Origin of the sequence: Bacteroides sp. MSK.18.37 (assembly GCF_019129155.2) — a bacterium.
In the GTDB taxonomy this organism is placed as follows: Bacteria; Bacteroidota; Bacteroidia; order Bacteroidales; family Bacteroidaceae; genus Bacteroides; species Bacteroides ovatus.
In genome coordinates this window covers 1,211,103-1,326,445 of record NZ_JAHOIB020000001.1, presented here as the reverse complement: position 1 = coordinate 1,326,445, position 115,343 = coordinate 1,211,103, and the positions used below count along the sequence as shown (strand labels likewise).

Annotated in this window: 94 protein-coding genes, 2 tRNA genes, 3 rRNA genes and 1 riboswitch (2 of these 100 cut by a window edge); of the genes, 58 read left to right on the top strand and 41 right to left on the bottom strand. The window is 42.8% G+C overall.

The features are described from left to right. The 3 genes from KSX81_RS05650 to KSX81_RS05640 all read left to right on the top strand — a co-directional run. A protein-coding gene (locus tag KSX81_RS05650) for an anaerobic ribonucleoside triphosphate reductase (protein ID WP_004296781.1) crosses the window boundary here: on the top strand, positions 1–1,729 show its 3' portion. 665 nt of this gene lie to the left of the window's left edge; 1,729 of the gene's 2,394 nt are visible here — the last part of the coding sequence; the start codon falls outside the window, past its left edge; the stop codon is at positions 1,727–1,729. Positions 1,730–1,731: 2 nt separating this feature from the next. Further along, entirely contained in the window at positions 1,732–2,190 is a 459-nt protein-coding gene (nrdG, locus tag KSX81_RS05645; RefSeq protein ID WP_149964998.1) for an anaerobic ribonucleoside-triphosphate reductase activating protein, read from the top strand. Positions 2,191–2,395: 205 nt separating this feature from the next. After that, the gene (locus tag KSX81_RS05640) at positions 2,396–3,799 is read left to right on the top strand and encodes an MFS transporter (RefSeq protein WP_004296786.1); all 1,404 of its coding nucleotides are present in this window, start codon (positions 2,396–2,398) and stop codon (positions 3,797–3,799) included. A 101-nt stretch (positions 3,800–3,900) separates the two neighbouring features. On the opposite strand, the gene KSX81_RS05635 is transcribed toward KSX81_RS05640, so the two are convergent. The 3 genes from KSX81_RS05635 to KSX81_RS05625 form a co-directional block, all read right to left on the bottom strand. Further along, a complete protein-coding gene (locus KSX81_RS05635; protein ID WP_217725610.1) occupies positions 3,901–4,989 on the bottom strand; it encodes a 2-aminoethylphosphonate--pyruvate transaminase in 1,089 nt (362 codons plus the stop codon). 74 nt (positions 4,990–5,063) lie between these two features. After that, complete coding sequence (gene phnX / locus KSX81_RS05630; protein ID WP_004306877.1) at positions 5,064–5,849, bottom strand: phosphonoacetaldehyde hydrolase; 786 nt, start codon at positions 5,847–5,849, stop codon at positions 5,064–5,066. Between the two features lie 37 nt (positions 5,850–5,886). Continuing rightward, positions 5,887–7,224: a DUF5690 family protein gene (locus KSX81_RS05625; RefSeq protein ID WP_004296790.1), complete on the bottom strand. Its 1,338-nt coding sequence runs from the start codon at positions 7,222–7,224 to the stop codon at positions 5,887–5,889. A gap of 187 nt (positions 7,225–7,411) precedes the next feature. On the opposite strand from KSX81_RS05625, the gene KSX81_RS05620 reads away from it, so the two are divergent. Continuing rightward, the gene (locus KSX81_RS05620; RefSeq protein WP_195355745.1) at positions 7,412–8,293 is read left to right on the top strand and encodes a hypothetical protein; all 882 of its coding nucleotides are present in this window, start codon (positions 7,412–7,414) and stop codon (positions 8,291–8,293) included. A gap of 110 nt (positions 8,294–8,403) precedes the next feature. Here KSX81_RS05620 and rseP read toward each other — a convergent pair whose 3' ends face one another. The 7 genes from rseP to tsaB all read right to left on the bottom strand — a co-directional run bounded on the left by rseP (position 8,404) and on the right by tsaB (position 15,220). Continuing rightward, positions 8,404–9,759, bottom strand: coding sequence for an RIP metalloprotease RseP (gene rseP / locus KSX81_RS05615; RefSeq protein WP_004296792.1), 1,356 nt, complete (start codon positions 9,757–9,759; stop codon positions 8,404–8,406). Positions 9,760–9,888: 129 nt separating this feature from the next. After that, a complete protein-coding gene (locus KSX81_RS05610; protein ID WP_004296793.1) occupies positions 9,889–11,058 on the bottom strand; it encodes a 1-deoxy-D-xylulose-5-phosphate reductoisomerase in 1,170 nt (389 codons plus the stop codon). A 14-nt stretch (positions 11,059–11,072) separates the two neighbouring features. Next, on the bottom strand, positions 11,073–11,933 hold the full coding sequence (locus KSX81_RS05605; protein WP_004296794.1) for a M23 family metallopeptidase: 861 nt from the start codon (positions 11,931–11,933) through the stop codon (positions 11,073–11,075). Positions 11,934–12,008: 75 nt separating this feature from the next. Beyond that, the gene (rimM, locus tag KSX81_RS05600) at positions 12,009–12,551 is read right to left on the bottom strand and encodes a ribosome maturation factor RimM (protein ID WP_004296795.1); all 543 of its coding nucleotides are present in this window, start codon (positions 12,549–12,551) and stop codon (positions 12,009–12,011) included. After that, positions 12,548–13,852, bottom strand: a complete 1,305-nt coding sequence (gene murA / locus KSX81_RS05595; protein WP_004296796.1) for a UDP-N-acetylglucosamine 1-carboxyvinyltransferase — start codon at positions 13,850–13,852, stop codon at positions 12,548–12,550. The genes rimM and murA overlap by 4 nt, the downstream gene beginning before the upstream one ends. A 30-nt stretch (positions 13,853–13,882) precedes the next feature. Further along, positions 13,883–14,494, bottom strand: coding sequence for a DUF4290 domain-containing protein (locus KSX81_RS05590; protein ID WP_004296797.1), 612 nt, complete (start codon positions 14,492–14,494; stop codon positions 13,883–13,885). A 36-nt stretch (positions 14,495–14,530) separates the two neighbouring features. Next, a complete protein-coding gene (gene tsaB, locus KSX81_RS05585) occupies positions 14,531–15,220 on the bottom strand; it encodes a tRNA (adenosine(37)-N6)-threonylcarbamoyltransferase complex dimerization subunit type 1 TsaB (protein WP_004306883.1) in 690 nt (229 codons plus the stop codon). Between the two features lie 89 nt (positions 15,221–15,309). Here tsaB and KSX81_RS05580 point away from each other — a divergent pair, with 89 nt between their 5' ends. The 3 genes from KSX81_RS05580 to nadD are packed head-to-tail and all read left to right on the top strand — an operon-like array spanning position 15,310 to position 17,367. Further along, positions 15,310–16,191 (top strand): YicC/YloC family endoribonuclease, encoded by an 882-nt coding sequence (locus KSX81_RS05580; protein WP_004296799.1) that lies wholly within the window; start codon positions 15,310–15,312, stop codon positions 16,189–16,191. 43 nt (positions 16,192–16,234) lie between these two features. Further along, entirely contained in the window at positions 16,235–16,801 is a 567-nt protein-coding gene (gmk, locus tag KSX81_RS05575; protein ID WP_008776350.1) for a guanylate kinase, read from the top strand. Further along, a complete protein-coding gene (gene nadD, locus KSX81_RS05570; RefSeq protein ID WP_004296801.1) occupies positions 16,798–17,367 on the top strand; it encodes a nicotinate (nicotinamide) nucleotide adenylyltransferase in 570 nt (189 codons plus the stop codon). The genes gmk and nadD overlap by 4 nt, the downstream gene beginning before the upstream one ends. An 18-nt stretch (positions 17,368–17,385) precedes the next feature. Here the strand turns inward: nadD and KSX81_RS05565 are convergent, their stop codons facing one another. Together KSX81_RS05565 and KSX81_RS05560 are read right to left on the bottom strand one after the other, a co-directional pair. Beyond that, positions 17,386–18,675 carry an ATP-binding protein gene (locus KSX81_RS05565; RefSeq protein WP_004296802.1) on the bottom strand — a complete coding sequence of 430 codons (1,290 nt, stop codon included), beginning with the start codon at positions 18,673–18,675 and terminating at the stop codon, positions 17,386–17,388. A 199-nt stretch (positions 18,676–18,874) separates the two neighbouring features. Beyond that, on the bottom strand, positions 18,875–19,936 hold the full coding sequence (locus KSX81_RS05560) for a metallophosphoesterase (RefSeq protein ID WP_004306886.1): 1,062 nt from the start codon (positions 19,934–19,936) through the stop codon (positions 18,875–18,877). Between the two features lie 88 nt (positions 19,937–20,024). Between KSX81_RS05560 and KSX81_RS05555 the strand changes: the two genes are divergently transcribed. After that, positions 20,025–20,918: a 1,4-dihydroxy-2-naphthoate polyprenyltransferase gene (locus KSX81_RS05555; RefSeq protein ID WP_004296804.1), complete on the top strand. Its 894-nt coding sequence runs from the start codon at positions 20,025–20,027 to the stop codon at positions 20,916–20,918. 3 nt (positions 20,919–20,921) lie between these two features. Here KSX81_RS05555 and rfbB read toward each other — a convergent pair whose 3' ends face one another. The 3 genes from rfbB to KSX81_RS05540 all read right to left on the bottom strand — a co-directional run bounded on the left by rfbB (position 20,922) and on the right by KSX81_RS05540 (position 23,543). Further along, positions 20,922–22,058, bottom strand: a complete 1,137-nt coding sequence (gene rfbB, locus KSX81_RS05550; protein WP_004308968.1) for a dTDP-glucose 4,6-dehydratase — start codon at positions 22,056–22,058, stop codon at positions 20,922–20,924. 21 nt (positions 22,059–22,079) lie between these two features. Then, positions 22,080–22,949 (bottom strand): glucose-1-phosphate thymidylyltransferase RfbA, encoded by an 870-nt coding sequence (gene rfbA / locus KSX81_RS05545; RefSeq protein ID WP_004296806.1) that lies wholly within the window; start codon positions 22,947–22,949, stop codon positions 22,080–22,082. A gap of 99 nt (positions 22,950–23,048) precedes the next feature. Beyond that, positions 23,049–23,543, bottom strand: a complete 495-nt coding sequence (locus KSX81_RS05540) for a metallophosphoesterase family protein (protein WP_004296807.1) — start codon at positions 23,541–23,543, stop codon at positions 23,049–23,051. 55 nt (positions 23,544–23,598) lie between these two features. Between KSX81_RS05540 and KSX81_RS05535 the strand changes: the two genes are divergently transcribed. The 9 genes from KSX81_RS05535 (at position 23,599) to KSX81_RS05495 (ending at position 36,863) form a co-directional block, all read left to right on the top strand. Beyond that, on the top strand, positions 23,599–25,686 hold the full coding sequence (locus tag KSX81_RS05535; protein WP_217725611.1) for an RNA degradosome polyphosphate kinase: 2,088 nt from the start codon (positions 23,599–23,601) through the stop codon (positions 25,684–25,686). Positions 25,687–26,146: 460 nt separating this feature from the next. After that, a complete protein-coding gene (locus tag KSX81_RS05530) occupies positions 26,147–28,396 on the top strand; it encodes an inorganic phosphate transporter (protein ID WP_217725612.1) in 2,250 nt (749 codons plus the stop codon). Between the two features lie 233 nt (positions 28,397–28,629). Further along, positions 28,630–29,136, top strand: a complete 507-nt coding sequence (imm9, locus tag KSX81_RS05525) for an Imm9 family immunity protein (protein ID WP_004296812.1) — start codon at positions 28,630–28,632, stop codon at positions 29,134–29,136. A 284-nt stretch (positions 29,137–29,420) separates the two neighbouring features. Then, a complete protein-coding gene (locus KSX81_RS05520) occupies positions 29,421–30,047 on the top strand; it encodes an HU family DNA-binding protein (RefSeq protein ID WP_004296814.1) in 627 nt (208 codons plus the stop codon). A 116-nt stretch (positions 30,048–30,163) separates the two neighbouring features. Next, positions 30,164–31,102 carry a tyrosine-type recombinase/integrase gene (locus tag KSX81_RS05515; RefSeq protein WP_217725613.1) on the top strand — a complete coding sequence of 313 codons (939 nt, stop codon included), beginning with the start codon at positions 30,164–30,166 and terminating at the stop codon, positions 31,100–31,102. 403 nt (positions 31,103–31,505) lie between these two features. Further along, complete coding sequence (locus KSX81_RS05510; RefSeq protein WP_217725614.1) at positions 31,506–34,082, top strand: hypothetical protein; 2,577 nt, start codon at positions 31,506–31,508, stop codon at positions 34,080–34,082. A gap of 26 nt (positions 34,083–34,108) precedes the next feature. Beyond that, on the top strand, positions 34,109–34,975 hold the full coding sequence (locus KSX81_RS05505; RefSeq protein WP_049702173.1) for a BT1926 family outer membrane beta-barrel protein: 867 nt from the start codon (positions 34,109–34,111) through the stop codon (positions 34,973–34,975). Between the two features lie 84 nt (positions 34,976–35,059). Continuing rightward, positions 35,060–35,602: a DUF4369 domain-containing protein gene (locus KSX81_RS05500; RefSeq protein WP_128131536.1), complete on the top strand. Its 543-nt coding sequence runs from the start codon at positions 35,060–35,062 to the stop codon at positions 35,600–35,602. Positions 35,603–35,942: 340 nt separating this feature from the next. Beyond that, positions 35,943–36,863 (top strand): hypothetical protein, encoded by a 921-nt coding sequence (locus KSX81_RS05495; RefSeq protein ID WP_217725615.1) that lies wholly within the window; start codon positions 35,943–35,945, stop codon positions 36,861–36,863. Between the two features lie 206 nt (positions 36,864–37,069). Here the strand turns inward: KSX81_RS05495 and KSX81_RS05490 are convergent, their stop codons facing one another. Together KSX81_RS05490 and KSX81_RS05485 are read right to left on the bottom strand one after the other, a co-directional pair. Then, positions 37,070–37,837: an MBL fold metallo-hydrolase gene (locus tag KSX81_RS05490; protein ID WP_195355752.1), complete on the bottom strand. Its 768-nt coding sequence runs from the start codon at positions 37,835–37,837 to the stop codon at positions 37,070–37,072. A gap of 168 nt (positions 37,838–38,005) precedes the next feature. After that, positions 38,006–39,286, bottom strand: coding sequence for an O-acetylhomoserine aminocarboxypropyltransferase/cysteine synthase family protein (locus tag KSX81_RS05485; protein WP_004306892.1), 1,281 nt, complete (start codon positions 39,284–39,286; stop codon positions 38,006–38,008). A 129-nt stretch (positions 39,287–39,415) separates the two neighbouring features. Here KSX81_RS05485 and KSX81_RS05480 point away from each other — a divergent pair, with 129 nt between their 5' ends. Continuing rightward, positions 39,416–40,456, top strand: coding sequence for an N-acetylmuramoyl-L-alanine amidase (locus KSX81_RS05480; RefSeq protein WP_008776359.1), 1,041 nt, complete (start codon positions 39,416–39,418; stop codon positions 40,454–40,456). Positions 40,457–41,065: 609 nt separating this feature from the next. Here the strand turns inward: KSX81_RS05480 and KSX81_RS05475 are convergent. The 3 genes from KSX81_RS05475 to accC are packed head-to-tail and all read right to left on the bottom strand — an operon-like array spanning position 41,066 to position 44,668. After that, positions 41,066–42,601 carry an acyl-CoA carboxylase subunit beta gene (locus tag KSX81_RS05475; protein WP_115484338.1) on the bottom strand — a complete coding sequence of 512 codons (1,536 nt, stop codon included), beginning with the start codon at positions 42,599–42,601 and terminating at the stop codon, positions 41,066–41,068. A 20-nt stretch (positions 42,602–42,621) separates the two neighbouring features. After that, positions 42,622–43,131, bottom strand: coding sequence for an acetyl-CoA carboxylase biotin carboxyl carrier protein subunit (locus KSX81_RS05470; protein WP_004306894.1), 510 nt, complete (start codon positions 43,129–43,131; stop codon positions 42,622–42,624). Between the two features lie 22 nt (positions 43,132–43,153). Further along, positions 43,154–44,668 (bottom strand): acetyl-CoA carboxylase biotin carboxylase subunit, encoded by a 1,515-nt coding sequence (gene accC, locus KSX81_RS05465; RefSeq protein WP_008998722.1) that lies wholly within the window; start codon positions 44,666–44,668, stop codon positions 43,154–43,156. A 131-nt stretch (positions 44,669–44,799) separates the two neighbouring features. Next, positions 44,800–45,004: riboswitch (cobalamin riboswitch) on the bottom strand. A gap of 170 nt (positions 45,005–45,174) precedes the next feature. On the opposite strand from accC, the gene KSX81_RS05460 reads away from it, so the two are divergent. Beyond that, complete coding sequence (locus KSX81_RS05460) at positions 45,175–45,498, top strand: thioredoxin family protein (RefSeq protein WP_004296832.1); 324 nt, start codon at positions 45,175–45,177, stop codon at positions 45,496–45,498. Between the two features lie 137 nt (positions 45,499–45,635). Here KSX81_RS05460 and pncB read toward each other — a convergent pair whose 3' ends face one another. The 7 genes from pncB to KSX81_RS05425 all read right to left on the bottom strand — a co-directional run bounded on the left by pncB (position 45,636) and on the right by KSX81_RS05425 (position 51,756). After that, positions 45,636–46,811, bottom strand: coding sequence for a nicotinate phosphoribosyltransferase (pncB, locus tag KSX81_RS05455; RefSeq protein WP_008650402.1), 1,176 nt, complete (start codon positions 46,809–46,811; stop codon positions 45,636–45,638). Positions 46,812–46,978: 167 nt separating this feature from the next. Continuing rightward, complete coding sequence (locus tag KSX81_RS05450; RefSeq protein ID WP_008650403.1) at positions 46,979–47,509, bottom strand: hypothetical protein; 531 nt, start codon at positions 47,507–47,509, stop codon at positions 46,979–46,981. A 44-nt stretch (positions 47,510–47,553) separates the two neighbouring features. Continuing rightward, complete coding sequence (locus KSX81_RS05445) at positions 47,554–48,279, bottom strand: DUF2271 domain-containing protein (RefSeq protein WP_217725616.1); 726 nt, start codon at positions 48,277–48,279, stop codon at positions 47,554–47,556. Between the two features lie 4 nt (positions 48,280–48,283). Continuing rightward, complete coding sequence (locus KSX81_RS05440; protein WP_008776365.1) at positions 48,284–48,889, bottom strand: TetR/AcrR family transcriptional regulator; 606 nt, start codon at positions 48,887–48,889, stop codon at positions 48,284–48,286. Between the two features lie 137 nt (positions 48,890–49,026). Next, entirely contained in the window at positions 49,027–49,806 is a 780-nt protein-coding gene (locus KSX81_RS05435) for an SDR family NAD(P)-dependent oxidoreductase (protein ID WP_004296838.1), read from the bottom strand. 372 nt (positions 49,807–50,178) lie between these two features. Continuing rightward, positions 50,179–51,117 carry a DUF1848 domain-containing protein gene (locus KSX81_RS05430; protein WP_217725617.1) on the bottom strand — a complete coding sequence of 313 codons (939 nt, stop codon included), beginning with the start codon at positions 51,115–51,117 and terminating at the stop codon, positions 50,179–50,181. Positions 51,118–51,429: 312 nt separating this feature from the next. Next, complete coding sequence (locus KSX81_RS05425; RefSeq protein ID WP_004296840.1) at positions 51,430–51,756, bottom strand: cupin domain-containing protein; 327 nt, start codon at positions 51,754–51,756, stop codon at positions 51,430–51,432. Between the two features lie 122 nt (positions 51,757–51,878). Between KSX81_RS05425 and KSX81_RS05420 the strand changes: the two genes are divergently transcribed. From KSX81_RS05420 to KSX81_RS05410, 3 genes are all read left to right on the top strand, one after another. After that, positions 51,879–52,748, top strand: coding sequence for a DUF6845 domain-containing protein (locus KSX81_RS05420; RefSeq protein WP_004296841.1), 870 nt, complete (start codon positions 51,879–51,881; stop codon positions 52,746–52,748). A 151-nt stretch (positions 52,749–52,899) separates the two neighbouring features. Further along, positions 52,900–53,703: a helix-turn-helix domain-containing protein gene (locus KSX81_RS05415; protein ID WP_128857435.1), complete on the top strand. Its 804-nt coding sequence runs from the start codon at positions 52,900–52,902 to the stop codon at positions 53,701–53,703. Between the two features lie 94 nt (positions 53,704–53,797). Continuing rightward, positions 53,798–54,169 carry a VOC family protein gene (locus KSX81_RS05410; protein ID WP_004296844.1) on the top strand — a complete coding sequence of 124 codons (372 nt, stop codon included), beginning with the start codon at positions 53,798–53,800 and terminating at the stop codon, positions 54,167–54,169. Positions 54,170–54,233: 64 nt separating this feature from the next. Here KSX81_RS05410 and KSX81_RS05405 read toward each other — a convergent pair whose 3' ends face one another. After that, complete coding sequence (locus tag KSX81_RS05405; RefSeq protein ID WP_004296845.1) at positions 54,234–55,091, bottom strand: GyrI-like domain-containing protein; 858 nt, start codon at positions 55,089–55,091, stop codon at positions 54,234–54,236. A gap of 311 nt (positions 55,092–55,402) precedes the next feature. Here KSX81_RS05405 and KSX81_RS05400 point away from each other — a divergent pair, with 311 nt between their 5' ends. Further along, the gene (locus tag KSX81_RS05400) at positions 55,403–55,627 is read left to right on the top strand and encodes a winged helix-turn-helix domain-containing protein (RefSeq protein WP_004296847.1); all 225 of its coding nucleotides are present in this window, start codon (positions 55,403–55,405) and stop codon (positions 55,625–55,627) included. 263 nt (positions 55,628–55,890) lie between these two features. On the opposite strand, the gene KSX81_RS05395 is transcribed toward KSX81_RS05400, so the two are convergent. Beyond that, positions 55,891–56,997: an AAA family ATPase gene (locus tag KSX81_RS05395; protein WP_004296848.1), complete on the bottom strand. Its 1,107-nt coding sequence runs from the start codon at positions 56,995–56,997 to the stop codon at positions 55,891–55,893. Between the two features lie 1,760 nt (positions 56,998–58,757). Between KSX81_RS05395 and KSX81_RS05390 the strand changes: the two genes are divergently transcribed. The 11 genes from KSX81_RS05390 to leuB all read left to right on the top strand — a co-directional run bounded on the left by KSX81_RS05390 (position 58,758) and on the right by leuB (position 70,928). Beyond that, positions 58,758–60,286, top strand: a 16S ribosomal RNA gene (locus KSX81_RS05390). A gap of 185 nt (positions 60,287–60,471) precedes the next feature. Then, positions 60,472–60,548, top strand: a tRNA-Ile gene (locus KSX81_RS05385). 63 nt (positions 60,549–60,611) lie between these two features. Then, positions 60,612–60,685 (top strand) — tRNA-Ala (locus tag KSX81_RS05380). Positions 60,686–60,845: 160 nt separating this feature from the next. Next, positions 60,846–63,725 (top strand): 23S ribosomal RNA (locus KSX81_RS05375). A 77-nt stretch (positions 63,726–63,802) separates the two neighbouring features. After that, positions 63,803–63,913 (top strand): 5S ribosomal RNA (gene rrf / locus KSX81_RS05370). Together the 16S, 23S and 5S rRNA genes with 2 tRNA genes alongside form the textbook arrangement of a ribosomal RNA operon. A gap of 122 nt (positions 63,914–64,035) precedes the next feature. Then, entirely contained in the window at positions 64,036–64,269 is a 234-nt protein-coding gene (locus tag KSX81_RS05365; protein ID WP_004307193.1) for a hypothetical protein, read from the top strand. Between the two features lie 402 nt (positions 64,270–64,671). Beyond that, the gene (locus KSX81_RS05360) at positions 64,672–66,168 is read left to right on the top strand and encodes a 2-isopropylmalate synthase (RefSeq protein ID WP_004301125.1); all 1,497 of its coding nucleotides are present in this window, start codon (positions 64,672–64,674) and stop codon (positions 66,166–66,168) included. Positions 66,169–66,249: 81 nt separating this feature from the next. Continuing rightward, complete coding sequence (gene leuC / locus KSX81_RS05355) at positions 66,250–67,644, top strand: 3-isopropylmalate dehydratase large subunit (RefSeq protein ID WP_004301124.1); 1,395 nt, start codon at positions 66,250–66,252, stop codon at positions 67,642–67,644. A gap of 36 nt (positions 67,645–67,680) precedes the next feature. Further along, positions 67,681–68,277 carry a 3-isopropylmalate dehydratase small subunit gene (gene leuD, locus KSX81_RS05350; protein ID WP_004301121.1) on the top strand — a complete coding sequence of 199 codons (597 nt, stop codon included), beginning with the start codon at positions 67,681–67,683 and terminating at the stop codon, positions 68,275–68,277. Next, the gene (locus tag KSX81_RS05345) at positions 68,259–69,806 is read left to right on the top strand and encodes an alpha-isopropylmalate synthase regulatory domain-containing protein (protein WP_004301119.1); all 1,548 of its coding nucleotides are present in this window, start codon (positions 68,259–68,261) and stop codon (positions 69,804–69,806) included. The genes leuD and KSX81_RS05345 overlap by 19 nt, the downstream gene beginning before the upstream one ends. 60 nt (positions 69,807–69,866) lie before the next feature. Beyond that, a complete protein-coding gene (leuB, locus tag KSX81_RS05340; protein WP_004301116.1) occupies positions 69,867–70,928 on the top strand; it encodes a 3-isopropylmalate dehydrogenase in 1,062 nt (353 codons plus the stop codon). 81 nt (positions 70,929–71,009) lie between these two features. Here the strand turns inward: leuB and KSX81_RS05335 are convergent, their stop codons facing one another. Then, the gene (locus tag KSX81_RS05335; protein WP_004301114.1) at positions 71,010–71,699 is read right to left on the bottom strand and encodes a phosphatase PAP2 family protein; all 690 of its coding nucleotides are present in this window, start codon (positions 71,697–71,699) and stop codon (positions 71,010–71,012) included. Positions 71,700–71,795: 96 nt separating this feature from the next. Then, on the bottom strand, positions 71,796–73,631 hold the full coding sequence (locus tag KSX81_RS05330) for an LTA synthase family protein (protein ID WP_217725989.1): 1,836 nt from the start codon (positions 73,629–73,631) through the stop codon (positions 71,796–71,798). Positions 73,632–73,762: 131 nt separating this feature from the next. Between KSX81_RS05330 and cysK the strand changes: the two genes are divergently transcribed. Together cysK and KSX81_RS05320 are read left to right on the top strand one after the other, a co-directional pair. After that, a complete protein-coding gene (gene cysK, locus KSX81_RS05325; RefSeq protein ID WP_195355926.1) occupies positions 73,763–74,713 on the top strand; it encodes a cysteine synthase A in 951 nt (316 codons plus the stop codon). A 27-nt stretch (positions 74,714–74,740) separates the two neighbouring features. Then, entirely contained in the window at positions 74,741–75,559 is an 819-nt protein-coding gene (locus tag KSX81_RS05320) for a tetratricopeptide repeat protein (RefSeq protein WP_217725988.1), read from the top strand. Positions 75,560–75,566: 7 nt separating this feature from the next. Here KSX81_RS05320 and recQ read toward each other — a convergent pair whose 3' ends face one another. Beyond that, the gene (gene recQ / locus KSX81_RS05315; protein WP_044918788.1) at positions 75,567–77,375 is read right to left on the bottom strand and encodes a DNA helicase RecQ; all 1,809 of its coding nucleotides are present in this window, start codon (positions 77,373–77,375) and stop codon (positions 75,567–75,569) included. Positions 77,376–77,643: 268 nt separating this feature from the next. Between recQ and KSX81_RS05310 the strand changes: the two genes are divergently transcribed. The 10 genes from KSX81_RS05310 to KSX81_RS05265 all read left to right on the top strand — a co-directional run bounded on the left by KSX81_RS05310 (position 77,644) and on the right by KSX81_RS05265 (position 88,794). Continuing rightward, entirely contained in the window at positions 77,644–78,108 is a 465-nt protein-coding gene (locus KSX81_RS05310; RefSeq protein ID WP_004301101.1) for a helix-turn-helix domain-containing protein, read from the top strand. Between the two features lie 95 nt (positions 78,109–78,203). Beyond that, on the top strand, positions 78,204–80,252 hold the full coding sequence (locus KSX81_RS05305) for a dipeptidyl-peptidase 3 family protein (protein WP_004301099.1): 2,049 nt from the start codon (positions 78,204–78,206) through the stop codon (positions 80,250–80,252). A gap of 6 nt (positions 80,253–80,258) precedes the next feature. Further along, a complete protein-coding gene (locus KSX81_RS05300) occupies positions 80,259–80,921 on the top strand; it encodes a DNA alkylation repair protein (RefSeq protein ID WP_004301097.1) in 663 nt (220 codons plus the stop codon). An 82-nt stretch (positions 80,922–81,003) separates the two neighbouring features. Beyond that, complete coding sequence (locus KSX81_RS05295) at positions 81,004–81,492, top strand: Fur family transcriptional regulator (RefSeq protein ID WP_004307184.1); 489 nt, start codon at positions 81,004–81,006, stop codon at positions 81,490–81,492. Then, entirely contained in the window at positions 81,489–82,760 is a 1,272-nt protein-coding gene (locus tag KSX81_RS05290; RefSeq protein WP_004301093.1) for an adenylosuccinate synthase, read from the top strand. Before KSX81_RS05295 ends, KSX81_RS05290 begins: the two co-directional genes overlap by 4 nt. 109 nt (positions 82,761–82,869) lie before the next feature. Further along, positions 82,870–84,168, top strand: a complete 1,299-nt coding sequence (locus KSX81_RS05285) for an alpha-L-fucosidase (RefSeq protein ID WP_004301091.1) — start codon at positions 82,870–82,872, stop codon at positions 84,166–84,168. A gap of 120 nt (positions 84,169–84,288) precedes the next feature. Beyond that, on the top strand, positions 84,289–84,969 hold the full coding sequence (locus tag KSX81_RS05280; RefSeq protein ID WP_004301089.1) for a zinc metallopeptidase: 681 nt from the start codon (positions 84,289–84,291) through the stop codon (positions 84,967–84,969). A 240-nt stretch (positions 84,970–85,209) separates the two neighbouring features. Beyond that, a complete protein-coding gene (gene hisS / locus KSX81_RS05275) occupies positions 85,210–86,574 on the top strand; it encodes a histidine--tRNA ligase (RefSeq protein WP_004301086.1) in 1,365 nt (454 codons plus the stop codon). Positions 86,575–86,667: 93 nt separating this feature from the next. After that, entirely contained in the window at positions 86,668–87,435 is a 768-nt protein-coding gene (locus KSX81_RS05270; RefSeq protein ID WP_217725987.1) for a leucine-rich repeat domain-containing protein, read from the top strand. Positions 87,436–87,522: 87 nt separating this feature from the next. Next, complete coding sequence (locus KSX81_RS05265; RefSeq protein ID WP_004301081.1) at positions 87,523–88,794, top strand: agmatine deiminase family protein; 1,272 nt, start codon at positions 87,523–87,525, stop codon at positions 88,792–88,794. Positions 88,795–88,966: 172 nt separating this feature from the next. On the opposite strand, the gene hydF is transcribed toward KSX81_RS05265, so the two are convergent. The 4 genes from hydF to KSX81_RS05245 all read right to left on the bottom strand — a co-directional run bounded on the left by hydF (position 88,967) and on the right by KSX81_RS05245 (position 94,154). After that, positions 88,967–90,157, bottom strand: a complete 1,191-nt coding sequence (gene hydF, locus KSX81_RS05260; RefSeq protein ID WP_004301079.1) for a [FeFe] hydrogenase H-cluster maturation GTPase HydF — start codon at positions 90,155–90,157, stop codon at positions 88,967–88,969. Between the two features lie 76 nt (positions 90,158–90,233). Then, positions 90,234–91,655, bottom strand: a complete 1,422-nt coding sequence (gene hydG, locus KSX81_RS05255) for a [FeFe] hydrogenase H-cluster radical SAM maturase HydG (protein ID WP_217725986.1) — start codon at positions 91,653–91,655, stop codon at positions 90,234–90,236. Beyond that, entirely contained in the window at positions 91,652–92,704 is a 1,053-nt protein-coding gene (gene hydE, locus KSX81_RS05250; protein ID WP_008774834.1) for a [FeFe] hydrogenase H-cluster radical SAM maturase HydE, read from the bottom strand. The genes hydG and hydE overlap by 4 nt, the downstream gene beginning before the upstream one ends. Beyond that, on the bottom strand, positions 92,685–94,154 hold the full coding sequence (locus KSX81_RS05245; protein WP_004301073.1) for a 4Fe-4S dicluster domain-containing protein: 1,470 nt from the start codon (positions 94,152–94,154) through the stop codon (positions 92,685–92,687). The genes hydE and KSX81_RS05245 overlap by 20 nt, the downstream gene beginning before the upstream one ends. A gap of 145 nt (positions 94,155–94,299) precedes the next feature. On the opposite strand from KSX81_RS05245, the gene KSX81_RS05240 reads away from it, so the two are divergent. From KSX81_RS05240 to KSX81_RS05230, 3 genes are all read left to right on the top strand, one after another. Beyond that, the gene (locus KSX81_RS05240) at positions 94,300–94,473 is read left to right on the top strand and encodes a hypothetical protein (RefSeq protein WP_004301069.1); all 174 of its coding nucleotides are present in this window, start codon (positions 94,300–94,302) and stop codon (positions 94,471–94,473) included. Positions 94,474–94,541: 68 nt separating this feature from the next. Beyond that, positions 94,542–95,090: an NUDIX hydrolase gene (locus KSX81_RS05235; RefSeq protein ID WP_008999729.1), complete on the top strand. Its 549-nt coding sequence runs from the start codon at positions 94,542–94,544 to the stop codon at positions 95,088–95,090. Positions 95,091–95,149: 59 nt separating this feature from the next. After that, complete coding sequence (locus KSX81_RS05230; protein WP_217725985.1) at positions 95,150–95,878, top strand: DUF5039 family protein; 729 nt, start codon at positions 95,150–95,152, stop codon at positions 95,876–95,878. Between the two features lie 388 nt (positions 95,879–96,266). Here the strand turns inward: KSX81_RS05230 and KSX81_RS05225 are convergent, their stop codons facing one another. Continuing rightward, a complete protein-coding gene (locus KSX81_RS05225; protein ID WP_217725984.1) occupies positions 96,267–97,313 on the bottom strand; it encodes a L,D-transpeptidase in 1,047 nt (348 codons plus the stop codon). A gap of 244 nt (positions 97,314–97,557) precedes the next feature. Here KSX81_RS05225 and KSX81_RS05220 point away from each other — a divergent pair, with 244 nt between their 5' ends. From KSX81_RS05220 to KSX81_RS05195, 6 genes are all read left to right on the top strand, one after another. Continuing rightward, positions 97,558–97,830, top strand: a complete 273-nt coding sequence (locus tag KSX81_RS05220) for a co-chaperone GroES (protein ID WP_004301062.1) — start codon at positions 97,558–97,560, stop codon at positions 97,828–97,830. Between the two features lie 43 nt (positions 97,831–97,873). Beyond that, a complete protein-coding gene (gene groL, locus KSX81_RS05215; RefSeq protein WP_004301061.1) occupies positions 97,874–99,511 on the top strand; it encodes a chaperonin GroEL in 1,638 nt (545 codons plus the stop codon). Positions 99,512–99,701: 190 nt separating this feature from the next. Continuing rightward, the gene (locus KSX81_RS05210; RefSeq protein ID WP_004307167.1) at positions 99,702–100,640 is read left to right on the top strand and encodes a tyrosine-type recombinase/integrase; all 939 of its coding nucleotides are present in this window, start codon (positions 99,702–99,704) and stop codon (positions 100,638–100,640) included. A 374-nt stretch (positions 100,641–101,014) separates the two neighbouring features. Then, on the top strand, positions 101,015–103,639 hold the full coding sequence (locus KSX81_RS05205) for a PL29 family lyase N-terminal domain-containing protein (RefSeq protein ID WP_217725469.1): 2,625 nt from the start codon (positions 101,015–101,017) through the stop codon (positions 103,637–103,639). A 448-nt stretch (positions 103,640–104,087) separates the two neighbouring features. Next, positions 104,088–105,026, top strand: coding sequence for a tyrosine-type recombinase/integrase (locus KSX81_RS05200; protein WP_004311770.1), 939 nt, complete (start codon positions 104,088–104,090; stop codon positions 105,024–105,026). Between the two features lie 376 nt (positions 105,027–105,402). Continuing rightward, a complete protein-coding gene (locus tag KSX81_RS05195; protein ID WP_087318478.1) occupies positions 105,403–108,297 on the top strand; it encodes a MepB protein in 2,895 nt (964 codons plus the stop codon). Positions 108,298–108,662: 365 nt separating this feature from the next. On the opposite strand, the gene KSX81_RS05190 is transcribed toward KSX81_RS05195, so the two are convergent. The 4 genes from KSX81_RS05190 to KSX81_RS05175 form a co-directional block, all read right to left on the bottom strand. Next, on the bottom strand, positions 108,663–109,160 hold the full coding sequence (locus KSX81_RS05190; protein WP_004307158.1) for a GDYXXLXY domain-containing protein: 498 nt from the start codon (positions 109,158–109,160) through the stop codon (positions 108,663–108,665). After that, positions 109,147–110,121, bottom strand: a complete 975-nt coding sequence (locus KSX81_RS05185; RefSeq protein ID WP_032843867.1) for a DUF4401 domain-containing protein — start codon at positions 110,119–110,121, stop codon at positions 109,147–109,149. The genes KSX81_RS05190 and KSX81_RS05185 overlap by 14 nt, the downstream gene beginning before the upstream one ends. Beyond that, positions 110,105–111,022, bottom strand: coding sequence for a DUF2157 domain-containing protein (locus KSX81_RS05180; RefSeq protein WP_032849091.1), 918 nt, complete (start codon positions 111,020–111,022; stop codon positions 110,105–110,107). The genes KSX81_RS05185 and KSX81_RS05180 overlap by 17 nt, the downstream gene beginning before the upstream one ends. Positions 111,023–111,177: 155 nt before the next feature. Continuing rightward, complete coding sequence (locus KSX81_RS05175; RefSeq protein ID WP_032843878.1) at positions 111,178–112,917, bottom strand: thiamine pyrophosphate-dependent enzyme; 1,740 nt, start codon at positions 112,915–112,917, stop codon at positions 111,178–111,180. 236 nt (positions 112,918–113,153) lie between these two features. Here KSX81_RS05175 and KSX81_RS05170 point away from each other — a divergent pair, with 236 nt between their 5' ends. The 3 genes from KSX81_RS05170 to KSX81_RS05160 form a co-directional block, all read left to right on the top strand. Then, complete coding sequence (locus KSX81_RS05170; RefSeq protein WP_004301053.1) at positions 113,154–113,372, top strand: winged helix-turn-helix domain-containing protein; 219 nt, start codon at positions 113,154–113,156, stop codon at positions 113,370–113,372. 171 nt (positions 113,373–113,543) lie between these two features. Beyond that, a complete protein-coding gene (locus tag KSX81_RS05165) occupies positions 113,544–114,557 on the top strand; it encodes a threonine aldolase family protein (protein ID WP_004307149.1) in 1,014 nt (337 codons plus the stop codon). Positions 114,558–114,646: 89 nt separating this feature from the next. Beyond that, positions 114,647–115,343: the 5' portion of a BamA/TamA family outer membrane protein gene (locus tag KSX81_RS05160; RefSeq protein ID WP_004301038.1), read on the top strand. 503 nt of this gene lie beyond the right edge of the window; 697 of the gene's 1,200 nt are visible here — the first part of the coding sequence; its start codon is at positions 114,647–114,649; its stop codon lies beyond the right edge, outside the window.

The window sequence follows — 115,343 nt, the reverse complement described above, 5'->3', positions numbered from 1 at the left end:
CGGACAGGCAATTCCTGCTTTCGATTTCTTCATGGCAAAAGGTGTGGCCAAATCTTTCCGCAAGCATCTGGCATCGTTCATCAATTTCTATGTCGCCATGGAAAACGGAAATCAGGCCGATGAGAAATCCATCCGCACATTGATTAAAGAATATCTTCCGTCTATCAAGACTACTGAAGCCGAACGCGAAACATTGCGCATTGCTTTGGTGGCTTTACAGATTATTATAGATAAGGAACACCTTGCCCGTATCGTTGAGAAAGCTTATCAGCAGACTCGCAAAGATACCCATCAGGCCATGGAAGGATTTATCCACAACCTGAACACGATGCATTCACGTGGCGGTAATCAGGTGGTATTCAGCTCCATCAACTACGGTACGGACACTTCTGCCGAAGGCCGCATGGTGATCGAAGAATTGCTGAAAGCTACCATTGAAGGATTGGGTACAAGAGGTGAGGTGCCTGTATTCCCGATCCAGATTTTCAAGGTGAAAGACGGAGTTTCTTACTCGGAAAAAGACTTTGAGAAAGCAATGAAAGCGGAAAATATCGAAGAGGCAATGACCGACCGTTATGAGGCTCCCAACTTCGACTTGCTGTTGAAGGCTTGCCAGACTACGGCGAAAGCATTGTTCCCGAACTTCATGTTTCTCGACGCACCTTTCAACCAAAACGAAAAATGGAGAGCGGACGATCCGAAACGTTACATCTACGAATTGGCGACGATGGGTTGCCGTACCCGTGTATTTGAAAATGTGGCAGGAGAAAAATCTTCTTTAGGTCGTGGCAATCTTTCATTCACTACGCTGAATATGCCGAGACTGGCAATTGAAGCCCGCATCAAGGCGGAAAACCTGATAGAGGATGAACGCAACAAGGATGCCATTGAACAGAAGGCAAAAGAAATTTTCATCGAATCCGTACACCAAATGTCCGTGCTTGTAGCCGATCAGCTTTACGAGCGTTATCAGTATCAGCGTACGGCCCTGGCACGTCAGTTCCCGTTCATGATGGGAAATAATGTGTGGAAAGGCGGCGGTGAGCTGAACCCGAATGAACAGGTGGGTGATGCATTGCGCAGCGGTACGCTGGGTATCGGATTTATCGGCGGACACAACGCGATGGTGGCTCTCTACGGACAAGGTCACGGCCACAACCAGAAAGCATGGGACACGCTGTATGAAGCGGTGATGGAAATGAATAAAGTGGTAAACGAATATAAAGAGAAATATAACCTGAACTACTCCGTTCTGGCTACTCCTGCCGAAGGACTTTCGGGACGTTTCACTAAAATGGATCGTCGGAAATATGGAAAAATCCCCGGAGTGACAGACCGCGACTATTATGTCAACTCTTTTCACGTAGACGTGAAAGAACCGATCAGCATCGTTGAGAAAATCAAGCGTGAAGCTCCGTTCCACGCCATTACGCGCGGCGGACATATCACGTATGTAGAACTGGACGGTGAAGCACAGAAGAATGTACGTGCCATCGCCAAGATTGTGAAAGTGATGCACGACGAGGGGATTGGCTACGGCTCTATCAATCACCCGGTAGATACTTGTCATAACTGTGGTTACAAAGGGGTTATCTTCGATAAATGTCCGGTGTGCCAGAGTGAAAGCATCCTTCGTATGCGCCGTATAACCGGTTACCTGACAGGCGATTTGAGTTCCTGGAACTCTGCTAAACGGGCAGAAGAACAAGACCGCGTAAAACACCTGTAGAAGTGAATTTATTAGGAACTTATCCTGAAACGATTGTCGATGGTGAAGGCATCCGGTACTCTATTTATCTTGCCGGATGTTCCCATCACTGTCCTGGTTGCCACAACCCGGAGAGCTGGAATCCGAGGGCGGGGGAAGAGTTGACGGAAGAAAAAATACAGTCCATCATCCGTGAAATCAAGGCAAATCCTTTGCTGGACGGTGTTACTTTTTCCGGTGGTGATCCGTTCTTCCATCCGGAGGAGTTTCTGCTTTTACTGAAACGGGTGAAAGAGGAGACGGGGATGAATGTGTGGTGCTATACAGGATATAGCTACGAAGAAATCAAGGCACAGCCCCGCTTGAGTGCTGCCCTTGATTATATAGATGTGTTGGTGGACGGACGCTTCGAGCAGGCTCTTTTCTCTCCGTATCTGGCGTTCAGGGGAAGCAGTAATCAACGGATCTTGAAGTTGAAGTAACGACTTTTCTCCACTAAAAAAACTTATTTTTCAAAGGAAACAAAAACACCTGTACCATTGTTTTGTTTACCTTTACGAAACCAAGTGAATCATTTTTCATCACAGAGTAACGCGGTGCTTTTTTTGTAGTCGGTGGTGTTTGTGTTTGCATCCCTGCGTTGCTTTATGGTGAAAAAAGAATGACTACTTACAAGAATAAGTTTTTATGGTACAATCGATAAATTCAACTCAAAAAATAGAGGAAACCGACGGATTGCCGATGCCTAAGCGTATTTGGGCGGTGGTGTCCGTCGGATTCGCTCTTTGTATGTCGGTATTGGATATTAACATCGTCAATATCGTACTACCCACGCTTTCGCATGATTTTGGGACTTCTCCCGCTGTAACAACCTGGATTATCAACGGCTATCAGCTGGCTATCGTCATATCGCTACTGTCTTTTTCCGCTTTGGGTGAAATCATCGGTTACCGGAAAGTCTTTCTTTCAGGTATCGGTCTGTTTTGCATCACTTCGTTGATTTGTGCCTTGTCCGATTCGTTTTGGACGCTAACCGTCGCCCGTATTTTTCAGGGGTTCAGTGCCTCTGCCATCACCAGCGTGAATACGGCACAGCTACGTTACATCTATCCGAAGAGCCAGATTGGGCGGGGAATGGGGATTAATGCGATGGTCGTTGCCATATCGGCTGCCGCCGGGCCTTCTGTGGCGAGCGGTATTCTTTCTATTGCCAGCTGGCACTGGTTATTTGCTATTAATGTTCCGTTAGGACTTACCGCATTGTTCCTCGGCATCAAACATCTGCCAAGGCAGGAGGAACGCTCGAAACGCAAGTTTGATTATATCAGCGCCATAGCGAATGCGGTTACCTTCGGCCTGCTTATATATACGCTGGACGGATTCGCCCATCACGAGGAAATGGATTTCCTTTTCATCCAACTGGTTGTATTGGCAGTGGTAGGCACGTACTATGTGCGCCGGCAACTCACGCAGACTACTCCGCTATTGCCGCTCGACCTGTTGCGGATTCCGATTTTCCGGTTATCCATCCTGACTTCCATTTGTTCCTTTATCGCTCAAATGTCGGCAATGGTTTCCCTGCCTTTTTTCCTGCAGAACACTTTAGGACACAGTGAGGTGATGACCGGACTTTTGCTTACTCCGTGGCCGTTGGCTACGCTGGTCACGGCTCCATTGGCAGGGTATCTCGTGGAGCGTATTCACCCCGGTATACTGGGAAGTATCGGGATGGTTTTGTTTGCCATCGGGCTTTTCTCGCTTTCCAGTCTGACTGCCGAATCATCTGATATAAGTATTATCCTGCGTTTGATGTTATGCGGTGCAGGCTTCGGATTGTTTCAGACGCCAAACAACAGTACAATTATCTCTTCCGCTCCTACGCAGCGTTCGGGAGGGGCCAGTGGGATGCTGGGAATGGCCCGCCTGTTGGGACAGACCACCGGAACAACATTGGTTGCCTTGCTTTTCAGCTTTGTCACTCATAGCCGGAGCACGGCTGTTTGCCTGATGGTAGGGAGTGGGTTTGCCGTTGTGGCAGCTATCGTCAGTAGCTTGAGGCTATCACAGCCTTCCACCCTGAAAAGAAAATAATGAAGTCCTGAAAGAGGATTAAGTCTTTCAGAACTTCACAGGAACATCATACAACATATCAGTAAGTAATCATTCAAGATGAACTTGAAAGATTTGACTTTCTAGTATTTCGTTTCCCGTATGACTTCTACCAGACGGCGGAAGTCTTCCAGATGCACATCACCGATGTTTCCGATACGGAAGGTATCTGCTTTTGAAATCTTTCCCGGGTAAATCACGAATCCTTTATTTTTCAGTGCATAATAGAATGTTTTGAAGTCGAATCCTTCATGCGGATAAAGGAAAGAAGTGATGATAGGCGACTGGATGTCATCTTCGAGCAGTGTTTTGAATCCGAGTGCACGCATTCCTTCCACCAAAATACGGTGATTTTCGCAATAACGTTGGTAACGTGCTTCTACACCTCCTTCTTCAATCAATTCGGTCAGGGCTTGTTTGAAAGCACGGACAACGTGTGTCGGTGAAGTGAAGCGCCATTTTCCGTGTCCTTTTTCCATTGTTTCCCATTGGTCGTAGATGTCCAGGGAAAGAGAGCGTGCCACTCCTTTGCAATATTTTAATTCCGAACGGCGGGCGATGATGAATCCGAATCCCGGTACACCCTGAATACACTTGTTGGAACTGCTGATTAGGAAGTCGATACCGAGTTCGTTTACATCTAAGGGGATACCTCCGAAGCTGCTCATACAGTCTACAATCAGCTTTTTACCATGCATCTTGACGATGTGGGACAGTTCTTTGATCGGATTCAGGATACCGGTCGTTGTTTCGCAATGAACGAAAGCGACATGTGTGATATCGGAGTTATTGCTAAGATAATCGTCTACATATTCAACTGATACCTGCTCTGTTTCTTCAAAAGCCAGCATGTCGTAGTCGAGATGGTAATATTCTGCAATGTTGCCCATACGGTCGCCATAGGCTCCGTTGCTACAAATCAGGAGTTTGTCTTTCGGGGTGATGGTGGCGCCTAAAACGGCCTCCACGCAATAGGTTCCGCTTCCCTGTAAAAGGATGGAAGTGTATTCTTCCGGTTTTTTAGTGGCGATGTTAACCAGGTCTTTGCGGAGTTCCTGAACAATGCCGAGGTTGTAGTCTTCGTCCCATGTACACCAGTCGGTCATCATGGCTTCTTTTACTGTTTCAGAGGTGGTTAGAGGTCCCGGAGTTAATAACAAATATGGTTTCATAATGATGTTTTCTTTAGAAATGAATAAATAAATGATTTTGTTTCTTTTCTGATTGTTGGGTGCGGGCTTGAATGTTAGTTGCCGGCGTTGATCGTTTCAATCAGTGCGGGAAGTTCTTCGATAGTGCGTATCACGTAAGAAGCTCCTGCGGCAAGCATGCGCTCTTTGACATCGGCGATGCGGGCTTCGAGTTCGGAGGCAGGCATTGATTTTGTTTCTGCTTCGGTAAGTGCCATTTCATTGCTGCCGAGAATCACGCCTACACTATACACTTTCGCGTTCACTCCTTCGAGAATATCGGCAATCGTATCACCCACTTTTATAACGGCGTCGAGGCTGGGGACTGCTAATTTCGTCAGGTTCTCAAAAATCATGTAAGGAGCGGGACGTCCGGCGGGAAGTAGGTTGGGAGTGGCGCAATAATCCACGTGGTATCCTTTTGCCTGTGCGGCGGGGAGAACTACATCCATCATTTCGCGGGTATAGCCGGTGGTCGATCCTATTTTAATACCTGCGGCACGCAATTTTTCCAAAGTTGGGATTACTCCCGGAATAGGGTCTGTGTAGTTTTCGAGAGAGGCGAAGAGATGCTTCTCGAAAAGGCGGTTTAGTTCTACCACGTCTTCTTCCGTCCAGGCGCGTTGGTAACGGGCGGTAAACTGTTCGTTCACGTCAGGCATGGAAAGTAGTTCGCGGATGTGTTGAATTTTGGGTAGTCCCATTGGTTTGCGGGTCTGTACAACATCGATTACCAGTCCTTTTTCGGCAAATGCTTCGATAAAAGCAGCCACGGGGGCAAAACATCCATAGTCAACGGCTGTACCAGCCCAGTCCATAATAATACATTCAATCTTTTTCATTCTTGTTTCTATATAATATTGGTTTATTCGTCAGAAATTAGTAAGAAGCGAGGGAGGGGACGGGGCAAGATTCGTTCCCGCGTATTTCACCCTGTTTCCCTTTTCTGTATTTTTGTGTCAGATAAATCATTGCTAAGGTGAACGCAAAGGTGCAGACGATTCCTACTGTCCCTGCCATCGTATTGTAGAATTCCAGCCAATTTAAATCCGGGTTGAAACATTCTTTCACTACCAATACCACCACTGTGCCTGTGTAGCCGATGGAATCGACCATCGCTATGAAGAAACCTACATTTCCCTTGATGCGGAAACAGGCGATGAAGCGGTCGAAGAAGATGGTTTGAAAGCTCAAGTAAGAAAAATAGAGGCAGAGGCTCTGGATAAATAACCACACGAGCGGAGAAAGTTGCAGGGTATGGTAGTTGAATGCCACAGTGCTAAGTGTGATTGCTCCCGCAATGACAAGTGTCAATAGAACGGAAAGTACTTTGATGTGGCTTTTCATCACTGCCAGGGTGGCGAAAATAGCCAGGATAATCAGTGTGACTACACCGTCCACTTTGGCGAATACCCACGGGGAAAGTCCGGCGGCATTGACGTCTATGATTTTCACCAGAAAGTCTTCCTTGACATCTTGCAAAACGGTGAGAAAGAGGTTGGCGAAGAAAAGCAGTGTCAATATGGGAGCAAAGCTGCGGAACAGGTTCCAGCGTTGTTGTTTGTTGAGAGTGACACGTTCCACACGCAGTGCTTTGTCTTCGGCAGTCGGTTTGGGCAGGTGATCGAGGATATAGCCCAGTCCTGCCAGCAAGGGCAATGCTACCGCACCGATCAGTGCAGGCATCCAGAACTCACTGACGTGCAGGGTGTCGACAACGAAAAGTCCGATGGATTTGGCTGTGCCGCTACTGACTGCGATACTGAGTCCGAAAAGGGAAGCGAGCAGATCCGTCACCCGGCGTCCTTCGAGGAAGCTGAAGATGACTCCCCACATACAGCCAAGCGACAGTCCGTTGAAGAACAACGCCAACACATTGAACGGGCGGGGCAGGCATCCGAAAAGAACCAAAGAGAGTTCGGCCACTAAAATAGAAACAAGAATGAATTTCAGGCGGCCTTCTCTCTTCAGTTCGGAAATAAGTTTGATCCCGATAAACTTGGATACCATATATCCGAATATCTGGATGATGCTGGTGGCTATCTTATAGTCCATACCAAATAGTTCCATGCCGTCGAACGTGGCGGCGGTGAACGGTTTGCGTAGTGCGTAGACTAATGAATAGGATAGCAGTGCCGCTCCTCCCGCATAAAGGATAAAGAGTAAATCGGAAAGTTTCTTTTGGGCCGAAGGCGACAGTTTTTCTTTGAAATTCATAATGCTATTTTTTTGTTTCCGGTGCAAAAGTAGGGTGTCGGAGCGAACGAAAAAATGAATTTCAATGAATCATATTGTATATATGAGCCTTTAAGTGTACTGAAATATTAATGTAATATTCATGCAATACAAACATAATACCTTAGTCATTCCTTTGCAACGGAATCAATTAACAAACCGAAAAATCATGGACGAACTTACGGATATTTATAAAAGAATAGAGTACCTGCGCAACAACGGGGTGAAGATGAAAGAAATTGCCGACCGGGTGGATATGGCTCCGAGTGTGTTGTCTGCTTTGTATTCGAGTGTGCTTCCCGCTTATATCGACTTATTGAAAACACGCACACCGGACGAGGCGCTGGATGAAGCTTTGGCACTGGTGAATAATGTTTCCAAGAAACGCTTATTAAATAATGTGGGATCGGTGAGGCTGTTGCTTCAGGAGATGGAGCCGGACGTGCAGAGCGAGGCGGAGAATGGCAACTCTTTTATCAAGTTGCTGGGGAAGGAGGCGAAGGAGTCTGTGCAGGAGGTGTATAATTATAGCGGTATGTATCTTAGTTACAGTTTGTCGTCTTCTACGGATAGCTTGAAGATCGAGCCGTACATGATTTGTGCTTCCGAGAATAATGAGTATGTGAAGGTGGGGATGATTAATGCGTATAAGTCGGTGCATTGGGGGAGCGGGATTATCAGTAATCATCAGAACTCTTACCTGATGTTCAACGAAAGGGATTTGCCACAGTTTGCGCTGGTGACTATTTACCTGCAACTTCCGCATTATGAGTTTCCGAATATGCTGAAAGGGCTTTATCTCTGTCTGGACTACAATCATAATCCGATTGCGCGTCGTATTGTACTGGTGAAACAGTCGGATAGTACGGATGTTAATCAGTTTCTGGAGATGGAAGGGTGTCTGGTTCCGCGGGTGGAATTGACTCCGGAATTGGAGGTGTACTATAATTATACGTGTCAGGAGGGAGATTATATCAAAACGTGCACGGTGCCTTCGCCTAAGTTGGATGAGACGGATTTGGAGAGAGAGAAGAAGATGTTGAAGATTTAAAGACAAACAACAATAAAAAAAGATCCCGGATGAAAATTGGTTTTTAAAACCTTTTTCATCCGGGATAATTCTTTTTATATGTTTTCTCTATCTTTCTATTGTTATATTCGCTAGAAGAAGAATCGCAAAATATCATTGAAGTTAGCCCATATCAACAGACCGAAGAGCAGAATCATACCGGTCATCTGGGCGTATTCCATAAACTTGTCGCTCGGTTTGCGGCGGGCTATCATCTCGTAGAAGAGGAAGAGCACGTGGCCACCGTCTAATGCGGGGATAGGGAGGATGTTCATGAAAGCCAGGATGATGGAAAGGAAGGCTGTCATATACCAGAACTGGTGCCAGTCCCAGGTAGCGGGGAAGATGCTGCCGATCGTTCCGAAGCCGCCCAGTTGTTTGGCTCCTTCTTTTGAGAAGAGGTATTTCATGTTTCCTACATAGCCTTTCAGGGTTTTCACACCGAGGGAGACACCTGCGGGGAAGGATTCAAAGAAAGCATATTCTTTTTTTACCATAGGGAGCAGACGGTCTGTGACGAGACAGGCGGTTACACCCATCAGGTAGGCGGAGTCTACACGCATACTTAGCGTGTCTGTTGCACCGTTACGCACATAAGTCAGCGTGATTAGACGCGGATCTATGCTGTCTTTGAGCAGGGTTGCTTCGTTTTTCTTACGTTCTGCCATCGCTTCTTTGAAGTCGGAGAAAGAGATCGGGGTTCCGTTCAGGGCGATGATGCTGTCACCTGCCTGGATTCCTGCTTGTGCGGCAGGAGAGTTCACCATTACGCTGTCTATAACATACGGGAAACGGTAGGAGGCGAAGCGGACGCTGTCTGCCAAGAGACGTTGCATCAGGTCTTCCGGGATATAGACGGAGGCTTTTGCCCCGTTACGGATGACGCTTACTTCGCGTGCATCGGCAATCTGGCTCAACATGTCGCCGTCATAACGTTCGAAAGGAACACCGTCGGCAGAAAGGAGGATATCACCGTCCTGGAAACCTACCGCTTTGGCAGTCTCGTTGAATTCCATACCAAGAGGGGCTTCCTGTACCTTTATATATTGGTCGCCCCATGCAAAAAGAATCATGGAGTAGATGAACAGTGCCAACAGGAAGTTGAACAGTACGCCACCCACCATTATCAGCAGACGTTGCCACGCCGGCTTGGAGCGGAACTCCCACGGTTGTTCGGGTTGTTTCATCTGTTCGGTATCCATCGACTCATCAATCATGCCGGCTATTTTGACATAACCGCCCAATGGCAACCAGCCTACTGCATACTCTGTGTCACTTTTCTTGGGTTTGAACTTAAAAAGGGTGAACCAAGGGTCAAAAAATAAGCAGAATTTTTCTACACGCACCTTAAACAAACGGGCAAAAAGAAAATGCCCGCCTTCATGAACGATAACGAGCAAGGATAAGCTCATAATCAATTGCAGGGCACGAATCAAAAATGTTTCCATATAGTCTATTTACAGTTTAAAGCCTTCAACTAATTCTCTACCGAAGAGAGGATATAAAGGCTATTTTCAATTTATATTAATACTAATCAATTTCTTTATTTTCTTTGTTCATCAATGGGATGAAGCGGATCATATCAGACTGGCTGCTATTTTCCTTGCTTCCGCATCCGTAGCTACATAATCGTCGTATGTCGGATTGGCGATGAAGGCAACCCGTTCCATTGTTTTCTCTATTACGTCGCTCATGCCGAGGAAGCTGATGCCGTCTTTCAGGAAAGAGGCTACCACTACTTCATTGGCAGCATTGACGATACAGGGCATATTCCCTCCGCGGTACATCGCTTCGTAGGCGAGTGCCAGGTTGCGGAACCGTTTCGTATCGGGTTGCTCAAACGTCAGATTCGTGCATTGGGAGAAATCGAGTCTGTCGAAAGAAGAGCTGATACGGTCGGGGTAGGAGAATGCGTACTGGATGGGCAGGCGCATATCTGGCATCCCAAGTTGTGCCTTGACAGCTCCGTCTTCAAACTGCACCATCGAGTGGATGACTGATTGCGGATGCACCACCACTTCGATCTGGCTGGGCTGAACACCGAACAACCATTTGGCTTCGATCACCTCAAAACCTTTATTCATCATGGAAGCGGAGTCGATTGTGATTTTTGCTCCCATTTCCCAGTTGGGATGTTTCAAGGCTTGCGTCTTTGTGACGGATTTCAGCTGTTCCAAGGTGCAAGTGCGGAACGGACCTCCGGAGGCTGTCAATATCACTTTCTCGATCGGGTTACCCACTTCTCCCGCTAAACACTGAAAAACAGCAGAGTGTTCAGAGTCTACCGGCAGAATCGGAGTGCGATATTGTTGTGCCAACTGATTAATCAGTTCGCCCGCTACTACCAATGTTTCTTTATTGGCCAACGCAATCGCTTTCTTGGCGCGGATGGCGTTGATGGTTGGTTTTAGTCCGGCATAACCGACCATGGCTGTCAACACCATGTCGATGGGGCCTGCTTCTACAATCTGACAGATAGCGTCTGTGCCTGCGTACACTTTGATGGGCAGGTCGCTCAATGCTTCTTTCAGTTCGGAATACTTTTCTTCGTTGGCTATCACTACCACTTCCGGCTGGAACTTCCGTGCCTGGGCAATCAGTAGTTCCACGCGGTTGTTGGCTGTCAGCGCATAGGCTTCGTACAGGTCGGGATGTTCTTCGATGACTTGCAGAGCCTGCGTCCCGATGGAGCCTGTTGAGCCTAGGATAGCTATTTGTTTTTTCTTTTTGTTAGTCTCTATATTCATTTTTCTATTATCACTTAAAATACGATGTATTTTTCGGGATTTACCGGATGACCTTTATACCAAAGTTCGAAATGGAGGTGCGGCCCTGTACTAAGTGTGCCGCTGTTTCCTACCAGAGCGATGGCTTCCCCTCCTTTCACGCGTTCACCTTCCTTTTTCAGGAGGGAGCCGCAGTGTTTATAGATTGAAATTAAATCCTGGTTATGTTGTACGCCAATCAGATAACCTGTCTCGGCGGTGTATGTACTTAGGATGACGGTCCCGTCCATGGTTGCCAATACACTTTCGTTGGGATTGGCGGCGATGTCGGTGCCGTAATGTTTCTTCTCGGCATTGAAGTGGTCGGACACCATACCTCGTGTCGGACGGTATAAAATGAGTCCGGTCACGTCCGGTTGGGAAGTGATGGAGGTCAGGTTATATTTTTCATTCTCTTCATACTGACGGCGGAATTCTTCTTCCCGTTTGGTACGTTCCATCAGTGTGTCTTCGCGGGCAGTGGTCAGTGAATCGAGTGTCTGCACGCTGTCGATGGATACTTTTCCACTGAAGATATCCTGAATGTTCATGATGTAAAGATTCTGCTTGTTGAGCACTTGTTGTAAAGAGTCTACACGCAGGGCATTGTCCACGATTTGTGTACGGACTTCACTATTCATGTATCCGGGGAGGTAGTTGCGCAGCGGGGTGAAAGTGATGATGCAGGAAGCGATCAGGAAAAGTACCGCCAGCACGCAAAGTAATACGGAAAGTCCATTGAGCTTGGATACGCGAAGTCCGACAATTTCTTCAAGTGTATTTTCATTAACGATCGTTAGTTTATACTTGAACTTGAAATTTTTCCAGAAAGCTTTACTTCGTCTTCTCTTTGGCATCTCGGGTATTTACTGTTTTTACGATTTACTATTTACTATTTTCAGTGGATGAGCGGCTCATCGTTTGATTCGTTCTCACCGGTCATCTTCCAATTCCTCCAGATTGAGCAACCCTTCGGGAAGTTCCACCGTGATGAGTTTCTGTTTCTGGTCTATTCCTACGATAAATTCCTCCTGGGCGGGAACGAGCAGTTCCTCTTCTTCCGCTCCTTCAACCACGAAAAGGGTGTTTACCGTAGTGGTATCTACATCTATGACTTCTCCCAGAAGTCCGTGATGGATGTCTTCCATTTGGAAACCGATGAAGAAGTTCCAGGACAGTTCGCCGTCTTCCGCTTCTTCGGCGTGTTTCACGGGGAAGTAGACTTCAATGTTGGTGAACATTCGGGCACGTTCGGCGCTGTCGACTCCTTCCAGTTTCACCAAGGCGGTGGAGTCTGAACGGAAGCGGTATTCTTCGATGAAGAAAGGCACGAAGATGCCATCGAGCAGACATATCAGATAATCGCAGTCCACACGGTCGAAAATATCGTCCGTGAAGGTAAATTGCAATTCGCCGTGGATGCCGTGCGGTTTATTGAATAATCCTATCTTGTATACTTCTTCTTTCTTTATCATATCCGGGTGATTCTAGCTCCGATAGCGTTCAGACGTCCTTCGATGTTCTGATAACCACGGTCTATCTGTTCGATGTTACTAATGGTACTGGTTCCTTCGGCGCTCATGGCGGCAATCAGAAGGGCGATACCGGCACGTATATCCGGTGAAGTCAGGCGGGCACCGCGCAGCTTGAAGCCGTGGTTGTGTCCGATGACTACGGCGCGGTGAGGGTCGCAGAGAATGATCTGTGCACCCATGTCGATCAGCTTGTCCACAAAGAACAGGCGGCTTTCGAACATTTTCTGATGAATCAGTACGCTGCCTTTGGCTTGTGTGGCTACAACGAGCATCACACTTAGCAAGTCGGGAGTCAGTCCCGGCCAAGTGGCGTCGGCTATCGTCATGATGGAGCCGTCGATAAATGATTCTATCTGGTATGTTTCCTGTGCGGGAACGTAAATATCGTCTCCTCTTTGTTCGAGCTTGATGCCCAGACGGCGGAAGCTCTCGGGGATGATTCCAAGATTTTCGTAAGAAACATTCTTGATGGTAATTTCGCTTTTCGTCATTGCCGCCATGCCGATGAAGCTGCCCACTTCAATCATGTCGGGCAGTACGGTGTGTTGCGTGCCGTGCAGTTCTTCCACGCCTTCGATGGTGAGCAGGTTGGATGCGATACCGCTGATTTTGGCTCCCATCCGGTTGAGTAACCGGCAGAGTTGTTGCACGTAGGGTTCGCAGGCGGCATTGTAAATGGTGGTCGTACCTTTGGCAAGTACGGCTGCCATGACGATGTTGGCTGTTCCGGTGACAGATGCTTCGTCCAGTAGCATATAGCTTCCCTGAAGTCTGTCGGCCGTTATTTCGTAGATACCCCGCTCTTCGTCGTAGCGGAAGTCGGCCCCTAAATTCTGAATACCTACAAAGTGAGTGTCCAGACGGCGGCGACCGATTTTATCTCCTCCCGGCTTGGAAATCAATGCCTTGCCGAAACGTGCCACCATGGGACCTATAAGCATCACAGAGCCTCGCAGACTGGAACATTTCTTTAGGAATTCATCGCTTTCCAAATAAGCCAGGTCTACATTTTCTGCTTTAAAACTATAAGAATCAATGCCTTTCTTTGCAACCGTCACTCCCATCTCCCGCAAGAGCTGAATCAGGTTGTTGACATCAAGAATGTCAGGTATATTGTTCACCGTCACTTCCTCTGCGGTCAGCAACGTGGCACAGATTATCTGCAAAACTTCGTTTTTAGCTCCTTGCGGGTGGATTTCTCCGCTAAGCCGATGTCCTCCTTCGATTACAAATGAAGCCATTAATTTTTTTAGTATTAAGTATAAAGTGTTTTAGTATCTTCTTTTATTGTTTTGACGATTGTTGGTATAGTTCGTCTTCGGACGGTAGTTCTGATTCAGGCGTTCTGCCATCAGCCGGACGATATCGTCGGTCATTTGGAGTTCCCCGTTAGACAGTTCGTACAGGTCTTCGGCAATCTTTTTGTCGTCCACTGTATCTTTGTTCCATGCCAGGTAATCCTTCTTCATGTGGTTGCAGATAAGAGCGATCAGGTTTCTCTTTTCGTTTCCTTCAGGGAATTCGATCGCTTTTTTTATCAGTACTTCCAGCGTATGTCCGTAGTGACGGTAACGCATACGGGCGGTGGAGTAGGGGATATGGTCCGGGCGGGTCACCAGATTATCCTTGCGGATGATTTCATACGGATAGTCAATATCCAGCTCAAAACCGGACATGATAGCCAGGTGGTCCCAAAGCTTGTGCTTGAAATCGGGTACATCACGCAAATGGGGGAACATATTTCCCATAATGTTGATGATGGTGTTGGCACAACGCTGACGTTCTGCACGATCCTGAATGGTCAACGCATAATCTACCATGTTCTGGATGCTACGTCCGTATTCGGGAAGCGGCATTCTTTTCTGTTGAGTATTGTATTGCATTTGTTAAATTAAAATTGAGAATTAAAAATTAAAAAATTAAAGAAGCTTTTTCGGCATGGAGGCAACGAATTCTTTCAGGTAGAAAGGTTCGAAGTAAGCCACGTCTTTATAGTCTTCATCGGCCACTGCTTTTTCTGCCAGTGGGAACATCATTTTAGCCAACGGATGGATATTGTCGATAAAATGTGCGTTCGGATGCGTGATCTGTTCGCGGCATTTGTCGGCTCCGTTTCCAAAGAAATAAACCGGTTGTTCGTTCAGGAACTCCAGGTAAGAGTTCTCATCTACGATGTCGGCGGCAACTGTACGTTTCACTTGTAGACGACGGTCATAGACGGCTGCATATACTTCCATGCGGCGGGCGTCGATCATCGGACAAAGCAAAGCGTTTTCGGGCAAGTCGTGATACAACAGCACCGGAACACTCAATACTTCCAGCGTCGGGATACCGATCAAGGGGATATTGCGCCCGTAACAAATTCCTTTCGCCATAGAAACCCCGATTCGGAGTCCGGTGTACGAACCCGGTCCGCAACTCACTGCAACGGCATCCAAAGGGATGGCATGACTGTCTATGAACGACAATGCTTCATCTACAAAAACTCCTAAAGACACGGCGTGTGAAGGGCCTTTCAAGTCTTCTTTCACAAAAATCGTCTGTCCGTCTTGACTGGCCGCTACCGAGCAAACAGAGGTAGAGGTTTCAATATTCAGTATACACGACATAAAAATCAGCTTATTAAATTGTCGCAAATTTACATGATTATTTCCAATTCTTAAAATATTCGTGTACTTTTGCACAAAACTTTAAGGTTATGATACAGTCTATGACAGGATACGGTAAAGCTACGGCCGAACTTCCTGATAAAAAAATAAATGTAGAAATCAAGTCGCTCAACAGCAAGGCAATGGATTTGTCCACTCGCATCGCTCCGGCGTATCGTGAAAAAGAGATTGAAATCCGTAATGAGATTTCTAAAGTTCTGGAACGTGGAAAAGCTGACTTCAGCCTGTGGATAGAGAAGAAGGAGGGTGCGGATGCTGCTCCCATCAATAAGGATGTACTGAAAAGTTATTATAGCCAGTTGGATTCGATAAGCCGCGAACTGGGGATTCCTTGTCCCGCACCGGAAGACTGGCTCCAACTATTACTCCGCATGCCGGACGTGATGACGAAAACGGAAATTCAGGAACTGACGGAAGAGGAATGGAGCATGGTGCATGCTACCATACTTGAAGCCATCAGTCATTTGGTCGATTTCCGCAAACAGGAGGGGGCTGCATTGGAAAAGAAATTCCGTGAGAAGATTGCCAACATCAACAGTTTGCTCGAACAGATTACTCCTTACGAGAAAGAACGTGTAGAGAAAGTGAAGGAACGCATCACTGATGCTCTCGAAAAGACGTTAAGCGTAGACTACGACAAGAATCGTCTGGAACAGGAACTGATTTACTACATCGAAAAACTGGATGTCAACGAGGAAAAACAACGTCTTAGCAACCATCTGAAATATTTCATCAGCACGATGGAAAGTGGTAGCGGACAGGGTAAGAAGCTTGGTTTTATCGCCCAGGAAATGGGTCGGGAGATCAATACGTTAGGCAGCAAGTCCAATCATGCTGAAATGCAGAAGATCGTAGTTCAGATGAAGGATGAACTGGAACAGATTAAGGAACAGGTGCTGAACGTGATGTAAAACAGTATCTATCATTTTTAATTCTTAATTCTTCATTAAACTTATGACCGGTAAGCTAATTATTTTCTCTGCTCCGTCGGGTTCGGGCAAATCTACTATAATCAATTATCTGCTGACGCAGAACTTGAATTTAGCGTTTTCTATTTCTGCTACCAGCCGTCCTCCGCGTGGAACGGAGCAGCATGGGGTTGAATATTTCTTCCTTACGCCGGAAGAATTTCGCCAACGCATTGAGAACAACGAATTTCTGGAGTATGAGGAGGTGTATAAGGACCGTTATTACGGAACGCTGAAAGCGCAGGTAGAAAAGCAATTGGAAGCGGGTCAGAATGTGGTGTTTGACGTAGATGTGGTTGGCGGATGCAATATCAAGAAGTTTTATGGCGATCGTGCGTTGTCGGTGTTTATCCAGCCGCCTTCGGTGGAAGAATTACGCTGCCGGTTGGAAGGACGTGGAACGGATGCGCCGGAAGTGATTGAAAGTCGCATCGCTAAGGCGGAATATGAATTGGGTTTTGCTTCGCAATTCGATTGTGTGATTGTCAATGATAATTTGGAAACTGCTAAAGCGGAAGCTTTGAAAGTTATCAAAGAGTTTTTGGAACAATGAATAAGCAGAAAACCGGAATCTTCAGCGGATCATTCAATCCGATTCACATCGGACATCTTGCTCTAGCCAACTACCTTTGTGAGTATGAAGGATTGGATGAAATCTGGTTTATGGTGAGTCCGCAGAATCCTTTGAAAGCACAGGAGAAGTTATGGAATGATGAATTACGTCTCGAACTGGTAAAGTTGAGCATCAGTGACTATCCTCGTTTTCAGGCTTCAGATTTTGAGTTTCATTTGCCTCGCCCCTCATATAGCGTATATACGTTGGAGAAACTGCGTGAGGCATTTCCCGATCGCGAGTTTTATTTCATTATCGGTTCCGATAATTGGGAACGTTTTGGATATTGGTATCAGTCCGAACGTATCATTAAAGAGAATCAGATTCTTATTTACCCCCGTCCCGGCTTTCCCGTCAAAGAGGAGGAATTGCCGGAAACGGTGCGTCTTGTTCATTCTCCTGTATTTGAAATCAGTTCTACTTTTATTCGAGAAGCATTGGATGCAGGGAAAGATGTTCGATACTTTGTGCATCCAAAGGTCTGGGAGACTATAAAAGAAAGATAATATACGTCTTTGAATATATTAAAATATATATCCGACAGAATATAACGGATAATTTGTCAGCCACTCCTGTTGCCGGTAATCTGACATGGAAAAACGAATGCCATGTAGTCCTGGATTTTTTTCAACAAAAGAACGCAGACTTTTCGACTGTAAGTTTTCTTCTGCTTTCACTTCAACCGGAATAATATAGATTTCTTTTTGCAATAGAAAATCCAACTCTCCTTTGGAAGTATCTGAAGACCAGTAATAAATATTCAAGCCTTTCACCGATTTCAGTTGTTGTAACACATATTGTTCGGTAATTGCTCCTTTATAATCGGTAAATAAAATATTTCCTTCCAATAATGCCTGTGGGGGGAGTCCGCTCATTGCTCCCATTAATCCGGTATCCAGCATAAATAGCTTGAATGCAGAAAAATCTTCGTATGCCGATAAAGGTATTCCACCTTTCTTTACCCGGTTTACTTTATAAATAAGGCCGGCATCTATCAACCATTCCATAGCCAGTTCAAAATCTTTGGCTCTTGCTCCTTCTTTTATAACTCCATAAATGAATTTGCGATTTTCTTTTGCCAACTGTGCCGGAATCGAACGCCATACCATACGAATTCTGGGTACTTCGGCAATAGGAGCATGTTTGGAGAAATCACGATCATAAGAATCCAGTATATTTTGTTGTAACTGGCGGACTTCGGTATAGTCTTTGTGTTCAATAAAGGCATTGACTACTTCAGGCATTCCTCCTACGAAATAATACTGTTTAAGGAAGTCGGTGAGTTTAGAGCGGAAGGTAGAAATCAGGTTCCAATCTTGTTTAGCGAGCAAGCTGGCAAAAGGTTCTTGTCCGATAGCTTCTAAAAACTCGGAAAAAGAAAGTGGATATAAGTCTATAAAATCGACTTTTCCTACTGGGAAAGAATCATTTTGATGCATCGCGATCCCCAATAAAGAACCAGCTGCAATGACATGATACTGTGGTGCTTTCTCTTGGAAATACTTCATAGCTGTCAAACCGCGTGGAGCTTCCTGAAGCTCGTCAAAAAGAATTAAAGTATCCGTATTTACTACTTTTCCGGTAACTAATTGGATAGCCATTAAAATACGTTCGATATCAAAATCTTTTTGGAAAATCTCCTTCATCACTTCATTGTCTTCGAAGTTGATGTAAGCAAACTGTTTGTAAGCAGTAGCCGCAAACTCTTTCATGAGCCATGTCTTTCCTACCTGACGGGCTCCGCGAATAATCAAAGGCTTTCGTGTAGACTTTTCTTTCCAGTCATACAATTCTTGCATTGCATCTCTTCTCATACTTCTTTCTTTTATTATCAGCTACTTATAGATGCAAATGTAAGCATTAAAAGGGATATTAACAAAAAAAGTCGTACCTTAAAAATGTGATCTTTAACAAAAAGTCGTATCCTAAAAGTGTGGTATATCACAGAAAGTCGTACCTTAAAATGTAGGATGCTACTATTCGGGTTGTTTTTTCATACCAAGCTACGATACTTTACTCCGTTAATCGATGAAGAGTAATAACGATGATTTCCGCCGGAGCGCCAACACGGATTGGTAATTTGGAGGTTCCTATTCCGTTTGTTATAATCAAAGGTATTTTTGCAGAATTATATGCCAGTCCGGTGATGAAACGATTGCCATAGTGTGAGTTAAGTGCCGGGGCAACTCCGAATACACGGACTTGTCCGCCGTGGGTGTGTCCTGCCAGGGCAAGGTCGGTGTTAGCTACTGAAACATCTTCGATGTAATCCGGAGTATGAACCAGTAAGATGACAAAATCTTTGGGAGAGAGTGCCAGAGTAGGCGATACTCCGTTGCGCCCCAGATCAAAAGGATTGCGCACTCCAGCGATAATGATCTGCTGCCCGTCTTTACGAAGCGTATCTACTTCATGTTCTAACGGACGCATGCCGTAATGTTTCATTGTATTCACAATATCGTCGTGGCAACGTTCGTAGTCGTTATTGCCCATTACCCCATAAGTGCCCATCGGTGTTTTTACGCGTGCCAGTGCGGAAAACAAAGGTTCCACATATTCACAACCTTCCTGATAGTCACCACCCATTAGAAGCACATCAGCCTTTTGAGCAATCAGTAGGCGGACAAGGTCGTTCAGGCCTTTTTCTTTCAGCAGACTTTTGTAGTGTAAGTCGGAAATGAAAGCGATACGGAAACCTTCAAAGGCTTCGGGAACATCGCGGTGTGTAAAGTCATATTTTACTACACGGTCCACTCCGGTATAGACAGAAGATACATCTACGCTGGAAGAAGTGATTTTTGTTCCCCGCAGTACCAGATCCGACGATTCGTGTGTATCGGTAGAAGTCTTTTCCTTTGTATTCTGCTTTTTGTTTTTGGAAACATTCAGCTCTTTGAGTTGCGAGTGGTCGGGGGAGAATAACCCGGCTATGGCATTAGCCGTATCCGGATAAATAGAATCTGAATTTAAAACAGGGCGTGGCAAGGTAGCCACCATATTCTTTTTCGACTTACAGGAAACCAGCAAAAGCAATGTCAACAGGATAACAGGGTAGATTGTTTTTATTTTCTTCATCTTCTCTTAGTTTGAAGTTTTTCGGGGTGCAAAGATACGAAAAATCATGTATCTTTGTCCGTCAAAACTATTTATAATATATTAAAGTATGGAAGAAGTAAAGCGTAACTCGCTACAAGCATGGATATTAGCTGCACGTCCCAAAACGCTGACAGGGGCCATAACTCCGGTTATGATAGGTACTGCTCTTGCTGCAATGGACGGACGTTTTCACTGGTTGCCTGCACTGATCTGCTGTCTGTTTGCAAGTCTGATGCAAATTGCCGCTAATTTCATCAATGACCTTTTCGACTTCCTCAAAGGAACAGACCGGGAAGACCGGTTAGGCCCCGAACGTGCTTGTGCGCAAGGATGGATTTCTCCGCAAGCGATGAAAACCGGGATTATTATTACGGTTGCTCTTGCCTGCCTTATCGGCTGTACGTTGCTCTTCTTTGCCGGGTGGGAATTGATTATCGTAGGAGTGCTTTGTGTGTTATTTGCCTTTCTTTATACCACCGGTCCTTATCCTCTTTCTTACAACGGTTGGGGCGATGTATTGGTGATTGTCTTTTTCGGCTTTGTACCCGTAGGCGGAACATATTACGTACAGGCGCTAACTTGGACACCGGATGTCACTATCGCCTCTTTAATCTGCGGACTGCTTATCGATACATTGTTGGTAGTCAATAATTATCGTGACCGCGAAGCGGATGCACGCAGTGGAAAAAGGACAGTGATCGTTCGTTTTGGCGAGAAATTCGGTCGCTATTTTTATTTGATGCTGGGGATTACCGCTTCTCTTCTCTGCTTGTGTTTCCTTCGTGAAGGTCATTTCTACGCCGCTTTTCTTCCGCAACTTTATCTGATCCCTCATTTCCTTACCTGGAAACGGATGGTGAAAATATACAGCGGTAAAAAATTAAACAGCATATTAGGCGAGACTTCGCGTAATATGCTGCTTATGGGTATTCTTATTGCAATAGGAATGTTGATAAATTGAGAATCATTTCCCGTACATCTTTTCGTAGTAACCCTGATAATCTCCGCTGGTAACTTCTTCCACCCAAGCTTGGTTGGCTAAATACCATTCGATTGTCTTTACGATACCGACCTCGAATTTAGTTTCGGGATACCATCCTAAGGCATTTGTTATCTTGGTGGGGTCGATAGCATAACGTTGGTCGTGTCCCAGACGGTCTTTAACGAAAGTAATCAGATCTTCGTTGATCCAGTCGATTGAAATGTCTCCGTTTTCGTCTTTCACTTTCTTTTTGAGAACTTGACGATATTCGGGATTTTCTGCCATCAGACGGTGGATAGTCGAAATTGTCAGTTTCACGATTTCGAGGTTTGTTTTCTCGTTGTGTCCACCAACGTTGTACACTTCTCCGTCTTGACCTTCACGCACAACGAGGTCGATTGCTTTGCAGTGGTCTTCCACATAAAGCCAGTCGCGCACATTGCTACCGTCACCGTAGACGGGGAGATGCTTTCCTTCGAGGATATTCTTGATAATCAACGGAATCAATTTTTCCGGGAAGTGGTACGGACCGTAGTTGTTGGAGCAACGGGTAATCGTTACCGGCATTTTATAAGTGTCGTGGTAAGCCATTACCACCATGTCTGCACTTGTCTTAGAAGCACTGTATGGGCTGTGAGGACAAAGCGGAGTTGCTTCAGTGAAATACCCTTCGGCTCCCAATGAGCCATACACCTCATCGGTAGATACCTGATGATAGCGTACACCTTTTCTCCAGGTCGGATATCCTTGTTCGTCTTTCCCCATCACCCATGCACGGCGTGCACAATCCAGTAAGTTCTGTGTTCCGAGAATGTTGGTAATCAGAAACAGCTGCGGATTTTCAATGCTGCGGTCCACATGGCTCTCGGCAGCGAAATTCACCACATAGTCAAAACGATACTCAGCAAAAAGACCGTCTACCACATCGCGGCTACAAATGTCTCCTTTGATAAAGACACAGCGTTCGTTGTCGATGTCTTTGGCAATCGTTCCTAAGTTACCTGCATACGTCAAAGCGTCCAATATCACGACTTTGATGTCGTTATGTTTGGCTAAGATGTACTTGATGTAATTTGCCCCGATAAATCCTGCGGCACCGGTCACTAGATAAGTTTTCATATTTTATTCTTTATGTTGATTTTAGGATTGTTTAGCCAATTCGATAAGGTACTTTCCATACTCGGTTTTTTCGAGCTGTTGACCCAGTAGAAGCAACTGCTCCGTCGGAATCCATCCCTGACGCCAGGCGATTTCTTCAATACAGCTGACGTAAAAACCTTGGCGGTTCTGAATAGTGGCCACGAAGTTGGAAGCTTCCAGCAGACTGTCGCAGTTACCCGTATCGAGCCATGCAAATCCGCGTCCGAAGAGTTCCACTTTCAATGTACCTTCTTCCAGATACAGACGGTTCAAGTCTGTTATCTCATACTCTCCACGTGCTGAAGGACGAAGAGCCGCTGCTTTTTCCGTCACACTGGCATCGTAGAAATAAAGTCCCGGAACGGCATAATTACTTTTCGGCACTTCCGGCTTTTCTTCCAGTGAAATCACTTTTCCCTGTTCGTCAAATTCCACTACACCATAAGCGCGCGGGTCTTTCACGTAGTAACCGAAGATGCAGGCGCCCTTTTCTATATTGGCAGCCCGGCGGAGCATGGCGGAGAAGCCCTGTCCGTAAAACATATTATCCCCAAGAATCAGACAGCCCGGTTCGCCGTTCAGGAAATCGGCTCCCAATACGAAAGCTTGTGCCAGTCCGTTAGGTTGTTCCTGAATTTTATAGGAGAAAGACATACCCAGTTCCTCACCCGTTCCCAACAAGTCGCGGAACATCGGCAAGTCGCGTGGAGTCGAAATAATCAACACTTCGCGTATTCCTGCCAACATAAGTGTTGACAACGGATAATAAATCATCGGCTTGTCATACACAGGCATGATTTGTTTGGAAATCGCTTTAGAGAGCGGATAAAGTCGGGTGGCACTACCACCGGCTAGAATAATTCCTTTCATGTTCGTCTGAGTTATTCATTAACTGCGTGCAAAGGTCGGAAAGAATTCCGACGTGGCAAAATTTTAAAATAATTTTTCAATCTGGCAGGAACATTTATTTTATTTGTCCGCCAATTCGATGACTTCCAAGTCCTGAAAGGCCCCCTGGTTGATAACAAAACGTACCAAAGTCCGTACCTTGTGGAAACCGGACATGCCGGCAGCTCCCGGATTAATATGCAACATATCCAGTGTTTTATCATATTTCACCTTTAATATATGAGAATGTCCGCTGATAAAAAGTTTGGGCGGACGTGCCATCAGACTGCCGATGATGGAAGGATCGTATTTCCCCGGATAACCGCCGATATGTTTAATCAGCACTTCTGCACCATCCACCGTGAAACGGTTTATTTGCGGATACAGCTTTCTGATTTCCTGTCCGTCAATATTTCCATATACCGCCCGGAATGGACGGAAGGCGGCTAACTTTTCCGCTACTTCCAGCGAACCGATGTCTCCGGCATGCCAGATTTCGTCACACGGTTCAAAATATTCCAGATATTTCTCGTCCCAGTAAGCGTGAGTATCAGATAATAATCCAATTCTTGTCATAAATTTCTTTGTTTAATCCCACAAAGATACTATATTTGGAAAAATCTTAAAGCACATGGAAAGCAAATATAATTATTTCAAGCGAGATATTAGTTGGCTCTCATTTAATTATCGCGTATTGTTGGAGGCTCTGGACGAGCGTCTACCGCTCTACGAACGTATCAACTTCATCTCTATCTACTCTTCCAACCTCGAAGAGTTCTACAAAATCCGTGTAGCCGACCATAAAGCTGTTGCCTCCGGCGCTACGGAAAGTGATGAAGAAACCGTACAATCCGCCCGCGAACTGGTAGAAGAAATAAATAAAGAAGTCACCCGCCAGCTGGATGACCGTGTACGCATTTATGAAGAGAAACTACTACCTGCCCTGCGCAAGAATCACATCATCTTTTATCAGGACAGACATGTAGAACCGTTCCACCAGCAGTTTATTAAAGACTTTTTCCGGGAAGAAATTTTTCCCTACCTGCAGCCTGTGCCTGTATCCAAAGATAAAATAGTCTCCTTCCTGCGGGATAATCGCCTTTACCTGGCCATACGAGTTTATCCGAAGAAAGAAGGAAATGAAGGAACTACCAGTCTAACAGAATCCCGGCAACCTCTTTACTTCGTGATGAAGCAACCCTACGCCAAAGTGCCCCGCTTCATCGAACTTCCATCCCGCGAGAAAAACCATTACCTGATGTTTACCGAAGATATAATCAAGGCAAACCTCAACCTTATTTTCCCCGGCTACGATGTTGATTCCAGCTACTGCATCAAAATCTCCCGTGACGCTGACATATTAATTGACGACACCGCCAGCAGTGCCGACCTTGTCGCTCAACTCAAGAAGAAAGTGAAGAAACGTAAGATCGGTGACGTCTGCCGTTTCGTCTACGACCGTGGTATGCCTCATGACTTTCTGAACTTTCTGGTAGACGCCTTCCATATTCAGCGCGATGAACTTGTCCCCGGCGACAAGCACCTGAATCTTGAAGACCTGCGTCATCTTCCCAACCCGAACAAATCTCTTCACAGCTTCGAAAAGCCGAAGCCAATGAAGCTGACCATCCTCGACGAAAAAGAATCTATCTTCAACTACGTCGCCAAGAAGGACCTGTTATTATATTACCCTTATCACTCTTTCGAGCACTTCATCCACTTCCTGTATGAAGCCGTGCACAACCCGGAAACCCGTGAAATCATGGTAACCCAATACCGCGTAGCTGAAAACTCCGCCGTCATCAACACCCTGATAGCCGCCGCCCAAAACGGCAAGAAAGTCACCGTATTCGTGGAACTGAAAGCCCGTTTCGACGAAGAAAACAACCTTGCCACGGCCGAAATGATGCAAGCCGCCGGCATTAAAATAATATACAGCATACCCGGTCTGAAAGTACACGCCAAAGTAGCCCTTATCCGCCGCCGCGGACTGAACGGTGAAAAAATACCCAGCTACGCCTATATCAGCACCGGTAACTTTAATGAAAAGACCGCCACCCTCTACGCCGACTGTGGCCTTTTCACCTGCCGTCCGAAGATAGTGGCCGACCTCTATAACCTCTTCCGCACCCTGCAAGGCAAAGAAGACCCGAAGTTCACCACCCTTCTTGTCGCCCGTTTCAACCTCATCCCCGAATTGAACCGCCTGATTGATTGGGAAATCGCCCTCGCCGACGAAGGCAAACAAGGCCGTATCATCCTAAAAATGAACGCCCTCCAAGACCCCGCCATGATTGACCGTCTCTACGAAGCCTCCGAACACGGCGTACAAATAGACCTCATCGTCCGTGGAATCTGTTGTCTTATCCCCGGACAGTCATACAGTCGTAACATTCGTGTCACCCGTATTGTAGACAGTTTCCTCGAACACGCCCGCATCTGGTACTTCGGCAACGACGGCAAACCCAAAGTCTTCATGGGCTCCCCCGACTGGATGCGTCGTAACCTCTACCGCCGCATCGAAGCCATCACCCCCATTCTCGCCCCCGACCTGCGTGACAGCCTCATCGAAATGCTTAATATCCAGCTCGCCGACAACCAAAAAGCCTGCTGGGTAGACGACAACCTGCGAAATATATTCAAAAAAAGAGCGCCCGGCACCCCCGCTGTACGAGCCCAATACACCTTCTATGACTGGTTAAACAAAACAAATAACTAAAAAACAACCAACTAATTAACTAACATAAGAATCCCATACCCGTGTCCTGCAACTTACAACGCCCCACACGGCCTTCCCGCAACGTTCCCGCTGCACATCCCCCGTTATACGCCCTTACTACATGGCTTCCCTCGCAACAACCACACCGACATCTCATGCAACCTCCTCCACAACGCCCACCCCGCACGCCCCTCCGGCCTACTTTTTTCTCCGTCAAGCGAGCCCCCGTAACGGAGCGTCAAAAAGGGCAGACTGTTTGAGCGTAGCGAGTTTCTGCCCTTTAGCGCAGTGCAGGGAGCGAGTAGGAGAAAAAAGTCAGCCTTGAATTTTTCTTTGCTTCTTTCTTTTGTTTCAAGACAAAAGAAAGATGATTGTAACATAAATGTAACATGTATGACACCTCCCTGCAACGTCAAATCCCGTCCTTTGCAGCCGGAAACAACATACACATATATTTATTATGGAGACTATTTATTTATGCATTATCATCTTCCTCTTTGTACTAGCTGTTTTCGATCTGATAGTCGGAGTCAGTAATGATGCAGTTAACTTTTTGAACTCTGCGGTAGGCGCCAAGGCCGCTTCGTTTAAAACCATTCTTTTCATAGCCGGTATTGGTATATTCATTGGCGCTTCCCTGTCCAACGGTATGATGGACATTGCCCGGCACGGCATCTACCAGCCCGAGCACTTCTACTTTGCCGAAATCATGTGCATTCTGCTGGCCGTCATGTTGACCGACGTAGTACTGCTGGACGTATTCAACTCCATGGGGATGCCTACCTCTACCACCGTTTCACTAGTCTTTGAACTACTCGGAGGTACCTTTGCCCTCTCACTTATCAAAGTACATAATAGCGATACCCTCGGTCTGGGCGACCTCATAAACACCGACAAAGCCCTCTCCGTCATCATGGCGATCTTCGTCTCCGTCGCTATCGCCTTCTTCTTCGGAATGCTTGTACAATGGCTTGCCCGTGTGATATTCACTTTCAACTATACGAAAAAGATGAAATACAGCATCGCCCTCTTTGGGGGGATAGCCGCTACTGCCATCATCTATTTCATGCTTATCAAAGGACTGAAAGACAGCTCCTTCATGACCTCTGAAAACAAACACTGGATACAAGACAACACACTGATGCTAATCACCGTTTTCTTTGTATTCTTCACCGTACTGATGCAAATCCTTCACTGGATGAAAATCAATGTTTTCAAAGTCGTCGTACTGATGGGAACCTTCGCTCTGGCTCTCGCTTTTGCCGGTAACGACCTTGTCAACTTTATTGGCGTTCCCCTCGCAGGTTTCTCCTCTTTTTTAGATTACACCGCCAACGGAGAAGGAAATCCGAACGGCTTCCTGATGACCTCCTTGCTGGGACCTGCTAAAACACCGTGGTATTTTCTTATCGGAGCCGGAGCCGTCATGGTCTACGCCCTCTGCACCTCTAAAAAAGCACATGCTGTAATTAAAACATCTGTCGACCTTTCCCGCCAAGATGAAGGAGAAGAAGCATTCGGAAGTACTCCGATCGCCCGCACAGTAGTCCGCATCAGCATGACACTTGCCAATGGAATCTCCCGAATAATGCCGGACGGCAGCAAAAAATGGCTTGACTCCCGCTTCCGCAAAGACGAAGCAATCATTGCCGACGGAGCTGCTTTCGACCTTGTCCGCGCTTCTGTCAACCTGGTATTGGCCGGTCTGCTCATCGTCTTGGGAACCTCCCTGAAACTTCCCCTTTCCACCACCTACGTAACCTTCATGGTAGCTATGGGTACTTCTTTGGCCGACCGCGCCTGGGGACGTGATTCAGCCGTTTACCGTATCACCGGCGTATTAAGCGTCATCGGAGGCTGGTTCATCACCGCCGGAGCCGCCTTCACCATCTGTTTCTTCGTAGCTCTCGTACTCCATTATGGAGGTAACATCTCTATCATCGCCCTCATCGGTATAGCTGTATTCATCTTGATCCGTAGCCAGGTGATGTACAAGAAACGCAAAGCGAAAGAACAAGGTAACGAAACGCTGAAGCAACTGATGCAAACCACAGACAGCACAGAAGCCCTGCAACTGATGCGTAAGCACACCCGCGAAGAACTTTCCAAAGTATTGGAATATGCAGAAACAAATTTCGAACTGACTGTCACTTCATTCCTTCATGAAAATCTGCGAGGATTGCGTCGTGCCATGGGGTCCACTAAATTTGAGAAACAGCTCATCAAACAGATGAAACGTTCGGGCACCGTCGCCATGTGTCGTCTCGACAATAACACCGTACTCGAAAAAGGACTTTATTACTATCAAGGCAACGACTTCGCCAGCGAATTGGTCTACAGTATTTCCCGCCTCTGCGAACCTTGCCTCGAACATATCGACAACAACTTCAACCCATTGGACGCCATCCAGAAAGGTGAATTCAGCGATGTTTCCGAAGATATCACCTATCTGATTCAGCAGTGTCGTAAGAAAATGGAAAACAACGAGTACAACGACTTCGAAGAAGAAATCCGTCGTGCCAACGACCTCAACGGACAGCTTTCACTATTGAAACGTAAGGAACTGCAACGCATCCAAAGCCAATCAGGAAGCATCCGGGTAAGCATGGTGTATCTCACGATGGTTCAGGAAGCACAGAACGTAGTCACTTATACCATCAATTTGATGAAAGTAAGCCGTAAATTCCAGATAGAAACTGAAATGCCGTAAGGACGAAAAGCAAGGATCGTCCACAGAATAACGGACGAATCATAATCTGCGAGGAAAGGACTGTCTGATAAACCCTGTTTACATAGGAGGGGGTGTATCAAACAGTCCTTTCTTTTTCAGAAATAGGTTTAAAAAAGCTCTATTCTTTAGTATTTGATCTGGTAAAATTGTATATTTATAGTCGATAAGATACTTGAGACGATTTTAGATGCAATGATATAAAAACGAAATGAATGAAATATCAGTTAGAAATAACCACCTTACTGGTTCCTGTCAATGTGCATCAACTGTTTGAGAAATGTGAATGGCCTGAACTAAACTGTTTTGACAGAGAAATGGTTGAAGGCTATTTCTCTGATTTGGTGAATGGTATTCAAACCGATGAGGCTTTGGACGATTGGACGCTGACCGTTGTCCTTTATATCGGCACTTATTTGGGAGCCAACCATATCAGTATCTGGAAACATGGAATCACCGATACGGTAACTAAAGAAAAAGTACTGACGATAGGTATACCTCTTCCTTGTAGTAAAACCATTCGTTGGGGAGTGAAGAAGAAAGGACGTTTTACCGGTAAAATACCGGATGAAAGCTTTAGGAGGAATAACAGACTCCTTCCCGTCAACTTTGCAAAATATGATAATATGGAGACCTATATAGAAGATAACATCCGGATAGCCCTTTTGAACCTGTTTGAAGTTGGTTTTACCCTGAAAGGATATAAAGTAAAGAAACGGTGATAAGTAACTGAATTGTAATCAAACTTCTTTTTCATAGGGATTAAACTTGCTTATCCCGGCAGGAAAACGTATCTTTGTTGGTAAGAAAACTATAACCGCAAGTTCTGATTATAAAACCGGAACTTTTGATTATGTAATCAGAAGTTTCAGTTATAAAACCAGAACTTGCGGTTTTAGTTTGTCCTATAGGAAAAACAACTTTTCCTGTAGGGGAGAACAAGTTTTCTACCTATAGCGAGTAAGTTTTCTATTAATAATCAATATTTCAAATAAACTTTAGTATTATGGCAATGTACGTAATGGAAGAAATGCCCGATATTCATGGAACGGGCGAACAGGTACTTTATCCTCGGTTTGCAATGATAGATCAGGTATCTACCGAGGATTTAATACGTCAGATAGCATCCAGCAGTGGCTTTAATGTCGGAGATGTGGAAGGCGTAATTACACAGATCGGTATTGAAATGGCACATCAGATGGCAGAAGGCAAGTCTGTGAAGCTGGATGGTATCGGAACATTCTCTCCTTCGTTGGCGTTATGCAAAGATAAAGAACGCGAAAAGACCGGAGAGGGTGAAACCCATCGTAACGCACGAAGCATTGTGGTGGGGAGCGTGAACTTTCGTGTAGACAGGAAGATGGTGAGGCGTATCAACGGAAGATGTCTGCTGGAAAGAGCTCCGTGGAAGTCGCAACGCTCTTCACAGAAGTATACACCGGAGCAACGACTAGCATTGGCTGTTAGATATCTGGAGGAACATCCTTTTCTGACGGTCTACGAATACCGGAAACTGACAGGTCTGCTGCGCACGGCGGCTACCAATGAATTGCGCCAATGGGCGTATACGCCCGGTTCCGGTATCGGGATTGATGGCAGAGGAACACATCGGGTGTATATAAAGAAAACATAATTCATCATATTTGTATGATGATACTTTGAGATTTTGAATTAAGAGCATTGGGGGGAATTGCGGTGAGGGCGCTTTTCTTCAGGGATGTGCTTGAGTGATAACTAAAATTAATAAAAATGGGGAATTTGATTTCATTTATGAAGGAAGTAGCTGAAGGGCTTCGAAAAAGTGGGAATTATGGAACTGCTCATGTTTACAGGAGTAGCATGAATGCTATCATCGCATTTAATGGGAGCAGGAATCTGTCATTCAAGAAAGTGAATCAGGAGTTTCTTAAAAGTTTTGAAACGTATTTGCGGGAAAAGGATTGTAGTTGGAACACGGTTTCAACCTATATGCGTACATTGAGGGCGGTGTACAACCGCGCGGTTGACCGTCGTATGGCATCTTATATACCGCATCATTTCCGGTATGTTTATACAGGAACGCGTGCTGACAGAAAGCGTGCACTGGAAAAGGAGGATATGGAACGATTGATGAAAGAGCTTCCCAAACAAATTCATCAGGGAAGGGAAGTATTACAACGTACGCGCGCGTACTTTTTCTTAATGTTCATGCTTCGTGGTATGCCGTTTGTAGATCTTGCCTATCTTAAAAAGCAGGATATGGTGGGGAATGTGCTTACTTATCGTCGTAGAAAAACCGGGCGGCTTCTAACTGTGACGCTTCTGCCGGAAACTATGAAACTAATAAAAAAGTATATGAACACCGATTCTGCTTCTCCTTATCTTTTTCCCATACTGACTGGCGGAGAGAGTACCGAAGCTACCTACAGGGAATATCAGATAGCTTTGCGTAATTTTAACTATCAGCTTCTGTTGTTGAAACAAGTACTTGCATTGACTTCTGATTTAAGCTCATATACGGCTCGGCATACTTGGGCTACAATGGCATATTATTGCGAGATACATCCAGGCATTATTTCAGAGGCGATGGGACATTCATCCATTATCGTCACAGAGACTTATCTAAAACCTTTTAAGAATAAGAAAATAGATGAAGCGAATGTGACGATTCTATCTTCGCTGAAGAAGAGCTATGTTTGTGGCAAGTGATTGATTAATAGTACTGTTACTTTGTAGGTAACGGGAAGAAAAGACGCTGCAAATATGAGCATATTTCTTAAAACATCCAAACAAAATCGTACATTTTTTCTAATAAACTACTCAAAATAGGAATAAACACAGAAGAACACGTGGATTCTTTGTCTTAGAGCTTTGTTTACGTCTAAATTTTGCAATAGATTTCCCGCCCCTCTACTTTTTCTCATAAGCAGGGGTAAGAAGATTCGTCATATATCGTATTATTTTCTAGTATAGACTACTCTAAAAGAGCAGGCACAAGGGTTTTCCCGTTACCTACAAAGTAACGGGAAGAGGGGGAGTGAAGCGAAATAAATCATGAATTAGTATAAACAAATTTTTTATTTATTAATTGTATAACATTTAATTTACTTTTATGAGAAAATGGACGTATTTAGTCGCAACCTTGCTCATGGCAGGTACGACGGCGACATTCACGGGATGTATTGATACCGATGAACCGGAAGGCATTGCAGAACTTAGGGGAGCAAAGTCTGATTTTATCAAAGCTCAAGCTGCAGTTGAGCTTGTAGAGGCTGAATTGAGAAAAGCACAGGTTGCAGAGCAAGAGTTAGTTAATGCAGGTTTGGCACTTCAGAATAAATCTGCAGAAATTGATTTGCAGTTGCATGAACTGGATATTCAGTTGAAGCAACTCCTGATTGAAAAGGAAGAAGCTGCTACTGCACAAGCAAAAGCAGAAGCGGAAGCTGCCATTGCAAAAGCGGAAGCTGACAAAACTAAGTGGGAAAATGAAAAGGCATTGATTGTTGAGCAGTATAAGGAAAAAATGCTTCTTGCCGAAACTGCCACTGCTAAAGCACAGGAAGCTTACAAGCAAGCTATGGAACAGATTGAAGCTTCCAAGGTTTTGTTGACAGATGAAGAACAAACTCGTTTGAATGGTGTACAAGCGCAAGTCGCCTATGCAAAACAAGCAATGGACAAGGCAATGTATGGATATTCAACAACTGTTATCAAAAGAATTCTGTCATCGGAAGTTGCGAATTCCACTACTACTACAAATCCGGATGAAAGCACGGAGACTAATTCTTCTACGACTAAGTATTATGTTTATCTTATTACTGAAGATCCTACCCAGTCTGCGGATGGCTATAAAGCCGGTAGCTTGAAAAAACTTCAGGAGCAATTAGCTAACTATTCTGATATAGTAGCTGATAATAATTTAGAAGCGGTTTTGGATAATGCATTGAAAAATGCAGAATTTGCTTTAGAAATGACGCAGAAGTATGCTGATAACTTGAAAGCTATCTTGGATAATGAGTATACTACTGTTGCAGATTGGGAAGCAGAAGTCAAGAAGCTGGAAGAAGAAATTGCTGCTGCAAAGGTCAAGGAACAACAGTATAATATTGAAAAAGGCAAGTTGGAAGTTGCTAATCCTAAACTGATATCTGACTTGGATGCTACTAGTAATAAGTTGGAGACTGCTAAAAATAACCAGAACTCTAACAAGAACAAAGCTAAAACAGCTGCAGCTTATTCTAAGAAAGTAGAGGCTGAAAGTGTAAAGAAAGGATTGAATGATGTAATACCTAGTGGAACAACTGTTGCTGGTTATAATTCTTCTACTGGTACTTTTGCCTATGCTAAAGGTATACAAATTACTGAAGCACAAAGTCAGATTGATGGTTGGGTTAAGCTGATTGATAAGGCTACTAAAGGTGTTGATTTGGAAAATATAGAATGGGCCAAACCACAATTGGCTACAGCTCTTGCAACACAAAAAGAAGCTGAAGAGAACTATGCTAAAGATTATAAAGCATGGGAAGATGCAATGGCAGCTTATGATGAAAGTCTGAAAATAGAATTGGAGAAATCAGAGGTAGCCGCTAATGCTGCAATAAAGAAATATAATGGACTTAAACCGGAAGATAGAAAAAAAGAAGCTAATATTGATGCTGTAGCTATGGCTTTAGTTGCATACTATAAGGATGCATTGGCTAAAGAAGCACAAGTTACTAAGGCAACTGCGACAAAAGGAAGTGAGACGAAAAAAATCTCTGCTTGGCTGATAGCAGACGCTAATAACTTTAAAAAGGTTGTTGGAATAGACTTAGGTATTATTGTTTGGGGAAATGATGGTGACATTACTACTGCAAATGAAATATCTACTGCAAATATTGGAAAATTAATGGAGGTAGAGCAAGATTCTAATGTAAAGACTCCATTGGAAAAGTGGAAATCTGCTTCTTCTGCTGTATTTAGCGATAATTTCAATTCAGCTAATAATCCAAGAAGATTGCCGGTAACTAAGGACGAAGTAATAGCTGCGGCTGGTGGTAATCATGTAGACGCTTTGAAGAATGGTAATTATGGTTCTCTTGGTAAGATGATTTGGGCAACAGCAGAAACGGCTAGTCTACAAGCCATAATTGATCAGGTAGAAACTTACAAAGCTTTGAAAGAAGCATTTACTGCTCAAAAAGCTGTAGAACAGGCTGCTCAAGATAAAGCAAATACTGCTTTGGCGGATGCTGTAGATAAAGCTAAGAAAGCTAACGACGAAGCCCAGGCTGCTTATGATAAAGTCTTTAAAGAAGTAAATGATAATATTGCAACAGTACAAAAAGAATACGGCAATAATGAAATTATCAAAGGTAAGATTGAAACGGAAATCACTGTTTATTTGAATAATAACTTTACTAATGGTGATTTAGGTTCTTTGGAGGCTATCAAAAATTTGGTTAAGCAAGAACATATGATTGCTTTGGCAAATGTCACTGCCGCTAAGGCCGATGTTGCTAAAGCTAAGAGAAATATAGAGAAATTAGCGGCAGGTACTTATACTGATACAGATTATATTACTGAATCATTGGCAAGTATCCAGGAAAAGATCAAAGTAAAACAGGCTGAATATGATGCTGCCAAGGCAGACTATGATGCTGCAAGCGCTCAATTGAAAGCACTTCTTGCTATCTTCTTGAAATAATTCCCTAACTACGTAAAAGTAACAAGATGATAAAAAAACTATGCACATTACTTTTGCTGACCTGTATGACAGCTGCGCCTTCAATGGCGCAGCATTACAGCAGCAGTGATGATGCGTCGTTTGCCCCGAAGAAAGGACAGTGGCAGGTTTCAGTCCTGCTTGGTAGCGGAAAGTTCTTTAACGAGAACACCTCTTATCTGCTTCCTAAGTTCTCCAATGACGGAGGAGTAGTCGGACTTCCCAATGGAGGGAAGGATAACTCCGGCGATCTGAACCGCTATCTGAACATCGGGAGTCTGAATAATAATAGTCTGGTCAATATAGCCGGAATTGAAGGTAAGTATTTCGTGTCTGACAATTGGGATGTAAATTTCCAGTTCAGCATGAACGTCAGCCTCACTCCTAAAAAAGACTATGTAGAAGGAGACAACAGTGTACCTGACATGATTATCCCTGCGCAAAGTTATATCAATGCGCAGATGACCAACAACTGGTATGTATCTGTCGGTTCCAACTACTATTTCAAGACTCGCAACGAACGTATTCATCCATATCTCGGAGGCGCACTCGGCTTCCAGATGGCACGCATTGAAACGACCGAACCATACACCGGAGACACCTACAAGGATAGTGACGACTCGGAAGAACTTCCGTCACAGGTCTATGTTTCCGGAAGTAAAGCCGGTCAGATGTACGGTTTCAAAGTAGCTGCCGTAGCAGGTATTGAGTATAGCATTGCCAAAGGTTTTGTTTTCGGTTTCGAAATGCACCCTCTGGCTTACCGCTATGACTTGATACAGATTTGTCCGAAAGGATTTGATAAATATAACGCCAGTCACCACAATATCAAAATATTTGAAATGCCTGTGGTGAAACTGGGATTCAGATTCTAAGGATGAATGATTATACAAATGTATGAATGAAAAGAGAAAGCCGTTCAGCTGATAGTGCGGACGGCTTTTCTTTTTTAAAGAAGAATGAAGAGCTTAATGAACAGATATGTGAAACTTTTATCTTTTCTTCCGGGAATATGTCTGATAGTGGCTTGCACCGGGCATCAGATAAAAGGTTACGAGATTAACGGTAGTGCACCTTTGCCCGAATTCGAAGGAAAAATGGTTTATATGAAAGATGTTTCGAACGGGCAGCCGGTAGATAGTGTAGAAATAATCCACGGAAAGTTTGATTTTTCCGATACGGTGACTATTGTGTCGCCCGTAGTAAAAGTGCTTTCTATTCGTGCCAACAAATCGGGACTGGAATACCGCCTCCCTGTTGTCATAGAAAATGGTAGTATCCAAGCCTATATTTCCGATGTGGTTTGCACAGGAGGAACAATGCTGAATGAACGAATGCAGGATTTTCTCATGGCTGTTGATGAATATTCTACAGCCTGTGAGAACAAGCAAACGGAACAGATAAAATCCGGATTTGCGGATTTATTGAAAAAATACATAGAAATCAATGATGACAATGCAGTAGGAGAATATATTCGGACTGCCTATCGTTCATCACTTTGATGCAATCAGATTGCTTTTAAGACTATAAACTAAATTTCCCACATAATAATATCCTCTCCAGATATTTCCTCCATATTTTTATAGAAGGGAATGTTGCATAAGAGAGACAGAAATGCGCCCTTGTGAAAGTCCATATTTCTGTATTGTTATGTTTTGAGGACGTTCCCGTATTTCCCATTCCCTTTTTCCCCCGGGAACGTCCTTTTCAATGACCTTCTGTTGTATATTTCATATAACTTACACTGTATGGAAGAATCTAGTGGATCTGTACTATTGGTAACTTTTCATACAAAGATAGTGTTTTTTACAAATACTTTATATCTTTGCAAAACAATGGCATATGCCGGGATTTAACCATACCACTGAAAATATGAAAACAAAAACTTTATTGGGCTTCTTTCTTCTTTCTTTTATGGCTTTTTGTGTATCAGCCTGTCAAGATGATGCAGAGATTATCTTATTTAGTGGTTCCGAACTGGTTGACGAAACAGGAACTTGTACAAACACTGTTTCTTCTACAGTTTTGTATCTTAACGGATGGGAAGCGGAGAATATCGGGATAGCCAATGGAAAAGGTGGCTACTCTGCACAAAGCTCCGATGAAACAATTGTGACAGCAACAGTCATCGACAACCGATTATGGCTTAGTTCGCATGGTAAAAAAGGGAAAGTAACGGTTACCGTTACTGATAAGGATGGTAATTATGTCACCCTGCCTGTGACTGTTTCTTATGGCGTATTGACATTTATGTGCGTCGACCAACCTGAATTTCAGGTTTCCAGACCCAGTGAAGATATGTTGTCATTGGATTCGGAAAGCGAGTTGCAGGAAAAAGTAAATGTGGCAATGGCTCCTTATTCTTTTATAAATAAAGGAGATATCTGTATTTTGCGGCCGGATGATGTATATCATTTATCTGAAGAAGGAACAGGAGGGAAATTCATTTATAAGACAGAGGATGAGCAAATTCTTGTTGAAGGAACATACCAGATAGAGTGGGCTTCATTGGGTGGAAAACAGAAAAAGGCTTTTGTCTTTACATATATAGATAAAAATAAAGTAGAGCAACAACACACGTTTTTTAATTTTAGTCCGTATTTAGGAACTCAAAGTTCTACAAGAGAAAGAGGACCGATTACTACGGCATGGTTGGAGGAGGTATCCGATTCACCTTATCTGGAAGGAGTTTTGCCGGCGGATAGAACAGTTGTATATTGGGTGGATACAGTGATTTCCAGTTTGTCTGCCGAGGCTGTGTGATTGGAAGTAACTGATTAAAAAAGGAAAAGCTCTTTATAAGGGACTGAATGTTTGGAAAGCCCTTGAAGCGAAAATCATTCTTATTGAGATATTAAAGTGCACCCCAAAAGTTTTAGATCTAACTTTTGGAGTGCACTTTATTCAAGGTCCTTTCGGATATTCAGGTGAGTATATTTTCAGCCACTTTCTGATTATTTACGTATATCTTATTGCAAAGCCCGGATACGTACTTCTGTGCCTGTCTCATTTTTCAATCCGTCTTTTACTTTATGGATATCTGTTTCTCCGTAATGATAAGGGTACAAAACACGTGGCTTGATGATTTTGGCTGCCCGTATCGCTTGTTCCGGTGTCATGGTATATGGTTGGTTAACCGGCAGAAAAGCGATATCAATATCTTTCACTTGGTTTAGTTCCGGAATATCCTCCGTATCTCCGGCAATATAAATACGAGTTCCTCCTAAAGTCAGAATATATCCGTTGTCACGTCCTTTGGGATGAAATTTATCCCTGCCGGGAGTCGTATTATAGGTGGGTACGGCTTCCAGTTTGATATCTTTGGCGAGTTGAAGCACATCACCGTTCTTCATCTCTTGTCCTCTATTCAGCTTTTTCCGGCAGTTAGGATTAGCTATAATTTTGGTCTGGTTTGTTTCGATAACTGCTATTGCTTTAGTATCGAAATGGTCGCCATGTTCATGCGTAATCAGAATGAAATCCGCTTTCGGCTGTTGTGTATAGTCGGCATAATCGGAAACAGGATCAATGAATATTTTTTGTCCTGCATAGTCCAGTAATAAGCTGGCATGTTTGAAGAAAGTGATCTTCAAGCTTTTACCATTCTTGGTGGTAAACGAATCCATTTCAAAGTTTGACATCTTTGCTGTCTGATTAATTGGTTTATCAAACGAATGGGAATAAGAAAATCCGTAAGAAAGGCATAATACGAATGCTACTAATAGATTCTTTTTCATATCTCTGCAGAATTTGGTTCCCTGCAAAGATAAACATCCGGGAGGATTTATCGGTTCACATTTGAAATGATTCTCTTCGAAATTAACTTTCTTTTTGTGGTAAATAAGAAGGCACGGGATCTTTCATTCCCGTGCCTTCTCTTAGTATTTGATACCTTTACGGTATTGTTATGCGTTCAAAGCCTGTTCGATATCAGCAATGATATCATCCGCATTTTCGATACCTACCGATAGGCGGATCAGGTCCGGACGTACACCGGCTTCCATCAGTTGCTCATCCGTCAACTGGCGGTGAGTATGGCTCGCCGGATGGAGCACGCAACTGCGTGCATCAGCTACGTGAGTAACGATAGCGATGAATTCCAGTGAGTCCATAAACTTGATAGACACATCACGTCCGCCTTTCAGACCGAAGGAGATGACTCCGCAAGAACCGTTCGGCATATATTTCTGTGCCAGGCTGTAATATTTGTTGTCCGGCAGACCACAATAGTTTACCCAAGCTACTTTCTCATTTTTAGAAAGATATTCGGCCACTTTCTGTGCGTTACGGCAGTGTTGAGGCATACGCAGGTGCAGTGTCTCAAGTCCCAGATTCAATAAGAAAGAGTTTTGCGGACTCTGGATGCTGCCGAGGTCACGCATCAGTTGGGCAGTTGCTTTGGTGATATAAGCACCTTTGCCGAATGCTTTGGTATAAGTCAGTCCGTGGTATGACTCGTCCGGAGTACAAAGTCCCGGGAATTTTTCAGCATGAGCATCCCAGTCAAAATTACCGCTGTCTACGATACAGCCACCTACGCTTGTAGCGTGTCCGTCCATGTATTTGGTAGTAGAATGAACCACGATGTCAGCTCCCCATTCAAATGGGCGGCAGTTGATCGGGGTCGGGAAAGTGTTGTCAACAATCAAGGGAACCCCGTGACTGTGTGCGATGCGTGCAAATTTCTCAATATCCAGTACTTCAAGAGAAGGGTTGGAAATCGTTTCACCGAATAAAGCTTTTGTATTCGGTTTGAAAGCTGCAGAAATTTCTTCTTCGCTGGCATCCGGATTAACGAAAGTCACATCGATGCCTAGCTTCTTCATAGTCACGCCAAACAGGTTGAACGTACCTCCGTAAATAGCGGAAGAGCAAACAAAGTGATCTCCTGCCTGACAGATATTAAAAATGGCATAGAAGTTGGCAGCCTGGCCGCTGGAAGTCAGCATAGCGGCTACACCACCTTCAAGGGCAGCGATTTTGGCGGCAACAGCGTCATTCGTTGGATTTTGCAGGCGGGTATAAAAGTAACCACTGTCTTCCAGGTCGAACAGGCGGGCCATCTGCTCGCTGGTATCGTATTTGAAAGTTGTACTTTGATAGATGGGCAATACGCGTGGTTCGCCTTTTTTAGGCGTCCATCCTGCCTGTACACACAGGGTTTCCGGTTTGAATTGTTTTGCCATAATGTTATCGGGTTTTAATGTTTTATTTCAAAAAATGTTTTAATGCTGCAAAAGTAGGGAAAATAATTGTATTTTTGCCCTGTTTATGAGTGAAATGATACTCTTGCGAAGGAGATAGTTAATGTAGTTATGAAAAATAAACTCTATATTCTTTTATTCTTAGCTTTTCTTTTTTCGGGCACAACTCTTTGGGCACAGCAGAAGGCAACCCCGAAGGCGGGTGAAGGTATCTCTTCTTTTCTATTAAGGCACAACCGCTCTCCGAAGAAGTATTACGACGACTTTATTGAGCTGAATAAACAGAAACTGGGAAAGAACAATGTGCTTAAAGTGGGCGTGACGTATGTTATTCCTCCCATCAAGAAATCACCTTCCGGAAATACCGGGACAAAGCAACAATCTCCGAAAGCTAAATCAACAAAAATAGGAACTACCCTCAATCAGCCTCTGTTTGGAAAACAACTGGCTGATGTGAAAGTCACTTCCAACCGTCTTGCCGGTGCTTGCTTCTATGTGGTCAGCGGGCATGGAGGTCCTGATCCGGGTGCTATCGGGAAAGTTGGTAAATACGAACTGCACGAAGATGAATACGCTTATGATATTGCCCTTCGTCTGGCACGTAACCTGATGCAGGAAGGGGCCGAAGTCCGTATTATCATTCAAGATGCTAAAGATGGTATCCGTGATGATTCATACCTGTCAAACAGTAAACGGGAGACTTGTATGGGTGATCCAATTCCTTTGAATCAGGTGCAACGCTTACAGCAACGCTGCGATAAAATAAACGCCCTTTATCGGAAAGACCGTAAGAACTACTCTTATTGCAGGGCAATTTTTATTCATATCGATAGCCGTAGTAAGGGAAAACAAACGGATGTCTTTTTCTATTATTCGAATAAAAAGGGAGAAAGCAAACGATTGGCAAATAATATGAAAGATACGTTTGAGTCAAAATATGATAAGCATCAACCCAACCGGGGCTTTTCCGGCACAGTAAGCGGGCGTAACTTATACGTACTTTCCCATACCACTCCCGCTTCCGTCTTTGTGGAGTTGGGTAATATCCAGAATACGTTCGATCAGCGTCGGCTGGTGATGAATTCCAATCGTCAGGCACTCGCCAAATGGCTGATGGAAGGCTTCCTGAAAGACTATAAGGAGAAAAAATAATATTTTTACTTCTCCTTTCGTGAACAAAATAAAAATCAGAATGTTTTATATATGCAAATCGCCTGATGGCTACTTGTAGGTATGCGAATATATATAGGCTAGTGAATATGCCTCCCCGGCATAACAGGAAGATTGCATAGTAGTTTTGTCGTGTTTTATTTTGTGTTTGTGTTGTGACGGTGCTGCGATGTGAATCGGGGTACCGTTTTTTCGTTTCTCTTGAATTCCTTAAAGGGCGTGCTATTTCATTTTCTTATCATATTATTGAATAAAATCTTATCAATCCTGTGAACAAAATCCGGAAATGTATGTTATTTATTGTGCAAATCGCCTGATAAAGCTTCTTGTGTGTATGCGAATATAGATAAGTCAAGCAAGGTATGCCTCCCCGGCATGACAGGAAGATTGCATAGTAGTTTTGTCGTGTTTTATTTTGTGTTTGTGTTGTGACGGTGCTGCGATGTGAATCGAGGTGCCGTTTTTTTTGTCACATATAAAGAAACGGCAGGCTTACAAATAAGAAACGAGCTTACAAATCTCCTAAAGTATATCATAGAATCTTTGCAAGCTCGTTTTATGAGTGGTGCTTTTGCGCACCTTATCTAGTTGTTATAAAGGCATATTACCATGCTTCTTGGGCGGGTTTGTCTGCATCTTGTTTTCCGTCATTTCCAGTGCCTGAATCAGACGTTTGCGAGTCTGTCTCGGATAAATGATTTCGTCAATATATCCCAGCTCGGCAGCCTGATACGGAGTGGCAAACTTTTCTTTGTAGGCTTCCAGTTCCTTGGCCTTTGTTGCTTCGTCAGCTTTGCGGAACAGGATATTGATGGCGCCGTCCGCACCCATCACAGCAATTTCTGCACTTGGGTAAGCGAAGTTCACGTCAGCTCCGGTCTGCTTGGAGTTCATTACGATATAAGCACCACCGTAAGCTTTGCGGGTAATCACTGTCAGTTTGGGAACAGTGGCTTCTGCAAATGCATAAACTATTTTTGCACCGTGACGGATGATACCATTGTTTTCCTGCGTATATCCCGGAAGGAATCCCGGAACATCTTCGAATGTAATCAATGGAATATTGAAGCAATCGCAGAAACGGATAAAACGGCTTGCTTTGTCGCTGGCATCAATATCGAGAACACCGGCAAGATAAGCTGGCTGATTCGCTACGATACCTACCGAACGACCTGCCATACGGGCAAAGCCAATGATAATATTCTTAGCAAAGTTCGGCATCACTTCGAAGAAATAGCCGTTGTCTATAACACGTTCGATAATGTCTTTCATGTCATACGGTACGTTCGGGTCTACCGGAACGATTGTATCCAGAGAAGTATCTTCGCGGTTTGTTTCGTCAGTGCAAGGTTTTTTCTTAGCTTCATCCATATTATTCTGTGGTAAGAAAGAAAGCAGTTCACGGATGCTCATCAGCAATTCTTCTTCGGTATTGCACATAAAGTGAGTCACACCGCTCTTGCTACTATGTGTCATTGCGCCACCCAGCTCTTCTTTACTTACTTCCTCATGAATCACAGCTTTTACTACATCCGGACCAGTCACAAACATGTGACTTTTTTCTTTCACCATAAAGATGAAATCGGTCAGGGCAGGAGAGTAGCAGGCACCTCCGGCGCAAGGACCCAGGATTGCCGAAATCTGTGGAATCACACCGCTGGCCATTGTATTCTGATAGAAAATATCAGCATAACCGGAAAGGCTCTCGATCCCTTCCTGGATACGTGCACCGCCCGAATCATTCAAAGCGATAATCGGGGCACCGTTCTTCAATGCAAGTTGTTGTACTTTCACAATCTTTTTAGCATTGGAAGCTGACAGTGAGCCGCCATATACCGTAAAGTCATAAGCGTAAACAAACACCTGGCGACCGTCCACCTTTCCGTAACCGGATACGATACCATCTCCCGAAATTTTGTTCTTATCCATACCGTAGTTCGTACAACGGTGAACCATCAACTTATCCAGTTCAACGAAAGTACCCTTATCGAGTAACATCTCGATACGTTCGCGGGCAGTCATTTTACCGCTTTCATGTTGCTTCTCTATTTTATCAACGCCTCCACCAAGAGAAGCGATGCGGTCACGTTCCTCGAACGTGGCGTATGCTTTATTTATTTCTTCCATAATGCAATCCGTTCTTATTATTATGCAATCGGTTCTAATGTTATTAATGTCTGTTCGCCGGTTATGCTATCACCTTCTTGAACCAGAATTTCTTTAATGCGGCAATCCGAAGTCACTTTGTAGTTGCTCTGCATTTTCATTGCTTCGATAACGATGGCAGTATCTCCCGCTTTCATTTCCTGACCGACTACAACGGGTATTTTCACCACCTTGCCCGGCATCGGAGAAATAATACAATCATTCTGTTCCTCTTCCCCTTTCTTGCGCATCCGCAAATATTTCGCCTGGCTGTCCACAATTTCTACATTGAAACTGCTATAATGCGTATTCACTTTATAGCTTTTCCCGTTATCACGGCGAATCAGCTGTGCATTCGAACTGCGTCCGTCCATCAAGATGTTGCAAGTGCCGTTTTCCGCCATCACTACATCTGCTTCAAACGGTTTTCCATCAATGGTAAGCACCACCTTGTTATCTTCCTTGCTGACCAACTCTACTTCGGCCACACGGTTTCCTATATGAATTTCCATAATTGAATTCTCTTTGTTAAAATTAGATTCTCAACACTCCCTTGTGCAGTCCGAACTCTTTCCATTTGCTGATAGGACGGTTGTCGGTAGCCATACCGCTGTTGTTCTCTTCGAGGTTCATCAGGTAGTCCATATAGGCGGCAATCAAAGCAATATTTTCGGAATGTTCGCTGGTGCGCATGATGCGTTGTTGCAGATATTCGCCGTTCTTGGTGATGAATCCTGTATCATAGTGACCTTCCACGAAATCGGGAGTGTCCATGATGGCACGCAGATAGCTGATGTTGTTTTTCACACCGGTCAACTTATATTCGTGGAGTACGCGGCGCATCCGCTCGATAGCGTATTCGCGGTTGGTAGCCCATACAATCAGTTTACCGATCATCGGGTCGTAGTAGATTGGAATTTCATATCCCTCGTACACATAACTGTCGATACGTACACCGATACTGTTCGGCTCTGTAATCTGTTTGATGATACCCGGACTCGGCATAAAATTCATTTCTGTATCTTCGGCACAAATACGACACTCAATAGCGTGTCCGCGTTGCTGAATATTTTCTTGTTTCAGCTGAAGCACCTGTCCGTCGGCAACTTTAATCTGCTCTTTCACCAAATCTACCCCAATCACTTCTTCCGTAATCGGATGCTCCACCTGTAAACGGGTGTTCATCTCAAGGAAATAATAGTTGCGGTGTTTGTCAACAAGAAATTCGATAGTACCCGCACCGATGTAGTTCACCGCTTTAGCCGCAGCTACCGCCTTTTCACCCATATCTTTCCGCAGTGCGGGAGTGACGAAAACCGAAGGAGTCTCCTCTACGATTTTCTGGTTACGGCGTTGCACGGAACATTCGCGTTCGCATAGATGAATGACATTTCCATGTTTGTCACCAAGAATCTGGAACTCGATGTGATGAGGCTCTTCAACGAACTTCTCCAGATAAACCGTGTCGTCGCCAAAAGAAGACAACGATTCGCTCTTGGCAGTGGTATAAGCTTCTTCCACTTCCTCGGCACTGTGGATGAGGCGCATACCCTTTCCACCGCCGCCCATAGAAGCTTTCAGCATCACCGGATATCCGATCTTATTGCAAAGCTCTATGGCTTCTTCCACACTTTTCAAATTGTCTTGTGTGCCGGGAACAACGGGTACTCCCGCCTCGATCATTTTGATACGGGCAGCAATTTTATCCCCCATGGCTTCCATTGTTTCCGGATTAGGTCCGATAAAGATGATTCCTTCTTCCTGACATCGACGGGCGAAGGTAGCATTCTCGGACAAGAAGCCGTAACCCGGATGGATGGCGTCCGCATGAGCTGCTTTCGCCACTTCGATGATTTTTTCTATATTCAGATAACTCTCTTTGGATGCTGCCGGCCCTACGCAATAAGCTTCGTCTGCATAAAGCACATGCTTCGCGGTCCGATCTGCTTCGGAGAAGATAGCGATACTCGTTATCTCCATCTCCCGGCAGGAGCGCATCACCCTTACGGCAATTTCACCGCGATTGGCTACTAAGATTTTTTTTATCATACTTTTTTCAATTAAGTACATACTTATTAATGTCTTCCCGTCTAATGGACATACTCCACCCGACGAAAAACAGTATTTTTTTGATTTGGGGCTTAACAAGTGATGCTCTTTCTCCTAACCCACGAGGAGGGGAGCGTCTTACACAAAATGGCAGGTCTTCTGACTAACTCTTGTCTTATTTGCCTTCCCGATTAACATCAGTGGCGTTAAATTAGTTCAATTATAAGACATTGAACAGAGCTTCACAGCAGCGGGACTGTTCGGGACTTACACCCGATTCCCTATTAATCGTCGTCCGTTGGATACGGATTCTGAACCATTTCGGGGGGCAAAGATAAATAAATATTAAATAAGATGTTCCTTTTTTGCACGAAAGTTTCATTTTTGTGCAATGCTTGTCTTTAAATAAGGATTCTTTAATTAGTGTATAACCTTGCTACTTTTCTAAACTATATTTCTCCTGATATTGTTAGGTTGATAGTAATTAATTAAAAGGAGATATTCGTATGAAAGAAAAGAAAATAGCTCGTGAAGAAAGAAATCAGGAGAAACTGGCTAACGGTGATTGGGTAATGGCAGAGTTTTATGCAACGTGGTGTCCTCATTGCCAACGTATGAAACCGGTTGTTGAAGAATTTAAGAAACTGATGGAAGGAACATTGGAAGTGGTATTGGTAGACATCGATCAGGAACCTGCCCTTACAGATTTCTATACAGTTGAGTCGACTCCTACCTTTATTCTTTTTAGAAAAGGACAACAGCTCTGGAGACAATCCGGCGAATTACCTTTGGAAAGATTGGAAAGAGCAGTGAAAGGATTCAAATCCTGACGATTATTGCATAGTTTGTTACAATGATATGCGTAGCTGATTCTATGCTGGTATGTCTTTGTCTGGCATACTTCTAATATGCATAAAGAAAAGCAGAAAGTATTCTCCGGTGAGGTACTTCCTGCTTTTCTTTATTTTTATTGCTTTCTGTTGAGTCGTAACTCATACAGGCAAGCCTGTACCTCTTCAAGGCTGCCGGTATGTTTTCCTTCATCATCAGACAGTTTGATACATTCCCTCCATTCCTGATTGACATTCATCTTACATTGTGTCAGTTTCATCACGATGTTCGAAGGTTCGAACCCGGTATCGTTGGTGAGATTGGTACCGATCCCGAAAGAGCAGCGGATTTTGTTTTTGCAGTATTCTTGAATATCCAATGCTTTTGTAAAGTCTAGGGCATTGCTGAATACGATGGTTTTGGTTGTCGCGTCGATTCCCAACTCTTTGTAGCGGGCAACCAGCTTATCGATAAACTCAAATTCATTGCCGGAATCACACCGCACTCCATCGAAAAGTTTGGCTTGTTTACGGCTAAGGTTGCTAAGGAAGATGCCGGAAGTATATGTATCGGAAAGTGCGATACCTAAATCACCGTCATAAACATTCACCCAGTTTTCGAGTGCCATATAGTTGGCATGTTTATATCCGAACTGTGCTCCATGAAACATAAACCATTCATGTGGATGAGTCCCCATCATTTTCATTCCATATTTCATTGCAAAGTTACAGTTGGAAGTTCCGGTGCAATATTGCGCTGTTTCGTTCAGCTTCTTGATAACCGTTTCCTGCACATCAATGGAGAATCTTCTCCGTGTGCCGAACTCTGAAAAGCGAAGCTGATGTTGATTCGACAATTCTATTTTCTCCGACAGCTTGCAAAGAATCTCATTCATGTCTGCTACATTGCCAAAGAAACGGTTTTTGATTTCGGAGACAATAGCGAGCAAAGGCACTTCGTATAAAGTCACTTTATAAAGCAAGTCAGTCACTTCGATGTGGAGATGACAAGCTTCATCCAGATGAATATCAATCTTATTCGGATCGAAACGAAAAGAAGACAACCACTCCCAGTAGACTCTCGGAAGGAATCTGCAGTTTTTCGTCATATATTCCAGCTCCTCTTCCGTAAACCTCAACTGACTAAGATTCTTGATCTCTGCCTTGAGTGCCTTCAGGAAATCTTCGGTATATTGAGTTTCATTCCGGTCGTTGAAACTAAACGTGCCCATTGCATAGGGAAACAGTTTGATATAAGCATACGATGTGGTAAACTTATAAAGATCGGTATCTAGTAATGTCTTAACAATCATTTCGTTCGCTCTTTATATTTTATAACGTCGTAAAGTTAGTATTTGTTGAATAATATAACGACTTAATCATTAATAATTATGCCTTTTTTATTCGGGGGAATAAAGCCAGGATCTGAATATATATTCTGTTTGCAATGGCAAATTCCTTATCTCTTATTATAGTTACCTCAATAAGTCAAGCCGATTTTCAGCGTAATGGAATGGTGTGACAATTCTTCCTTAAACGTCGTATGGAAATACGGATCTTCCTGTTTCTTTGTCCGTTCCAGTTTCTGGAGTTCATAACCTGCCATCAAATTCAGTTTAAATTTCCGGTTGACCTTAAATTGTGCACCGATGGAAGGAGAGAGGTAAAAGCCTCCGTTTGCTTCTCTGTCTGTGGCAAAAGACCCACCGATATGACATTCCAGATAAGGAGTCAGTCTCCTGGGCTTCGTTATATAAAATTGCGCACTGGCATAAAGCGGAATGAGTAGTTTTTCATAAACAGAAAGTCCGCTGCCTGCACCGATGGCAAACCGTTGACTGATGTGGTAGTGACTGACGATTTGCCAGTTGAAAGGCGTGTAAGAAGGCTGATTCATAGAAAAACCTGTCCCGATATATGTAGTGTAAGAGAGACGTCTGCTGTCTGTTTGTCCGTCGGCACATACAGTGATGAAAGATAGCAGCGCAAAGATGAATATAAATTTCCTCATAATGATGCAAGGATAGAGTTTGATAATATTATGGTTAGCTACTGCTATTGCACATACACGGTTATACTTTTAACGATATGCAATGCAGTTGTGAGTGAAGAAGTATCTTTGGTAAGATCTCCATTACTTCCATCCGGGCTACTGTGTCCGATCAGTTTGGCTGTAAATTCTTTCTTGCCGGAAGTCAAATCCACTTCTGCTGCGTAGACAAGGGCAGGCTGTCCGCTCCCTTCTTTTCCACCGGAGTAATTGGCGTCTCCTTCTTTGGCCGATTTCGGATATGCATCATTGAAATCTGTAGAATGATTGATTTCAATTTTGACTATAAACTTCTTCAACTTCCCGGTTGGCGACATCTTCACATTAAAACTACCTTTCGGAGTAGCTCCACTGATACCGTCCGTCAACGGTTCCTTTTTGCTAGGGAGATATAACCCGTCTTCATATTGGATTCCCCGCTGATAACACCAATGCGGCAGCGCTTCCTTTCGGCGGTTACCGCCGGAGGCTTGCCAGGATTGAGTGGCTATTTTGTGTGTCACATACACGGTGGACAGATAATTCCCTTCCATGTCTTCAGTCCAGATTGCAATCTGGGGCGGATTTTTGATGTTGATGCCTAGAAACAAAGGAAAATTATGCAACCAGTCTTCCCCTTTTTCAATAGATATTTTAAGATCGTTACTGTCGTATTCTACTAAATCCCGGTTGCATCCACTATTTATCAATAGAGAAAGAAACCATATTCCCATTATTGTCATTTTATTCATTTGATTAGAGTTGTTTTTGTAACCAGAGGTCTACTAATAGATTGATGCCTTCTTCCAATTCCTCCCAGCCGCTTTCCTGCTGAATCTTGAGGCCGTTGTAGACCGGGCAGTTTTCTTCGAGCAATGCCAGATAACTGATGGCTGCGGTGATGATGGAAGCCATAGCAGCAATCTCTTTTTTCGGATGTTTTGATAGTTTGCTGACTGCCTCTACCAGCCAGATTCCTTTCTCTTCCCGTTTGTTGCGCAACTCTTTCACAAACTTATTGTCCGTTGTCAGTTCCCAGCGATACAGGCGTTTCAATGTATAATTCTCCCGTAACCGCATGATTTGTCTTTTGAATATCTGCTTGATAAATGCGGCTAAATGAGCCTGATCCGGTAACTCTTCATCGAAATTAATCCAATAGTCGTTCTGCTGAATGTAGGCTGCTATCAGTCCATCCAGCGAATTGAAATAACGGTAGATAAGCATTTTTGAAACTTTGGCCTTGGCTGCTACCGCATTGATCCCCAACCCCTCGAAACCGCTTTCTTCAATGATGTCGTTGACGGCTGTAATCAGGGTCATTTCCGTAGCCTGTCTGTTTTTAGTAATCTCTTTTTCCATACTTTGATACTTTTGTTACTGACTGGTCACAAAGATATGTTTCCTATCGGTAACATCAAGGAAAAAGAGATTATTTTTTGTAATGGTTGCCGGTTAATAACCTATCATCTTTACCGATAATACGTTATCCGGTCGTTTTATGATAACGCCACTGTCGGATTATGAACGGTCAGTCCGCCATCCACCACAATCGTTTGTCCAGTGATGTATCTGGCATCGTTCGAAGCCAGAAAAGCGATGGTAGCTGCAACATCCTCCGGTTCTCCCAGATAAGGAGTGGCACATTGACCGAGGAAGATATTACGTACATCCTCATTCAGGTTGTCCAATGCAGCGGGAGTAAGTACCAGTCCCGGAGCTACGGCGTTGCAACGGATGTTTTTCTTTCCCATTTGAGTAGCGATATATTTCGTCAGGTTGATGACACCCGCTTTGCTGGCGCCGTATAAAGTACCGTTGGCATCAGCCGTAAGTCCGCTTATGGAAGCTACGTTGACAATGTTCCCACCACCATTGGCAGTCATGATAGGAATGACCTGTTGGGAAAGATACATCGTGCAGCAGAGATTCAGATGGAATGCTTCGTCAAAGTAGTTGATGTCCAGCTTTTCGATGCTAAGGTCACGTTTGGGATCAGTTCCTCCTACATTATTAATCAGTACGTCTATTCTTTGATATTCATTCATGGAAAAATCAATCAACTCTTTGCAACTCTGGAGTTCGGTGGCGGAGAAATAGACATGACGCACGTCAGCCCCTGCGTGCGTGAGTTCGTTGGCAAGCTGCTCCGCTCTTTTCTCGGAATGGTCAGCGATGACTACTTTGCCTCCTTCGGAGACAATGCGGCGTGTGGTTGCTTCGCCGATACCACCGGCGGCACCGGTGATGACAACTACTTTATTTTCGAATCTGTTCATATAATGGGAATTTGATGATTACCTTCTATTAGAAACAGCTGGCAGAGGAATTTGTTAGCCCTTATAAACTCTCTTTAATAAGATAAGGTGTTCGATTCGAAAACTTTTGCATCTTTTCCAGTTTTACGCTCTGATTATTTAAGAAAACTGTTAAATGTTAATGCCTGCCCACTCATTTGTTAATACGGCTCTGATTCTATTAAACCATGTTATAAGATACGCTGCTTTGGCCTCAAAATTTGGAGATAACCGAAAAGTACGTATCTTTGTACTGTGTTTTTCATAGTATTAGATTTAAGGTTAACAAAAGATTGGCTGTCTGGGATAGATAGCCTTTTTTTATGCCTGTAAGTCAACTGCAGACCGAAGAGATTAAAACAACGAATATTGGTTATCCCGCAGGCTTTTCATCTCCCGTTCCTTTACGATATCATCTTCGGATAAATGGCCGATGAGTAGCGGTGAGTTTTTATCATGTTTTCTCCTATTATATACTGCCGTGTTATAATTGCCTTTGATGGCATAACAATAAATACATCCGTTCAGGCAACTTTCATAAGTTCCGATATCAATGCTTTCAATGCAGTTGCAGATGTTACGCTGGTTTTTATCCTTTTGGGCGAGGATAGGATAACCGATGATCTTTTCTATCAGATCCTTATCAATACACAGGCCGCTCGGAATACCTAAATGTCTTAAATCCACTTTTACAGTACAAGTATCCAGCTGTATGTCGGGATAAACGTCGATTGTTTTTTTAAAGGAGACAGCCATTTCTTCTATTTCCTCTTGAGTCAGCGGATGGATGTTGAATAACCGTACAGAGTTCCGGATATGCTGGTAATGATCTATGAATCCCAGCATACATTTGGCAGTGTGGTCTTTGAGTTCGTCGGCAATCCGGGCAAATGCTTCCTGGTGGAAAGAAACATTGTATTCCTCGTTTGTCAGTATCGGATCATATCTCCAGATCACCCTTTCCCTGCCGATTTTATCAGCCAGCTTTTTAAAGGTATCCATTCGTTTATTGATGGAGGGCAAATGATTTTCCAGCTTTTCTCCGTAGGGGTTAAGTGTAAATTGGAAGTAATAGTCGTAATCCTGCAATTTCTCCAGTTGGTTGAGCATAGGTGCCGGGTTCTTGGTCCAGAAAACAAAGCAATCTACTACAGCAGGAGATAGAGAGATCTTGCTAATCATTTTCGGATGATATGGATTGGGCACTAATACATATCCTTCTTTAATCCGGTTGAAAAACCACTGGGAATAGAATGCCGGAATATCTGTCCGGCGGCTGGCACTGATTATCATAGTTCAAAGTTACAAAAAAAAAGACGATGTTGTTTCAATGATTCCCTCTTTTTTGTATTCTTACTTACCCAAGAAGTAACTTGTGTGAATGAATATGTTAAATGTTAACGTGTGAAGTCTGAAATGTTAATGCGCTTTCCAGAGTATTAAACCCTGTTATAATATGGGCTGTTTAGGCTCTAAAATTTGCTATTTACCTGAAATATGGTACCTTTGTACAGTGTTTTTTTCATAAGTATTAGATTTAAGGTTAACAAAAGATTGGTTGCTCGTGATGAGTAGCCATTTTTTGTTTTTATACACTATGATTGTTTATTCCTTAATCATAGTCAACAGCATCTTAAATCTCTCCACTGCTGTAAGGGCATGCGGCGCATTCGCCGGAAATACGATACTTTCTCCTGCTTTTACGGTGAACAGAGTTCCGTTTACAGTAATATTCACTACCCCTTCCAATACCTGCACGAGCGCATCAAACGGGGCACGATGTTCGCTTAACCCTTCTCCTTTATCAAAAGAAAATAAAGTGATATTTCCTGCCGGACTTTTGATTAACTGTTTGCTGATAACGCCTCCTTCAGTATATTCAATGAGAGAAGCCAAATGGAGCACAACTCCTTTTTGAAATGATTGTTCCATATTTGTTTTATTTTTAAGTTAATATCATATAGAGAACACTTTTCGAATATGCATTGTTTGTCTATAACAAAAAACGATTTTTATTGTTATAGTACGAAAGACTCAATAAACTAACCATTATTATGAAGAAGAATATCTTATTGTTTGGAGCACTGATAGGTGCTTTCTTATTGGTTTCCTGTTCGGGAGGAAACAAGAAACAGGCTGCGTCCTCCGTCACTCCGGAGGAATTGGATAATGCCAGTAAAGTGATTAACTATTATCATACATCGCTCATCGTGTTGAGGCATGTAGCTAATGCAAAAGACGTAAATGCGGTCTTGGGATATATGGAACAGACAGGAAAAGTTCCTGAAGTATCTCCGATAGCACCGCCTGAAGTATCTGCCAGAGACACTGCGGAATTGATGGATCCGGGAGATTACTTTAATATACAAGTCCGTCAGAATCTGAAGCAGAGTTATAGAGGACTTTTCAGTGCACGGGCGCAATTCTATGATAATTTTAATAAGTTTCTCTCTTACAAGCAGGCCAAAGAGACAGCCAAGGCTGGCAAGCTCTTGGATGAAAACTATCGGCTAAGTGTAGAAATGTCCGAATATAAACAAGTGATTTTTGATATTCTAAGCCCTCTCACGGAACAGGCTGAAAAAGAACTTCTTGCCGACGAACCGTTGAAAGATCAAATCATGGCTATGCGTAAGATGTCCGGCACTGTGCAAAGCATAATGAATCTTTATTCCCGCAAACATGTACTGGAGGGTGCTCGCATTGATGTGAAGATGGCAGAATTGAAGAAAGAACTCGAAGCTGCAAAGAAACTTCCTGCTGTCACAGGCTATGATGAAGAGCAAAAGAATTATTATAGCTTCCTGTCTTCTGTGGAATCGTTTATGAAAGATATGCAGAAAGCAAGAGACAAAGGCGCATATTCCGATGCAGATTACAATGCGATGTCGGAAGCCTACGAATATGGACTTTCCGTTATCTAAAGAATTCTTCCTCTGTTTGAATGAGTTGCAATCATGCTTCTTCAAGCAGAGGATGCTTTTTTAATTAAGTAAAGAAGTCCTTTTTTTACTATCCCCTTTTAAACAGGAGTTTTACTTTTGCATTTGGATTAAGAAATAATATCTTTGTTATATGCAATCATTTCAATTGATAAAACCCTGTTTTGCCCTGGCTCCCTATATACGGCATTACTGGATATTGCAAGACGACTCAATAGCTCCTGTCTCCGAACGGACTCTGCCTATTGGCTGTATGCAACTGGTATTCCATAAAGGGAAACAACTTCTTTTGTTGGGTGAGTCGGAGATGCAACCCCAATCCTTTATTTCCGGACAATCGGTCGGTTTCTCGGATGTGATGTCTACAGGCAGGATAGAGATGATTACTGTTGTTTTTCAACCTTATGCAGTAAAAGCATTGTTTCACATACCCAGTCATTTATTCCGCGGGCAAACTGTAGATACCGATGCGATGGAAGATGTAGAACTGTCGGATTTAGTGAAACAGGTCACGGATACTTCTGATAATGCAGTTTGTATTCGGTTGATAGAGCAGTTTTTTCTTCGTCGTTTATACACTCTTCCCGAGTATAATCTCAAGCGGATGTCTGCTGTCTTTCATGAAATAAACCTCCGGCCGCAAATCAATATTTCTCATTTGTCGGAAACAGCCTGTTTGAGCAGTAAGCAGTTTGGGCGTATCTTCGCCGATTATGTCGGTACTACTCCCAAGGAATTTATTCGTATTATCCGTATGCAACGGGCGTTATCCATGCTGCAACAGGATGCTACGATTCCTTTTGTACAAGTGGCTTATGAATGTGGCTTTTCCGATCAGTCTCACATGATAAAGGAATTCAAACTCTTTTCCGGTTATACCCCTGCGGAGTATCTTTCTGTATGCGCCCCTTATTCCGATTATTTCTCTGAACTCTAAAGATGTCTCTTTTTTTCTATCGGGCTTCCTCGTGTTACCCTACTTTTGCAATGTCTTTGCAAAGGCTTAGTAGTAACCATAAAAAAGAAACGAGATGAAAAAATTAATTGCATTTTTTGAGATTCCTGCTACCGATTTCCGTCGGGCTGTCGATTTTTACGAAACTGTGTTGGGTGTGCAACTTCCGACTTTTGAATGTGAAACAGAGAAAATGGCTTGTTTCACGGAAGAAGGTGAAACCGTCGGTGCTATTTCTTATGCTTCAAATTTCGACTTTCTTCCTTCAACGCATGGCGTACTTATCCATTTCAACTGTGAGGATATTGAACAAACGTTGGAAAAAGTGCTTCTGAAAGGAGGGAAAGTTGTCATTCCCAAAACAAAGATTGAGGCAGACGATAAAGGATGGTTTGCCGTATTCACGGATAGTGAAGGAAACAGGATTGGCGTCTATGCTGAAAAATAACAGGTAGGGAAGAGGGAACAGCCTGTCTGGAAGTGACTGCTGTTCCTTCGTCCCCTTATCCGGATTATTCTACCGGAATATAGATCTCCGTCAACAACTCTTCGGGGGGAGTGTCACATGGATTGTTCAGATAGCGTTCAGCACTGGCTTCATCACGTATCGTACATTCCATTTCGGGCAGATACTTTCCGTAAATCGTATCGTACACAGCTTGCAGATTGTCATACGGGCCTTTATAAAGGAAAATAGCATAACGTCCGGCTGGGATAACCTTGAATCCCACATCACTTTTGGGGGCAACCTTTACAGGCATTACCATGCATACGTCTGTACGCAGTTTCTCGGCTGGCGTCACTTTCGGATCATCGTGGTAGATGCAAAGCGGGCTGAAATCTCCCATCGGCAGTTTTTGTTCTTTGATGAATTGGAATAAACGGCCCCAAGTGCCACCGTAATCATTCAGTTTGTAGTCGCCTGTAAGGCGGATATAAATCACATTCCGTTCGGAGACATTTCTGATCTCTTTTTTTAGTTCCAGGTCTGGCCTGATAATCGCTGGTTTCATAATTACAAAGTTTTTATTGTTTCTATATTCTAAAGGTGAAATGCCATAAAATTGCTTGAACACTTTCGATAATGAAGAAGGGGATGCGTAACCAATCCGGTAGGCGATGTCAGCAATCGGAATATCCGAGTAGCGGAGTAGGCGTGCGGCAGCTTCTGTCCGCGTCCGGACAATAAACGTACCAATCGGTTCACCGAGAAAAGCTTTCATGATCCGGTGAAAGTAAAAAGGAGAAAAGTTTGAAATTCTGGCCAGAGATTTTAAATCAATATCTTCTCCTAAATGTTGGATAATGTATTCCACTACAACATTTACGCACTTTTGATATTCCTCTTTCGTTGTTTTTTTCTGTTGCATAACTAATTTTGGTATTTCACTTCGCAAAGGTATTGGTAAAAAAGCGAAATGACTTGTCCGATATTGCGGAAATGTCAACTTTCTATTTTCTTTCTATGGTTGCCCTATACCTGTTTTGAAAATTTATTTTGATATATAATGTACCTTACAGTGGTGTTATGGTGTGAACCATGACCAAATTTTTAACCGTTAATTGCGAAATTGATTTTCTTGTTTTAAATAATGTCAAAAACTAAAATGAAAAAGCCGGTTTTGTTATAAACTATTATTAAAATGATTATATTGTAACCGAATTATTAATAAAAATAGCCATGGATAAAACAATTGTAGGGAACAATGCCGGAAAGGTCTGGTATGCCCTGAAAGAAATTGGTGAAATTTCAATACCTGAATTGGCGAGAAGATTAAACCTAAGCGTAGAAAGTACAGCATTGGCCGCCGGTTGGTTGGCACGAGAGAACAAAATTTGTATCCAACGGAAAAATGGATTAATTGCTTTATCTGATGAAAGCGCTTTTCCCTTCAGCTTTGGATAATAGCAGGTTTTGTGAGTGAATATCTTAGAAGTTCCGTTAACTTATAAGTAAGAATATGTTCGTATAAGGTATCACAAGTTAAGTTTGAACTTAAGAAGTTTTATATTTAAAAGAGTTGCTCAATAATAGGGCAACTCTTTTAACGTATAATAAACGTATAAAAATGTCGAATCGTGTCCGGATGTAGATAAAATTTATATACTTGTATTCCACAATAATAATTGCCTGTTTTTTCTCTGGCAATTCTATTCCGGAGAATATCTTTAGAATCCTACCCGTTTTCTTCCCTGGGAGAAATCCATTCCTTCGTAATTATAGATTTCAGCCAGTGTCATGGGGTGTGTCTGTTCGGGAATATCCAGGCTTTCTTCCTTGATTAGTTGATTAACCTTATCAGTAGTCAGGTCTTTAAACTCATACCGGGCAGCCAGACGTCCTTTTCTAAGCAATGCTTCGTCGATATCTTTTAATGGAGCATTAAAGGTGCAGATAAATTTGATACACAATTCATCGCTCAATAGCCCGTCGCTAATATTCAGTATGTTGACTAAGCCGGCATTCATACGGTTGCCTCCGTTGCGGCTTGATAATAGTTCTTCGCAATCCTCTACGATGAAGATAGAATTTTTTTGTTGGCGGATGAAAGTGATAAAGCTCGGATCCGAAAGTTTATCTACCAGGTCTCCACTCATATAGATCATTCTCTTTTTTCCAAGATTGATAAGGTGGCGGATATAAGTCGTTTTTCCTGTACCCTGTTTTCCATGCAAAATGATTAATCCGCTTTTGTTGTCCTCCAGCAGAAAGTTTTCGATCTCGGCAGCTACGGGAACAAAATCATCGTTATAGTGACGATCAATCTGAATAGCAGGTTCATTAACTTGCGATTGTTTCAGGCTGAAGTAGTTATGAGAGTATGTTACTATAAATAGATTGTTAAGTTTCTCATTTTCCTTCTTGTGGTTTTCGCAAATCTGATTGATCTGATTGATTTCCTCCTTGTCGATATTGGAATAGACAATCTTTACGCAATTATCAAAATAGCCGATCATCAAATTCTTTTTGCAGATAACGATACAGTCGTATAACTCTTTTGTAGATGTATTATCTTCTTCTTCCTCCTCTTCTTCTTTTTCATTTTCAAAATGATTGCAGTACACATGCTCGAATATATCGAACGCGTCATCTTGCTGATAAAGTTCCTTGATTTCTTTCAGAAAATCCTGGTTTACTTTATATTTTACCATTTTCATGGAAGGGAATCGTTTGAATATCTGATAGAATAGACTACAAATGCTACTGTCGCTGAACCATCCTGTGGAGTAATCAAAAATATCTGTGAAATCTGCGAGTGTGCATTCTTTACTCATTTTTTCTTTTTATATAAATAGAATGGCAAAGGTACGAAATAAATCTATGATATGAACTGAACCGATTTATCATTTTCTCGAAAAACATAGGCGTGGATAGTTTCCTGTATTTATATCAAAGCTCCTGCAAATGATTTTTCATTTTCATTTCTCATGTTCTCATAATATATGTGATAACAATCTTCAAATCAGTTATATAACACTATGAGAAATAAAAGAAGAAAGGGTATTTCTCATAGTGTTACCAGCATTTTGTCCACAAAACAAAGTATTTCTCATAGCTTTTCAAGGCATTTCTCATAATCTTTCGTAGGGCAAAGAGGCTAATTAATTGTAATAGATTCAATGCTACATATTCAGTTATGTATTGATTAATAATATATTATAAAGCGTTTATGAAAGTGTATGGAGTAGATATTCTCATGTTTTCCTACCGGTATCTGAATCGTTCCACTAGAGTGGAAAGGTCTGTTCACTAGAGTAGATAGAACCGTTCACTCCAGTGCAACGATCTGTTCACTAGAGTGTAACGATACGAATAGTGGTAGGAAGAAATAACAATGATTAGGGAAAAACATAAAGGTATAAGGTGAATAACATATAGGAAAGTAGTAAATAGCAAGAAGTTGCTTAATAAAACCGAAGAAGGAAAGGAGTAATCGTAAATCCGGCAAAAGTCCGGAAAAACTACAATTATACTGTATGAGAAATGAGTAAAATGTATAGACGGAATATGAGAATACTATGAGAAATGGTTTAAACCCTATGAGAAATGCGTGATTTTACGGACTAAATCACGGAACAGCTATGAGAAATACCCTTTTGTGTTTTATTTCTCATAGTATTATCTGTTTGATTTACAGCTGATTATTGTGTATATTATGAGAACATGAGAAATGAAAAAGAAAAATCCTTTTCAGCAAAGTGAAGTTTCTACGCATCATTCTCATACAAGTATCATATTAATGAATCAAACTAAGGAATGGAATCCACTATAAAACCACTATCTCTTATATCTATCTTTCTTTCCTCTTATTTTAATGAACTGATTCTTTAATTGCTCCCTAACGCAAACTGATTCCCGGCGCACCTACGCGTCCGCGTGTGATATAATAATGTGTATCCCTCTCGTCGTTTCCGCGCACAATTTCCCTATACATAAAAAATATGTTCTACAACATCGTTATGCGTCAGCACTTTAGCAAATGTATTCAAAAATAATTAGAAAAAATAGTTTGATATATTTGGAGTGTATACGAAAAGGGCGTACTTTTGCACCCGCTTTCCAAGAGAAGAAAGCCTTGAAAAATTGACTTAGTGAAAAAGTGGAATTATACTTAAAGAAAAGAACAAAAAACTTCCGAAAAAGTTTGGATTATAATAAATAAAGTTCTTATCTTTGCAGTCCGATTCGCAAAGAAAATAGGCAAGAGTTATTCTTTCATACCTTCTTTCCCTTTCGCATAGAGAGCCAGAGAAATTGAGTAAAAAGAAAGACTGAAAAAAAACTTCCGAAAAAGTTTGGTAGTTAAAAATAAAGCCCTTACCTTTGCACCCGCTTTTAAAACGAAAGCAACAAGTTCTTTGAAATATTGATAAACAATACAAGTAGTACAAGTAAAAAAAATAGAACCGTCAATACTTGTCTTATTCAGTAGCGATACAGTTAAGACTAATAGGTATTTGAATAAGGTCAATAAATTTACGGCGTCCTGAACAGAGCAAAAAGATCATCTTAACTGATGATAAAAAATACTTTTACAATGAAGAGTTTGATCCTGGCTCAGGATGAACGCTAGCTACAGGCTTAACACATGCAAGTCGAGGGGCAGCATTTTAGTTTGCTTGCAAACTGAAGATGGCGACCGGCGCACGGGTGAGTAACACGTATCCAACCTGCCGATAACTCCGGAATAGCCTTTCGAAAGAAAGATTAATACCGGATAGCATACGAATATCGCATGATATTTTTATTAAAGAATTTCGGTTATCGATGGGGATGCGTTCCATTAGTTTGTTGGCGGGGTAACGGCCCACCAAGACTACGATGGATAGGGGTTCTGAGAGGAAGGTCCCCCACATTGGAACTGAGACACGGTCCAAACTCCTACGGGAGGCAGCAGTGAGGAATATTGGTCAATGGGCGAGAGCCTGAACCAGCCAAGTAGCGTGAAGGATGAAGGCTCTATGGGTCGTAAACTTCTTTTATATGGGAATAAAGTTTTCCACGTGTGGAATTTTGTATGTACCATATGAATAAGGATCGGCTAACTCCGTGCCAGCAGCCGCGGTAATACGGAGGATCCGAGCGTTATCCGGATTTATTGGGTTTAAAGGGAGCGTAGGTGGATTGTTAAGTCAGTTGTGAAAGTTTGCGGCTCAACCGTAAAATTGCAGTTGAAACTGGGAGTCTTGAGTACAGTAGAGGTGGGCGGAATTCGTGGTGTAGCGGTGAAATGCTTAGATATCACGAAGAACTCCGATTGCGAAGGCAGCTCACTAGACTGTCACTGACACTGATGCTCGAAAGTGTGGGTATCAAACAGGATTAGATACCCTGGTAGTCCACACAGTAAACGATGAATACTCGCTGTTTGCGATATACAGTAAGCGGCCAAGCGAAAGCATTAAGTATTCCACCTGGGGAGTACGCCGGCAACGGTGAAACTCAAAGGAATTGACGGGGGCCCGCACAAGCGGAGGAACATGTGGTTTAATTCGATGATACGCGAGGAACCTTACCCGGGCTTAAATTGCAACAGAATATATTGGAAACAGTATAGCCGTAAGGCTGTTGTGAAGGTGCTGCATGGTTGTCGTCAGCTCGTGCCGTGAGGTGTCGGCTTAAGTGCCATAACGAGCGCAACCCTTATCTTTAGTTACTAACAGGTGATGCTGAGGACTCTAGAGAGACTGCCGTCGTAAGATGTGAGGAAGGTGGGGATGACGTCAAATCAGCACGGCCCTTACGTCCGGGGCTACACACGTGTTACAATGGGGGGTACAGAAGGCGGCTACCTGGTGACAGGATGCTAATCCCAAAAACCTCTCTCAGTTCGGATCGAAGTCTGCAACCCGACTTCGTGAAGCTGGATTCGCTAGTAATCGCGCATCAGCCATGGCGCGGTGAATACGTTCCCGGGCCTTGTACACACCGCCCGTCAAGCCATGAAAGCCGGGGGTACCTGAAGTACGTAACCGCAAGGAGCGTCCTAGGGTAAAACTGGTAATTGGGGCTAAGTCGTAACAAGGTAGCCGTACCGGAAGGTGCGGCTGGAACACCTCCTTTCTGGAGCGATGCCGTAACTGTCACAAAACGTGGCAGCCACTAAAAGACTTTAAAGGTTCTGTTTTTTGTACTACTGGTACTTGTTTATTTATAACATATAGATCAACCATCTATAGAAGTATAGATAGAGATAAACAAGAGAAAAAAGAAGCCGAGTCTAGACGAAAGGTAGACAAGGTTGAACTAGTCCTATAGCTCAGTTGGTTAGAGCGCTACACTGATAATGTAGAGGTCGGCAGTTCAACTCTGCCTGGGACTACCAAGCTCAAGAATGAGGAACAGGGAAAGCTAAAAGCTAAAAAACAAAATTCTTGAATAACCTCTTGGGGGATTAGCTCAGCTGGCTAGAGCATCTGCCTTGCACGCAGAGGGTCAACGGTTCGAATCCGTTATTCTCCACGATCTCTGAAAAAGAGAAACGATCTTTGACATGATGTACAAAAAGTAAAATTTTAGTAAGAGCTAAAAGTATATATCAAACCGTACGTGTTCGAGTATGCAATATTGATAGAAGGAAGCAATTCCACTACCAATACCAGTACGAGAATAAAACGTTTGAAAGAAAGTAAGCAAGGGCGCATGGCGGATGCCTTGGCTCTCGGAGGCGATGAAGGACGTGATAAGCTGCGATAAGCTTCGGGAAGGTGCAAATAACCTTTGATCCGAAGATTTCCGAATGGGACAACCCGTCATTCTGAAGGAATGACATCTTGCATAGCAAGAGGCTAACGCAGGGAACTGAAACATCTTAGTACCTGTAGGAAAAGAAAATAATAATGATTCCCCTAGTAGTGGCGAGCGAACGGGGATTAGCCCAAACCAATGTTGTTACGGCAATATTGGGGTTGTAGGACCACGATATCGCAAGAAGTTTAGTGAGAAGAACCCTTTGGAAAATGGGACCATAGACGGTGATAGTCCGGTATTCGAAGCTAAATGAAGCGTAGTGGTATCCTGAGTAGCGCGGGACACGAGGAATCTTGCGTGAATCTGCCGGGACCATCCGGTAAGGCTAAATACTCCCGAGAGACCGATAGCGAACCAGTACTGTGAAGGAAAGGTGAAAAGCACTTCGAATAGAAGAGTGAAATAGTCCCTGAAACCGTGCGCCTACAAGCGGTCGGAGCTGCTTCAGCAGTGACGGCGTGCCTTTTGCATAATGAACCTACGAGTTACTTTTTCCGGCAAGGTTAAGGATCTTGAGATCCGCAGCCGAAGCGAAAGCGAGTCTTAACAGGGCGATTAGTCGGAAGGAGTAGACGCGAAACCAAGTGATCTACCCTTGGTCAGGTTGAAGGTTAGGTAACACTAACTGGAGGACCGAACCGATAAGCGTTGAAAAGCTTCCGGATGAACTGAGGGTGGGGGTGAAAGGCTAATCAAACTTGGAGATAGCTCGTACTCCCCGAAATGCATTTAGGTGCAGCCTTGGGAATTACTACTGTGAGGTAGAGCGACTGATAAGATGCGAGGGCTTCACCGCCTATCAAGTCTTGATAAACTCCGAATGCGCAGTAGTTCGATCCCAGGAGTGAGGGCATGGGTGCTAAGGTCCATGTCCTAAAGGAGAAGAATCCGGACCATCAGCTAAGGTCCCGAAATAATTGCTAAGTTGAACTAACGAAGTCAGATTGCTAAGACAGCTAGGATGTTGGCTTGGAAGCAGCCATTCATTTAAAGAGTGCGTAACAGCTCACTAGTCGAGGAGTTTGGCGTGGATAATAATCGGGCATCAAGCAATTTACCGAAGCTATGGGATCAGTAATGATCGGTAGGGGAGCATTCCACTCTGCGTCGAAGGTGAAGCGTGAGCTTTGCTGGAGCGTGTGGAAAAGCAAATGTAGGTATAAGTAACGATAAAGGGGGTGAGAAACCCCCTCGCCGAAAGACTAAGGTTTCCTGATCAACGCTAATCGGATCAGGGTTAGTCGGGTCCTAAGGCTCAGCCGAACGGTGAGGCCGATGGCAGAACAGGTTAATATTCCTGTACTACCTTAAGGAGTGACGTGGAGACGGAGGAGTGACAGCGCCGCGGACTGACGGAATAGTCCGTTGAAGGGTGTAGATGTTGATTATCCCAGGCAAATCCGGGATAAGAGTCGAACCTGATAGTATACCAAATTCTTCGGAATAAGGTAATAGTGCGTGTAAGCATACTCCCAAGAAAATCCGCTAAACTTAATCTTTAAGGTACCCGTACCGCAAACGGACACACGTAGTCGGGTTGAATATACTAAGGCGCTTGAGTGATTCACGGTTAAGGAACTAGGCAAATTGACCCTGTAACTTCGGGATAAAGGGTCCCAACGAGAGTTGGGCGCAGAGAATAGGTCCAGGCAACTGTTTAACAAAAACACAGGGCTGTGCCAAATTGAAAGATTACGTATACAGCCTGACACCTGCCCGGTGCTGGAAGGTTAAGAGGAGATGTCATCGCAAGAGAAGCATTGAATTGAAGCCCCAGTAAACGGCGGCCGTAACTATAACGGTCCTAAGGTAGCGAAATTCCTTGTCGGGTAAGTTCCGACCTGCACGAATGGTGTAATGATCTGGACACTGTCTCAACCGTGAGCTCAGTGAAATTGTAGTATCGGTGAAGATGCCGATTACCCGCGATGGGACGAAAAGACCCCGTGAACCTTTACTATAGCTTAACATTGAATTTGGGTAATTGATGTGTAGGATAGGCCGGAGACTTTGAAGCAGGTACGCCAGTATTTGTGGAGTCGCTGTTGAAATACGGCCCTTTGATTATTTGAGTTCTAACTCGTAGATACGAGGACACTGTTTGGTGGGTAGTTTGACTGGGGTGGTCGCCTCCAAAAGTGTAACGGAGGCTTCTAAAGGTGCCCTCAGGACGATTGGTAACCGTCCGTAGAGTGTAATGGCATAAGGGCGCTTGACTGGGAGACAGACAAGTCGATCAGGTAGGAAACTAGAGCATAGTGATCCGGTGTTTCCGTATGGAAGGGACATCGCTCAAAGGATAAAAGGTACTCCGGGGATAACAGGCTGATCCCTCCCAAGAGCTCATATCGACGGAGGGGTTTGGCACCTCGATGTCGGCTCGTCACATCCTGGGGCTGGAGAAGGTCCCAAGGGTTGGGCTGTTCGCCCATTAAAGTGGCACGCGAGCTGGGTTCAGAACGTCGTGAGACAGTTCGGTCTCTATCTATCGTGGGCGTATGAAATTTGCGTGGCTCTGACACTAGTACGAGAGGACCGTGTTGGACTGACCGCTGGTTTACCAGTTGTGCCGCCAGGTGCATTGCTGGGTATCTAAGTCGGGATTGGATAAGTGCTGAAAGCATCTAAGTACGAAGCCAGCCACAAGATTAGATTTCTTAGGGTCGTCAAAGACGATGACGTTGATAGGATGCAGGTGTAAAGGTGGTAACATCAAAGCCGAGCATTACTAATTGCCCGTTCACTTTCTTTCGGACATGTACCGGTTGGGTATATACGTTTAGCTTTCTAGACACTGAAATTTTACTTTTCATCATGTCATAACCTTCTTCAGGTGGTTATAGCACGAGGGTTCCACCTCTTCCCATTCCGAACAGAGAAGTTAAGCCTCGTCACGCTGATGGTACTGCGTAACAGTGGGAGAGTAGGTAGCCGCCGTTTTTAAGAAGCCCCTTGATTCATTTTGAGTCAAGGGGCTTCTGTCATTTGGTACTTTGCGAAAAAAGTGCTATATTTGCGACCGACAATTATTTTATTAAACGTTTAAAGCAAATTTAAAAGGTATGAAAACTAAATTATTTTTGGCTGCTGTAGCAGTAACATTTTCTTTTGCAATGATGTCTTGTACTGGTAACAAAACTACTAACGCTGCTTCTGAAGGTGAAGAGACAACTGTAGAAACAGTGGAAGCTGTTGTTGAAACTGATTCTTGCTGCCAGGCTAAGGACTCTTGTGCTACTGCTTGCGACAAAAAAGCTGATTGCGCAGAAAAGAAAGAATGTTGCGATAAGAAGTAATCTATTGATTTAGAACAATAAAGAAGGAGAGGGAGAGAATGGTTCAACATTCTACTCCCTCTTTCTGTTTTAATAAACATATCGCTTTATTCGTGATACATTTTTGCTAATAATCGGCTTTAACTTATGAAATGATATTTTTTTCGATAAAAAAGTAACGTATTATTTGGTGGTAAAGAAATAATCCATACCTTTGCACCGTCAAACTAATAAAAGAGACAAGAAATGAATCAGATGTTTATACATATTCTACTATGCGGTATTATTATTCTACTATCAAAGGTTAGTGGAAGTGAGTGCTGCGCGTAAATGTGTATAAATGAAAATATACGAAAGCCTTTCTCACTTCCAAGTGTGAAAGGCTTTTTTTAATGCTAATAATTATATAATATACATAAGAATATGGACAATAGGTTATTTATTTTTGATACCACTCTTAGAGATGGTGAACAGGTTCCGGGATGCCAGTTGAATACAGTAGAAAAGATTCAGGTAGCAAAGGCATTGGAAGCGTTGGGAGTAGACGTGATTGAAGCCGGATTCCCCATTTCGAGCCCGGGGGATTTTAATTCAGTAATTGAGATTTCAAAAGCGGTGACTTGGCCTACTATCTGTGCTTTGACCCGCGCAGTTCAAAAAGATATTGATGTAGCCGTAGATGCACTGAAATTTGCTAAACATAAACGTATTCACACCGGTATCGGTACTTCTGATTCGCACATTAAATATAAATTCAATTCGAATCGTGAAGAGATTATCGAACGTGCAGTAGCTGCTGTGAAATATGCCCGCCGTTTTGTAGACGATGTGGAATTTTATGCAGAAGACGCAGGCCGTACGGATAACGAATATCTGGCACGTGTGGTAGAAGCTGTCATCAAAGCGGGAGCTACCGTAGTGAATATCCCTGATACAACAGGTTACTGCTTGCCTTCAGAATATGGCGCCAAGATAAAATACTTGGTTGACCATGTAGACGGCATTGATAATGCCATACTTTCTACTCACTGTCATAATGACTTGGGTATGGCTACTGCCAATACGATAGCCGGTGTTTTGAACGGTGCGCGTCAGGTGGAAGTTACCATCAACGGTATTGGCGAACGTGCAGGAAATACTGCTCTCGAAGAAATCGCCATGATTATTAAGAGCCATCACGAAATAGATATTCAAACCAATATCAATACGCAGAAGATTTATCCGACCAGCCGTATGGTATCCAGCCTGATGAATATGCCGGTACAACCCAATAAAGCAATCGTTGGACGTAACGCTTTCGCACACTCTTCAGGTATCCATCAGGATGGCGTATTGAAAAATGTACAGACGTATGAGATTATCGATCCGCATGATGTGGGTATTGATGATAACTCTATCGTATTGACTGCCCGCAGCGGACGTGCTGCATTGAAAAATCGTCTTTCTATATTGGGAGTGAATCTGGATCAGGAAAAACTGGATAAGGTATATGATGAGTTCCTGAAGTTGGCTGATAAGAAGAAAGATATTAATGATGATGATATTTTAGTATTGGCAGGTGCAGACCGTAGCCAGAACCATCGTATCAAACTGGATTACTTGCAGGTGACGAGTGGTGTCGGTGTTCGTTCGGTAGCTAGTTTGGGATTGAATATTGCCGGTGAGAAGTTTGAAGCTTGTGCCAGTGGTAATGGTCCGGTAGATGCTGCTATCAAAGCATTGAAAAAGATTGTAGAACGCCACATGACTCTGAAAGAGTTTACTATTCAGGCTATCAGTAAGGGAAGTGATGATGTAGGTAAAGTGCACATGCAGGTAGAATACGATAACCAGATTTATTATGGTTTTGGTGCCAATACAGATATTATTGCTGCTTCGGTAGAAGCCTACATCGACTGTATTAACAAATTCAAATCGTAAAAAAGAGGTTGACAGTCGGTTTGGTATTACAGAGATTGATTGAAAGAGTAAATAGTAATTAGTAAAATAGTAAATAAACAGATGAATACATTATTTGATAAGATATGGGATGCCCACGTGGTGACTACTGTGGAAGATGGCCCTACACAGCTTTATATTGATCGGTTATATTGTCACGAAGTGACTAGTCCGCAGGCTTTTGCGGGATTGCGTGAACGTGGAATCGGAGTATTGCGTCCCGAAAAGGTATTTTGTATGCCCGACCATAATACACCGACACACGATCAGGATAAGGAGATTGAAGATCCGATTTCTAAAACGCAGGTGGACACGCTGACGCAGAATGCGAAGGATTTTGGTCTGACACACTACGGCATGATGCATCCGAAGAATGGTATTATTCATGTGGTAGGTCCCGAACGTGGTTTGACCTTGCCGGGAATGACGATTGTTTGCGGTGACTCTCATACTTCTACTCACGGTGCAATGGGAGCGATTGCTTTCGGTATCGGAACGAGCGAGGTGGAAATGGTGCTGGCTTCACAATGTATTCTCCAGTCGAGACCGAAAACAATGCGTATCACTGTAGACGGTGAACTGGGTAAAGGGGTGACTGCAAAGGATGTGGCTCTGTATATGATGTCTAAGATGACTACCAGTGGTGCTACGGGTTACTTCGTGGAATATGCAGGTTCGGCTATCCGCAATCTGACAATGGAGGGACGTCTTACCCTTTGCAACCTTTCTATTGAAATGGGTGCGCGTGGTGGTATGGTTGCTCCGGATGAAGTGACTTTTGAATATATCAAAGGACGTGAAAGTGCTCCGCAAGGCGAAGCATGGGACAAGGCTTTGGCTTATTGGAAGACATTGAAGAGTGATGATGATGCCGTGTTTGATAAAGAAGTCCGTTTCGAAGCGGCTGATATTGAACCGATGATTACCTACGGAACGAATCCGGGTATGGGTATGGGAATCACACAGCATATTCCTACTATGGAAGGAATGAGTGAAGCTGCACAGGTTTCGTTCAAGAAATCAATGGAGTATATGGGATTCCAACCGGGTGAATCTTTGTTGGGTAAGAAGATTGATTATGTATTCCTTGGTGCTTGTACAAACGGTCGTATTGAAGATTTCCGTGCATTTGCTTCCATCGTGAAAGGTCGTAAGAAAGCGGAGAATGTAATTGCATGGCTGGTTCCGGGTTCATGGATGGTAGACGCACAGATCCGTAAGGAAGGAATCGACAAGATATTGACGGAAGCCGGATTTGCTATCCGTCAGCCGGGATGTTCTGCTTGTCTGGCAATGAACGATGATAAGATTCCTGCCGGAAAGTATTCGGTATCTACCAGCAACCGTAATTTCGAAGGACGTCAGGGCCCCGGTGCACGCACTTTGCTGGCTAGTCCGCTGGTAGCTGCCGCTGCTGCGGTGACAGGTGTGATTACCGATCCGAGAGAGCTGATGTAATTCAAATTCGTAAATCATTAAATTGTAAATAAGACGATGGCTAAGACAAAATTTAATATAATAACAAGTACTTGTGTACCTCTTCCTTTAGAAAACGTAGATACCGACCAGATTATTCCGGCACGTTTCCTGAAAGCAACCACTCGTGAAGAAAAATTCTTTGGTGATAATCTTTTTCGTGACTGGCGTTATAATGCTGACGGTTCCCTGAACAAGGATTTTGTGTTGAACAATCCTACTTATAGCGGACAGATATTGGTGGCAGGAAAAAACTTCGGTTCGGGTTCCAGCCGTGAACACGCTGCCTGGGCTATTGCAGGATATGGTTTCCGCGTGGTGGTATCCAGTTTCTTTGCCGATATTCATAAGAATAATGAGTTGAACAACTTTGTGCTGCCGGTGGTTGTTACCGAGGAGTTTCTGCAGGAGTTGTTTGGTTCGATAGAAGCGGACCCGAAGATGGAAGTGGAAGTGAACCTTCCCGAACAGACCATCACCAACAAGGCGACAGGTAAAAGTGAACATTTCGAAATCAATGCTTACAAGAAACTTTGTTTGATGAACGGATTGGACGATATCGATTTTTTGTTGAGCAATAAAGATAAAATAGAAGAATGGGAAAAGAAGGCGTGAAAATAGAAATCATGGACACAACGCTCCGTGATGGTGAACAAACCAGCGGAGTATCTTTCGTGCCTCATGAGAAACTAATGATCGCCCGTTTACTGTTAGAAGATTTAAAGGTAGACCGGGTGGAGGTTGCTTCGGCGCGTGTGTCGGACGGTGAGTTTGAAGCCGTGAAGATGATTTGCGACTGGGCGGCCCGTCGTAGTCTGCTCCATAAAGTGGAAGTGCTCGGCTTTGTCGACGGGCATACTTCTGTCGATTGGATTCAGCGTACCGGCTGCCGTGTGATAAATCTTCTTTGTAAAGGTTCACTGAAGCATTGTACGCAACAACTGAAAAAGACACCGGAAGAACATCTGGCGGATATCATAAGTGTGGTGCATTATGCCGACGAACAGGATATAACCGTCAATGTTTATCTGGAAGATTGGAGCAACGGTATCAAAGATTCTCCCGAATATGTATTTCAGTTGATGGATGGATTGAAAGAGACGAGTGTCAAGCGTTTTATGTTGCCTGATACGTTGGGTATCTTGAATCCTTTGCAAGTGATAGAGTATATGCGGAAGATGAAGAAACGTTATCCGAATACTCATCTCGATTTCCATGCGCACAATGATTATGATTTGGCTGTGAGTAATGTCCTTGCCGCGGTATTAAGCGGTGTCAAAGGATTGCATACAACCATCAATGGGCTGGGTGAACGGGCAGGAAATGCTCCTCTCGCAAGTGTGCAGGCTATCCTGAAAGACCATTTCAATGCGGTGACAAATATCGACGAAAGCCGTTTGAATGATGTCAGCCGGGTAGTGGAGTCTTATTCGGGAATTGTGATACCTGCCAATAAACCGATTGTAGGTGAGAATGTCTTTACGCAAGTGGCCGGAGTGCATGCCGACGGGGATAATAAGAATAATCTCTACTGCAATGATTTGCTTCCCGAACGTTTTGGCCGCAAGCGCGAATATGCATTGGGTAAGACAAGCGGTAAAGCAAATATCCGTAAGAACCTCGAAGATCTCGGATTGGAGCTGGACGAAGATGCTATGCGCAAGGTAACGGAACGCATCATCGAGTTGGGCGACAAGAAAGAACTGGTTACACAGGAAGATTTGCCGTACATTGTTTCGGATGTGTTGAAACATGGAGCAGTGGGTGAGAAGGTTAAACTGAAGAGCTATTTTGTGAATCTGGCTCATGGGTTGAAACCGATGGCAACGTTGAAGATAGAAATCAACGGAAAAGAGTACGAAGAGAGTTCAGGCGGCGATGGTCAGTATGATGCTTTTGTTCGTGCGCTGCGTAAAATATATAAGGTGACATTAGGACGTAAATTCCCGATGTTGACCAATTATGCGGTAACCATCCCTCCCGGTGGACGTACAGATGCATTTGTGCAGACAGTTATCACGTGGAGTTATGATGAGCAGGTGTTCCGTACCCGCGGACTTGATGCCGACCAGACAGAGGCTGCCATCAAGGCTACTATGAAGATGTTGAACCTCATCGAAGATGAATACGAGAAGAGCAAGTGAGAAACAACTTGCCCGAAGAATGTTTTTTATAAGAATATATAAATAGAAGAATAAACGATTATGGATTTTAAAATTGCTGTATTAGCAGGCGACGGCATCGGACCGGAGATCTCTGTGCAAGGTGTAGATGTGATGAGTGCCGTTTGCGAGAAGTTTGGTCACAAAGTAAGTTACGAATATGCAATCTGTGGAGCTGATGCGATTGATAAAGTAGGCGATCCGTTTCCGGAAGCAACTTATCAGGTTTGTAAAGAGGCGGATGCTGTTTTGTTCTCTGCCGTAGGTGATCCGAAATTTGACAATGATCCTACTGCCAAGGTACGTCCGGAACAAGGCTTGCTGGCTATGCGTAAGAAACTGGGTCTTTTCGCTAATATCCGTCCGGTACAGACATTCAAATGCCTGATCCACAAATCTCCGTTGCGTGCGGAGTTGGTAGAGAATGCCGATTTTATCTGTATCCGTGAGCTGACCGGAGGTATGTATTTCGGTGAAAAGTATCAGGATAATGATAAGGCGTATGATACAAACTATTATACTCGTCCGGAAATCGAACGTATTTTGAAGATGGCTTTCGAATATGCGATGAAGCGCAGAAAACATCTGACTGTGGTAGATAAGGCAAATGTGTTGGCTTCTTCCCGTCTGTGGCGTCAGATTGCACAGGAAATGGCTCCGAACTATCCGGAAGTGACAACTGATTATATGTTTGTGGATAATGCTGCAATGAAGATGATTCAGGAACCTGCTTTCTTCGATGTGATGGTAACAGAAAATACCTTCGGTGATATTCTGACTGACGAGGGTTCTGTAATCAGTGGTTCTATGGGCTTGCTTCCTTCTGCTTCTACAGGTGAAAGTACTCCGGTATTTGAACCTATTCACGGTTCATGGCCGCAGGCTAAGGGATTGAATATTGCTAATCCGTTGGCACAGATTCTTTCTGTAGCTATGTTGTTCGAGTATTTCGACCTTAAAGAAGAGGGTGCATTGATTCGTAAAGCCGTAGATGCTTCTTTGGATGAGAATGTACGTACGCCGGAAATCCAGGTGGCTGACGGTGCTAAGTACGGAACAAAAGAAGTAGGACAGTGGATTGTTGATTATATCAAGAAAGCTTGATAAACCCGGATAAAAAAGTAAAAGCCTGGCATCGGATAACGGTGTCAGGCTTTTACTTTTTAGTTCGAAATATGTTGTGTTCTACCAACTTTTAATAGTGGAGTATAGAACGATACCGAGTATAGTCAGTAATCCTACATAAATAGTGACTGACCATTGTTTTATTTCTTTTCTCTTCGTGCGGGTGGAAGGTTCCAGATAGATGGCTGCTTTGTGGGCGATAGTGCAGAACAACCAACCGCCGAATCCTCCGATAATACCTCCTACGAGTAAATCACCGGGATAATGTACACCCAGATATATACGTGTGTAGCAGTTGAGTATTGCCCAGGTCAGGATGAAAATGCTTAGCCAACGTTTACGGAACAGGAATATGACAAACATGGCAAGACCTAATGAATTGGCGGCATGGCACGATGGGAAACCGTAGCTTCCTCCGCGGTAACCATTTACGATATATACTAGATCTACAATCGGGTTCTCCGGATTGGCGGGACGCAGACGTGCTACTACCGGACGAATGATGCTGCTGCACATCTGGTCGGCAAAGGTGATAGTCAGTGCAATGGCAGCCACGTAGCACATTACTACTTTCCAGTGGAAGTTTTTTAATAAAATATACAATATAGTGGCATACATGGGAATCCAGATGAATTTACCCGTGAAAGAACTCATGAAATAATCCCAGAAAGGGGAATGTATACCATTGAAAGACAAGAAGATATTTGTATCTATCTCCGAAAGATATTGGACAATTCCGGTGTGTATCATCAGGCTTTATTGATCTATTTTTAATGTCGCAAATATACAATAAAGAATAGAAAATTGTCCTATATTACTTTATAAATATTCAATATAACTCATTTCCTAGCGTTTCGCCAGGTCGTCGTAGAGCTTCTGCAGGAACGCTTTTCCTTTTTCCAGGTTGGCTCCTTTGGCAGTACCTTCGTCCAGTTGCACAGTATTGGCATCGAGGTTATATACCAATTGATTATCGGCGGTAATCATTCCGAAATAATTCGGCCGGGTAAAGTATGCGAAATGAGGTGACGCCGGATTCATGATATTTTTGCTGAAAGTAAATTCATCATGCGGCAATCCTAATTGGGCAAGCAGGGTAGCGGCGATGTCTATTTGTGAAGCATAAGTATCTACAACCAAGGGTTGTTTTATTGCACCTCCAATTAAAATCAGTGGAATGGTTTGACCGTCCAGCGGATTTTCTATTGGATACGGATATGCACCCTGATGATCGGGAACGAGTACAAACAGTGTATTTTTCCATAGCGGTGTCTCTTGATACTGTTTCACGAAATCTCCCACGCAACTATCGGCATAGGCAAAAGAATTGAGGATTTTGTCATCCAGTCTGTGGAACGGGACTTCGAATGGTTCGTGGCTGCTTGATGTCTGTACAAGTTTCAGGAACGGTTCTTTTTGTTTTTCTTCTTTCAGGTCTTTCATCAGGCGTTGGAATAAGACGTGATCCTGTGCTCCCCATTTTCCTGTACGTTCGGACAGAGGAAAATCTTTATCGGAAATAATCATCTCGATGCCGGAAGATACCAGGTAAGAGCGCATATTGGTAAAATCGGCATCTCCACCATAGTAATATTCCAGATTATATCCTGCGTTTTTCAAGCTGCGGGGGATAGAAGGAAGTTTGTCCGTCTTTTCGGGATATTTCATGATGCTGGTGCTTGGCTGTCCGGGATATCCGCTGATAATGGATGCCAGTCCGCGGTCTGTGCGGAAACTGCTGCCGTAGAAGTTGCTGAATAATACGCCTTCTTTTGCGAATTTATCCATGTTGACAGCTACATTAGGTTGTCCTCCGAAAGTTTCCATCAAGTGTGTGGAGAAACTCTCAAGGATAATAAAAATAATGTTCGGACGTTGTGTATTCAATAATTGGGGGATGCTGTCTGTTGCTGCGACAGGTTTGTCTACCATCTCTGCAAATAATTCGTCGGCTATTTTCGGGTCCATGAAGCGATATTGCTTATCGAAATTATTCTGGTGGGTGGCGGAATACATGAAGCTGAATGCCGGATTGATGGCTGCATGATTCATGCGTTGGTCCTGACTGAAATATACCTTGCTCAAATTCATGGTGGATACGCTGAATCCGCCCCGGATAGGGATGAAAAGTGCCGCTGTCAGCAAAAGGAGTGCAAGCGAGACATTCTGACGTCGATAAGGAATTTTCAGGGGCTTTTTCTCCCGGATAAGGACGCAATAGAAAATAAAGTATAAAATTGCTGCATAGATCAGCATAGATAAGATTCCCAATAGTACAAACCAAAAGCTGACGCTTGCCATAGCATCTTTGGGGGAAGAGAAGAAATAGAAAACGGGGGTGGCATCCAGACGGAATCCCCAAAAGCCGTATAATCCCAGGTCGATGATAAAAATGCAGGCCATGATAAAGGCGATTACCCCGAAGTATCCTTGCCGGATGCGGCGGAGTATGGATGAATTGGTCCAGGCGGAGGCGATGAGCAGTAAGCCGGGGATAGCGGTCAGGTAGCCTGCAAGAGATAAATCCAGAGGCAATCCGTGCCACATGACGCGGAAGTAGTCACCTAAAGATACATTGGTATATAAGTCATGGTAGTAAACCATGAAGATTGGTTTCTGAAGAACGAATAAAAGAACAAATAAAAAATAGGTCGTGAGAAATTGTATGATTCTCTTTTTCATATCTGTAAACTTAAAAAGATTGAACGGATACAAAGTTACTATACTTTTCCTTATCTTTCTCATGAAGTGATATAAAACATACCTTTTTTTCCATATCTTTGTCGTGTCTGTGACAAAAATAAAGTAATAAGATGATAAAGATTGCAAGGAGACTAACAGATTTAGTGGGGAATACCCCTTTGATGGAACTTTCCGGTTATAGCGGAAAGTACGGTCTGGAACAAAATATTATTGCCAAACTGGAGGCTTTTAATCCAGCGGGAAGTGTAAAAGACAGGGTGGCTCTTTCGATGATTGAAGATGCCGAAGCTCGGGGAGCATTGAAACCCGGTGCAACGATTATTGAGCCGACAAGTGGAAATACAGGTGTCGGGTTGGCAATGGTAGCCACTATTAAAGGGTATCACTTGATATTGACCATGCCCGAAACAATGAGCCTGGAACGGCGGAATCTGTTGAAAGCGCTGGGTGCGCAGATTGTATTGACAGACGGGTTAGGAGGGATGGCAGCTTCTATTGCCAAGGCGCAGGAGTTGCGTGATAGTATTCCCGGTTCGGTGATCTTACAACAATTTGGGAATCCGGCTAATGCGGCTGTTCATGAGCGGACGACAGGTGAAGAGATCTGGCGGGATACAGACGGTGAAGTGGCTGTTTTTGTGGCCGGAGTGGGCACCGGAGGAACGGTCTGCGGTGTAGCCCGTGCTTTGAAGAAACATAATCCGGATATTTATATTGTCGCTGTGGAACCGGCATCGTCTCCTGTATTGGCAGGAGGAGAGGCGGCTCCGCATCGTATTCAGGGTATCGGAGCGAATTTTATTCCCAAACTTTATGATGTTTCTGTGGTAGATGAAGTGATGGGGGTGCCCGATGATGAAGCGATTCGTGCGGGACGTGAGTTAGCGGCGACGGAAGGTCTGTTGGCGGGAATTTCTTCGGGAGCAGCCGTGTATGCTGCCCGTCAGCTGTCATTGCGTCCGGAATTTAAGAACAAAAAAATAGTAGCGTTGTTACCTGATACGGGAGAGCGTTATTTGTCGACCGAACTGTTTGCTTTTGACGCATATCCATTGGATTAATTCATTCATTATAAAAAGACCTGAACCATGGTAAGAATAATTATAGCTTTACTTTTTTGTTTTCCGGCTGTTGCCTTTGCACAAACTTATCAGCAATTGTCCGAGAGAGCCATTGAATGTATTGAGAAAGACAGTCTTCCCAAAGCAGAGGAACTTTTGCTTCAGGCTTTGAAGTTAGAACCGAAGAACGCTAAGAATGCATTACTCTTTTCTAACTTAGGTTTAGTCCAGCGCCGTTTGGGTGAGTTTGATAAAGCGTTGGAGTCTTATTCTTTTGCACTGAATTTTGCTCCTTTGGCAGTTCCTATTTTACTCGACCGTGCCGCCATTTATATGGAAATGGGAAAAACAGACCGTGCTTATACCGATTATTGCCAGGTGCTTGATGAGGATAAGCAGAACAAGGAAGCTTTGTTGATGCGTGCTTATATTTATGTGCTCCGCCGCGATTATCCGGCTGCGAGAATGGATTATAATCGTTTATTGGAACTTGATCCGCAGAGCTATAGCGGACGGCTGGGATTAGCTACTTTGGAGCAGAAAGAAGGAAAATTCCGGGAAGCTCTTGAAATTTTGAATAAGATGATTACGGCTACTCCTGACGATGCGACTCTTTATATTGCCCGTGCCGACGTGGAACGTGAGATGAAACACGAAGATTTGGCGTTGGTTGATTTGGAGGAAGCGATCCGGTTGGATGCTGCCTCGGCTGATGCTTATCTGCTGCGTGGGAATATCTATCTGGCACAGAAAAAGAAAGGACTTGCCAAAGCTGACTTTGAGAAAGCCATTTCATTGGGAGTGCCTCCGGCTGATTTGCACGAACAGCTTAAGCAGTGCAAGTGACGTATGATTATTCTACAAACTGCCTAATCAAATTAACGAAGTCTTTTCCGTATTTTTTCTTCTTGTATTCTCCGATACCGCTGATTTCTCCGAATTCTTCTATAGTGGTAGGACGGGAAATACTAAGCAGGTGTAATACTTTGTCTGACAAGACGATGTAGGCGGGTAGTGCCTCCTGATCGGCCAGTTGTTTCCTCAATCCGCGTAAGGCTTCGAATAAATCCTCGTTTTCTCCACCTTCCAGGCCGAAAGGAAGTACCTTTGCAACAACCACTTTTTTCTTTTTTCCTTTTTGAGTGGCGACTTCTTCGTGCCGGATGACTGCTAATGTTGCCTTAGCTCTCCCGAAGAGAATATCACTTCCGCTTGCAGTAATTTTAAGATGGTTGTTTTCGTTATAGGCTATTTCAAAGTAGCCGAGTTGCAACATCTGAAGCAGATAGTCTTGCCAGTCACGAGGAGGAATGTCGCGTCCGGCACCGAACGTTTTAAGTTCCTGATACCCTTTTCCGGTTACTTCCGCAGAATAGTTTCCACGGAGAATGTCAATCAGCAATCCTGTGCTGATTTGTTGTTCTGTACGTGCGATGGCGCTTAATGCCTTTTGCACAATGACCGTACCGTCAAATCGTTGAGGAGGATTTTTACAAACATCGCAATTACCGCAATCCTCCGTTGTTGTTTCTCCGAAATAGCTTAACAGGATTCTTCTCCGGCAAATATCGGCTTCAGCATATTGCTGCATCCGTTGTAGCTTTTCCAGATTGATGCTCTGCTGATTGCTTTCCGAAGCAAATTTAGTGAGTAATATAAGATCTCCGAGTGAATAAAATAGGACAGTACTGCTGGGCAGTCCATCCCGTCCGGCACGTCCTATTTCCTGATAAAAACTTTCTATACTTTTAGGCAGGTTATAATGTATGACCCAGCGGACATTTGATTTATCAATCCCCATTCCAAAAGCAATGGTGGCACATACTACCTGTATGCGGTCGTTAATAAAATCATTCTGTGTTTCGTCCCGGTGTTGGGTGGATAATCCGGCATGATAGACACCGCAGCGAATACCCTGCTTTTGCAACATCTGTGCGACGGTTTCTGTCTTATTTCGGCTCATACAATAAATAATCCCGCTTTCTCCCCCGTGGCGGTGAATAAATTCTAAGATAGCCTTGTTCTTCTCTTTCGCTTGAAAACCACGTTTCACAGTCAGGCTAATGTTGGGGCGGTCGAAAGATGAGATAAAGATACGGGGATGGTTGAGATGTAATTGCCGTACAATGTCTTCGCGCGTGATTTTATCCGCAGTAGCAGTTAGTGCGACAATCGGTATTTGCGGAAATTGTTGGTGAAGCACTCCCATTTGTGTGTATTCCGGACGGAAGTCATGTCCCCATTGTGAAATACAATGCGCTTCATCAATAGCAAACAGAGAGATGTTCATATCCCGCAACAAATAATCCTTTTCTGCTAAAAGTTTTTCCGGTGAAATGTAAAGCAGCTTCAGTCGTCCTTCAACACATGCGCGACGCAGTTGGACGTTTTCCGTTTCGTCATTACTGCTGTTCAGTGCCCCGGCTGCGATGCCATTTGCCAGCAATGCTTCTACCTGATCTTTCATCAATGAGATAAGTGGGGAAACGACAACGGCAGTACCTTCGCAAAGCAATGCAGGGAGTTGGTAGCAGATTGATTTTCCCCCACCAGTAGGCATTAATACCAATGCATCCTGTTTGTTTAGGATGTGGCGGATGATTTCTTCTTGCAGAGGACGGAAACTATCGTATCCGAAATATGTCTTTAGAGTTTCTCTCATTGATGCTGATTTATCCATGCTGCAAAGGTACATTTTTCTTTGGCAATTTTCATTATGTGTAGATTTCAGTTTCTGATATGAATTATAAATAAGTTAAAGTTTCTTATTATTCAACCCTATTCCCTCTTTTTCAAGGTTTTTGATTGTTTATTTAGAAAAAAATGCACAAAATAATTGTGTGTTTAAAAAAAAAGTAAGACATTTGTAACATGTTATGTTGCAAATGAGCAATAATTAACAAATGAACAAACCCTAACCAGTTAATTCAATGAGTGATTTAGAGAACAAAAAAACGGAAGAAACTCCGAAAAAACGTCCCTACAATTTGAGGGAAAAGAAAGAAAAAAAGGCTGCATACAGGTCTTTGATTAGACCGGAATTGGCAGACGAGTTGTATGACAAGATCCTGAATATCATCGTTGTACAGAAGAAGTACAAGGATCCTGATTATTCAGCTAAGGACTTGGCGAAAGAATTGAAAACGAATACTCGTTACCTTTCTGCAGTAGTAAACTCACGCTTTGGCATGAACTATTCTTGCCTGTTGAATGAATACAGAGTAAAAGATGCTTTGCATTTATTGACTGACAAACGTTATGCCGACAAAAATGTGGAAGAAATTAGTGCCATGGTTGGCTTTGCAAATCGTCAATCTTTTTACGCTGCATTTTACAAAAACGTAGGTGAGACTCCTAATGGATATCGCAAAAAACATCTCGAAAATAAGAAATAATTGCGCGTTCCGAAACTAGTCAAAAGGAATTACCTCTAAATGAAAGATTTTGGAGATAATTCCTTTTCTCATTTTAATTAATCAATACTAACATTATGAGAAAACATCTGATTTTAATGACAGTGGCCGCCACGCTCTTAACATCGTGCGGAGGAAGTAAAACAACAACTGCTGAAGCAGAAAAATTTGATTATACAGTGGAACAATTTGCTGATTTACAAATATTGCGTTATAAGGTTCCCGGATTTGAGGAACTGACGCTGAAACAGAAGGAACTGATTTATTACCTGACAGAGGCTGCTCTGGAAGGAAGGGATATTCTGTTTGACCAGAATGGAAAATATAATTTGAGAATCCGTAGGATGCTCGAAGCAGTATATACAAACTATCAGGGGGATAAAACGACGCCTGATTTTAAAAACATGGAGGTGTACTTGAAAAGGGTATGGTTCTCCAATGGTATTCATCATCACTATGGTACGGAGAAATTTGTGCCGAACTTCTCACAGGAATTCTTGAAACAGGCCGTGCTCGGTCTGGATGCCAAGTTGCTTCCGCTGGAGAAAGGGCAGACTGCCGATCAACTCTGTGCCGAGCTGTTCCCGGTGATTTTCGATCCGGCAGTTATGCCGAAGCGGGTAAACCAGGCGGATGGCGAAGATCTTGTATTGACCTCTGCTTGTAACTATTACGATGGAGTGACGCAGAAAGAGGCAGAACGTTTTTATAGTGATATGAAAGACCCGAAAGACGAAACACCGGTTTCTTACGGACTGAACAGTCGCTTGGTAAAAGAAAACGGAAAGTTGACAGAGAAGGTTTGGAAAGTAGGCGGACTCTATACACAGGCTATTGAGAAGATTGTTTATTGGCTGAAGAAAGCGGAAGGTGTGGCAGAGAGTGAGGCGCAAAAGGCCGTTATCACCAAGCTGATTCAATTCTATGAAACAGGCAATCTGAAAGATTTCGATGAATATGCTATTCTTTGGGTGAAAGACTTGGATTCACGAATAGATTTTGTGAATGGATTTACTGAAAGTTACGGCGACCCGCTGGGGATGAAAGCGAGTTGGGAATCTTTGGTGAACTTCAAAGATCTGGAATCGACACATCGTACGGAGATTATCAGCAGTAACGCGCAATGGTTTGAAGATCATTCTCCGGTTGATAAATCTTTCAAGAAAGAAAAGGTGAAAGGGGTATCGGCTAAAGTGATTACTGCTGCTATCCTTGCAGGTGATCTTTATCCGGCAACAGCTATCGGTATCAATCTGCCGAATGCTAACTGGATTCGTGCTCATCACGGCTCTAAGTCAGTAACAATCGGAAATATAACAGACGCTTATAATAAAGCTGCTCACGGAAACGGATTCAACGAAGAATTTGTTTATAGCGATGCTGAAATACAACTGATTGATGCCTATTCTGACTTAACGGACGAGCTGCATACGGACTTGCACGAATGTTTGGGACACGGTTCCGGTAAGTTGCTTCCGGGCGTAGATCCGGATGCATTGAAGGCTTATGGCTCTACCATCGAAGAGGCACGTGCTGATTTATTCGGATTGTATTATGTAGCCGATCCGAAGCTGGTGGAACTGGGATTGCTCTCTTCTCCCGATGCTTATAAGGCTCAATACTATACTTATCTGATGAACGGGTTGATGACACAACTGGTACGTATCGAACCGGGAAATAGTGTTGAAGAAGCTCACATGCGCAATCGCCAGCTGATAGCCCGTTGGGTATTTGAAAAAGGAGCTGCCGATAAAGCGGTGGAACTGGTGAAGAAAGACGGAAAGACTTATGTGGTTATCAATGACTATCAGAAGGTACGTCAGCTTTTCGGCGAATTATTAGCTGAAATTCAGCGCATCAAGTCGACTGGCGATTTTGAAGGTGCTCGTACATTGGTAGAAAACTATGCGGTAAAAGTGGATCCGGCTCTGCATGCAGAAGTTCTGGAACGCTATAAGAAGCTGAATCTAGCTCCTTACAAAGGCTTTGTGAATCCGAAATACGAACTGGTGACAGATGAAAACGGAACTGTTACAGATGTCACAGTTTCCTATGATGAAGGTTATGTAGAACAAATGCTGCGTTACAGCACTGATTATTCTCCGCTGCCTTCAATAAACAACTGATTTGAAATGGATATAAAAGAACAATTAAAAGATATCAAGACACAGCTCCGTCTCTCTATGAACGGGGCTGTGTCCCAAAGTATGCGTGAGAAAGGGCTGGTTTATAAACTCAATTTCGGAGTGGAACTGCCTCGTATCAAGATGATTGCCGAAAATTATGAGAAGAATCATGACCTGGCACAGGCTCTGTGGAAAGAGGACATTCGCGAATGTAAAATTCTGGCGGGGATGCTTCAGCCGATTGAAACGTTTTATCCTGAGATAGCCGACATTTGGGTAGAAAATATCCGGAATATCGAAATAGCCGAGCTGACTTGCATGAATCTCTTCCAGCATTTGCCGTATGCTCCGGCCAAGTCTTTTCACTGGATTGCAGATGAGCAAGAGTATATACAGACTTGCGGTTTTCTGACTGCTGCCCGTCTTCTGATGAAGAAAGGGGATATGACCGAACGCGCCTCCGGCGAATTACTCGATCAGGCAATCTGTGCTGTACATTCCGACAGTTATCATGTTCGTAACGCTGCTTTATTGGTTATCCGCAAATATATGCAGCATAGTGAAGAACATGCCTTTCAAGTATGCCGTCTGGTGGAGGGAATGGCTGATTCTACCTTGGAAGGGGAGCAGATGCTCTACAACATGGTGAAAGAAGAGACTGAAGAATAATTAACCCATTACTTATTTCTAGGAATTTCTTTTGCTTTCCGCAAAAAAGGCTTAACTTTGTTCGCGCTAATTTTGGCTGATGATGGAAACTCAAAACGTGAAAGATACAGTAAGGCAGATATTCACGGAATATCTCACGGCGAACGGGCATCGTAAGACTCCTGAACGCTACGCCATACTCGATACTATTTATTCTATCGACGGTCATTTCGATATTGACATGCTTTATTCACGGATGATGGACCAGGAGAATTTCCGGGTGAGCCGTGCAACTCTCTACAACACCATTATCCTCCTTATCAATGCACGACTGGTCATTAAGCATCAGTTTGGCACTTCTTCCCAATACGAAAAATCATATAATCGCGAGACACATCATCATCAGATATGTACTCAATGTGGTAGAGTGACCGAGTTTCAGAACGAGGAATTACAGCATGCCATTGAAAATACGAAATTGAGCCGCTTCCAGCTTTCGCATTACTCCTTATATATATATGGAGTATGTGGTAAGTGCGACAGAGCTAACAAACGGAAAAAAGTAAATAACAACAATAAAAAAGAAAAATGAAAGTAGATGTTCTATTAGGATTACAATGGGGCGACGAAGGTAAAGGAAAAGTAGTCGACGTTTTAACACCTAAGTATGATGTGGTTGCTCGTTTTCAGGGCGGCCCGAATGCCGGTCACACGCTTGAGTTCGAAGGACAGAAATATGTGCTCCGCTCTATTCCTTCCGGTATTTTTCAAGGAAACAAGGTAAACATCATCGGTAACGGTGTGGTACTTGATCCGGCATTGTTTAAGGCAGAGGCAGAAGCGCTTGAAGCATCAGGTCATCCGCTGAAAGAACGTTTGCACATTTCAAAGAAAGCTCATCTGATTCTTCCGACACACCGCATTCTGGATGCTGCCTATGAAGCAGCCAAAGGAGACGCCAAAGTAGGAACTACCGGCAAGGGTATCGGCCCTACTTATACGGATAAAGTGAGCCGTAACGGTGTTCGTGTAGGTGATATTCTTCATAATTTCGACCAGAAGTATGCTGCCGCAAAAGCTCGTCACGAACAAATTCTGAAGAGCCTGAATTATGAATACGATCTTACTGAACTGGAAAAAGCATGGTTGGAAGGTATCGAATACCTGAAACAATTCCATTTTGTAGATAGCGAACATGAAGTGAATAATCTGTTGAAAGATGGTAAGAGCGTTCTTTGTGAAGGAGCGCAGGGTACTATGCTTGATATTGATTTCGGTTCATATCCGTTCGTGACTTCTTCCAATACCGTATGTGCGGGAGCCTGCACCGGACTGGGAGTGGCGCCTAACCGTATCGGTGAAGTATATGGTATCTTCAAAGCATACTGTACTCGTGTAGGAGCAGGCCCGTTCCCATCAGAACTGTTTGATGAAACAGGTGACAAGATGTGTACTTTGGGACATGAATTCGGTTCTGTTACCGGACGTAAACGTCGTTGTGGATGGATCGACCTGGTAGCGCTGAAGTATTCCGTTATGATAAACGGGGTTACCAAATTGATTATGATGAAGAGCGATGTACTCGATACTTTCGAAACAATCAAAGCTTGTGTTGCCTACAAAGTGAATGGTGAAGAAATCGATTATTTCCCGTATGACATCACAGAAGGGGTAGAACCTGTTTATGCAGAGCTTCCGGGCTGGCAGACAGATATGACCAAGATGCAGAGCGAAGATGAATTCCCGGAAGAGTTCAACGCTTATCTGACTTTCCTGGAAGAACAACTTGGCGTAGAAATCAAGATTGTTTCTGTAGGACCGGACAGAGCACAGACGATCGAACGTTATACAGAAGAATAACCATTGATTTATTATATGGAGGAAAGGCGGAGATTGAAGAAAAACTCCGCCTTTTTTATTCAAGCCTTTGTAGTCTATTCTAAACACACAGAAAAATAATGTACGCCTTATGAAAACACGTTTTATTACTTTCCTTTTGTTGTTCGTCATGAACTTGGGAGCATTTGCACAGTCTCCTTATCAGCCTGCCGAAGAGAATCTGAAAGCACGGCAGGAATTTCAGGACAATAAGTTTGGTATTTTTCTTCATTGGGGGCTATATGCCATGCTCGCTACCGGTGAGTGGACTATGACAAACAATAATCTGAATTATAAAGAGTATGCCAAACTGGCAGGTGGATTTTATCCTTCCAAGTTTAATGCCGATAAATGGGTGGAGGCTATTAAAGCTTCGGGAGCCAAATATATCTGTTTTACTAGCCGTCATCACGAAGGTTTTTCTATGTTCGATACTAAGTATTCGGATTATAACGTAGTCAAAGCCACCCCTTTTAAAAGAGATATTGTGAAAGAACTGGCAGCTGCCTGTGCCAAGCAGGGAATCAAGCTTCATTTTTATTATTCTCATCTTGACTGGGCGCGTGAGGACTATCCCTGGGGACGTACAGGACAGGGGACGGGACGTTCGAACTCGAAAGGGGATTGGAAAAGCTATTATCAATTCATGAATAACCAGTTGACGGAGTTACTGACGAATTATGGTCCGATAGGTGCCATCTGGTTTGACGGATGGTGGGATCAACCTAAATCTTTTAACTGGGAATTACCGGAGCAGTATGCTTTGATTCATAAACTCCAACCGGGCTGCCTGGTGGGTAACAATCATCATCAGACGCCTTTTGATGGAGAAGATATTCAGATTTTCGAACGCGATCTGCCGGGTGAGAATGCTTCGGGACTTTCTGGACAGGAGGTGAGTCGCCTGCCGTTGGAAACTTGCGAAACAATGAATGGTATGTGGGGATATAAGATTACCGACCAGAATTATAAATCTACAAAGACATTGATTCACTATCTGGTGAAGGCAGCCGGTAAGAATGCCAATCTTTTGATGAATATCGGCCCTCAACCTGATGGGGAACTTCCTGCGGTAGCTGTGCAACGCTTGGCAGAGATGGGAGAGTGGATGAAACAATATGGCGAAACGATCTATGGAACACGAAGCGGCATAGTTGCTCCGCATGATTGGGGAGTGACCACACAAAAAGGAAATAAACTCTATGTACATATCCTCGACCTGAAAGATGCAGCTTTGTTCCTGCCATTGACAGGCAAGAAGGTTAAGAAAGCAGTCTTGTTTAAAGATCAGTCTCCGGTTCGTTTCACAAAGACGAAAGCTGGTGTTTTGCTCGAATTCGCCGAGGTTCCGAAAGATATTGACTATGTAGTAGAACTGACAATTGACTAATTTTTAGCTAATTCTTCATAAAAGCAAGGGGAAACTATTCTGACATTGAACGTTTCCCCTTATTTTTGGCAAACAATTTGTTTATAGATATATAGAGTAATAATTAAAATTGAAAAGTATATGATGTCTTATTGGGTATTATTTATAGGAATCGCTGTTGTCAGTTGGTTGGTACAGATGAATTTGCAAAACAAATTCAAGAAGTACTCTAAGATTCCTACAGGAAACGGAATGACAGGACGCGATGTTGCTTTGAAGATGTTGCATGACAATGGAATTTATGATGTGCAGGTTACACATACGCCGGGACGGTTGACCGACCACTACAATCCTACTAACAAAACTGTGAATTTGAGTGAAGGGGTGTATGAAAGTAACAGCATTATGGCGGCTGCCGTAGCGGCCCATGAATGTGGACACGCTGTGCAGCATGCACGTATGTACGCTCCGTTGAAGATGCGTAGTGCGCTGGTTCCGGTTGTGAACTTTGCTTCTTCCATTATGACGTGGGTATTGTTGGGTGGTATCTTGCTGATAAACTCTTTTCCGCAGTTATTGCTGGCAGGTATTATCTTGTTCGCTATGACTACATTGTTCAGCTTTATCACGCTGCCGGTGGAAATCAATGCAAGTAAACGTGCATTGGTATGGTTGAGTTCATCCGGCATTACTAATTCGTACAATCATGCGCAGGCAGAAGACGCTCTTCGTTCAGCTGCTTATACGTATGTAGTTGCTGCATTAGGTTCATTAGCAACATTGGTTTACTACATCATGATCTTCATGGGTAGAAGAGACTAAGAAATGAAAAAGGGAAAAGGCAGTTTTGCCAGCTTCCTTCTATAGAATAAAAAGGGATCCTCCGCAGTCTTTCCAAAGACTATGGAGGATTTTTTATATAGTTTGGAGGACTTGTTTGAGTGTTTCTTTACGATATTAATAGGGGATGGACACAATACGGGTGATTTTTTCAAATATATGTAAGCATTGCTCGGAAATTTGCAGTAAATTTGCGCCATTAAAATTATAAACAGTAATATTATGGCAGCAAAACCAAGTATTCCTAAAGGAACTCGTGACTTTTCGCCGGTAGAAATGGCGAAGCGTAATTATATATTCAATACGATTCGTGACGTATATCATTTGTATGGTTTCCAACAGATAGAGACTCCGTCTATGGAGATGCTTTCTACACTGATGGGAAAGTACGGCGATGAAGGGGATAAACTACTCTTTAAGATTCAAAATTCAGGAGATTACTTTTCCGGGATTACTGACGAAGAATTGTTAAGCCGTAATGCTGTCAAACTGGCAAGCAAATTTTGTGAGAAAGGTTTGCGTTATGACTTGACAGTACCTTTTGCTCGCTACGTCGTGATGCATCGTGATGAGATCACTTTCCCGTTCAAGCGCTATCAGATTCAACCGGTATGGCGTGCTGACCGTCCGCAAAAAGGACGTTATCGCGAATTTTATCAATGTGATGCTGACGTTGTAGGAAGCGATTCATTACTGAACGAAGTGGAATTGATGCAGATTGTCGATACTGTTTTCAGTCGTTTTAATATTCGTGTATGTATTAAGATAAACAACCGTAAGATTCTTTCCGGTATCGCTGAAATTATAGGTGAATCGGATAAAATCGTCGATATTACTGTAGCGATTGATAAACTGGATAAAATAGGTTTGGATAATGTAAATGCCGAACTGAAAGAGAAGGGAATCAGTGATGAGGCTATTGCCAAGTTGCAGCCGATTATTCTCCTTAGCGGTACGAATGCGGAAAAGTTGGCAACATTGAAAAATGTATTATCGGCCAGTGAAGTAGGATTGAAAGGAGTGGAAGAAAGCGAATTTATCCTGAATACATTGGAAACAATGGGCTTGAAGAATGAAATCGAGCTTGACCTGACATTGGCTCGCGGACTGAATTACTATACAGGTGCTATCTTTGAAGTGAAAGCGTTGGATGTGCAGATTGGTAGTATCACAGGTGGTGGTCGCTATGATAATCTGACCGGAGTATTTGGTATGGCAGGAGTGTCGGGAGTGGGTATCTCTTTTGGTGCAGACCGTATCTTCGATGTATTGAACCAACTTGAACTTTATCCGAAAGAAGCTGTAAATGGAACAGAACTTCTATTCATCAACTTCGGCGAAAAGGAAGCTGCATTCTCTATGGGAATTCTGTCGAAAGTGCGTGCTGCCGGTATCCGTGCCGAGATTTTCCCGGATGCAGCCAAGATGAAGAAACAGATGAGCTATGCCAATACAAAGAATATTCCGTTTGTAGCTATTGTCGGTGAGAATGAAATGAACGAAGGCAAAGCCATGTTGAAGAATATGGAGACAGGAGAACAAAATCTTGTTTCGGCAGAAGAACTGATTGCTGTTGTGAAGAAATAAGCAGAGATATTAGAAATTGTTTTTCATGGCTACTTACAGAGTAGAAAAATCAGTATATAATTTTATAACGAACCATTATAAAAATCTAAGTACATGAATAAAATTATAAGTATAATCGCTTTATTGCTCATCCTGCCTATTTTTAAAGTGGAAGCATACGATTTTGTAATTGATGAAATTACATATAATTTCACAAAAGAACATGGTACGGTTGAAGTGTCTGGGCTTCGAGAATTTTTAAATCTCGAACCTGGAGACCGAAATTCAAGTCTGCCTCTTGTGGTGAATATTCCTCCTGTCGTTACTTATAAGGATAATAAATATGACGTTGTTAGCATTGGATATGCTGCATTTCAAGGGTGTAGAAAAGTTACTGAAATAAAAATACCATCGACAGTTCGAGAGATTGGAGAATTTGCTTTTGAAAATTGTTCCAAACTTGAAATTATCAACATACCTGATTCCGTAAAGATGATTGGGCGATGTACTTTTTATAATTGTAGCGGTCTAAAGAAAGTTATATATGGGAGTGTCATAGTTCCTGAAAAAACATTTTATGGATGTTCGTCCTTGACCGAGGTGAAGTTATTAGATTCAGTAAAGTTTATTGGAGAAGAAGCGTTTGAATCATGCACATCACTTGTATCAATTGATTTACCGTATTTAGTAGAGGAAATTGGGAAACGAAGTTTTAGAGGATGTACCTCATTAAGTAATATAAATTTTCCTTTGTCTTTAAGGAAAATTGGGGCAAATGCCTTTCAAGGATGTATAAATCTCAAAAAGGTAGAATTGCCTAAAAGGCTGGAACAGTATAGGTACGATTTTGAAGATACTACAAAATTTAAGTGGATTAAATAGTAATTATATATTCGTGAATAAGAGACAATTTCTTAGGGAAAACTGCCATATAGGACGGTGGAGTCTCAATGCGTTCACTATAAAACTATGAGTGTGGAATCAATTCTTAGCATTACAGCTAGCCTTATTGCCATTGGCGGTTTAGTGTATGCAGGTTATCAAAGGTGTAAGAAGAAAAGTCTGTCAACGTTGATGACCGAGCTTGTTGCTAAAAATACATCTGTAAAAGGTCAGCAGGCAATCCTTCAAAAAATCAGCAGAAACCTCTATTTAAGTGGGAAAGGATTGTCAATCGGCTATATCAGGAATTTCTCCGTCAGTGGCAGATCGAAAGAGGTTATATTTCAAGATATATGTTTGAAAAATAACATTGAACCGACTGTGGAACTGTGTAAACGGATGTTGACGTATGACGTTCCCTCATTTCGTGCGAAATGGAATGAACAGCACATTGAAAATATAAATAAACCTGCGCAATCAATGACCCAATTGTTGGTGGAACAACCTATCACGAACGGTAAACGACAGATTGTCTACTTATCTGCATTGTTTCAGGAAAAATATCCTGAAACGTATAAAAGGCTGACGGATATTTTGGATAAGCATAATGTCGGGTATGCTTTACTCAAAGCAACACGCGATATATGGTGTCGTGATTATATGCCGGTACAGACGGCAAGTGGCAAACTTATTCAGTTCAAATATGACCCTTCATATTTGAAGAACAATGAAAAATACGAGGCATCACGTTCTAATGTATGTGAAGTATGTAAAGCAAATGGTATTAAACCGACTTTCTCAGACATCAATCTTGATGGTGGAAATGTCCTTATTTGTGGCAACCGTGCTATCATCTCTGATCGTGTGTTTAGTGAAAATCCTGGTAGAAAAGAGGAAGATTTGAAAGCCGAACTTAGCCGCCTACTTGAAGCCGAGATAATAATTATTCCAGCGCAGAAAGACGATTTCACAGGTCATGCAGATGGTATGGTTCGCTTCGTCAACTGCGATACAATTCTCGGTAATGACCGTGCTGAAGAATTCAAGTATTGGCGCGAGAAGATGGATAAAGTAATCAGCACTTATCACCTACAATATATTGATGTGCCATTTTTTTATGGCTACAAAGATAAAGCACATCCCGAACATGCAATTGGGATATATGTCAATTACCTTGAAGTTGAGAATCTGATTGTAGTTCCCGTGTTCGGTGTTCCCGGAAATAAGGATGCCGAAGCTGTTGTGAAAATCAAAGAAATCTTTCCTGATAAAATAGTTGAAACAATTGACTACAATGAGGTAGCTTTGGAAGGTGGTCTTCTCAATTGCACTACATGGACGTTGAATAGTTTTCAATGATAAAGATGGGTAGGTCGCTTTCGACACCTTAATCCTGATTGAATAATTTTGAGCAGAGAATATCTTCTCGGATTTTGTAATAGTTTACTTATTTCTAAAGAAATAAATGACAAGATCCTGAGTATCTTAATCATTGGTCTACGATATGACACTAGAAGATTATAGTCTCATTTTAATATTTTATTTGATCTAGTATTCCATTGAGGAAAGCAATCGCTACTCCATAATTCGTCATAGGAATGTGTTGCTCCCGAGCACGTTCGATGCGGCTAAGTACGTATTTACGATTGAACATACATGCTCCGCAATGGATTACCAAAGAGTAAGGAGTCAGATCCTGTGGAAAGTCAGTTCCGGCTACCATATCAATTTGCAGATTCTCTCCAATTCGTTTCCGTAACAAACGGGGGAGTTTCACTCTTCCTATATCTTCTGAAAGGGGAGCGTGTGTACAAGCTTCCGCTATTAGTACACGTGACGATTCCGTCAGCCTTTCAATCGCAGTTGCACTTTCTACATAATAGTGAATATCCCCCTTATATCCTGCGAAAAGCACAGAGAAAGAGGTTAGTTCACTTTCCTCTGGCTTCTGTTCATAAATCGTTTTGAAGACCTGTGAATCGGTGATGATTAATTTTGGAAGACGGGCAAGAGCTTGCAGGGTTGCCGGAAACTTGTCAGTAGTACAAGTCACTACGAGACATTTCTTGTCCAACAATTCACGGATAGTCTGCACTTGTGGTAAAATCAGTCTGCCTTTTGGAGCTTGAATATCCTGCGGCATAACCAGAAGTACAAGGTCGTTTTCTGTCACAAGTTCCCCGGTGATACTCTGTTGACCGAAGTCCGAGGGCAGCTTTTCGAGAATGGCTTGCCGGATCTGTTCAATTCCTGTCTTTTCTTTGGCGCTGATAAGTAATGGGCGTATTTTATATTCTTCCTCAATGTATGTGGCTAAGCTATCACTGTTCTCTCGTATATCTATTTTATTCAATACCGGAATGACAGGGATATTCTTCTCTTTCAATAGTGTCAGCATCTCTTTTTCATGAGAAAAGGTAGTATCTCCACATAGCAGCAATGCAATATCTGTTTTCTCAATAGCCTTTAAAGTCCGGCTGATACGCAGCTCTCCAAGTTCTCCCTCATCATCGAACCCCGGAGTATCTATAAACAAACACGGACCAATACCTTGAATTTCCATAGCTTTGGATACAAGGTCGGTAGTCGTTCCCGGAGTATCTGAAACGAGGGCGGTATCCTGTCCTGTCAATGCATTGATAAGAGAAGATTTACCACTGTTCCGTCTACCGAAAAGGGCTATATGAAGTCTGCTTGCATTTGGAGTATCTGTTAAGCTCATAATTACTAATTTATCAATCTGTTAATTCATGTACAGCCAATTGGCACATCGACATATTAGCACATTGGCGTATGATTTAAAATCTAAAATCTCTTTGCCCTGCGGCTATGGCTTTGAGGTTTCGGATAGCTATTTCCCTGATTTTGGGGTTGGGGATTCGGTCTGTTTCTTTTAGAATCAATTTCAATCCTTTCTGACGGGTATCTTCGGAAGCATAATCTTCCAGATACTCTTTCAGAGTCATCAGGGCATTGGGGCCGCAACAGTTGGCTATCTGACCGGATTTCACTAATGACATGAAACGGTCGCCTGTCCGTCCTTCCTGGTAACAGGCAGTACAGAAGCTGGGGATATATCCGAGTTCGAGCAACCAGTTGACCACTTCGTCTAATGTCCGGGTATCGCTTACGTCAAATTGCGCGGAATTATGATCGGGTAATTCCGTTTCAGCATATCCGCCTACACTGGTACGTGAGCCGCCGCTGATTTGTGAGATACCCAATTCGAGTACCTTCTTGCGTGATTCTTGTGATTCACGTGTGGAAATAATCATTCCAGTATAAGGAACGGCAATTCGGATAACAGCTACAATCTTACTGAATATCTCATCGGAAATTGAATTCGGAAAATCTCCGGCATTAATGTCATCCGCCGAACAGATACGCGGCACACTGATTGTATGGGGACCTACACCGAATTTGGCTTCCAGATGTTCGGCATGCATTAACAATCCGATAAAATCATACCGATAAGTATTCAAACCGAAAAGCACACCAATACCTACATCATCGATTCCCCCTTCCATGGCACGGTCCATCGCTTCGGTGTGATAGGCATAATTGCTTTTCGGACCGGTGGGATGAAGTGCTTCGTAGTTGTCCTTGTGATAAGTCTCCTGGAATAAGATATACGTACCGATACCCGCTTCTTTTAATCGACGATAATTTTCTACTGTAGTAGCTGCGATATTTACGTTTACCCGGCGGATCGCTCCGTTTTTATGCCTAATGCTATAAATTGTCTGAATAGATTCAAGGATGTATTCTATTGGGTTCAGTGACGGATGCTCACCGGCTTCAAGAGCCAGCCGCTTATGTCCCATGTCCTGCAAAGCAATCACTTCCCTGCGAATTTCCTCCTGCGTCAGTTTCTTACGTGCAATCGTCTTGTTTTTAGCATGATACGGACAATATACGCAACCATTTACGCAATAGTTCGACAAATAAAGCGGTGCGAACATGACGATACGGTTGCCATAAAACTTCTGTTTGATTTCTTTGGCGAGATGAAAGATACGTTCTATCAGGTCAGGTTGGTTACATTCCAGCAGAATAGCCGCTTCCCGGTGCGTCAGTCCCTTGCACAAAGCCGCTTTTTCAATCAGTTGTTCAATCAGGACACGGTTATCCTTATTGTTCTGCGCATATTCCAGCGTATCCAGAATCTCCTCATGATGGATAAACTCTTCTGCTTTTGATGACTCTTTTTGGTATATCATATATTCTCTGTAGTGTACTTAAAGTCGCCTCTTTCGGTAGAAATCTCGTATCCGATGGTCTTCAATTGCTTTTGTAAGGCAGCCAGCCCTTCGGCAGATTCCGCTCCGAGTGAAGCTTTGTCATTATATAATTCATATTTTCTCCGTTCCTCTCGAGGAGACAAGTTAGGCATAACCACATTCGCACCTGCTAAAATACCCCGTTCCCTGCCATCAGGAATGAGAGTGGCAAGAGCTGTTGTTGCCGGAATCAATGCGGACGGATGCATCAGGCGGAAAATGGATAATAGAAGAATCGTCTGTTCCGCCGTTCCGCTGGGATATTCGGCAAAAGGTGTATCATGATGGGGCAGGAAAGGCCCGATGCCAATCATTTCCGGGCGTAGCTTTTCTATAAACAATAGATCCTCAATGATATGCTCTACTGTTTGTCCCGGACTGCCGACCATAATTCCGGTTCCTGTCTGATAACCGATCTCTTTCAAATCCGCTAAACATTGCAGGCGTCGTTTGCCGGACATTTCCGCTGGATGCAGTTGCCGGTAATGCAACTCATTATAAGTTTCGTGACGTAACAGATAACGGTTGGCTCCGGCACGGAAGAAACGTTCGTATGCCTCACGTGATTTTTCACCGAGTGACAGCGTAATAGCACAATCCGGATACTCCTGTCTGATACGGGCAACAGTCATTTCTATCTGATCGTTTGTTAGTGCAGAATCTTCTCCTCCTTGTAATACAAAGGTGCGGAATCCCAGTTCATAGCCCTGTTTGCAACAGTTCAGTATACTCTCTCGGCTTAACCGGTAACGTTCGATATTCGGATTCCCTTTTCGGATACCACAGTAATAACAGTTGTTCCGGCAGCAGTTACTGATTTCAATCAGTCCGCGGATATAAATCTTATTTCCGAAGTGGAGGAGTGCGACTTCCTGCGCCTGTTTATTGATGTAACGCAGAATTTCTGCGTCACATCCGGTCAACAGTTGCCGGAACTCTTCCGGTGTCAGTGTTCTTTCCTGTCGTAGTTTATCGATCCATTGTTTCATAGCTCTCTTTCCGTTTGAGCAGCTCTTGTGCCAGTTGGCGACGTCCCGAAACAATGTCGTTATGCGTACTCGGTCCGGTGATACATCCTCCTTCGCATGCCATCACTTCAATAAATTGTCCGGCAGCCTTTCCTGTTTTGGCGCAGGCACGCAGCAGAGCGATATTCTTTTTATTGATGTCCGACACTTGTATCGCATTAATTTTCTCCGCTTCTTCTTTCAAATAAGCTTTGACAGCTCCCATCACACCACCTGCCTGTGCAAATCCGTGTGCTTCGCGAACGGAAGTATGCAATACGGAGAACTCCTGCATTTGTTCCAGCTGAATACCCAACCCGTCGAGAATCGAACCGATTTCTTCGAACGTCAGGATATAATCCACGGCTTCATCGCGGCGTACTTCTTTTCGTTTTGCCACACAAGGACCGACAAATACAATCTTAGCATCCGGATGCTTCTCTTTGGCAATCCGTGCAGCGTAGTACATTGGTGATCCGGTGGTAGAAACATAAGGTTTCATATCCGGAATATGTTTCTCTACCAATTCGATATAAGAAGGACAACAGGAAGTAGTCATAAACTTCTGTCCCTCTTCCAGCTTCTCCAACAATTCGTGGGCTTCATTGCTAGTGGTTGACATGGCACCTTCGGCCACTTCGATCACATCGGTAAATCCAATTTCCTTGAAAGCACCGTACACTTGTCCGATAGAAGTTTTAAACTGTCCCAAAATAGACGGGGCGATGATGGCGACCATCTTTTCCCCTTTACGGATGCGCTGCAATACATCGAATGTTTGCGAGATTTCGAAGATAGCCCCGAACGGACAAGCATTCATGCATTTTCCACAGTAGATACACTTGCTTTCATCAATGTGCTCTATGCCGTGTTCATCTTTGCTGATAGCTTTTACCGGACAAGACTCTTCACAAGGTACGGGAATGTATACAATAGCGTGATAAGGACAACTCTTGTGACAAATACCGCAACTGACACATGTGTCATGGTCAATCATTGCCTGACCGTTTTTCTTGAAACGTATCGCATCTTTAGGGCAGTTCATGTAACAACTACGTGCCACGCATCCGCGACAAAGGTTGGTTATTTCATAATTGATCTGTACACAGGAAGAACAGGCCTCGTCGATGACGCACATGATATTTTCCTTGTCTGGTTCGGGACGACTCAATGCCAATCGTGCATATTCGGAAAGTGGGGTAACTTCGTCGTGTTCGTCTGTCATGTCCAGTCCCATCAGGGGAAAAGTCTTGTATCTCCACACTGCGCGTTCTTTATGTACGCAACACCGTCCTAGGGGTTTCGATTTTCGTGGACTCAACTCAATCGGAAGTCGGTCTATCTTTTCCACTAATTCGTCGTTTTTCCAGAGTCTAACAAGGTCTGCCAGCAGTTTATGCCGGACAATCATAATATTATTCGTAAATGCCATATTGTAATAAAGAGGTTGTTAGTTAGTTGGTGCAAAGATACGAACAGAATTTCAATATTTAAGTTTTTTGAAACATTCTTGTAACTTTTTTGTAGCCCTCGCGTGTTATCTTTGTAGTGGACAAAAAATAAGAGGAGGCAGAGTTATGAATAGCAGTATTTTTGAACAGCGCAGTCGTTTTGCCATGATTGGTGCATTGATGGTTATTATCAGCCTGATGTTTTTATTCTACATGGGAAGTTCTTTGGTAAGCTCTACCAAAAAATACTTGGAGCAGATACATGAGATAGAGATCACTTGTATCGACACAGACGAATAAAAACAAGCAACCGAAAGGTAGGATAATCCGGAGGAATTCGTATTTTTGCCGGGAGAAAAACAAATCTTATGGAAGAGAAGAATAAAGCCTGGAAAACGGTAAGTAGCAAATATCTATTTCGCCGTCCATGGCTGACTGTGCGTTGCGAAGATATGTTACTTCCCAATGGGAATCATATCCCCGAGTATTATATCCTTGAGTATCCCGACTGGGTAAATACCATTGCCATAACCAAAGATGGTCAATTCGTTTTTGTCCGCCAGTACCGTCCGGGAATCGAACGAACTTGTTATGAACTGTGTGCCGGTGTCTGCGAGAAGGAAGATGCTTCGCCGTTAGTGTCCGCCCAGCGTGAATTGTGGGAAGAAACGGGCTACGGAAAAGGAAACTGGCAAGAGTATATGGTGATTTCCGCTAATCCGAGCACTCATACCAATCTGACTTACTGTTTTCTTGCCACAGACGTGGAACTGATAGACCATCAGCATCTGGAAGCTACTGAAGATATCACCGTCCATCTGCTCACATTGGAAGAAGTCAAAAGTCTGCTCGATAAGAACGAAATTATGCAAGCGCTGAATGCTGCTCCATTATGGAAATATATCGCAAATCTGTAATTGTGTTTGGAATTCTGTAGAGAAACAATAACTTTGGAGAAAATTTAAATCATCTTATTATGAAAACAGTTTTATGGAGTATGCTTTGTTTGTTTCTCTCCGGATGGGGAAGTATGCAAGCGGTATTAGCACAGGACTTGAAAGAGATGGAAAAGAACTTGTCCGCCATCAACGAGGAATTGAGTCAAAAGACAAAAGAATATAGTTGGCAGCTTGCAGCTGCTTACGCAGATTATTGTGAAGCAAACAATAAATATATAAGCTGGAACGACTTGCCTTATCTACAAACAGTTGTCGAATACGAGCGTCCTGCTTCTCTGGAGACTTATCGTCTGGAACATAAAGCCAGTAAAGAGGAACTGGATAAGTTTTTAAATACATACAAGGAATATAAAGATCTGGTGAAGAAGCAAAAAGAAGCGGTAACCAAGGAAGAGAAAGATGCTGTATCAACAGCCTTTTCTGCATTCTGGAAAAAGTTGAGAAGTGAAGAGAATGCTTATAAAGATTTGTACTATGCCGAACGAAAGGCTGTCTGCAAATATAGATCGGAAGCTTTGCGATATGCGATTGCCTATTATAAAGAAAAGAAGCAGGAGATTCCGACTTCTTATATAAAATATACTGAACGGTCTTATTTATTGCAGAAAGGTTCTGCCTTGGAGTTATTACAAAAAGAAATAAGTGCATTGGAAAGTGTACAGAGAGAGATAATTCAGAATATAATGAGGGCAAAGTATGGGTTGAGTGAAACCGGAGAAAATAAAAGAGAGAAGATATTTGATTGATAAGAGATCATCTGGGATAAAGAAATCCCTTTTTATAATTGGAGGTCTGGACTGAAGAGTTCGGACCTCTTTGTTTTCTCTCTCAAGTACGTATAGGTAAGTTTCTTTTCATCCTATGCCAACTTCTTTTGCATAGGGAGAAAACTTGTTTAGAGTATAAGATAAACTATAACCACAAGTTCTGATTATATAACTGAAACTTTTGATTACATAACTGAAAGTTGCAGTTTTATAACCGGAACTTGCAGTTATAGTTTGAGATAAGGGAAAAGCAACTTTTCCCAAGGAAGAAAGTAAGTTTCCTCCTTATAGAGAATATGTTTTCTAACCATATTTCATAAGATAGATAATAAGAATCAGGGAATGGCGATGCTGATTTGTTCAACGGTTATTCCAATACAAAAATAATAGTTTCATTTACGGGGGCCCAGTCATAGATAAACTTGGCATGGGAAGTTGCATTCCGCACGCACATGTGTGAGCGTGGAATAGTTCCCAACGACGGACTATATTCTATCTGCGTCTTGCGGGGAGCATTGACCGGTACTCCGTGAATATAGGCCCCGTCCGTGAAACGACTCGCATAAGGAGCATAACCTCCCGTTTCTTTCGAGCCGTCTTTTAGAAATACCATTTTCACTTTCTTTTCTTGTAAAACAAACATTCCTAAAGGAGTTTCCTGTGCATACGGGGGCAGATGACGTCCCGTAGTGGAAGGATTCATACTGCGAACCACCCATTGCCCTTTTCCGCTACGTTCAAGAGAAGCGATATTCTGATTGTGGCGGTCTACGAAAACAGCTTTGTTAAAAACAATCGTATCTCCGATTACTTTGACATATTTTTTAGGAATCATCCATTCATCTCCGGTAAACATTGGCTCTGCTTTTATGAATTTCTCTCCATCTTCGATAAAACGGGTTAATTCCCCATCCTGTCCGTAACGTTCGGGTACTAATGTGTCAGTCAATAGATAAAGCGGAACGGATTGGTAACGTTCTATGCCAAGAGTATCTGCCACCCGTCCGTAAGCGTTTCTTTTGAAACTTCTCACAAGTGGTGCTTCTCCATTTCTGTTTTTGTAATTCTGGAGAATGGCCCAGGTGGAAGGCTGCAACTGTATATTTTCGAGTAATGCCAGCCGTTCTTTGATTTTATCCCACTGAAACTGCCGGGTAGTGTCTTTATAAGGATAGGTATCTTCCAATGTGTATTGGTCATACAATAAATCTTTGGAGATTTCTATCTGCTCTGCCGTGAGTTTTTTATTAACAGGTTTAACCTCGGGTTGAACTATTGTATCCTGTGACAGCGAGTCTGTTTGTTGTTCGTGTACAGGAGAAATCTCTCCTGTACGCGAAGTGCAGGAGTAGAAGACGCAAGAGGCGATGATGAGGCCGGATGCTATTCCATTCATATTATTTATACAGTGCATTTGATGGTTCGTTTACGAATATACGTCATTATAAGGAATAATCCTTTTGTTTTGTTTAAAAAGTAGGTGACAAATATACTTTTTTGCCATACAATGCAAGTTGTCAGTCATTTTGTCAGTCTATTTCTGACAAAGAATCATTTATTTACTTTGGCACGCTTTTCGCAATAACTTTAGCGTTCCGCCTGAAAAATGGCGGGTAACATCTACTATTAAATGTATAACTAAAATATAACAAGTAACTATGAACATTAAACCATTAGCAGACAGAGTGCTTATCCTCCCTGCACCTGCAGAAGAAAAAACAATTGGTGGTATCATTATCCCTGATACAGCAAAAGAAAAACCTTTGAAGGGTGAAGTTGTGGCAATAGGTCACGGTACGAAAGACGAAGAAATGGTATTGAAAGTAGGCGATACAGTTCTTTATGGTAAATATGCCGGAACAGAACTTGACGTTGAAGGTACTAAATATCTGATTATGCGTCAGAGCGATGTTCTCGCTGTTTTGGGTTAATTAATAATAGTAAATAGTAAATCTTTAAATAGTAAATAAAGAGATGGCAAAAGAAATATTATTCAATATCGATGCCCGTGACCAATTGAAAAAAGGTGTCGATGCTTTGGCAAATGCAGTAAAAGTAACTCTGGGCCCGAAAGGACGTAACGTTATCATTGAGAAGAAATTCGGTGCTCCGCACATCACAAAAGACGGTGTGACAGTAGCAAAAGAAATCGAATTGGCAGATGCTTACCAGAACACTGGTGCACAGTTGGTAAAAGAAGTTGCTTCTAAGACAGGTGACGATGCCGGTGACGGTACAACTACTGCAACCGTTCTTGCACAAGCTATCGTAGCTGAAGGTTTGAAGAACGTAACTGCCGGTGCTAGCCCGATGGATATCAAACGTGGTATCGACAAGGCCGTTGCCAAAGTGGTAGAATCAATCAAGGATCAGGCTGAAACTGTAGGTGACAACTATGACAAGATTGAACAGGTTGCCACTGTATCTGCAAACAACGATCCGGTAATCGGTAAATTGATTGCTGACGCTATGCGTAAAGTTTCTAAAGACGGTGTGATTACTATCGAAGAAGCAAAAGGAACAGACACTACTATCGGTGTAGTAGAAGGTATGCAGTTCGACCGTGGTTATTTGTCTGCTTACTTCGTGACAAATACGGAAAAGATGGAATGTGAGATGGAGAAACCTTACATCCTGATCTATGACAAGAAGATTTCTAACCTGAAAGATTTCTTGCCTATCCTCGAACCTGCTGTACAGACTGGTCGTCCTTTGTTGGTAATTGCAGAAGATGTAGATAGCGAAGCATTGACTACATTGGTAGTAAACCGTCTGCGTTCTCAATTGAAGATCTGTGCTGTGAAAGCTCCGGGCTTCGGTGACCGTCGTAAAGAAATGCTGGAAGATATCGCTATCCTGACAGGTGGTGTTGTTATCAGCGAAGAAAAAGGTTTGAAACTGGAACAGGCTACCATCGAAATGTTGGGTACTGCTGACAAAGTTACAGTTACTAAAGACTATACAACTGTTGTAAACGGTGCAGGTAACAAAGACAGCATCAAGGAACGTTGCGAACAGATCAAAGCACAAATTGTAGCAACTAAGTCTGACTATGACCGTGAGAAATTGCAGGAACGTCTGGCTAAATTGTCAGGTGGTGTAGCTGTTCTCTATGTAGGTGCTGCTTCTGAAGTAGAAATGAAAGAAAAGAAAGACCGTGTGGACGATGCTTTGCGTGCAACTCGTGCTGCTATCGAAGAAGGTATCATCCCGGGTGGTGGTGTAGCTTATATCCGTGCTATTGATTCTTTGGAAGGAATGAAGGGTGATAATGCTGATGAAACAACTGGTATTGGTATCATCAAACGTGCCATCGAAGAACCGCTTCGCGAGATTGTTGCTAACGCTGGTAAAGAAGGTGCAGTAGTTGTTCAGAAAGTACGTGAAGGAAAAGGTGATTTCGGTTACAATGCCCGCACGGACGTTTACGAAAACTTGCACGCTGCCGGTGTAGTAGATCCTGCTAAGGTTGCTCGTGTAGCTTTGGAAAATGCAGCTTCTATCGCTGGTATGTTCCTGACTACTGAATGTGTAATTGTAGAAAAGAAGGAAGATAAGCCAGAAATGCCGATGGGCGCTCCCGGAATGGGAGGCATGGGCGGAATGATGTAATTCCGGCTTTCGCTGAATGAATATGAAAACGAGGGTGTCCGAAAAGGGTACCCTCGTTCTTTTTATTATCAATCTATTCTGCAAATTGATCTTTTCAAAACATCCTTGCTTTATATTTTGTTTGGTCAACGTATTCTTAGTAATGAGAATACTTCGTATATTTAGAATCAAATTTATTAATAAAAGTGAGATGTTGAAAGTATTAACATTTATGAAGCAGGTAGCTAACGGGCTACAGGTGGAGGGAAACTTCGGTACTGCACACGTTTATCGTAGCAGTCTGAATGCCATCATTGCTTATAGTGGGAAAGTGGACTTCACCTTTGATGAAGTGAGTCCGGAGTGGTTAAAGGGATTTGAAGTATATCTTCGCAGTCGTGGTTGCAGTTGGAACACCGTTTCCACTTATTTGCGCACGTTTCGTGCGGTTTACAATCGTGCCGTTGATCTTCGGAAAGCTTCTTATGTACCTCATCTGTTCCGTTCTGTTTATACCGGTACTCGTGCCGACCATAAACGTGCATTGGGCGATGAAGATATGAAAAAGGTATTTGCAAAATTGTCTCGTACGTCCGGTGTGCCATTAGCGGTATATCAGGCGCAAGAGTTATTTATTCTGATGTTTTCGCTTCGTGGTATGCCATTTGTGGATCTCGCTTATTTGCGTAAGAGTGATTTGCGTGATAACGTAATAACGTATCGCAGACGTAAGACAGGACGGCCATTGTCAGTGACATTGACTCCCGAAGCGATGATCCTGGTGAAGAAGTATATGAATCGTGATCCTTCTTCTCCTTATTTGTTTCCATTGTTGAAAAGCCGTGAAGGAACCAAAGAGGCGTATCGCGAATATCAGTTGGCATTGCGCAGCTTTAACCAACAGTTGATGTTGCTAGGTGAATTATTGGGATTATCCGATAAGTTGAGCTCGTACACCGCCCGCCATACCTGGGCTACGACAGCTTATTATTGTGAAATCCATCCGGGCATTATCTCCGAAGCGATGGGACATTCGTCTATCACCGTCACTGAAACCTATCTGAAACCTTTCCGAAGTAAGAAAATTGATGAAGCAAATAAACAAGTTCTTGACTTCGTGAAACGCTCTGTTGTAGGTGTAAGCGCTTGAAAATTATTCTGTTACTTTGTAGGTAACGGGAATGAATATCGGTGCAAATATGAGCATATTTCTTAAAACAACCAAACGAAATCATACATTTTTTCTAATAAACTACTCAAAACAGGAATTAACCAAATAAAACACGCGGATTCTTTGTATTAGGGCTTTGTTAACTTCTAAATTTTTGCAAAAGATCTCCTTCCCTCTACTGCCTTTCAGAAGCAGGGGTAAAAAAGTTTCATTGCATATCGTATTATTTTTCAGTATTGACTACTCCCGAAGAGCAGGCGCAAAGGTTTCTCCGTTACCTACAAAGTAACGGGCAGTCTATTATTGAAACTTAGTGTTTAATAATATATTATTAATGTAATTTTTAAGTAGTTATGAAAAGAAAATTTGTAAAAGTGATGTTCTTCGGGGCGCTGGCACTTTCTACTGTCACCTATGTAGGCTGTAAAGACTACGATGATGACATCGACAATCTGCAAACACAGATTGACGCAAACAAAGCTAGTATAGCCGAGTTGCAGAATTTTGTGAAAGAAGGTAAATGGGTTACCAATGTTGAACAAATTACCGATGGATTTAAGATAACTTTTAATGATAATAAAAGTTATTCTATTACAAGCGGTAAGGATGCTACACCAACGACTATTAAGATTGATCCGGTAACAAAGAACTGGACTGTCAATGATAATGATCTTGGTATTTGTGCAGAAGGAAAGAAAGGTGCTGATGGCAAACCGGGCGCTGCAGGATCTCCGGGTGGTAAAGGAGAAGACGGATATGCACCTCAAATTTCAGAAAATGGATTCTGGATGGTTTGGGATGCTGAAACTAAAAAACCTGTAGAGACAAAAATTAAAGCTGCTACTGATATTTATGTAGCTGCTGATGCTAGTAATCCATTGGTTTGGATATTGAATATTTTCAATAAGGAGACTAAAGAATGGGAAACGGTTTCTATGCCGAAATCGGCTCGTATCACTAGTATGAGTGTGCTTGGTATAAAAGGCGATGGTTCTGTTGATGTTGGTTCTACAGAGGCTGAAACTACTTTATATTATAGCATAGCTGGCAAAGATATTGTGTTTAATGGAAACAAAACTTTCAAGAAGAAAGGGGATTTGCTTGTTGCTAGAGGTGGCAGCAAGATTCATGCATTGATTAATCCTGTAAACTTGAAAGCAGCAGATATTCAAGCTTATGAAATAGGCTTGACGGACTCTAAGGGTAATACTAATTTTGCTGTTGCAAATATAGCAGATAATTTTAGTATAGATGCTTTGACTCGTGCAGCGGATCCGGAAAAAGAGCCTACAGCAAATAAAGGTGTATACGATTTGACTCTGAAGTTTGTAGACGGATTGACTAAGGACGAATTGACAGCTTTGGAAAGTGCTGAAACTGCTTATGCGCTTACAACAAAAGATGCATGGGGTAATGAAATCATTTCCCAGTATGGTGTGAAAATTAAGGCTAGCAGCCAAAATATACCGGATGTTAATTTTACTGCTCCTGAACCTATGCCTTACCAAACTACCTATAATTTGGATGAATTGTTTGGTAGTGAATTGGATAAGGTGGTAGCTTATTATTATGAGGTAACTGATGAAGAAGCTAAAAAAGCTGATGCAAAATTTGATAAAGAGAAGAATACAATTCTAGCAAATAAGGAGGGTCAGGTGAAAGTTAAGATTCACTGTCTTCTTGTTGATGGAAGTACTCAAGATCCTGAAGTTGAATTGACGTTTACTTATGTGTCTAAGAAAGCTGAAATCAAAGATATGACTTGGGTCGTAGATGCTAGCAATAAGACAGCTACTTCTGAAATAGTAGGTCCTTCAGTAGATGAGATTAAAGGACAAATTAAACTGTCAGACCCAATAGTTGCGACTATTGCTTATACTGATGATAAGGCAATGATCAATGGAAAGGTGGTTCAGTCTTATATGGATGGTAGTATTCAGTTAAAATTGGTAGGTCTGGATAAAGACGGAAAGCCTGTATCAGGAACAAGTGAAGCTGATATAGCTAAAATTACTAAATTTGTAATCCAAGCTACATTTGACGAAGAAAATGTGGCTGCCGTATCTCATACTGCTACAGTTAAATTCAAAAATAAGGATTCCCAAGCAGGTTTGGGTAATGACTTTTTGTATGAAACTACATTCAAGATTACTGTAGATCAGCAGAATGATAAATTGTTCACATTTAAACGTGCAACTGCTTACTTTGATGGTGATAATGCCAAGGCTTATGGTACAGTACCGACTACTGCAGTTCTTGCTGCTACTGCTGATACAAAGATTGGCTTCGATCTTTACACCCTATATAAAGAAGGTTCTATATCAGCGGATAAACAGAATACTATTACATTCACTGAAGAGAAACCTTCTAGAGTGGTAAGTGGTAAAAAGCAGTTTGCTCCTGCATGGTTGGATGAGACTCTCCCACAACCAACAAAGAATTCAAAAATTAAAGTTTTCCCTTATGTTTCTAAGCCAGCAACTGATGAAAATTGGGGTGGTGCTTATACTGGTCGTTATATTACTGTGTCTTATGCACCATTCGGAAATTCTCGTTTGAAAGCTATTACTGATAGATTCAATTTGACAATACTATCAGAAATCTTTGAAGGTACTTTCGAATATACCAAAGAAGTAGATAAGAAAATTATAGGAACAGAAGCAAATCCGCTCATAATCGAAGGAAATACTGTAGAAATATCAGCTAAAGATTTCAAGAGAATAGATGCTCGTGGTAATTCCTATGAATTCAGCGATAACAGAATAGAGTCTGTTTCAGTTGTATTAGCAGATGATGACGCTACAACTTATTTGGCGAAGAACGATGGTAATCTTACTGATGATCCAAAGAAAGTTGTTATATCTAAGAAGGAGGGTGCCGTAATCCTAACTCCTCCTACTTGTAAAGTAAATGTTAATATTCTTGATAAGTGGGGCAGAACTAAATCTGTATCAATCTACGTAAAAGTAAATAAGTAATCAGGATTAAAGGATTTGTAATTGAGGGCATCCTAATTCTTCTTAGACTTAAGATGCCTTCTCTTTACAAGTTGTAATATAGGATAATAAATCCTTTAAAAAGAAATATGCTAAGAGATAGACTGAAAATTATGCTTGTGAAAGTATGTTTTCTCAAATGTTTGTCTCTTGGAAGGGATACCTCCCTTATTTCCCACAGGTATCCCTTTTTTTGTCTCATTACATCTTCTTATTTGCACTAGAACCAATTTGCTAGTCCCTTATTTCCCTATAGATTAAGGAGATGTTTTGAGAGTATAGAAAGCCCGGGCTTGTGAAAGTCCGGGCTTTTCGTGCTCTTTTGTCTTTGGAACATCTTAGCTATTTCCTTTGTTTGTTCATGCGGGGTATTTCCATTGATGGGATAATACTCGTATATTTATCGTCTAAATTATTAATAAATTATGAGATGTTGAAAGTACTAGCATTTATGAAGCAGGTAGCCACTGGGTTACAGATGGAGGGAAACTTTGGGACTGCACATGTCTATCGTAGTAGTCTGAATGCCATCATTGCTTATCGTGGGAAAAATGATTTTGTTTTTAGTGAAGTGACTTCGGAGTGGTTGAAAGGGTTCGAAGTATATCTTCGCAGTCGTGGATGTAGTTGGAACACCGTTTCCACCTATTTACGGACCTTTCGTGCGGTTTACAATCGTGCGGTCGATCTTCAGAAGGCTCCTTATGTTCCTCATTTATTTCGTTCTGTTTATACCGGAACGCGGGCTGACCATAAACGTGCGTTGGGTGATGACGATATGAAGAAGGTGTTTACTAAATTATCTCGTGCATCGGGTGTACCATTAGCGGTATATCAGGCGCAGGAGCTATTCATCCTGATGTTTTCGCTTCGTGGTATGCCGTTTGTCGATCTTGCTTATTTGCGTAAGAGTGATTTGCGCGGTAATGTAATAACGTATCGCAGACGTAAAACCGGGCGACCATTGTCGGTGACATTGACTCCGGAAGCAATGGCTTTGGTAAAGAAATACATGAATCGTGATTCTTCTTCTCCTTATTTATTTCCATTGTTGAGAAGTCGGGAAGGAACTAAAGAAGCCTATCGCGAATATCAGCTTGCATTACGTAGTTTTAACCAACAGCTGATGTTATTGGGTGAATTGCTCGGATTGGGAGATAAACTTAGTTCATACACTGCCCGTCATACCTGGGCTACGACGGCTTATTATTGTGAAATCCATCCGGGTATTATTTCCGAAGCGATGGGACATTCGTCTATCACCGTCACTGAAACTTATCTGAAGCCTTTCAGGAATAAGAAAATTGATGAAGCAAATAAGCAAGTTCTCGATTTTGTAAAGCGTTCAGTGACAGGTGTAAGTGCTTGAAAATTATTCTGTTACTCTGTAGGTAACGGGAATGAATATCGGTGCAAATATGAGCATATTTCTTAAAACAACCAAACGAAATCACACATTTTTTCTAATAAAGCATTCAAAAGTAGAACTAGGACAAATAAAACACGCGGATTCTTTGTATTAGGGCTTTGTTAACTTCTAAATTTTGCAAAAGATTTCCTTCCCCTCTACTGCCTTTCAGAAGCAGGGGTAAAAAAATTTCATCACATTTGGTATCATTTTTCAGTATCGACTACTCCAGAAGAGCAGGCACAAAGGTTTCTCTGTTACCTACAGAGTAACGGGTTGTGCTATTATTGAAACTTAGTGTTTAATAATATATTATTAATGTAATTTTTAAGTAGTTATGAAAAGAAAATTTGTAAAAGTGATGTTCTTCGGGGCGTTGGCGCTTTCTACTGTCACCTATGTAGGTTGTAAGGACTATGATGATGACATAAAAAGTGTACAGGAACAAATTGACCAGATCAAGTCAAACAATCCTGTAAGCGTGGGAGACATGCAAACTGCCATTAATGTGGCTAAAAGTGCTTTGGAAAGTCAGTTGGCTGATTTAAAGACAAAATTGGAGAATAAGGATTCTCAAATTAAAGATTTGGGTCTGAAAATTACTGATTTGGAGGACAAATTGTCAAAGACTGCTGATAAGGCAACGGTCGACCAGCTGACAAAAGACTTGGCAACAGCTAAGAATGATTTAGAAGCACTGAAGAAACTTCAAAAGTCTGATATTGATGGTTTGACAGCAAGAATTGTAAAGCTGGAAGCCCTTAAAGAGGAATTGGATGGTTTAAAAGTCAATTTCGCTACAAAAGAAGAGCTGAAGAACTACGTTGAATCTGCAAAACTGTCAGGACTTATCAGTGATGAAATTGCCACAGCTTTGGGAGAAGATGGGGAGATTGCCGCTGCAATAAATGATGCTATTCAAACAAAGGTTCTTGCAGACTTTGGCAGTATGAAGGAAGTTGCTGCTCTTGCCGGAGAGGATGCAACTGTAGCAGATGTTATTAAAGAATTGTATGCTGCTATTAATGCTGATAAAACTGGTATCCTTGCTAAACTGACTGCGCTGGAAGACTATCAAACAGCATTGGAAGATAAAGCGGTAGAAAATGGTTTCGAGAGTGTAGAAGCCGTTATTGCAGAGGTGAAATCTCTTAAAACGACTCTTTCCGGTCTTTATGCAAGCGCAGAATTCAGTGAAAAAGTCAAGGCGATTGTTTCAGCAGAACTGACGACTGTAAATAGCCGTATAGATACGTTAGAAGATGACCTTGCAAAACTGGGTGTTGCTATTAAAGGTATGATTCAGAGTGTAGTATATATTCCTACAAGCATAGATCGTAGCGTAGATTTCTATACTTTGTATGCTAAGAAAACTTCAACCTCATCTTCTTATGTTGTTGCAGCGAAGAGTGCAGATGCAAAAGAATTGCAATTCCGTATTTCTCCGGCTTCTGCTGCTATGACATTGGAGGATTTCAATAAAAACTACGAAATCAAGTTAAATGCTGAAGAACGTAACTGGACTCGTGCTGCTGAACCGTTTGCCGTAGAAGTGAAGAACTGTGAAGCTGGTGTTCTTACAGTATCATTAACAACTTCAAGCGAAAAGAGCCATGCGATATCTTTGAATATTGTAAGTACAAAAGATGCGGAAGGTAAAGAAGGATTGACTCCGACAAATGTTAATTCTGATTATATCGCAGTGATACAGTCTAGTTATTATCTGAAGACTGCTTATTATGAGGTAGCAACAGAGAAAGCAGGCGAGATTATCTATGATGCTCCCCAACCGGTTGATTATTCAGGAGTTGGAACTTTGACGGTTTCATATACAACAACTGCAAGTGGAAGCACAGCATTTACAAAAACATTAGAAGAACTGAATGTAGAGAATATCTTTGCGACGACTTATAGCTTGACTGGAACAGATGCAAATCTATTTGAAGTTTCTACTGCAGGTAGCGTTAGTCTAAAAACATCCGGTCTGATTGCTTCTTTGGATAAAACTGCTAATGTTATGGCTAAAGTAACGGCTCCAGGTTTCTATTTGGAAACTAGTTCTGATAATCCTAAAAAGTTAGGAACTGTAAAAGTAACACGTACTATTGATGAACTTACACATGCGTATGCTTTGGTAGAACGTGACTGGACTAATGAAACAGCAGTTGCTGCAGAGGAGAGAGTAGTTCTAAATGTTGCTGACATTTATAACGATCCGGCTGTGAATATCCGCCCATCAGCTTATGAAAGTTTGAGTTTGGTTGAACTTCTTCCTACAACAGGTATACGCTTAGAAAATGGTGCAAATAATGCCTTGACTTTAATCATTCCTAAAAATACAGCTGCTGGTGATTATACCGCAACAGCTAAGTTCGAAGGAGATGGCTATACGCTTGTTGTAAATGTTCCAGTTAAGATTAAGCCTATCACTTTGGCTAAATTGGCTAGAGTGTCGGAAATGTGGTCTTCAGATCAAACTCGTACAGGCTTTACTCCGACAAAAGATTCTGAGACAGCGGCTACTGCTATTACTTCCGAATTTAAGCTTGCTACTATATTCTCCAACTTTGATGCTGTTAAAGCTGCTGTTTTGGCTAAAGGTGGTACTTTCGTAATTACTACTAACATTACGGAAAATAGCATTGCTGGCGTTAGCTATGATGAAAACGAGGCTAAGTTTACGTTTGATAAAGATCTCTATACTGGTAAGATGACTGTTGGTGGTAAGACTGTACCTGCTGTAGTTAAGTTTACTATTAAAGCTAGCTATAATGGTAAAGTTGAGGATACGATTGAAGGTATTGTTGAAGTGAAAGATATTAGTGGAACTTGGGTTGCTCCGACTGCAACGACTCTTTCTTTATCTGATAAGTCTGTAGAATATAATGTTTCAACAGGTTTTGCTTGGAATGATTTGGCAGGTAAGACTATGTGGAAGGATGGTGCTGTGGTAGCAGGAACAGGAAGCAATGGATTTGCAAATTCAGTTACTAATCCTCTTGATATCTATGGTCTGGCAGCTCCTGTTTTTGAATTCAAAGAAGCAGCTGCGTCAACTTATCTGTCTCTTGATGATGCTACAGGAAAGGTGACCTTTACAGCAGAAGGTAAATCTCACCATTTCTACGAAGCTGTAACTTATACTGTAGAAGTAAAAGCTACATCTAAGTGGGGTACAATTAAGAATTATGAAGGAAAGAATACAATTACAGTAACTATTCCGGCAGAATAAAAAGAAAAATTGGAGAGTTGCTTCAAACCTCTTAATGCTTTATATAAGCAAAGGATTGTATTACAGTTGAAACTACTCCAAATTCAGAATAATAAAACCCTTCTTCACCTTGTGTGAAGAATACGCCGAGAAGAAACAGAGTGAAGGATTTGGCTTGTGAAAGTCAATCCTTCCAATTCTGTTCTTCTTATAGAAAGGGATACCTCCCTTATTTCCCACAGGTATCCCTTTTTTTTATTTCATAACATCTCCTTATTTGCACTAGAAACCAATTTGCTAGTCCCTTATTTTCCTATAGATTAAGGAGATGTTTTGAGAATATAGAAAGTCCGGGCTTGCGAAAGTCCGGGCTTTTTCATTATTATTTATTTATCGGATTGAATATAATGGAAGTTCTCGTCATACAGTCCTACGAGCAGGCTTTGTCCTTTACCATCCACTTTCAGCCCGCCATATACGGCTTTTTGATAAAGAGTATCTTGTCCCTCTTCAAAGAAGAAAGACTCGGCACCGAGGAAGATCCGGTGACGTACTATTTTATATTTGATGACTAGCTCATTGTCGTTTACAGGCTCTAAAGCGTTTTGCAGCCGCACTATTTTTCCTACTTGATTACTGTCAATTTGAAGTATGGCATAACCGCGTATGGCAGTTTGTTGGTCTAGCAGATCTGATGAAGCTTCTTTGTAGCTAAGCCTCATATAGTCTCCTTGCATAAGAGAGCGGGGATCGACGGGAGCTAGCTGTAACAAAATCAACTGTCCGTCTTTCAAAGTTTGCTCTTTTTTATAAACCGACCAGTTGAAATATCCCAGTAGCAGTATCAGGTTTGCAATAATCAATATTCGGCTATACTTTTTCATGTCTTGTTCTTTTTTGAGTGAAGAAATACCAGGCTGTAATACATGCAATTCCGATGAAGAAAAGCGTCATGGATTTGGTGAGCAGGCTCAAATTCAAATCATAATAGTATTTGGAAACGGCATAGATAAAAAGAAGAAGCGAGGCAGCACACTCCGCTTTGTAGCCATAATGGAAACATATTAGAATCAGCAACAAACTGCCGGATAAATAAGGAGCAAACACGGTAGGCAGACAGATAACAATACAAAGAATATAGATACCAATCTGATTCACCGGATGATCCACTTTCATGACCTGCATGATTCGTTGAACCATTATAAGAATACCGATCCATATACAAACAGACAGTATGCAGGATACAAGCCAGCTATTTGTTTCTGATATCAGATAATTGATTGATAATCCTCCCAGTGAGACGATACCGGATATGAATAATCCGAAATGAAATGGTTTGTATTTGGAAAAGTAATTCTTTGTTCCTATACATTCAAACAACTTAGTTTCAAAGATGTTGGCAAATAGAAATAGTGCAAGGATAGGAACTACAGCTATTTGCAAGGGATAAAACGAAGAAAAGACATGGGCGGCTTCTCCGAAGAAAGATATATTAAACAGAATGACTGAAAGAAAGGGGAGGATAAACCCTCTTGATAACAAGAATGTGAGAATACTGATTCCCATAAGCGTAGTGAAGAGGATATTAATGCTGGCATTTATACCAAAACCAATCAATACACACCCGGCTATGTATAAAGTGATGTTCATTGCATCCAGAAAAGACCGGATCACCATGCGGCTGATTGTTAGGGTAGTGAGAATTAATATACTTCCTACAATCAGGCAAGAAATATCGGAGCGGAGGATTCTGGCAAGTGCCAGAAATCCCAGAAAGAAAATAGCCGTCAGGATTCCTCCGATAATAGATACGGCTTGAATGGTGAGGCTATGCTTCTGTGTCATACCATTGCTTTTTTAGATGAAGAATGATGTAAATGAGTAAAGTTGTTCCGGTGATGACAATAACCCCTCCGTAGAAGAATATCTGAACATCCCTAAGACCGCTTTGTGATATGAATGTAGTCAATAGAATCATTAACGCAGCAAACGGAATGATAGCCAGATAGAACAGGCTTTTTACTTTCCATCCATACCAAAGTCCCGCAGAGAATAAAAGGAGGGTGCTTATGAGAGGAACAGACAATATGGCATTCTCTTCGCAGATTGCCATCATTAACAGAAAACTGGTATGTATAATAGTAGCCAGTGAAAGAAGACTGACAAACCAGCGATTGTTGCTGTCCAAATGACCTTTTACACTCATCCATTCCGTGATGATCGTTGTTAAGGCACATATCCAGGTTACTGCATTGGCCAGCAAAGTCATTTCCCAGGAGTTGGCACTGGCAATCTGTATATTGTACAACCATATCGTAGTACAAAGTAATCCGATGAACGTCAGCCATAACGGAGCGAAACGGATAGCAACCGCCCAGAGAATAGTGAAGAGAGTCCATCCCAGGAAAAGATCGTAAGCATCGGCTCCCGTTTGGTAGATTTGTCCGAAGACAGCGAAAAGCGTGCCTATCAGGAATGTAGCTCCGGTCAGGAGAATTTGTTTGACGAGCTTATTCCAATGCGTGAATGTAGCGAGCAGGACAGAAGCTACTAATAACACTTCTACTATTCCTAACTTTGCAAATTTGGGTAATTCCTCCCAGTTGTAGGCAAAGAAGAAGATAATTCCTGCCACTGTAAAACCAACGCCCACTGCCAATAAAAAAATAGAAAGGAATTGATTCCATTGTTTTTTATCTGCGTACAGCGCTTGTCGGGATAAAGGCGAAGAGTCGGTCTTTTCCATGTGTTTTTGCTTTTTGATGATTACAAACATAAGAAAATAAAATGATTATCACCTCAAGATAGACTATAAAAAGGTATGACTTACCTTATTGAAATTGACAATAATAGTAGGTCATACCTTGAGAGAGGTTATGAAAATATTCAAAATAGAATAACTTAAAATACCTCCCGTATATGCTTAAAGTTAGAATTGATCGTATCAATTACTTCTTGTGAACGACCGTTGATTAACAACTTATACATTGATTGTGCAAAGCCCACCATTTGACCGAATTCAATTTTGGGAGGCATGGCCAGTGCGTTCGGATCAGTCATGATATTAACAAGTACCGGACCGTCCAACTCAAATGCATTCAGTAAGGTAGTCAACACTTCTTCCGGATCACTGACATTAAATCCGGTCATTCCCATTGCTTCGGCCACTTGAGCAAAGTCTGGATTCAACATATTTGTCTGCCAGTCCGGCAATCCGTCCACTTCCATTTCCAACTTCACCATTCCCAATGAACGGTTGTTGAATACGATAATTTTAATTGGTAACTTATATTGTACAACGGTTTCCAAGTCTCCTAAAGTCATAGACAAGCCACCATCTCCGCAAAGCGCCACTACCTGGCGATCCGGATAAGCTAGTGCGGCACCGATGGCTTGCGGCAAAGCATTTGCCATAGAACCATGATTGAAAGAACCCAGCATGTGGCGTTTGCCTGTCGCTTGCAGATAACGTGCTCCCCACACACAAGTCATTCCCGTATCTACTGTGAACACAGCATCGTCCGAACTTAGTTTGTCTATTTCGGACATCACATATTCGGGATGAATCTTATTTACATCGCCTTTATCTTCCGTGTAAGCAGCCAGATCCTTCTTTACGCCTTCATATCTTTTGAGTTGTTTCAACAGGAACGAATCATCTGTCTTCGGATTCAGCATACGCAATAGACTTTGGATGCTCAGTTTAACATCACCGCAAAGTCCGATATCCACCTTTGCACGACGTCCCAGACGTTCGGGCTTTATATCAATCTGTGCTATCTTGATGTCATCCGGCAGGAAAGCGGAATAAGGAAAGTCTGTGCCGAGCATGAGAAGCACTTCGGCTTCATGCATACTGTAATAGCCCGACGGCATTCCCAGCAATCCGGTCATACCCACTTCATACGGATTTTCATATTGCACCTCCATCTTTCCTTTGAAAGTATATACCACCGGAGCGTTCAGCTTCTCGGAAAGAGCAATCACTTCCTCGTGAGCTCCTCGGCAACCGATGCCGCAGAAAAGAGTGATACGCGTATGTTTGTTTAACATGTCAGCTAATTGAGCCAGATCTTCTTCCGACGGACAAACTTCCGGTGGGGCAGGATAGTTGATAACCGACGAGTCGACAGCAACGGCAGAAGCCTTTGCCAAGTCACCCGGAAGCCCGATAACGGACACCCCTTTGCGGGTGACAGCCGTTTGTATGGCCGACTGGAGCATACGTGGAAATTGTGTGGGAGTAGTGGCTACTTCATTATAATAACTGCAATCGTTAAAAAGTTTGATGGTATTCGTCTCCTGAAAATATTCCGTACCAAACTCTCCGGTAGGAATTGTAGAGGCGATGGCGATTACCGGTGCGCCGGATCGGTGTGCGTCATACAAGCCGTTAATCAGATGAACATGTCCCGGCCCGCTACTTCCCGCGCAGCATCCCGGGCGACCGGTCAGTTGTGCTTCTGCCGCAGCGGCATACGCCCCTGTTTCTTCGTGGCGCACATGTATCCATTTTATTTGATCGTTTTTTCTGACTGCTTCGTTTACTTCATTCAGACTGTCGCCTGTTACGGCGTAGATGCGTTCAACTCCGGATTTTACCAGAGTATCTATCAACTGTTCTGCTATTTTTTTTGCCATAGCTGTAATTGGTTTAGGATTGATTTTTATGTAATAACAGATGGCTGCAAAGAAAAGTTCTAATTTAACATATGCTAATAACGCCTTTGTGTCGGGACACATCACCGCTTTTATGTTAAAATTAATTCTGTAACAACTTTTTAGTAAAGATGTATAAACAATTGCAATATCCTTTTGTTATCTTTATAGGCGAAATCTTAACCTAATGTATTAAACCTCTTAATTACTCTAGAAAAATGAACAGAAATGAAATCGGTGTGAATGCCGGTAAGGTTTGGCAACTGCTTAGCAATAATGAGAAGTGGAGCTATGGACTTTTGAAGAGAAAATCCGGGCTGAAAGATAAAGAGCTGGGTGCCGCTTTGGGGTGGTTGTCAAGAGAGAGCAAAATAGAGTTCGATCAGTGCGATGAAGAGCTTTATGTATATCTCTGTGTGAATGTTTATATTGGCTAAAAGAGTTTGACACTTTAACGAGAACAGAAGAATCTCCGGAGGAATGACAGCATAGTCAGCACTTCGGAGATTCTCGTTTTTTATCCTTTTTCTGCTTTATGTATCTTCCTTTCAATGGATTTCCGGAAATAATTCTGTTACTTTGCATCACGAATTAAAATGTAAGAAACAATGAGAAGTTTTGCCTCCGACAATAATTCCGGTGTGCATCCGTTGGTAATGGAAGCATTGAACCGGGCTAATATAGACCATTCTTTAGGATATGGCGATGATAAATGGACAGAAGAAGCCGTAGCGAAGATAAAGGAAACCTTTACGCCCAACTGTGTCCCCTTGTTTGTATTTAACGGAACGGGTAGCAACGTGGTAGCATTGCAGCTGATGACCCGTCCGTATCATTCCATCTTTTGTGCGGAAACGGCTCATATCTATGTAGATGAATGCGGCTCTCCTGTGAAAATGACAGGTTGTCAGATTCGCCCGATTGCCACTCCTGACGGTAAACTTACCCCGGAATTGATGCAATCTTATCTGCATGGTTTCGGCGATCAGCACCATTCACAACCCAGAGCCCTCTACATCTCCCAATGTACCGAACTTGGCACCATCTATACTCCCGAAGAATTGAAACGTCTGACAGACTTTGCCCATCTGAATGGTATGTATGTACACATGGACGGAGCCAGAATAGCCAACGCCTGTGCCGCTTTGAATCTTTCCTTAAAAGAACTGACAGTAGACTGCGGAGTCGATATTCTTAGTTTTGGCGGAACGAAGAACGGACTGATGATGGGAGAGTGCGTGATTGTATTTAATAAAGACCTGCAACCGGAAGCCCGCTTCATCCGTAAGCAATCCGCCCAGCTCGCTTCGAAGATGCGTTACCTCTCTTGCCAGTTTACGGCATACCTCACAGATAACCTCTGGCTGAAGAATGCCAACCATGCCAATGCAATGGCTGCCAAACTTTACACTGAATTGAAGAAACTGCCCGAAGTAACTTTCACTCAAAGAGCCGAAAGTAACCAGTTATTCCTCACCATGCCCCGCCCGGTTATCGACCGGATGCTAGAGTCTTACTTCTTTTATTTTTGGGACGAAGAGAAGAATGAAATCCGTCTGGTGACTTCTTTTGATACCACAGAGGAGGATGTAGACGAGTTTATAAGACTTTTAAAACGTTAAAAAGGAAATCCGGAACAACAAAAGCGCCTGAATATCTGTTTTTATAGGAAGTTTGAAACTAACTTTGTCCGCAAAGTTTTCTACTTCTTATGATTATGAATACTAGACAGAACAGGCTAATCATATTCGCGCTTTTGTTGTTGACACAAACCCCGTTGGGCGCACAGCTGCATTCTACTAAAATTGAACTGCCGGAGGATTCTATATCTGCAACCATGGAAGATTCCATTCCGGCAAAGCGCAGTTTCTTTAAAAAGTTTCTTGATTACTTCAATGACGCCAATAAGGAAAAAAAGAATAAAAAGTTTGATTTCAGTGTGATAGGCGGCCCACATTATTCCAGTGACACCAAGTTCGGACTCGGACTGGTGGCAGCCGGACTATATCGAACCGATCGGATTGATACGCTTCTTCCTCCCTCCAATGTCTCTCTTTACGGAGATGTGTCGACTGTCGGCTTCTATCTGTTGGGAGTCCGCGGAAATCATCTGTTTCCAAAAGATAAATACCGCTTGAATTACAATCTCTATTTCTATTCTTTTCCCAGTCTGTATTGGGGACGGGGATATGACAATGGAGCGAACTCTGATAACGAAAGCGATTATAAACGTTTTCAGGCACAGGTGAAAGTCGATTTTATGTTTCGGCTGGCAAAGAACTTCTACATCGGCCCGATGGCCGTATTCGATTATATCGACGGACGGAACTTTGAGAAACCGGAACTATGGGAAGGAATGGCCGCGCGAACCACTAATACCAGCCTGGGACTTTCCCTCCTTTACGATT

Coding starts and splice junctions, on each gene's coding strand:
- KSX81_RS05640 (WP_004296786.1), top strand. CDS start 2,396: ATGGTACAATCGATAAATTCAACTCAAAAAATAGAGGAAACCGACGGA.
- KSX81_RS05635 (WP_217725610.1), bottom strand. CDS start 4,989: ATGAAACCATATTTGTTATTAACTCCGGGACCTCTAACCACCTCTGAA.
- phnX (WP_004306877.1), bottom strand. CDS start 5,849: ATGAAAAAGATTGAATGTATTATTATGGACTGGGCTGGTACAGCCGTT.
- KSX81_RS05625 (WP_004296790.1), bottom strand. CDS start 7,224: ATGAATTTCAAAGAAAAACTGTCGCCTTCGGCCCAAAAGAAACTTTCC.
- KSX81_RS05620 (WP_195355745.1), top strand. CDS start 7,412: ATGGACGAACTTACGGATATTTATAAAAGAATAGAGTACCTGCGCAAC.
- rseP (WP_004296792.1), bottom strand. CDS start 9,759: ATGGAAACATTTTTGATTCGTGCCCTGCAATTGATTATGAGCTTATCC.
- KSX81_RS05610 (WP_004296793.1), bottom strand. CDS start 11,058: ATGAATATAGAGACTAACAAAAAGAAAAAACAAATAGCTATCCTAGGC.
- KSX81_RS05605 (WP_004296794.1), bottom strand. CDS start 11,933: ATGCCAAAGAGAAGACGAAGTAAAGCTTTCTGGAAAAATTTCAAGTTC.
- rimM (WP_004296795.1), bottom strand. CDS start 12,551: ATGATAAAGAAAGAAGAAGTATACAAGATAGGATTATTCAATAAACCG.
- murA (WP_004296796.1), bottom strand. CDS start 13,852: ATGGCTTCATTTGTAATCGAAGGAGGACATCGGCTTAGCGGAGAAATC.
- KSX81_RS05590 (WP_004296797.1), bottom strand. CDS start 14,494: ATGCAATACAATACTCAACAGAAAAGAATGCCGCTTCCCGAATACGGA.
- tsaB (WP_004306883.1), bottom strand. CDS start 15,220: ATGTCGTGTATACTGAATATTGAAACCTCTACCTCTGTTTGCTCGGTA.
- KSX81_RS05580 (WP_004296799.1), top strand. CDS start 15,310: ATGATACAGTCTATGACAGGATACGGTAAAGCTACGGCCGAACTTCCT.
- gmk (WP_008776350.1), top strand. CDS start 16,235: ATGACCGGTAAGCTAATTATTTTCTCTGCTCCGTCGGGTTCGGGCAAA.
- nadD (WP_004296801.1), top strand. CDS start 16,798: ATGAATAAGCAGAAAACCGGAATCTTCAGCGGATCATTCAATCCGATT.
- KSX81_RS05565 (WP_004296802.1), bottom strand. CDS start 18,675: ATGAGAAGAGATGCAATGCAAGAATTGTATGACTGGAAAGAAAAGTCT.
- KSX81_RS05560 (WP_004306886.1), bottom strand. CDS start 19,936: ATGAAGAAAATAAAAACAATCTACCCTGTTATCCTGTTGACATTGCTT.
- KSX81_RS05555 (WP_004296804.1), top strand. CDS start 20,025: ATGGAAGAAGTAAAGCGTAACTCGCTACAAGCATGGATATTAGCTGCA.
- rfbB (WP_004308968.1), bottom strand. CDS start 22,058: ATGAAAACTTATCTAGTGACCGGTGCCGCAGGATTTATCGGGGCAAAT.
- rfbA (WP_004296806.1), bottom strand. CDS start 22,949: ATGAAAGGAATTATTCTAGCCGGTGGTAGTGCCACCCGACTTTATCCG.
- KSX81_RS05540 (WP_004296807.1), bottom strand. CDS start 23,543: ATGACAAGAATTGGATTATTATCTGATACTCACGCTTACTGGGACGAG.
- KSX81_RS05535 (WP_217725611.1), top strand. CDS start 23,599: ATGGAAAGCAAATATAATTATTTCAAGCGAGATATTAGTTGGCTCTCA.
- KSX81_RS05530 (WP_217725612.1), top strand. CDS start 26,147: ATGGAGACTATTTATTTATGCATTATCATCTTCCTCTTTGTACTAGCT.
- imm9 (WP_004296812.1), top strand. CDS start 28,630: ATGAAATATCAGTTAGAAATAACCACCTTACTGGTTCCTGTCAATGTG.
- KSX81_RS05520 (WP_004296814.1), top strand. CDS start 29,421: ATGGCAATGTACGTAATGGAAGAAATGCCCGATATTCATGGAACGGGC.
- KSX81_RS05515 (WP_217725613.1), top strand. CDS start 30,164: ATGGGGAATTTGATTTCATTTATGAAGGAAGTAGCTGAAGGGCTTCGA.
- KSX81_RS05510 (WP_217725614.1), top strand. CDS start 31,506: ATGAGAAAATGGACGTATTTAGTCGCAACCTTGCTCATGGCAGGTACG.
- KSX81_RS05505 (WP_049702173.1), top strand. CDS start 34,109: ATGATAAAAAAACTATGCACATTACTTTTGCTGACCTGTATGACAGCT.
- KSX81_RS05500 (WP_128131536.1), top strand. CDS start 35,060: ATGAAGAGCTTAATGAACAGATATGTGAAACTTTTATCTTTTCTTCCG.
- KSX81_RS05495 (WP_217725615.1), top strand. CDS start 35,943: ATGCCGGGATTTAACCATACCACTGAAAATATGAAAACAAAAACTTTA.
- KSX81_RS05490 (WP_195355752.1), bottom strand. CDS start 37,837: ATGAAAAAGAATCTATTAGTAGCATTCGTATTATGCCTTTCTTACGGA.
- KSX81_RS05485 (WP_004306892.1), bottom strand. CDS start 39,286: ATGGCAAAACAATTCAAACCGGAAACCCTGTGTGTACAGGCAGGATGG.
- KSX81_RS05480 (WP_008776359.1), top strand. CDS start 39,416: ATGAAAAATAAACTCTATATTCTTTTATTCTTAGCTTTTCTTTTTTCG.
- KSX81_RS05475 (WP_115484338.1), bottom strand. CDS start 42,601: ATGGAAGAAATAAATAAAGCATACGCCACGTTCGAGGAACGTGACCGC.
- KSX81_RS05470 (WP_004306894.1), bottom strand. CDS start 43,131: ATGGAAATTCATATAGGAAACCGTGTGGCCGAAGTAGAGTTGGTCAGC.
- accC (WP_008998722.1), bottom strand. CDS start 44,668: ATGATAAAAAAAATCTTAGTAGCCAATCGCGGTGAAATTGCCGTAAGG.
- KSX81_RS05460 (WP_004296832.1), top strand. CDS start 45,175: ATGAAAGAAAAGAAAATAGCTCGTGAAGAAAGAAATCAGGAGAAACTG.
- pncB (WP_008650402.1), bottom strand. CDS start 46,811: ATGATTGTTAAGACATTACTAGATACCGATCTTTATAAGTTTACCACA.
- KSX81_RS05450 (WP_008650403.1), bottom strand. CDS start 47,509: ATGAGGAAATTTATATTCATCTTTGCGCTGCTATCTTTCATCACTGTA.
- KSX81_RS05445 (WP_217725616.1), bottom strand. CDS start 48,279: ATGAATAAAATGACAATAATGGGAATATGGTTTCTTTCTCTATTGATA.
- KSX81_RS05440 (WP_008776365.1), bottom strand. CDS start 48,889: ATGGAAAAAGAGATTACTAAAAACAGACAGGCTACGGAAATGACCCTG.
- KSX81_RS05435 (WP_004296838.1), bottom strand. CDS start 49,806: ATGAACAGATTCGAAAATAAAGTAGTTGTCATCACCGGTGCCGCCGGT.
- KSX81_RS05430 (WP_217725617.1), bottom strand. CDS start 51,117: ATGATAATCAGTGCCAGCCGCCGGACAGATATTCCGGCATTCTATTCC.
- KSX81_RS05425 (WP_004296840.1), bottom strand. CDS start 51,756: ATGGAACAATCATTTCAAAAAGGAGTTGTGCTCCATTTGGCTTCTCTC.
- KSX81_RS05420 (WP_004296841.1), top strand. CDS start 51,879: ATGAAGAAGAATATCTTATTGTTTGGAGCACTGATAGGTGCTTTCTTA.
- KSX81_RS05415 (WP_128857435.1), top strand. CDS start 52,900: ATGCAATCATTTCAATTGATAAAACCCTGTTTTGCCCTGGCTCCCTAT.
- KSX81_RS05410 (WP_004296844.1), top strand. CDS start 53,798: ATGAAAAAATTAATTGCATTTTTTGAGATTCCTGCTACCGATTTCCGT.
- KSX81_RS05405 (WP_004296845.1), bottom strand. CDS start 55,091: ATGCAACAGAAAAAAACAACGAAAGAGGAATATCAAAAGTGCGTAAAT.
- KSX81_RS05400 (WP_004296847.1), top strand. CDS start 55,403: ATGGATAAAACAATTGTAGGGAACAATGCCGGAAAGGTCTGGTATGCC.
- KSX81_RS05395 (WP_004296848.1), bottom strand. CDS start 56,997: ATGAGTAAAGAATGCACACTCGCAGATTTCACAGATATTTTTGATTAC.
- KSX81_RS05365 (WP_004307193.1), top strand. CDS start 64,036: ATGAAAACTAAATTATTTTTGGCTGCTGTAGCAGTAACATTTTCTTTT.
- KSX81_RS05360 (WP_004301125.1), top strand. CDS start 64,672: ATGGACAATAGGTTATTTATTTTTGATACCACTCTTAGAGATGGTGAA.
- leuC (WP_004301124.1), top strand. CDS start 66,250: ATGAATACATTATTTGATAAGATATGGGATGCCCACGTGGTGACTACT.
- leuD (WP_004301121.1), top strand. CDS start 67,681: ATGGCTAAGACAAAATTTAATATAATAACAAGTACTTGTGTACCTCTT.
- KSX81_RS05345 (WP_004301119.1), top strand. CDS start 68,259: ATGGGAAAAGAAGGCGTGAAAATAGAAATCATGGACACAACGCTCCGT.
- leuB (WP_004301116.1), top strand. CDS start 69,867: ATGGATTTTAAAATTGCTGTATTAGCAGGCGACGGCATCGGACCGGAG.
- KSX81_RS05335 (WP_004301114.1), bottom strand. CDS start 71,699: ATGATACACACCGGAATTGTCCAATATCTTTCGGAGATAGATACAAAT.
- KSX81_RS05330 (WP_217725989.1), bottom strand. CDS start 73,631: ATGAAAAAGAGAATCATACAATTTCTCACGACCTATTTTTTATTTGTT.
- cysK (WP_195355926.1), top strand. CDS start 73,763: ATGATAAAGATTGCAAGGAGACTAACAGATTTAGTGGGGAATACCCCT.
- KSX81_RS05320 (WP_217725988.1), top strand. CDS start 74,741: ATGGTAAGAATAATTATAGCTTTACTTTTTTGTTTTCCGGCTGTTGCC.
- recQ (WP_044918788.1), bottom strand. CDS start 77,375: ATGAGAGAAACTCTAAAGACATATTTCGGATACGATAGTTTCCGTCCT.
- KSX81_RS05310 (WP_004301101.1), top strand. CDS start 77,644: ATGAGTGATTTAGAGAACAAAAAAACGGAAGAAACTCCGAAAAAACGT.
- KSX81_RS05305 (WP_004301099.1), top strand. CDS start 78,204: ATGAGAAAACATCTGATTTTAATGACAGTGGCCGCCACGCTCTTAACA.
- KSX81_RS05300 (WP_004301097.1), top strand. CDS start 80,259: ATGGATATAAAAGAACAATTAAAAGATATCAAGACACAGCTCCGTCTC.
- KSX81_RS05295 (WP_004307184.1), top strand. CDS start 81,004: ATGGAAACTCAAAACGTGAAAGATACAGTAAGGCAGATATTCACGGAA.
- KSX81_RS05290 (WP_004301093.1), top strand. CDS start 81,489: ATGAAAGTAGATGTTCTATTAGGATTACAATGGGGCGACGAAGGTAAA.
- KSX81_RS05285 (WP_004301091.1), top strand. CDS start 82,870: ATGAAAACACGTTTTATTACTTTCCTTTTGTTGTTCGTCATGAACTTG.
- KSX81_RS05280 (WP_004301089.1), top strand. CDS start 84,289: ATGATGTCTTATTGGGTATTATTTATAGGAATCGCTGTTGTCAGTTGG.
- hisS (WP_004301086.1), top strand. CDS start 85,210: ATGGCAGCAAAACCAAGTATTCCTAAAGGAACTCGTGACTTTTCGCCG.
- KSX81_RS05270 (WP_217725987.1), top strand. CDS start 86,668: ATGAATAAAATTATAAGTATAATCGCTTTATTGCTCATCCTGCCTATT.
- KSX81_RS05265 (WP_004301081.1), top strand. CDS start 87,523: ATGAGTGTGGAATCAATTCTTAGCATTACAGCTAGCCTTATTGCCATT.
- hydF (WP_004301079.1), bottom strand. CDS start 90,157: ATGAGCTTAACAGATACTCCAAATGCAAGCAGACTTCATATAGCCCTT.
- hydG (WP_217725986.1), bottom strand. CDS start 91,655: ATGATATACCAAAAAGAGTCATCAAAAGCAGAAGAGTTTATCCATCAT.
- hydE (WP_008774834.1), bottom strand. CDS start 92,704: ATGAAACAATGGATCGATAAACTACGACAGGAAAGAACACTGACACCG.
- KSX81_RS05245 (WP_004301073.1), bottom strand. CDS start 94,154: ATGGCATTTACGAATAATATTATGATTGTCCGGCATAAACTGCTGGCA.
- KSX81_RS05240 (WP_004301069.1), top strand. CDS start 94,300: ATGAATAGCAGTATTTTTGAACAGCGCAGTCGTTTTGCCATGATTGGT.
- KSX81_RS05235 (WP_008999729.1), top strand. CDS start 94,542: ATGGAAGAGAAGAATAAAGCCTGGAAAACGGTAAGTAGCAAATATCTA.
- KSX81_RS05230 (WP_217725985.1), top strand. CDS start 95,150: ATGAAAACAGTTTTATGGAGTATGCTTTGTTTGTTTCTCTCCGGATGG.
- KSX81_RS05225 (WP_217725984.1), bottom strand. CDS start 97,313: ATGCACTGTATAAATAATATGAATGGAATAGCATCCGGCCTCATCATC.
- KSX81_RS05220 (WP_004301062.1), top strand. CDS start 97,558: ATGAACATTAAACCATTAGCAGACAGAGTGCTTATCCTCCCTGCACCT.
- groL (WP_004301061.1), top strand. CDS start 97,874: ATGGCAAAAGAAATATTATTCAATATCGATGCCCGTGACCAATTGAAA.
- KSX81_RS05210 (WP_004307167.1), top strand. CDS start 99,702: ATGTTGAAAGTATTAACATTTATGAAGCAGGTAGCTAACGGGCTACAG.
- KSX81_RS05205 (WP_217725469.1), top strand. CDS start 101,015: ATGAAAAGAAAATTTGTAAAAGTGATGTTCTTCGGGGCGCTGGCACTT.
- KSX81_RS05200 (WP_004311770.1), top strand. CDS start 104,088: ATGTTGAAAGTACTAGCATTTATGAAGCAGGTAGCCACTGGGTTACAG.
- KSX81_RS05195 (WP_087318478.1), top strand. CDS start 105,403: ATGAAAAGAAAATTTGTAAAAGTGATGTTCTTCGGGGCGTTGGCGCTT.
- KSX81_RS05190 (WP_004307158.1), bottom strand. CDS start 109,160: ATGAAAAAGTATAGCCGAATATTGATTATTGCAAACCTGATACTGCTA.
- KSX81_RS05185 (WP_032843867.1), bottom strand. CDS start 110,121: ATGACACAGAAGCATAGCCTCACCATTCAAGCCGTATCTATTATCGGA.
- KSX81_RS05180 (WP_032849091.1), bottom strand. CDS start 111,022: ATGGAAAAGACCGACTCTTCGCCTTTATCCCGACAAGCGCTGTACGCA.
- KSX81_RS05175 (WP_032843878.1), bottom strand. CDS start 112,917: ATGGCAAAAAAAATAGCAGAACAGTTGATAGATACTCTGGTAAAATCC.
- KSX81_RS05170 (WP_004301053.1), top strand. CDS start 113,154: ATGAACAGAAATGAAATCGGTGTGAATGCCGGTAAGGTTTGGCAACTG.
- KSX81_RS05165 (WP_004307149.1), top strand. CDS start 113,544: ATGAGAAGTTTTGCCTCCGACAATAATTCCGGTGTGCATCCGTTGGTA.